At 47.0% G+C, this 115,343-nt stretch carries 119 protein-coding genes, 2 pseudogenes and 2 riboswitches (2 of these 123 cut by a window edge); of the genes and pseudogenes, 31 read left to right on the forward strand and 90 right to left on the reverse strand.

Translation table 11 applies throughout. The features are described 5' to 3' along the window. Positions 1–745 carry the 5' portion of a nitrate/nitrite transporter gene (locus tag AB432_RS24400; RefSeq protein WP_048034497.1) on the reverse strand. It extends 755 nt beyond the left edge of the window, so the window shows 745 of its 1,500 coding nt (coding positions 1–745); the start codon lies at positions 743–745; its stop codon lies beyond the left edge, outside the window. A gap of 145 nt (positions 746–890) precedes the next feature. Between AB432_RS24400 and hcp the strand changes: the two genes are divergently transcribed. Further along, on the forward strand, positions 891–2,186 hold the full coding sequence (hcp, locus tag AB432_RS24405; protein WP_048034498.1) for a hydroxylamine reductase: 1,296 nt from the start codon (positions 891–893) through the stop codon (positions 2,184–2,186). Positions 2,187–2,249: 63 nt separating this feature from the next. Here the strand turns inward: hcp and AB432_RS24410 are convergent, their stop codons facing one another. Further along, positions 2,250–3,629 carry a YcdB/YcdC domain-containing protein gene (locus tag AB432_RS24410; protein ID WP_048034499.1) on the reverse strand — a complete coding sequence of 460 codons (1,380 nt, stop codon included), beginning with the start codon at positions 3,627–3,629 and terminating at the stop codon, positions 2,250–2,252. A gap of 244 nt (positions 3,630–3,873) precedes the next feature. On the opposite strand from AB432_RS24410, the gene AB432_RS30580 reads away from it, so the two are divergent. Next, positions 3,874–4,914, forward strand: coding sequence for a fibronectin type III domain-containing protein (locus AB432_RS30580; RefSeq protein WP_162630265.1), 1,041 nt, complete (start codon positions 3,874–3,876; stop codon positions 4,912–4,914). Between the two features lie 139 nt (positions 4,915–5,053). Here the strand turns inward: AB432_RS30580 and AB432_RS24420 are convergent, their stop codons facing one another. After that, complete coding sequence (locus AB432_RS24420; protein ID WP_201265902.1) at positions 5,054–6,115, reverse strand: hypothetical protein; 1,062 nt, start codon at positions 6,113–6,115, stop codon at positions 5,054–5,056. Continuing rightward, on the reverse strand, positions 6,105–6,680 hold the full coding sequence (locus tag AB432_RS24425) for a sigma-70 family RNA polymerase sigma factor (protein ID WP_048034500.1): 576 nt from the start codon (positions 6,678–6,680) through the stop codon (positions 6,105–6,107). The genes AB432_RS24420 and AB432_RS24425 overlap by 11 nt, the downstream gene beginning before the upstream one ends. 232 nt (positions 6,681–6,912) lie before the next feature. Between AB432_RS24425 and AB432_RS24430 the strand changes: the two genes are divergently transcribed. Then, positions 6,913–7,734 (forward strand): DUF2785 domain-containing protein, encoded by an 822-nt coding sequence (locus AB432_RS24430; protein WP_048034501.1) that lies wholly within the window; start codon positions 6,913–6,915, stop codon positions 7,732–7,734. A 78-nt stretch (positions 7,735–7,812) separates the two neighbouring features. Here the strand turns inward: AB432_RS24430 and AB432_RS24435 are convergent, their stop codons facing one another. Further along, entirely contained in the window at positions 7,813–8,406 is a 594-nt protein-coding gene (locus AB432_RS24435; protein ID WP_048034502.1) for a YdeI/OmpD-associated family protein, read from the reverse strand. Positions 8,407–8,745: 339 nt separating this feature from the next. Between AB432_RS24435 and AB432_RS24440 the strand changes: the two genes are divergently transcribed. Then, positions 8,746–10,563, forward strand: coding sequence for an APC family permease (locus AB432_RS24440; RefSeq protein ID WP_048034503.1), 1,818 nt, complete (start codon positions 8,746–8,748; stop codon positions 10,561–10,563). Between the two features lie 65 nt (positions 10,564–10,628). Here the strand turns inward: AB432_RS24440 and AB432_RS24445 are convergent, their stop codons facing one another. The 5 genes from AB432_RS24445 to AB432_RS24465 all read right to left on the reverse strand — a co-directional run bounded on the left by AB432_RS24445 (position 10,629) and on the right by AB432_RS24465 (position 15,545). Beyond that, the gene (locus tag AB432_RS24445; protein ID WP_048034504.1) at positions 10,629–12,365 is read right to left on the reverse strand and encodes an FG-GAP-like repeat-containing protein; all 1,737 of its coding nucleotides are present in this window, start codon (positions 12,363–12,365) and stop codon (positions 10,629–10,631) included. 148 nt (positions 12,366–12,513) lie between these two features. Continuing rightward, positions 12,514–13,110, reverse strand: coding sequence for a sulfite oxidase-like oxidoreductase (locus tag AB432_RS24450; protein ID WP_048034505.1), 597 nt, complete (start codon positions 13,108–13,110; stop codon positions 12,514–12,516). Positions 13,111–13,146: 36 nt separating this feature from the next. Next, complete coding sequence (locus AB432_RS24455; RefSeq protein WP_048034506.1) at positions 13,147–13,578, reverse strand: CoA-binding protein; 432 nt, start codon at positions 13,576–13,578, stop codon at positions 13,147–13,149. Positions 13,579–13,624: 46 nt separating this feature from the next. After that, positions 13,625–15,121, reverse strand: a complete 1,497-nt coding sequence (locus AB432_RS24460; protein ID WP_048034507.1) for a leucyl aminopeptidase — start codon at positions 15,119–15,121, stop codon at positions 13,625–13,627. A gap of 49 nt (positions 15,122–15,170) precedes the next feature. Further along, positions 15,171–15,545 (reverse strand): DUF309 domain-containing protein, encoded by a 375-nt coding sequence (locus AB432_RS24465; RefSeq protein WP_017251328.1) that lies wholly within the window; start codon positions 15,543–15,545, stop codon positions 15,171–15,173. A gap of 153 nt (positions 15,546–15,698) precedes the next feature. Here AB432_RS24465 and AB432_RS24470 point away from each other — a divergent pair, with 153 nt between their 5' ends. Both AB432_RS24470 and AB432_RS24475 read left to right on the forward strand, forming a co-directional pair. Beyond that, positions 15,699–16,175, forward strand: coding sequence for a divergent PAP2 family protein (locus AB432_RS24470; protein ID WP_047074924.1), 477 nt, complete (start codon positions 15,699–15,701; stop codon positions 16,173–16,175). A gap of 12 nt (positions 16,176–16,187) precedes the next feature. Next, positions 16,188–16,958 carry a cobalamin-binding protein gene (locus AB432_RS24475; protein ID WP_048034508.1) on the forward strand — a complete coding sequence of 257 codons (771 nt, stop codon included), beginning with the start codon at positions 16,188–16,190 and terminating at the stop codon, positions 16,956–16,958. Between the two features lie 89 nt (positions 16,959–17,047). On the opposite strand, the gene AB432_RS24480 is transcribed toward AB432_RS24475, so the two are convergent. From AB432_RS24480 to AB432_RS24500, 6 genes are all read right to left on the reverse strand, one after another. Continuing rightward, a complete protein-coding gene (locus tag AB432_RS24480; protein ID WP_048034509.1) occupies positions 17,048–17,683 on the reverse strand; it encodes a 3D domain-containing protein in 636 nt (211 codons plus the stop codon). 160 nt (positions 17,684–17,843) lie between these two features. Then, complete coding sequence (locus tag AB432_RS24485; RefSeq protein ID WP_048034510.1) at positions 17,844–18,104, reverse strand: YuiB family protein; 261 nt, start codon at positions 18,102–18,104, stop codon at positions 17,844–17,846. Between the two features lie 206 nt (positions 18,105–18,310). Continuing rightward, positions 18,311–18,454 (reverse strand): YuiA family protein, encoded by a 144-nt coding sequence (locus tag AB432_RS30585; protein ID WP_201265903.1) that lies wholly within the window; start codon positions 18,452–18,454, stop codon positions 18,311–18,313. 181 nt (positions 18,455–18,635) lie between these two features. Next, a complete protein-coding gene (locus AB432_RS24490; RefSeq protein WP_048034511.1) occupies positions 18,636–19,112 on the reverse strand; it encodes an NUDIX domain-containing protein in 477 nt (158 codons plus the stop codon). Between the two features lie 65 nt (positions 19,113–19,177). Beyond that, positions 19,178–19,429 (reverse strand): hypothetical protein, encoded by a 252-nt coding sequence (locus tag AB432_RS24495; protein WP_007716742.1) that lies wholly within the window; start codon positions 19,427–19,429, stop codon positions 19,178–19,180. 4 nt (positions 19,430–19,433) lie between these two features. After that, entirely contained in the window at positions 19,434–20,624 is a 1,191-nt protein-coding gene (locus AB432_RS24500; protein ID WP_048034512.1) for an NAD(P)/FAD-dependent oxidoreductase, read from the reverse strand. Positions 20,625–20,973: 349 nt separating this feature from the next. On the opposite strand from AB432_RS24500, the gene AB432_RS24505 reads away from it, so the two are divergent. Then, positions 20,974–21,984: an NAD(P)/FAD-dependent oxidoreductase gene (locus AB432_RS24505; RefSeq protein WP_048034513.1), complete on the forward strand. Its 1,011-nt coding sequence runs from the start codon at positions 20,974–20,976 to the stop codon at positions 21,982–21,984. A gap of 167 nt (positions 21,985–22,151) precedes the next feature. Here AB432_RS24505 and AB432_RS31560 read toward each other — a convergent pair whose 3' ends face one another. From AB432_RS31560 to AB432_RS24530, 5 genes are all read right to left on the reverse strand, one after another. Next, a complete protein-coding gene (locus AB432_RS31560) occupies positions 22,152–22,397 on the reverse strand; it encodes a hypothetical protein (RefSeq protein ID WP_201265904.1) in 246 nt (81 codons plus the stop codon). Between the two features lie 20 nt (positions 22,398–22,417). After that, the gene (locus tag AB432_RS24515; protein ID WP_048034515.1) at positions 22,418–23,038 is read right to left on the reverse strand and encodes a hypothetical protein; all 621 of its coding nucleotides are present in this window, start codon (positions 23,036–23,038) and stop codon (positions 22,418–22,420) included. A gap of 42 nt (positions 23,039–23,080) precedes the next feature. Further along, entirely contained in the window at positions 23,081–23,440 is a 360-nt protein-coding gene (locus AB432_RS24520; protein WP_007716752.1) for a hypothetical protein, read from the reverse strand. Between the two features lie 395 nt (positions 23,441–23,835). Beyond that, a complete protein-coding gene (locus tag AB432_RS24525; RefSeq protein WP_048034516.1) occupies positions 23,836–24,216 on the reverse strand; it encodes a cupredoxin domain-containing protein in 381 nt (126 codons plus the stop codon). 120 nt (positions 24,217–24,336) lie between these two features. Further along, positions 24,337–25,134 carry a metallophosphoesterase gene (locus AB432_RS24530; RefSeq protein WP_235617545.1) on the reverse strand — a complete coding sequence of 266 codons (798 nt, stop codon included), beginning with the start codon at positions 25,132–25,134 and terminating at the stop codon, positions 24,337–24,339. Between the two features lie 55 nt (positions 25,135–25,189). Between AB432_RS24530 and AB432_RS24535 the strand changes: the two genes are divergently transcribed. Further along, on the forward strand, positions 25,190–25,768 hold the full coding sequence (locus AB432_RS24535; protein WP_235617546.1) for a hypothetical protein: 579 nt from the start codon (positions 25,190–25,192) through the stop codon (positions 25,766–25,768). Positions 25,769–25,795: 27 nt separating this feature from the next. On the opposite strand, the gene AB432_RS24540 is transcribed toward AB432_RS24535, so the two are convergent. The 7 genes from AB432_RS24540 to AB432_RS24570 all read right to left on the reverse strand — a co-directional run bounded on the left by AB432_RS24540 (position 25,796) and on the right by AB432_RS24570 (position 31,124). Continuing rightward, the gene (locus AB432_RS24540; protein ID WP_048034518.1) at positions 25,796–27,277 is read right to left on the reverse strand and encodes a DUF4153 domain-containing protein; all 1,482 of its coding nucleotides are present in this window, start codon (positions 27,275–27,277) and stop codon (positions 25,796–25,798) included. Positions 27,278–27,396: 119 nt separating this feature from the next. Beyond that, positions 27,397–28,314, reverse strand: coding sequence for a hypothetical protein (locus tag AB432_RS24545; RefSeq protein WP_048034519.1), 918 nt, complete (start codon positions 28,312–28,314; stop codon positions 27,397–27,399). Next, complete coding sequence (locus tag AB432_RS24550) at positions 28,289–28,873, reverse strand: RNA polymerase sigma factor (protein ID WP_048034520.1); 585 nt, start codon at positions 28,871–28,873, stop codon at positions 28,289–28,291. The genes AB432_RS24545 and AB432_RS24550 overlap by 26 nt, the downstream gene beginning before the upstream one ends. Before the next feature lie 130 nt (positions 28,874–29,003). Beyond that, complete coding sequence (locus AB432_RS24555; protein ID WP_162630266.1) at positions 29,004–29,246, reverse strand: hypothetical protein; 243 nt, start codon at positions 29,244–29,246, stop codon at positions 29,004–29,006. Positions 29,247–29,256: 10 nt separating this feature from the next. Next, the gene (locus AB432_RS24560) at positions 29,257–30,231 is read right to left on the reverse strand and encodes a DUF5050 domain-containing protein (protein ID WP_048034522.1); all 975 of its coding nucleotides are present in this window, start codon (positions 30,229–30,231) and stop codon (positions 29,257–29,259) included. A 160-nt stretch (positions 30,232–30,391) separates the two neighbouring features. After that, entirely contained in the window at positions 30,392–30,751 is a 360-nt protein-coding gene (erpA, locus tag AB432_RS24565; RefSeq protein WP_007716763.1) for an iron-sulfur cluster insertion protein ErpA, read from the reverse strand. Between the two features lie 151 nt (positions 30,752–30,902). Beyond that, positions 30,903–31,124, reverse strand: coding sequence for an aspartyl-phosphate phosphatase Spo0E family protein (locus AB432_RS24570; protein ID WP_048034523.1), 222 nt, complete (start codon positions 31,122–31,124; stop codon positions 30,903–30,905). A 336-nt stretch (positions 31,125–31,460) separates the two neighbouring features. Between AB432_RS24570 and mqnE the strand changes: the two genes are divergently transcribed. Beyond that, entirely contained in the window at positions 31,461–32,564 is a 1,104-nt protein-coding gene (mqnE, locus tag AB432_RS24580; protein WP_048034525.1) for an aminofutalosine synthase MqnE, read from the forward strand. A 103-nt stretch (positions 32,565–32,667) separates the two neighbouring features. Here mqnE and AB432_RS24585 read toward each other — a convergent pair whose 3' ends face one another. Beyond that, positions 32,668–32,931 (reverse strand): DUF1450 domain-containing protein, encoded by a 264-nt coding sequence (locus tag AB432_RS24585; protein ID WP_047072975.1) that lies wholly within the window; start codon positions 32,929–32,931, stop codon positions 32,668–32,670. Between the two features lie 173 nt (positions 32,932–33,104). Here AB432_RS24585 and AB432_RS24590 point away from each other — a divergent pair, with 173 nt between their 5' ends. Next, positions 33,105–34,172 carry an NAD(P)/FAD-dependent oxidoreductase gene (locus AB432_RS24590; RefSeq protein ID WP_048034526.1) on the forward strand — a complete coding sequence of 356 codons (1,068 nt, stop codon included), beginning with the start codon at positions 33,105–33,107 and terminating at the stop codon, positions 34,170–34,172. 111 nt (positions 34,173–34,283) lie between these two features. Further along, the gene (locus tag AB432_RS24595; protein WP_048034527.1) at positions 34,284–35,144 is read left to right on the forward strand and encodes an MBL fold metallo-hydrolase; all 861 of its coding nucleotides are present in this window, start codon (positions 34,284–34,286) and stop codon (positions 35,142–35,144) included. A 69-nt stretch (positions 35,145–35,213) separates the two neighbouring features. Here the strand turns inward: AB432_RS24595 and AB432_RS24600 are convergent, their stop codons facing one another. The 6 genes from AB432_RS24600 to cysK form a co-directional block, all read right to left on the reverse strand. Continuing rightward, positions 35,214–35,972, reverse strand: a complete 759-nt coding sequence (locus AB432_RS24600; protein WP_048034528.1) for a carbon-nitrogen hydrolase family protein — start codon at positions 35,970–35,972, stop codon at positions 35,214–35,216. Between the two features lie 146 nt (positions 35,973–36,118). Next, complete coding sequence (locus AB432_RS24605) at positions 36,119–36,460, reverse strand: hypothetical protein (RefSeq protein WP_048034529.1); 342 nt, start codon at positions 36,458–36,460, stop codon at positions 36,119–36,121. A 144-nt stretch (positions 36,461–36,604) separates the two neighbouring features. Beyond that, the gene (locus tag AB432_RS24610; protein ID WP_048034530.1) at positions 36,605–37,498 is read right to left on the reverse strand and encodes a hypothetical protein; all 894 of its coding nucleotides are present in this window, start codon (positions 37,496–37,498) and stop codon (positions 36,605–36,607) included. Positions 37,499–37,725: 227 nt separating this feature from the next. Next, on the reverse strand, positions 37,726–38,061 hold the full coding sequence (locus AB432_RS24615; protein WP_047072988.1) for a YuzD family protein: 336 nt from the start codon (positions 38,059–38,061) through the stop codon (positions 37,726–37,728). A 29-nt stretch (positions 38,062–38,090) separates the two neighbouring features. Continuing rightward, the gene (locus tag AB432_RS24620; protein WP_015893022.1) at positions 38,091–39,224 is read right to left on the reverse strand and encodes a bifunctional cystathionine gamma-lyase/homocysteine desulfhydrase; all 1,134 of its coding nucleotides are present in this window, start codon (positions 39,222–39,224) and stop codon (positions 38,091–38,093) included. 1 nt (position 39,225) lies between these two features. Further along, the gene (cysK, locus tag AB432_RS24625) at positions 39,226–40,149 is read right to left on the reverse strand and encodes a cysteine synthase A (protein WP_007715789.1); all 924 of its coding nucleotides are present in this window, start codon (positions 40,147–40,149) and stop codon (positions 39,226–39,228) included. A 197-nt stretch (positions 40,150–40,346) separates the two neighbouring features. On the opposite strand from cysK, the gene AB432_RS24630 reads away from it, so the two are divergent. After that, positions 40,347–40,574: a NifU family protein gene (locus tag AB432_RS24630; RefSeq protein WP_007715787.1), complete on the forward strand. Its 228-nt coding sequence runs from the start codon at positions 40,347–40,349 to the stop codon at positions 40,572–40,574. Between the two features lie 51 nt (positions 40,575–40,625). Here AB432_RS24630 and AB432_RS24635 read toward each other — a convergent pair whose 3' ends face one another. Genes AB432_RS24635 through AB432_RS24645 form a run of 3 tightly spaced genes read right to left on the reverse strand, consistent with a single transcriptional unit; the run spans position 40,626 to position 43,544 of the window. Continuing rightward, positions 40,626–41,546 carry an alpha/beta hydrolase gene (locus AB432_RS24635; RefSeq protein ID WP_048034531.1) on the reverse strand — a complete coding sequence of 307 codons (921 nt, stop codon included), beginning with the start codon at positions 41,544–41,546 and terminating at the stop codon, positions 40,626–40,628. Next, the gene (locus tag AB432_RS24640; RefSeq protein WP_048034532.1) at positions 41,543–42,502 is read right to left on the reverse strand and encodes a 2-hydroxyacid dehydrogenase; all 960 of its coding nucleotides are present in this window, start codon (positions 42,500–42,502) and stop codon (positions 41,543–41,545) included. The genes AB432_RS24635 and AB432_RS24640 overlap by 4 nt, the downstream gene beginning before the upstream one ends. Then, positions 42,459–43,544, reverse strand: a complete 1,086-nt coding sequence (locus AB432_RS24645) for a protein kinase family protein (RefSeq protein WP_048034533.1) — start codon at positions 43,542–43,544, stop codon at positions 42,459–42,461. Before AB432_RS24645 ends, AB432_RS24640 begins: the two co-directional genes overlap by 44 nt. Positions 43,545–43,708: 164 nt before the next feature. Here AB432_RS24645 and AB432_RS24650 point away from each other — a divergent pair, with 164 nt between their 5' ends. After that, entirely contained in the window at positions 43,709–44,224 is a 516-nt protein-coding gene (locus AB432_RS24650) for a phosphatidylglycerophosphatase A family protein (RefSeq protein ID WP_048034534.1), read from the forward strand. On the opposite strand, the gene AB432_RS24655 is transcribed toward AB432_RS24650, so the two are convergent. From AB432_RS24655 to AB432_RS24670, 4 genes are all read right to left on the reverse strand, one after another. Beyond that, positions 44,219–44,998 (reverse strand): TIGR01457 family HAD-type hydrolase, encoded by a 780-nt coding sequence (locus tag AB432_RS24655; RefSeq protein ID WP_048035953.1) that lies wholly within the window; start codon positions 44,996–44,998, stop codon positions 44,219–44,221. The genes AB432_RS24650 and AB432_RS24655 overlap by 6 nt on opposite strands. Positions 44,999–45,185: 187 nt before the next feature. Further along, positions 45,186–46,427 carry a DUF4073 domain-containing protein gene (locus AB432_RS24660; protein WP_048034535.1) on the reverse strand — a complete coding sequence of 414 codons (1,242 nt, stop codon included), beginning with the start codon at positions 46,425–46,427 and terminating at the stop codon, positions 45,186–45,188. A gap of 310 nt (positions 46,428–46,737) precedes the next feature. Further along, positions 46,738–47,367, reverse strand: a complete 630-nt coding sequence (locus AB432_RS24665) for a helix-turn-helix transcriptional regulator (protein WP_007715773.1) — start codon at positions 47,365–47,367, stop codon at positions 46,738–46,740. A gap of 111 nt (positions 47,368–47,478) precedes the next feature. Beyond that, positions 47,479–47,913, reverse strand: coding sequence for a DUF86 domain-containing protein (locus AB432_RS24670; RefSeq protein ID WP_048034536.1), 435 nt, complete (start codon positions 47,911–47,913; stop codon positions 47,479–47,481). 278 nt (positions 47,914–48,191) lie between these two features. On the opposite strand from AB432_RS24670, the gene glpX reads away from it, so the two are divergent. Next, positions 48,192–49,166 carry a class II fructose-bisphosphatase gene (gene glpX, locus AB432_RS24680; protein ID WP_048034537.1) on the forward strand — a complete coding sequence of 325 codons (975 nt, stop codon included), beginning with the start codon at positions 48,192–48,194 and terminating at the stop codon, positions 49,164–49,166. 12 nt (positions 49,167–49,178) lie between these two features. Further along, positions 49,179–49,448, forward strand: a complete 270-nt coding sequence (locus AB432_RS24685) for a DUF3055 domain-containing protein (protein WP_048034538.1) — start codon at positions 49,179–49,181, stop codon at positions 49,446–49,448. Positions 49,449–49,598: 150 nt separating this feature from the next. On the opposite strand, the gene AB432_RS30905 is transcribed toward AB432_RS24685, so the two are convergent. Beyond that, positions 49,599–49,841 (reverse strand): hypothetical protein, encoded by a 243-nt coding sequence (locus AB432_RS30905; RefSeq protein ID WP_201265905.1) that lies wholly within the window; start codon positions 49,839–49,841, stop codon positions 49,599–49,601. A gap of 208 nt (positions 49,842–50,049) precedes the next feature. Continuing rightward, the gene (locus AB432_RS24695; protein WP_048034540.1) at positions 50,050–50,715 is read right to left on the reverse strand and encodes a YutD family protein; all 666 of its coding nucleotides are present in this window, start codon (positions 50,713–50,715) and stop codon (positions 50,050–50,052) included. Positions 50,716–50,794: 79 nt separating this feature from the next. On the opposite strand from AB432_RS24695, the gene AB432_RS24700 reads away from it, so the two are divergent. Next, entirely contained in the window at positions 50,795–51,772 is a 978-nt protein-coding gene (locus AB432_RS24700; RefSeq protein ID WP_053079625.1) for a YhcN/YlaJ family sporulation lipoprotein, read from the forward strand. A gap of 69 nt (positions 51,773–51,841) precedes the next feature. On the opposite strand, the gene lipA is transcribed toward AB432_RS24700, so the two are convergent. From lipA to AB432_RS24720, 4 genes are all read right to left on the reverse strand, one after another. Continuing rightward, positions 51,842–52,744, reverse strand: a complete 903-nt coding sequence (gene lipA / locus AB432_RS24705; protein ID WP_017251375.1) for a lipoyl synthase — start codon at positions 52,742–52,744, stop codon at positions 51,842–51,844. A 101-nt stretch (positions 52,745–52,845) separates the two neighbouring features. Further along, positions 52,846–55,041 (reverse strand): ATP-binding protein, encoded by a 2,196-nt coding sequence (locus AB432_RS24710; RefSeq protein ID WP_048034542.1) that lies wholly within the window; start codon positions 55,039–55,041, stop codon positions 52,846–52,848. Next, on the reverse strand, positions 55,038–56,165 hold the full coding sequence (locus AB432_RS24715; RefSeq protein WP_048034543.1) for a metallophosphoesterase family protein: 1,128 nt from the start codon (positions 56,163–56,165) through the stop codon (positions 55,038–55,040). The genes AB432_RS24710 and AB432_RS24715 overlap by 4 nt, the downstream gene beginning before the upstream one ends. A gap of 135 nt (positions 56,166–56,300) precedes the next feature. Continuing rightward, entirely contained in the window at positions 56,301–56,852 is a 552-nt protein-coding gene (locus AB432_RS24720) for a DJ-1/PfpI family protein (RefSeq protein ID WP_015893041.1), read from the reverse strand. A 207-nt stretch (positions 56,853–57,059) separates the two neighbouring features. Here AB432_RS24720 and AB432_RS24725 point away from each other — a divergent pair, with 207 nt between their 5' ends. The 3 genes from AB432_RS24725 (at position 57,060) to AB432_RS24735 (ending at position 60,350) form a co-directional block, all read left to right on the forward strand. Beyond that, positions 57,060–58,067 carry a M23 family metallopeptidase gene (locus AB432_RS24725; RefSeq protein WP_048034544.1) on the forward strand — a complete coding sequence of 336 codons (1,008 nt, stop codon included), beginning with the start codon at positions 57,060–57,062 and terminating at the stop codon, positions 58,065–58,067. A 105-nt stretch (positions 58,068–58,172) separates the two neighbouring features. Continuing rightward, entirely contained in the window at positions 58,173–58,814 is a 642-nt protein-coding gene (locus tag AB432_RS24730; RefSeq protein WP_048034545.1) for a TetR/AcrR family transcriptional regulator, read from the forward strand. Between the two features lie 6 nt (positions 58,815–58,820). Further along, positions 58,821–60,350 (forward strand): aldehyde dehydrogenase family protein, encoded by a 1,530-nt coding sequence (locus AB432_RS24735; protein WP_048034546.1) that lies wholly within the window; start codon positions 58,821–58,823, stop codon positions 60,348–60,350. 23 nt (positions 60,351–60,373) lie between these two features. On the opposite strand, the gene AB432_RS24740 is transcribed toward AB432_RS24735, so the two are convergent. The 15 genes from AB432_RS24740 to AB432_RS24810 all read right to left on the reverse strand — a co-directional run bounded on the left by AB432_RS24740 (position 60,374) and on the right by AB432_RS24810 (position 76,991). After that, positions 60,374–61,492 (reverse strand): Ger(x)C family spore germination protein, encoded by a 1,119-nt coding sequence (locus AB432_RS24740; protein ID WP_048034547.1) that lies wholly within the window; start codon positions 61,490–61,492, stop codon positions 60,374–60,376. Further along, positions 61,489–62,577 carry a GerAB/ArcD/ProY family transporter gene (locus AB432_RS24745; protein ID WP_048034548.1) on the reverse strand — a complete coding sequence of 363 codons (1,089 nt, stop codon included), beginning with the start codon at positions 62,575–62,577 and terminating at the stop codon, positions 61,489–61,491. The genes AB432_RS24740 and AB432_RS24745 overlap by 4 nt, the downstream gene beginning before the upstream one ends. A 4-nt stretch (positions 62,578–62,581) precedes the next feature. After that, a complete protein-coding gene (locus AB432_RS24750; protein WP_048034549.1) occupies positions 62,582–64,084 on the reverse strand; it encodes a spore germination protein in 1,503 nt (500 codons plus the stop codon). A gap of 126 nt (positions 64,085–64,210) precedes the next feature. Further along, positions 64,211–64,675 carry a 6,7-dimethyl-8-ribityllumazine synthase gene (gene ribE, locus AB432_RS24755; RefSeq protein WP_015893048.1) on the reverse strand — a complete coding sequence of 155 codons (465 nt, stop codon included), beginning with the start codon at positions 64,673–64,675 and terminating at the stop codon, positions 64,211–64,213. A 16-nt stretch (positions 64,676–64,691) separates the two neighbouring features. Then, positions 64,692–65,891 (reverse strand): bifunctional 3,4-dihydroxy-2-butanone-4-phosphate synthase/GTP cyclohydrolase II, encoded by a 1,200-nt coding sequence (locus AB432_RS24760; RefSeq protein ID WP_048034550.1) that lies wholly within the window; start codon positions 65,889–65,891, stop codon positions 64,692–64,694. Between the two features lie 16 nt (positions 65,892–65,907). Further along, on the reverse strand, positions 65,908–66,564 hold the full coding sequence (locus AB432_RS24765; RefSeq protein ID WP_048034551.1) for a riboflavin synthase: 657 nt from the start codon (positions 66,562–66,564) through the stop codon (positions 65,908–65,910). Positions 66,565–66,583: 19 nt separating this feature from the next. After that, the gene (ribD, locus tag AB432_RS24770; protein WP_048034552.1) at positions 66,584–67,690 is read right to left on the reverse strand and encodes a bifunctional diaminohydroxyphosphoribosylaminopyrimidine deaminase/5-amino-6-(5-phosphoribosylamino)uracil reductase RibD; all 1,107 of its coding nucleotides are present in this window, start codon (positions 67,688–67,690) and stop codon (positions 66,584–66,586) included. A gap of 128 nt (positions 67,691–67,818) precedes the next feature. Further along, positions 67,819–67,963, reverse strand: a riboswitch (FMN riboswitch). Positions 67,964–68,075: 112 nt separating this feature from the next. Continuing rightward, positions 68,076–68,223: riboswitch (FMN riboswitch) on the reverse strand. A gap of 67 nt (positions 68,224–68,290) precedes the next feature. Next, positions 68,291–68,959 carry an HAD family hydrolase gene (locus tag AB432_RS24775; protein ID WP_048034553.1) on the reverse strand — a complete coding sequence of 223 codons (669 nt, stop codon included), beginning with the start codon at positions 68,957–68,959 and terminating at the stop codon, positions 68,291–68,293. After that, positions 68,956–69,498 (reverse strand): YdbC family protein, encoded by a 543-nt coding sequence (locus tag AB432_RS24780; RefSeq protein ID WP_048034554.1) that lies wholly within the window; start codon positions 69,496–69,498, stop codon positions 68,956–68,958. Before AB432_RS24780 ends, AB432_RS24775 begins: the two co-directional genes overlap by 4 nt. An 85-nt stretch (positions 69,499–69,583) precedes the next feature. Then, positions 69,584–70,366: a hypothetical protein gene (locus AB432_RS24785; RefSeq protein WP_048034555.1), complete on the reverse strand. Its 783-nt coding sequence runs from the start codon at positions 70,364–70,366 to the stop codon at positions 69,584–69,586. A gap of 28 nt (positions 70,367–70,394) precedes the next feature. Beyond that, complete coding sequence (locus AB432_RS24790; RefSeq protein WP_048034556.1) at positions 70,395–71,093, reverse strand: hypothetical protein; 699 nt, start codon at positions 71,091–71,093, stop codon at positions 70,395–70,397. 241 nt (positions 71,094–71,334) lie between these two features. Next, positions 71,335–72,267, reverse strand: coding sequence for a c-type cytochrome (locus AB432_RS24795; protein WP_048034557.1), 933 nt, complete (start codon positions 72,265–72,267; stop codon positions 71,335–71,337). Between the two features lie 158 nt (positions 72,268–72,425). Beyond that, positions 72,426–73,805, reverse strand: coding sequence for a sigma-54-dependent transcriptional regulator (locus AB432_RS24800; RefSeq protein ID WP_048034558.1), 1,380 nt, complete (start codon positions 73,803–73,805; stop codon positions 72,426–72,428). A gap of 7 nt (positions 73,806–73,812) precedes the next feature. Further along, positions 73,813–75,999 carry an ATP-binding protein gene (locus AB432_RS24805; RefSeq protein WP_048034559.1) on the reverse strand — a complete coding sequence of 729 codons (2,187 nt, stop codon included), beginning with the start codon at positions 75,997–75,999 and terminating at the stop codon, positions 73,813–73,815. Next, positions 75,996–76,991, reverse strand: a complete 996-nt coding sequence (locus AB432_RS24810; RefSeq protein WP_048034560.1) for an ABC transporter substrate-binding protein — start codon at positions 76,989–76,991, stop codon at positions 75,996–75,998. Before AB432_RS24810 ends, AB432_RS24805 begins: the two co-directional genes overlap by 4 nt. A gap of 211 nt (positions 76,992–77,202) precedes the next feature. Here AB432_RS24810 and AB432_RS24815 point away from each other — a divergent pair. Further along, positions 77,203–77,333, forward strand: a pseudogene (locus AB432_RS24815) (aldo/keto reductase); the annotation flags it as partial. On the opposite strand, the pseudogene AB432_RS24820 reads toward AB432_RS24815, so the two are convergent. The 3 genes and pseudogenes from AB432_RS24820 to AB432_RS24830 all read right to left on the reverse strand — a co-directional run. Then, positions 77,326–77,427 (reverse strand): annotated as a pseudogene (locus AB432_RS24820) (LysR family transcriptional regulator); the annotation flags it as partial. The pseudogenes AB432_RS24815 and AB432_RS24820 overlap by 8 nt on opposite strands. Positions 77,428–77,505: 78 nt before the next feature. Further along, entirely contained in the window at positions 77,506–78,231 is a 726-nt protein-coding gene (gene yunB, locus AB432_RS24825; protein WP_053079626.1) for a sporulation protein YunB, read from the reverse strand. 66 nt (positions 78,232–78,297) lie between these two features. Further along, complete coding sequence (locus AB432_RS24830) at positions 78,298–79,452, reverse strand: MFS transporter (RefSeq protein WP_048035955.1); 1,155 nt, start codon at positions 79,450–79,452, stop codon at positions 78,298–78,300. Between the two features lie 402 nt (positions 79,453–79,854). Between AB432_RS24830 and AB432_RS24835 the strand changes: the two genes are divergently transcribed. Further along, a complete protein-coding gene (locus AB432_RS24835) occupies positions 79,855–80,334 on the forward strand; it encodes a cysteine dioxygenase (protein ID WP_048034562.1) in 480 nt (159 codons plus the stop codon). 6 nt (positions 80,335–80,340) lie between these two features. Here AB432_RS24835 and AB432_RS24840 read toward each other — a convergent pair whose 3' ends face one another. Beyond that, positions 80,341–81,657 carry a globin-coupled sensor protein gene (locus tag AB432_RS24840; protein WP_048034563.1) on the reverse strand — a complete coding sequence of 439 codons (1,317 nt, stop codon included), beginning with the start codon at positions 81,655–81,657 and terminating at the stop codon, positions 80,341–80,343. Between the two features lie 123 nt (positions 81,658–81,780). Continuing rightward, positions 81,781–82,572 (reverse strand): hypothetical protein, encoded by a 792-nt coding sequence (locus tag AB432_RS24845; protein ID WP_048034564.1) that lies wholly within the window; start codon positions 82,570–82,572, stop codon positions 81,781–81,783. 347 nt (positions 82,573–82,919) lie between these two features. Here AB432_RS24845 and corA point away from each other — a divergent pair, with 347 nt between their 5' ends. Beyond that, the gene (gene corA / locus AB432_RS24850; protein WP_048034565.1) at positions 82,920–83,855 is read left to right on the forward strand and encodes a magnesium/cobalt transporter CorA; all 936 of its coding nucleotides are present in this window, start codon (positions 82,920–82,922) and stop codon (positions 83,853–83,855) included. Here the strand turns inward: corA and AB432_RS24855 are convergent, their stop codons facing one another. Then, positions 83,856–84,950 carry an HD-GYP domain-containing protein gene (locus AB432_RS24855; protein ID WP_048034566.1) on the reverse strand — a complete coding sequence of 365 codons (1,095 nt, stop codon included), beginning with the start codon at positions 84,948–84,950 and terminating at the stop codon, positions 83,856–83,858. Between the two features lie 158 nt (positions 84,951–85,108). Between AB432_RS24855 and AB432_RS24860 the strand changes: the two genes are divergently transcribed. Further along, complete coding sequence (locus AB432_RS24860; RefSeq protein WP_048034567.1) at positions 85,109–86,122, forward strand: DUF2804 domain-containing protein; 1,014 nt, start codon at positions 85,109–85,111, stop codon at positions 86,120–86,122. Positions 86,123–86,198: 76 nt separating this feature from the next. Here AB432_RS24860 and AB432_RS24865 read toward each other — a convergent pair whose 3' ends face one another. The 5 genes from AB432_RS24865 to AB432_RS24885 form a co-directional block, all read right to left on the reverse strand. Then, positions 86,199–86,501, reverse strand: coding sequence for a YunC family protein (locus AB432_RS24865; RefSeq protein WP_007715663.1), 303 nt, complete (start codon positions 86,499–86,501; stop codon positions 86,199–86,201). Positions 86,502–86,600: 99 nt separating this feature from the next. Beyond that, a complete protein-coding gene (locus tag AB432_RS24870) occupies positions 86,601–86,840 on the reverse strand; it encodes a DUF6154 family protein (protein ID WP_048034568.1) in 240 nt (79 codons plus the stop codon). 47 nt (positions 86,841–86,887) lie between these two features. Next, positions 86,888–88,342, reverse strand: a complete 1,455-nt coding sequence (locus tag AB432_RS24875; protein WP_048034569.1) for a bifunctional metallophosphatase/5'-nucleotidase — start codon at positions 88,340–88,342, stop codon at positions 86,888–86,890. 24 nt (positions 88,343–88,366) lie between these two features. Beyond that, entirely contained in the window at positions 88,367–89,191 is an 825-nt protein-coding gene (locus tag AB432_RS24880; protein ID WP_048034570.1) for a sulfite exporter TauE/SafE family protein, read from the reverse strand. Positions 89,192–89,210: 19 nt separating this feature from the next. After that, entirely contained in the window at positions 89,211–90,068 is an 858-nt protein-coding gene (locus AB432_RS24885) for a DUF72 domain-containing protein (RefSeq protein WP_048034571.1), read from the reverse strand. Positions 90,069–90,120: 52 nt separating this feature from the next. Between AB432_RS24885 and AB432_RS24890 the strand changes: the two genes are divergently transcribed. Further along, the gene (locus AB432_RS24890) at positions 90,121–90,627 is read left to right on the forward strand and encodes a M67 family metallopeptidase (protein WP_048034572.1); all 507 of its coding nucleotides are present in this window, start codon (positions 90,121–90,123) and stop codon (positions 90,625–90,627) included. Here AB432_RS24890 and AB432_RS24895 read toward each other — a convergent pair. Continuing rightward, entirely contained in the window at positions 90,558–91,961 is a 1,404-nt protein-coding gene (locus AB432_RS24895; RefSeq protein ID WP_048034573.1) for an aspartate kinase, read from the reverse strand. The genes AB432_RS24890 and AB432_RS24895 overlap by 70 nt on opposite strands. 188 nt (positions 91,962–92,149) lie before the next feature. Here AB432_RS24895 and AB432_RS24900 point away from each other — a divergent pair, with 188 nt between their 5' ends. Continuing rightward, entirely contained in the window at positions 92,150–92,902 is a 753-nt protein-coding gene (locus AB432_RS24900; protein WP_048034574.1) for a polysaccharide deacetylase family protein, read from the forward strand. A 62-nt stretch (positions 92,903–92,964) separates the two neighbouring features. Here AB432_RS24900 and AB432_RS24905 read toward each other — a convergent pair whose 3' ends face one another. From AB432_RS24905 to AB432_RS24915, 3 genes are all read right to left on the reverse strand, one after another. Next, the gene (locus AB432_RS24905; RefSeq protein WP_048034575.1) at positions 92,965–94,506 is read right to left on the reverse strand and encodes a flotillin lipid rafts scaffold protein FloT; all 1,542 of its coding nucleotides are present in this window, start codon (positions 94,504–94,506) and stop codon (positions 92,965–92,967) included. Next, a complete protein-coding gene (locus AB432_RS24910) occupies positions 94,506–95,045 on the reverse strand; it encodes an NfeD family membrane protein (protein ID WP_048034576.1) in 540 nt (179 codons plus the stop codon). Before AB432_RS24910 ends, AB432_RS24905 begins: the two co-directional genes overlap by 1 nt. An 87-nt stretch (positions 95,046–95,132) precedes the next feature. Beyond that, positions 95,133–96,569 (reverse strand): aminotransferase-like domain-containing protein, encoded by a 1,437-nt coding sequence (locus tag AB432_RS24915; protein ID WP_048034577.1) that lies wholly within the window; start codon positions 96,567–96,569, stop codon positions 95,133–95,135. 146 nt (positions 96,570–96,715) lie between these two features. On the opposite strand from AB432_RS24915, the gene AB432_RS24920 reads away from it, so the two are divergent. Then, positions 96,716–97,657: a DMT family transporter gene (locus tag AB432_RS24920; RefSeq protein WP_048034578.1), complete on the forward strand. Its 942-nt coding sequence runs from the start codon at positions 96,716–96,718 to the stop codon at positions 97,655–97,657. A gap of 51 nt (positions 97,658–97,708) precedes the next feature. Here the strand turns inward: AB432_RS24920 and AB432_RS24925 are convergent, their stop codons facing one another. From AB432_RS24925 to AB432_RS24940, 4 genes are all read right to left on the reverse strand, one after another. Further along, positions 97,709–98,173 carry an NUDIX domain-containing protein gene (locus AB432_RS24925; RefSeq protein ID WP_235617547.1) on the reverse strand — a complete coding sequence of 155 codons (465 nt, stop codon included), beginning with the start codon at positions 98,171–98,173 and terminating at the stop codon, positions 97,709–97,711. Between the two features lie 16 nt (positions 98,174–98,189). After that, positions 98,190–98,726: a suppressor of fused domain protein gene (locus AB432_RS24930; protein WP_048034580.1), complete on the reverse strand. Its 537-nt coding sequence runs from the start codon at positions 98,724–98,726 to the stop codon at positions 98,190–98,192. Positions 98,727–98,973: 247 nt separating this feature from the next. Beyond that, positions 98,974–102,315: a cadherin-like beta sandwich domain-containing protein gene (locus AB432_RS24935; protein WP_048034581.1), complete on the reverse strand. Its 3,342-nt coding sequence runs from the start codon at positions 102,313–102,315 to the stop codon at positions 98,974–98,976. A gap of 176 nt (positions 102,316–102,491) precedes the next feature. Then, positions 102,492–103,805, reverse strand: a complete 1,314-nt coding sequence (locus AB432_RS24940) for an amidohydrolase family protein (protein ID WP_048034582.1) — start codon at positions 103,803–103,805, stop codon at positions 102,492–102,494. A gap of 454 nt (positions 103,806–104,259) precedes the next feature. Here AB432_RS24940 and AB432_RS24945 point away from each other — a divergent pair, with 454 nt between their 5' ends. Next, a complete protein-coding gene (locus AB432_RS24945) occupies positions 104,260–104,577 on the forward strand; it encodes a hypothetical protein (RefSeq protein WP_048034583.1) in 318 nt (105 codons plus the stop codon). A gap of 315 nt (positions 104,578–104,892) precedes the next feature. On the opposite strand, the gene AB432_RS24950 is transcribed toward AB432_RS24945, so the two are convergent. The 5 genes from AB432_RS24950 to AB432_RS24970 all read right to left on the reverse strand — a co-directional run bounded on the left by AB432_RS24950 (position 104,893) and on the right by AB432_RS24970 (position 108,157). Continuing rightward, positions 104,893–105,525, reverse strand: coding sequence for a class I SAM-dependent methyltransferase (locus AB432_RS24950; protein ID WP_048033479.1), 633 nt, complete (start codon positions 105,523–105,525; stop codon positions 104,893–104,895). Positions 105,526–105,724: 199 nt separating this feature from the next. Further along, entirely contained in the window at positions 105,725–106,639 is a 915-nt protein-coding gene (locus AB432_RS24955) for an IS3 family transposase (protein ID WP_113732279.1), read from the reverse strand. Beyond that, positions 106,579–106,899, reverse strand: a complete 321-nt coding sequence (locus AB432_RS24960) for a helix-turn-helix domain-containing protein (protein WP_048033481.1) — start codon at positions 106,897–106,899, stop codon at positions 106,579–106,581. The genes AB432_RS24955 and AB432_RS24960 overlap by 61 nt, the downstream gene beginning before the upstream one ends. Before the next feature lie 690 nt (positions 106,900–107,589). Next, entirely contained in the window at positions 107,590–107,835 is a 246-nt protein-coding gene (locus AB432_RS24965; RefSeq protein ID WP_048034584.1) for a YolD-like family protein, read from the reverse strand. 10 nt (positions 107,836–107,845) lie between these two features. Beyond that, entirely contained in the window at positions 107,846–108,157 is a 312-nt protein-coding gene (locus AB432_RS24970; RefSeq protein WP_053079627.1) for a YolD-like family protein, read from the reverse strand. Between the two features lie 228 nt (positions 108,158–108,385). Here AB432_RS24970 and AB432_RS24975 point away from each other — a divergent pair, with 228 nt between their 5' ends. The 4 genes from AB432_RS24975 (at position 108,386) to AB432_RS24985 (ending at position 112,378) form a co-directional block, all read left to right on the forward strand. Continuing rightward, complete coding sequence (locus AB432_RS24975) at positions 108,386–109,354, forward strand: globin-coupled sensor protein (RefSeq protein ID WP_048034585.1); 969 nt, start codon at positions 108,386–108,388, stop codon at positions 109,352–109,354. Between the two features lie 420 nt (positions 109,355–109,774). Next, entirely contained in the window at positions 109,775–111,238 is a 1,464-nt protein-coding gene (locus tag AB432_RS24980; protein WP_048034586.1) for an FMN-binding glutamate synthase family protein, read from the forward strand. Between the two features lie 129 nt (positions 111,239–111,367). Continuing rightward, the gene (locus AB432_RS31190; protein ID WP_048034587.1) at positions 111,368–111,598 is read left to right on the forward strand and encodes an Arm DNA-binding domain-containing protein; all 231 of its coding nucleotides are present in this window, start codon (positions 111,368–111,370) and stop codon (positions 111,596–111,598) included. Between the two features lie 39 nt (positions 111,599–111,637). Then, positions 111,638–112,378 (forward strand): site-specific integrase, encoded by a 741-nt coding sequence (locus tag AB432_RS24985; RefSeq protein ID WP_048034588.1) that lies wholly within the window; start codon positions 111,638–111,640, stop codon positions 112,376–112,378. 61 nt (positions 112,379–112,439) lie between these two features. On the opposite strand, the gene sufB is transcribed toward AB432_RS24985, so the two are convergent. The 3 genes in view from sufB to AB432_RS25000 are tightly spaced (at most 39 nt apart) and all read right to left on the reverse strand, a layout consistent with a single transcriptional unit that may run on beyond the window. Further along, on the reverse strand, positions 112,440–113,837 hold the full coding sequence (gene sufB / locus AB432_RS24990; RefSeq protein WP_048034589.1) for a Fe-S cluster assembly protein SufB: 1,398 nt from the start codon (positions 113,835–113,837) through the stop codon (positions 112,440–112,442). Between the two features lie 39 nt (positions 113,838–113,876). Next, entirely contained in the window at positions 113,877–114,314 is a 438-nt protein-coding gene (sufU, locus tag AB432_RS24995; RefSeq protein WP_007726380.1) for a Fe-S cluster assembly sulfur transfer protein SufU, read from the reverse strand. Then, positions 114,301–115,343, reverse strand: partial view of a cysteine desulfurase gene (locus tag AB432_RS25000; protein WP_048034590.1) — the 3' portion only. The gene runs 184 nt beyond the window's last position; 1,043 of the gene's 1,227 nt are visible here — the last part of the coding sequence; its start codon lies beyond the right edge, outside the window; it ends in the stop codon at positions 114,301–114,303. Before AB432_RS25000 ends, sufU begins: the two co-directional genes overlap by 14 nt.

Below are 115,343 nucleotides of genomic sequence, written 5' to 3' on the forward strand. Positions count from 1 at the left end.
CCAAAAGAATGAACCCTGCTGTTCTCATCCCTGCATCTACTTTATCCAATTGGAAATGGCTCACTAAAAAATTCGGGAGATACACGGTGAAAGCAACGAAGCAACCAAACGTAATAAAGTAGAACAAACTGATTAACCATAGCTTTTCGTTTTTGTAGACACTCTTGATCTGTTGACCAAGGGGAGTCACTACCTTAGGTTCATTTTTATCCCCCATCAAGAAGGTAAGCACAGCAAATCCCACAAGCAATAGCATAAACATCTGTACAGTAGTGGCCCATCCAAATGATTTAGCCAGAACTGGCGCTGCAAAAGTGGTGATTGCTGTACCAATATTCCCCATACCGTAGATTCCGTTTACAGAACCATGCTTTTCTTTCGGATAGTATTTAGGTAGAGACGTGACACCAACGGAAAACACCGCCCCGCCTATCCCTATAAATAGCCCGCCGATTAACAAATCTGTATAAGTGGTCGCCTGGCTAATATAAAAAACAGGAGCCAGCAGCAAGAGAAAGCTTATGCTAAATAAAATTCTCGCGCCAAATCGGTTACTCCAATATCCAACAGGGATTCTCAGCAACGATCCAAGAAGAACAGGAATCGCTGTCACCCACGCCACTTCGCTTGCACTCATGGGTACGGTTTCTTTGATAAAAGGCATGAGCGATGACAGAATGACCCATACCATGAAACCGACCGTAAGACTCAACGTCTGTAACGGCAACTGCCATTTTCGTACCATAAACAACACCCCTCACTTGGGAAATCTTCTTCATCCACTATGATAAGAGGCAAAGTTTGGTTTCGTTGTGATTTTAATCACAGCTCCTTCCAGACGATCCGCTTATAATCAAAGCGAAATCTTGAATCGAAGGAGTGGATTATACATGTTTTGTTATCAATGTGAACAGACTCCAACAGGTGGTTGTAAGGTCATCGGCGTTTGCGGAAAGAATGAAGATCTTGCGAGTATTCAGGATACAATAATTTTTGCTTTAAAAGGAATTGCAGCTTATGCCACACATGCTCGTCAACTCGGCTATATCGATCCTGAAGTGGATGGGATTACTCAGGAAGCTCTCTATTTTACATTGACGAATGTGAATTTTAACTTGGATGAACATTTGCAAATGGCCATGAAAGTAGGCAAAGCCGCCATAAAAGTCATGGAGCTTTTGGATCGAGCTCATACGGATCATTTCGGAGTCCCGCAGCCAATCACAGTCTCACAAAATAAAATCGAAGGAAAATGCATCGTTGTTACGGGACACAATCTGTTTGCTCTCGAAGAGCTGTTAAAGCAAACAGAAGGCAAAGGAATCAATGTGTATACGCATTCCGAAATGCTGCCCGCACATGGCTACCCCGCACTGAAGAAATATCCTCATTTGAAAGGAAACATCGGGAAAGCATGGTACGATCAACGCCAATTGTTCGAGAAATTTCCAGGTGCCATATTGGCTACAACAAACTGTGTGATGCCTATTCGAGGCAGCTACGCCGATCGTTTCTTTTCCTATGATATAACCGGTTTGGAGAACGTGACGAAAATTGTAGATAACGATTTTGCGCCGCTCATTGAAAAAGCATTGACTCTCCCTGAAGTCTCCATCGAATCGGAACTGACATTGACTACCGGGTATCATCACAAAACAGTTCTCGGCATCGCCCCTGAAATCATTCAGGCAGTCAAGGAAGGACAGATCAAACGCTTCTTCGTTATCGCTGGTTGTGACGCTCCTGGCAAGGGGGGCGAGTATTACCGTGAATTGGCTACGTCCTTACCGCCAGAAACCGTCATTCTTACTACCTCCTGCGGAAAATTCCGTTTTAACGATGTAGATTTCGGCACCGTGCCAGGTACCGACATCCCAAGATATATCGATTTGGGACAGTGCAATAACTCGGTTTCTACCATTACGATTGCGGCTGCATTAGCCGATGCCTTCGAGTGTGAAGTGAACGAGCTGCCGGTAAGTATCGTTCTTTCCTGGTTTGAACAAAAAGCGGTTGCCATCCTGCTCGGTCTGTTTAGCCTGGGGATACAAGATATACGGATTGGCCCAAAATTGCCTGAGTTCATTCAGCCCGGGGTTCTGCAAGTACTGCAAGACTTGTTCCACATCCAGTTGATTGGTGACGCCCAAGAAGATATGAAGCAAATGCTCGGAATCACTCAGTAGACATAATAGAAAAAACGGCTGTCAGAGAGTTAGTGGTAAGACTAACCAATGACGGCCGTTTTTTCATTCTTTACCTTTTAAGGAACTGATCCATTTTCCTGTGTGTGCGTCGACAACTCCTTTGTCTCCGCTGAGGCGGTAAACAAGCCGCGGTTTTGGTTCCTCTACCTCGTTAAAGTCTAAATCCGGTAGCAAGTAGTAGAGTTCGAGCGATTTTTTCACGGCTTGCTCCGTTTTTTTCGCAAAAGCCAGGTCTACTCTCTGCATGTTATTGTCGAGAATAACGGGCGAGGTAAGCTTCTCATCCCCTATAATACTGCTGCCTGAGGACGAGTTGACAGCTATTTCAAATCTTGCGTACCTAATCAGAATACCATTTTTCAACCATCCAAAATGCACTTTATAGTCCCGCCAATTCGTCTCCTTCCCCCTCGGACCTCCATCATACGGCTGTGGATCAAGCATATAAATATCTGCCAACTGATGACGGAGCTTCGTTTGCAGGAGATGGATTGCGCTTGCCTCCGCCTGCTCACGGGTAATTGCTACATCTTTATGACTCGCCGCCTTTGGAGCTGAAGCAGCGGGCATTTCCTTCAAACTCTTGAACGGTTGCTTTGGTTTCGCCACCGCCCCATCGCCATCGATCATCACGCCTGAGATCGCATCTACCATTTGCGGATCGGTTGGTAGGTAACCGTAGACTAACATGTATTTCTCCCCATGATCTCTACTGGAAAAACTCTCATAATACAAGGTTGGCTCCGTTTTTTGTTCCAACAGCTCGCGCGCTTCCTTTTCCGATATGATTTGGCTTGCGTCAGGCAACTCCCCCTCATACCATAATCGATTAAATCGCAGAACCTTTCCGTCTCCTCGCGCGGTTACAGCGATATAATTGTCCTTAAAAGGAATCCCATTCTCTACTCTCTGAAATTTAAAATAGTACGTACCGTCGCTCTTGTAATCGACTTCATTTGGCTCTATTAAATTCGCTCGTTCCTCAGAAGGAATGACTTTTGTGAGAAACTTCATTACTCCCTCAAGAGCAATTTGCTTGCTATTCGTTGTAACAGGGCCAGGGGCTTCGCTGTCTTTGTCATCATATTGATGATAGCTTAACAGGTTCCCTGAGACAGGATGAATTTTATAGCCGACACTTGATTTATCTGAATGATGCCAACTAAGGCCCCATCCCGCATAAGGTGTAAAGTCGTCATACGGTTCGATGTATTCTCCATAGTCATACTCATAGCCTTCGGGAATAGTCACCCATTTCTTAGCGTATTCAATAGCCTCTTGTTCTGAAAGAATCTTTTTTGATTTTTGCTCAGCCGCCTGTACCAGTGTACTCTCATCTGCAATATTGCCTAGTACGAGTAAAGATGAAAGCAAGAGAATCGACAATCGTTTCCAAAATCCTTTTGTCCTACTTTGCTTCATACACATGTTCCTCCTCTATCTATTCCTATTGATTTCACTATATTGATATTTTTCCATTCTTTGTTAACTTTATATCAATATACATATTTTGTAAAACGAAAATAAATAGATATAAGGGAATAACTCTTAAGTATATTGTTATAAAAAATCGAACATAAGACTACATTTCCCACAATCAACCTTGTAAGATTTATACATTAATTAAAACAGTTTAGCTGTACTAATTCTTAAGGAGTTGAATTATTTGGGAAATACTAAAAAGTATCTTACGCTATTTTCATTGTTTTTCATTATGATTTCTTTATTTTCAACAAGTGCTTTTGCTGCTACTCTAGGAGAACGATTAACAGCACCAGAAGCAGGATGGCAAAGAATTGATAGTAGTAATGTTCCAAATATCATATTTGAAGGTACCTTTCATGACGGGCCAACTAACGTTGGATACAAAGGTTCTGAGAAATTTACAAATACAATTGGTGATAAGATTAAATTCGATTTTACTGGTACCAAATTACGTTTGATTTGTGGTCAATTTATTAATAGAAGTGATGAGATTGAGGTTTACATTGATGGGGTTATGGTTACTAAAATGTCCCAACACGGTCCACATATTGGACAAGTGCTTAAGTTTGAAATATTGGATTTGCCTAACACGAGACATACTGTGGAAATTATCAATAGAACTAGTACTTCCAATACCTCAATGGGTCTTGATGCTATTGATATTGATGAATCAGGTGAAATTTTGTTTCCATATGAACCGTTAAACCTCACCGCTTCACCTAATGATCCTACTATCAGACTCACTTGGGGTTCTGTTAACGATGCAACAGGATACGTGATTAAGCGTTCTACAACAACTGGCGGACCATACGAAACTATCGAAACAAATCATACGAATACTACATACGACGATTTGAACGTTGAAAAAGGAGTAACTTATTACTATGTTGTCACTGCTATTGTTAATGGCGTAGAGAGCACAACTTCAAATGAAGATGACGCCACATTGATTGGTGATAAGCCAACTGATCCTGATCCTAAACCAACTGGTGATAATGCACTACTTGTTATTAAAATGATCAGTGGCCTTGAAAAAGAATTTGAACTAACTGCATCTGAAGTACAGGACTTCATCGACTGGTATAATGAACGTGCAGATGGTCATGGCAAAGAAACATATATGTTCGATAAGACCTTTAACAAGGGGCCTTTTACTGCTCGAAAAGATTATGTAGCATTCAGTAAAATTCAATCCTTTGAAGTGATGGAATTTACCAAATAACATGATGAAGGCACCTCCTATAGAACTGGAAGGTGCCTCGTACTTTTTATGACTCCGCAATTAAGGCATGCCTAAGCAGCATGCCCATTCCCCTTTTATCAAACCGTGTTGCTTAGCAAATTTACATAATAGGATATTTCTACCATCCCGTTTCCGTTTTGTGTTCAATTATTTGTACGACTTTTGGTTCAACTTCTTTCATCATTTGTTTCAGTAAATCATCGCTGATCGTTACTTTATTTTTTCCATCTTGAAGCTGTCCTTCAGCCTGTGTTCTTGCAATCACATCAATGACTTGTTGTTTCGAGATATTTTTCGAGGCTGCAACCTCCACAACAGATTTCCCTTTTGCTAGTTCTTCTTTTAACTCCGTCGGGCTCATTTTTAGTAGAGCAAACAGTTTTTCATCGTTTATAAAATTATCAGCATAATAATCAGGCTTACCGTCTCTGGAGAAATAACCTTCTACTTCACTGTTTGAAGGTGTAGGCGCTACCGGAGAAAGACTAATTGTATTACCTTGAACAAATGCTTGGTAACCCTCTCCCTCTGATCCCTTCTTGGTGTAATTCAAGATAACTGTTTTTTGATTGGGATTGTCCATTTGCTCCATGGCAACCTCGTAATCTTTGATGTTGCCGTACAATTGATCAATAAGCTGATCTACCTTCCCCTTGATTTCCTGATCCGGTAAAGTGATGAGTGGTTTCTCCTTAGGCTCCCAATTCTCTTGCGTCAGGTCTTGAATCTCATCCGTAATACCGTTTGTATGGAGGGTAATCTTTTTGCCAGTTCCTCCTTTTTCCTGCAAGACGATGCTTAGTTGGACCTTTTTGGTTGAATCATTGGGGTCTCCAAGGTAGCTTGCATTAATAATCTCAAACGATTTTGTTTCGGGAATGGCACGATACAGCTTCTCAAGTGTTGCTTTCCCAGCCTCATCCAGCTTGACTTGTTCAGAAGTCATTGGTGCTCGAGTAAGCATGTCAATCACAACAGGTGCTGCAAATGCTGCGGTTGGAATCAAAATCGCAGCAGCAACAATTCCACCAATTAATCGTTTTTTCATAGTTATTTCGCTCCTTTTTCGTTGCAAATAGTGAGAATAGGATTGTTCTATACGTTTGGAAATGGCCGGCGGGCACTCCATCGTTTCTGCCTCTTCGTGCAGATGTTCACGGATTTTGCGTTCAATAGTCATTGATCTTTTCCATCCTTTCCAGGGGGAGATTCCCTAAGTATTTTCGAAGCGCCTGGAGGCCAGCATGATATCTGGACTTGACTGTACCCAGCGGAATATCGAGCAAAGTCGCAATTTCCTCAAGAGTATAGTCGTGATAAAAGCGGAAGATAATCACTGTCCGCTGTTTGTCGGTCAGTTTTCGTATGGACTGGGATATCATTTGGTTGGTTCCATCCATCAACGCAGTATGTTCATCCAAATAAGACTCTTCGTGGGAGAAGGAACGAATACGTTCAAAAATGCGGAATCTCCTCCAGCTCTTGACCCGAAATCTCTGCACTTGACGGATTACCAGGCCATGCAGCCAGAACTGGAAAGGACGGTTCGTATCGTAATTAGCAAGTGAGGTCCACATTTGCATATAGATTTCATTCATGACATCTTCCCGATCCTGCTTATGATCCACCAGAAAGGAGACGGTCCGGTATACGTCCTGAAAGGTGGCATCATACACCCTATGAAATGCCTGTTCGTCACCCTCTTTCATTTTTATAAGTAATTGGTACATCTCTTCATTTTCCATTCAGAGGGCCCTCCTGAGTAAGCAACTTACACCCTATATTGTCTCTCGATCGGAAAAAGGTTCGGTTCTCTTCGTATTTTTTTTGCTGTACTGCTACTTCTCACCGCACCACTGTCAGAACTACCCATGTTTGGAAGGGTGATAACCTAATTATGTCGAAACCTAAAATTACAGAAATTACAAAGTAAAGCCGTAAAGTCAGTTCGAAAAATGAAAAGTGGGAGCGTGTAAAATGAATGTAAAAGAAAAGTTGATATTCATAAAAGAAAATGGCTACCAAGCACCACCCGATACATTACCATTCGTATTAGAAATGATAAATGAAATTGGTTCTTTGGATGCCACATTACGTGATGACCTCATTTATACAACCTTATCACATTGGATTCCCGGTAATTCTCTAACTGCAAGCGAACTAGAACAACTGATACCAATCATTCTAGATAAAAACCATTTGCTTTTTAAGGTTGGTGAAACAAATACAGACTCTGTCTTTACCCGTTCTTTCTCTATGCTAGTCATACCACTACTCCTCATGAGGCATAGAGAATCACCCTTTCTCTCCAGAGAGAACATCCATGAGATAAAAGAGAAAGTATTTTTCAGCGTACGAGAAGAGCGAGATTACCGAGGATATGATGAAGAAAAAGGCTGGGCTCATGCCATAGCCCATGCAGCGGATGCATTAGACGATTTAGCTCAATGTTCCGAACTGGATAAAAATGACCTCATCACCATTCTCGATTTGGTTTATGAAAAGATGACCATAACCGATCGAATTTACTCCGATGGGGAAGATGAGAGAATGGTAACAGCCATTGTCAGTGTTATGAATAGAAAAGTACTTAGCCCGAGTTATGTAGAGAAATGGATCCATAGTTTTGGTGATGTGGATAAGAGTTCCGAATTTCTTCCTGCCTTTAAACAAAAAATCAATATAAAGAATTTTTTGAAAAGCTTGTACTTCCGCTTGAAATTCTACAAAGGAAATGCCGATCTCTGCCCAACCATCGAGCAGACATTATATAAAATAGAAAAAGTATACTATTCCTGATATCGGAATGAAACGAATACAAAAACAAAAAAGAGGCGGTTCTCCCGCCTCTTCTCCATTCATATCTCATCAAATATACTAATCATTTAATCCCTTTCCCTCGAGAATTTGGGGGATACATTTTTCAACCCTTGACTCTCGCGTTTTGGCTTGCTTGGGTGCGGAAAAATGAAGAAGGTATGCTCTTTGCCGTCCCGGAGTCAATGCTTCAAAAGCAGTTTTCAAGGCAGGGATTTCATCCAATTTATTTTGAAATTCTTCAGGAACGTTGTATTCTTCATGCTTTTTAAAGTCCACTTCCAAACCGGCTTTTTCAACTTCGATGGCTTCCTGAATATAGGCCTTCAAAATAGATTCCATTTCCATGATTTCGTCCACATTGGTGAACCGGATCTGGCGCGCAGACTGTACATTCTCCGTTTGTTGGATGAGAATCCCATTTGGATCTTTTAACAAGGCACCTTTTTGAAACAGTAGCGCACAATATTCTTTAAATCCATGTATTAAAACGATATTTTTTTTCTCAAACGTGTAACAAGGATGCATCCACTTAAAATCTTCGGTCAACTCGCAGTCAAGAACAATACTTCTGAGCTTCTCGTATTCTGCCTTCCACTTTTTCGCCTTGCTTAAAAATTCATCAACCTTAGGATTCGCTTTACTTGTTGTCATCAAGGAACACCCCTCTTCTAGTTGGTGTCATGTCAATTTTTAGTTTTGCATTATGGTATTTGTATTATTCTATCATCATGTATTCAGGTTCCTTCTTTTAAAGAAAAAGCTTTAGAAGAGTGAGCGAGGACTTTCCTGCTCAAATGATGAGACTGCTTGTCCAAAAGAACCATCCATGCCATAGGGAATTTAGGTGAATCTAATTACAGGATGGTAACGGGTTTTGTCCAAAGGGCAAGAACCCGTTTTCTTTTTACTCGTAAGTGACCTTCATCATTTGACTAATTTTATGGTGGTAGTGGGAAAACTAACGGGAAATGGCAGATAAGGGGAATACACATGATCTCAGAATTCAAGCGATTTTTGCTCGGTAGACCTATGAAATCAAGTGAACTTGCCGAAGAAAAGTTAAATAAAGTAAAAGCTTTGGCGGTTCTTTCATCTGATGCTCTATCTTCTGTCGCTTACGGAACAGAACAGATTCTTCTCGTGTTAATTACTTTGGGTGCAGTAGCGATGTGGTACTCTCTTCCCATCTCCATTGCGGTTGTTGGTCTTTTAACCATACTCATTTTGTCTTACCGCCAAACCATCTTTGCTTATACAACTGGTGGTGGGGCATACATTGTCGCAAAGGACAATTTAGGAACCACTACTGGACTGGTTGCAGGTGGCTCTTTGCTCGTGGACTACATTTTAACGGTTGCTGTTAGTACGTCTGCTTCTACGGACGCTATTACTTCGGCATTTCCAATGCTACATGAACATCGCGTTCTTATTGCTCTGTTCATGATTGCCATCGTAACGGTATTAAATTTACGTGGAATTACAGAATCGGCAACGATTTTAATGTACCCTGTTTATTTGTTTGTTGTCGCTATTCTCGTCTTAATTATTGGCGGCGGATATCAATGGATGGTGGGAAATGTGCAAGCCCATCCCCCAGCATATGGGGCAGTTGTTCCAGGTATATCTATATTTTTTCTATTGAGAGCATTTAGTTCAGGGTGTTCAGCATTAACAGGGGTAGAAGCCGTATCCAATGCCATTCCCAACTTCAGGGACCCCGCACCGAAAAATGCAGCACTAACGCTTATCATGATGGGACTTATCCTCGGTGTTATGTTCATGGGCATTAGCCTGTTGGCTTATTTGTATGGTATTTCACCGACCCCAAAGGAAACGGTGGTATCTCAAATCGCTTCTACTGTTTTTGGACGAGGGATCATGTATTACTCGATTCAAGCTGTTACAGCACTTATTTTATTCCTGGCGGCTAATACTGCTTTTGCAGCCTTTCCTTTACTCGCCTTTATGTTAGCCAAGGATAGATTTATGCCAAATATGTTTATGGTTCGAGGAGATCGTCTTGGTTTTTCAAACGGGATTATTTTCTTGGCTATTCTTTCAGCAGTATTAGTGATTGCATTTAAAGGAGAGACGGAAAACTTAATCCCTTTATATGCACTTGGTGTTTTTATACCGTTTACCTTGTCACAAGCTGGAATGATGAAACGATGGATTTCCAAAAAGCCCCGAGGTTGGCTCACACCTTTTGTTATTAATACGTTGGGAATGCTAACGACCCTTACCATTTGCCTGATCTTTTTCATTACAAAAATCTCGCAGGTATGGCCGATTTTTGTGTTCCTTCCTATCGTCATTTTCATCTTCAGGAAGATAAATCAGCATTATAGAGATTTGGCAAATGAGTTACGCCTTGATATGGAAACAGACAAACCCGAACCAAAAGGGAGTGTTATCGTTATTCCTGTGGCTGGGATTTCGCAGGTGGTGAAAAACACCATTAGTTATGCGCAATCCTTGTCAGACGACATTGTCGCTGTCTACGTCGGATTCAGTGATGAAGACATGAAAAAAATGGAGGAAAAATGGGAACTCTGGAATCCCGGCGTACGTTTGATTGTCCTGCGTTCCCATTATCGCAGTATCATAAGACCTTTGTTTAAGTTTATTGACACGGTTGAGTGGAAAAAGGCAGAAACGGATCATGTTACTGTCATGATTCCACAGTTTATTACCAAGCGGTGGTGGCATAACTTACTTCATAACCAAACGAGTTTATTAATCCGTGCGTATTTATTCGCCCGCCAGGATGTAAAAATTGCTACGGTTCCATACCGATTAAAGAAATGAAGCAATATCCATTAAGCCATAAACAAACGAAGAAAACCCGTCCCTTTGTAAGGAGACGGGTTCCATCATTTTTGATTATCTTGATCATCACGACGATGATTTAAATCCAGTATGAGCCTAAAATTAGATTGAAAGACAACCCAATCATACACTTTTTTTACGCGAATGATTTCTGGCTGAATACTGTTGGAGACCCCAGAAGTGACGGTTACAACAAAGCTGCAAGAGGCCGTATTTCCTGACTGATCCCTGGCTGTACAGGTAAGCATCGTCATTCCTACAGGAAAGTCCATGGCAAAAGTTGCAACTGCAATGGGGGCAGGAGGAGAAAAGGACCGTGTGATCCCATGACAGGTAATAGAGGTCACCCCACAAGTATCAGTGGCAGTGACTTCATAGGTAACCGTAGCGGAAGTTTGCCCAGGTAAAACAGGGATTGTAATATCCTCAGGGCAAGTGATGGTTGGAGGCTCGTCAATAACCGTGATGGTAAATGAACATACTTCCGTATTCCCAAATATATCTTGTGCCGTACAGGTGACAACAGTATCTCCCACTGGGAAAAGCGAGCCAGAAGGCGGAGAACAGGTAACAGTGACTCCGGGGCAGGTGGCAACAGGTGTTGGATAGTTTACAATAGGGCAGGGTACGACCATGTCAGGTGGGCAGGTTGGTGGCTGCACGCATCCATTGAGCAAAACAGAAACATTGCTCGAATCCTCGTTTGCAGTAGCGATGTCAACTCTACCGTCTCCGTTAAAATCAGCTACTGTAATGCTGAAAGGACCTGCTCCTGTAGGAAACTGAAAGGGAGTCGAGAACCCTCCTGACCCGTTGTTTATGAGAATAGAAACGTTATCAGAACCTGCATTTGGGGTAGCCAAATCAATGACTCCATCACAATTAAAGTCAGCCGCTGTTATATCAAAAGGAAATGCATTAGCGCCCAAGGTAAAGGGACTTCCTGCTGCTACTGTAAAAGAACCGAATTTATCGTTTAGAAAAACGGTTACATTACTCGTTGCGTTATTTGCGACAGCAATATCAATAAACCCATCACCATTTAAGTCAGCAGATACAAGGCTACTGGGGGATGAGCCGCCGGGAAGTACAGAGAAACTCACTCCAGGAGTTTGAAACGTACCGTTTCCATTCCCTCTAAAAACTGTTACATCATTGGTGTCTCGATTGGCAGTGGCCAGATCAAGGCGTCCATCTCCATTAAAGTCAGCCGCAACAATATCAGTTGGGGCCAATCCAGGGTTCGTGTCAAAAGGACTCCCTGGAGCCATACTAAATACACCCGATCCATCATTCAACAAGACAGTAATAGAACTAGTTCCTGCAAGTTGGCCCCTATTTGCTATAGCTAAGTCCAAACCATTCACACCATCAAAGTCCCCTACAGCAATCGCAAAAGATTCGGAAACAGCAGGAAACACTCCGGTACTATAGGCCACAGGTGCAGCAAAAGTGCCATCCCCCATATTTAAAAGGATAAAAACTCGGTTATTGGAAGATTGATCTGTAACAGCCAAATCGATAGAACCATCTTCATTTAAATCAGCTGCTACAATTTGCCCTAATAAAGACCCGGGAAACAAAGTACTGAAGGGGATCGTTTGTGATACGGAAAATACGCCGGACCCATTGTTCAGAAGAATGGAAACATCATTGGACCCACTATCCACTACGGCCAAGTCTATGCGACCGTCTCTGTTAAAATCGGCAGAAGTAATGCTGGAAGGCGATGTTCCTCCCGTGTTATATTCGACTGCGGGCTGAAAAAATGGGCAGGCCAAATTGGATTCACCCTTTCTTACAGGAATTCAGGCAGCAATTCCCTGCATCCTATGCAAATGCCTTTGATCATGATATGGCTGTTTAGGCATGAAGGTGAATCCACTTAAAAAAATAAAGAGGCGGTTTCCCGCCCCTCTTCTTGTATGATCAATCCCAAGCAAACCTCTGCTCTTTCCAAGGATCGCCGTACATATTATACCCGTTCTTCTCCCAAAACCCTTGTCTGTCTTTCTCCATAAACTCAATCCCACGCACCCACTTGGCGCTTTTCCAGAAGTAGAGATGCGGAATGACAAAGCGCAGCGGCCAGCCGTGCTCAGGGGTCAAATCCTCGCCGTTGTGTTTCGTAGCGAACAGATTGCCGCTTTTCATGAAATCGACAAGCGGAATGTTCACAGTCCATCCGTGCTCAGCGTGCAGCATGACGTACTTCGCTTCCGGCTTCACCTTTACCAGCTTCAGTACTTCCTCCACCGGAATGCCTTCCCATTCATTATCCAGCTTGCTCCAGCCTGTAACGCAGTGAATATCGTTAGTCGTACCGCCTTTTGGCAGAGCCATCATTTGCTCATAGGTCAATGTAACTTCCTCTTCAACAAGACCGAAAAGACGAAAGCTCCACTCGGTGGACAGGTCTGTATATTCAGGAACCTCCCCGTAGTGCAGGACAGGAAAACCTGTCGTCTGCTTCTGATTCGGGGGAATACGGTCGCGTTTGGTGTCTGATGATGGATTGATAAACATGTTGTTTCCACTCCCCTCGCTGATCAGTGTTCTCGATTATTTCCCAACCCGCAGCAGGGCGTGATCTACTTTAATGCACATGTCCTGTACAACCTCAATGCCTTGATCTGCAACCAATTTAGCAGCCTCTTCGTTGGCAATGCCTTGTTGCATCCAGAACACTTTTGGCTTGTTCTGCATTTTCAATGCTTCCTGTGCAACAGGCAGGATGTCTTCGCTGCGGCGAAACACGTTGACGATGTCTACTGGCTGATCGATCTCAGTCAGGCTGGCAAGTACTTTTTCACCCAAAACTGTTTCACCCGCGATGACAGGATTGACCGGGACGATCTTGTAACCAGCGTTCTGCATAGCTTGCGATACCATATAGCTGGTGCGGTCCGGCTTGTTGGACAGACCCACTACTGCGATCGTTTTTGCATCCTCCAGCAGTTGGCGACGTGCTTCGTTGCTTGGATTTTGTGCCATGTGAAAACACTCCTTTTTTATATGGAAATGGAAATGGAACTACCTCTTATTCACTACGACTGGAAACAAACTCAACAATCGTGCGCGTCATCGCTCCGGTACCGCCAGCTGGTTGCATGTCGCCAGCACTTGCTGTGTATGCCGTACCCGCGATGTCCAGATGTACCCACGGTGTATCGCCAACGAATTCTTGCAGGAAAACACCGCCGATGATGCCGTGGCCATAACGTCCACCCGAGTTTTTCAAATCAGCAAAGCGACTCTTGTTCAGGCTGCGGTATTCATCGAAGGTCGGGAGTTGCCACAAGCGCTCACCCGCGACGTCTGCTGCATTCATCAGCTCATCCAACAGTGCTTTGTCATTGGTCATGGCGCCAGAGCAGAAATGACCGAGCGCAACCACGATACCACCTGTCAAGGTAGCGGCATCCACCAGGCAAGACACTCCTTGCTCTTTTGCATAGGTGATGCAATCAGCCAGTACGAGACGACCTTCTGCGTCTGTCGTAATGATCTCTACCGTTTTGCCACTCATGGTCGTGATGACATCGCCTGGACGGAATGCCGTTCCGGATGGCATGTTTTCCACAGTACCGACGACAGCCAGTACGTTTACTTTTGGTTTAATTTGCCCCAGTGCCTCCAATGCGCCGATCATCGTAGCCGCTCCACCCATGTCCGACTTCATGTCTTCCATGCCTGCTACTGGCTTGATGGAGATCCCACCTGTATCAAATGTCACGCCTTTACCGATCAAGCCAATGACATCGTCCCACGTGTCTCTTCCTTGATATTTGACTACCACAACATAAGGCTCAAGCTCGCTACCTTTTGCTACAGAGAGCACTCCACCCATCCCCAGCTCTTCCAGCTTTGCTTTTTCCATTACTTCCACAGTCATGCCGTAGCGCTCTGCTACCTCGACCATCGCATTTTTCAAAGCGCGTGGAGTCAAGTAGTTAGCTGGTTCATTGACGAGCGTGCGGGCCAGATTCGTTCCGGATACGAGCGCCGAACCACGTGCAACACCTGCCTGTACCAATGAAGCATCGGCATCTGCTGACAATATTTGCACCGTCGCAATTGGGTCAGACTCACGCTTTGCCTTTTGACGGTAGCCCTCGTAATTGTATTCGGCAAGACCAAAGGCTTCTGTCACGGCCTGCGCCAGACGGTCAGCACTCAGATGCTCTGTTGTTGGCAAATCAATAACCACTGTTTTGCCGTTGCCTTTTCCCACAACCGTTTTGGCTGCACGTCCCCATGCATTTCGGGCTGCGACGAAATCAAACTTGCCTGGTTCACCCATCCCGACGATCAACAGTTTTTTCGCAGCTACGTTGTTCATTCCGTGGACAACCGTAATTTCCTTTGCCTCACCCGTCACTTCCTTATCCTGCTGCAAGCCACTCAGACTGCCGCCAAAAGCTTCGTCCAATTCCGGGTATACCTGCGAAATCTCCTCGCCCTTCCATAGCGGAACAATCAGTTCATCACACGCGATATTCACAAGCTGTATGCGTTTTTCTACTGCTACTTTCATATACTCTTCCCTCTTTCTGTGTGGTAGGATACTATATGGGCACATTTGTTTAACACGATGTGTCGACATATAAGCGCAAGGGTGGAAACGTCATGGCTTTTGCCTCTGTGTAAGAAATGACATCCTTTTCCGGCAACAATTTCTCGCATTCATCTATGTAACGAAGAACTCTTGTTACGTCCAGTCCCCAATGAACTGGCTGGTAACGGGTCAAATACTTTCGTGCATTGCCTAACATCCAGCGAGCACCTTTTATATTGCCGTACTCTTGGTGATACAGTCCGACTGACAATTGCAGCAATCCTTGCAAAAACTTGTCTGACTTATCTTCCATCCAGATGTCTTCCAACAGATCATGGCATTCGTAGTATTCTCCATCATTGAATTTTTCAATGAACTGCAAATACTGCTCGGGATACCCCATGGATGCATGCCTCCGTTTCGAACCTTCCGTCTTCATGGTAACACAGATTGGCAATGACTTTACATCCAAACAAAAACTTCACGGATTAAGACAACGCCCTTCTGTTACAATAATCCTAGAGATAAGCGCACAGTAGAAAGGAATGGATTTTCCGTGGCGGATTTTTTTGAAAACTTCCCCTTATGGGCAGCACTGCTAGCCATAGGGATCGCCCAATTTATCAAAATTCCCCTCCATTTTTTTGCAACGAAAACGTGGCAATGGTCACTGCTCATGAGTACAGGCGGTATGCCCAGCTCCCACTCTTCTGCCGTGACAGCACTATCCACAGCCGTGGGACTGCGTGAGGGCTTTGGCAGCAACATGTTCGCTATTTCCGCCATTCTCGGTGTGATCGTGATGTTTGATGCCGCAGGTGTCCGCCGCCATGCCGGCATGCAAGCCGTTGTCTTAAATAAGCTGGTCGATGAATTCAACCACCTGTTAGAAGGAATGAAATCGTTAAAAGTACGCCCTAACCAGGAAAAAGCAAAAAAACTGAAAGAACTGCTTGGTCACCAACCGATCGAGGTATTGATCGGCGGTTGGTTAGGCGTCATGATTGCGTTATTGCTCCATCCGTTTTTTTAAAGGAGGGCTCCCATGCGCATTGTCTCCATCTGTCCCAGCAATACCGAAATTCTGTATTATTTAGGCCTGCATGAGCATGTAGTCGGTTTGGATGATCACTCTGACTGGCCGCAGGAGTGGCAGCATCTCCCCCGGGTTGGACCCGATTTGACAATCGATATGGACCGGGTCGCTGCCCTCCAACCGGATCTGGTCGTAGCGTCACTCTCTGTTCCTGGCATGGAGAAAAATATAGAGGCTCTGCGGGATAGAGACATTCCACATATCGTCCTGAACCCTTCCCGGATCGCAGAAATCGCTCATGATATCCGACTCGTCGGTGAGGCGACAGGAACACAGAGGCAAGCCGAGCAGCTTGCGGGACAATTTGACGAAACCATTGAAAGCATCCGACAAAAGGCAGCGAAGTACGCTCAACGCCCGAAGCTGTACTGGGAATGGTGGCCGAATCCCATCTACACACCTGGTCAGGAAAACTGGCTGACCGATGTAAGTGAGATTGCGGGTGCCACTAATATTTTTGCAGATTATCCTGTCGCAAACGTCAAGGCCACACGGGAAATGGTCATGGAACGCAATCCCGATCATATTTGTGTCGTCTGGTGCGGAATTGAATTGAAGCGAATCAAACCTGACATGATCACAAACCGCCCAGAGTGGATGAACATGACCGCGATTCGAAACAACCAGGTCCATTTGTTGGAAGAAGGCCTATATTGCCGCCCTTCTCCTCGCATTTTGGAAGGACTGGAAAAGCTGGTTGATTTGATTCATACAGAATGACACAAAAAACGTTCAAAGCCTCTGCCTTGAACGTTTTTTCTTTTTTCTTTCATGCCACCAATGCGGCATCCATTCGTTTTCGTTAGTTGCTATTCAGTTTGTTGTTTGCCGCTGACGGGTTCCGCCATGGCTGCTATTCCTTTTTCATTCAAGCTATTCAGAAAAGCTTCCGTTACCTTGCCTTCGCCTTTTTTGACGATATACACGTCCACCGATTTTTTCCCCCATTGCGAGAATACATCCTGCTTGGTCTCGAAATACAGGTCAATTTTATGGCCGCGAATCGCTCCACCCTTGTCAGCTACAACGCCATATCCATAACCGGGAATGTACAAGATGGTCCCCAGCGGGAAAACGCGCAGATCGGCTGCAATCGTGGAATAGTCGTCTCTACGTACTTTTACACCTGAATAGGTAATGCCATAGGACGGGTGAGATGGATTTTTGCCCGTCGACTCGTATCCGGCATAGTAGCCAGTCGCTACTACACGTACTTTTGGATATTGATCGTGTAATACATCCGCTTTATCAATCACTTGAGTAAGAGAACTGGCAGATACCGTCCGTTTTTTGACGACACGTTGCCCCTCTTTCGTTTCCTTGATTCCAAAAGTGGATGAGACTCCGTGGTCTCCCACAACATTATAGCTGTATCCATCGCTTGCGAAGGCCGTCAAGACCAGGATGAACAGCGCGATGATACTTACGAACTGCTTTCCATTCATTTCTTGGTAAACCTCCTCTCGTTTCTAGTCATGTCCCGACGAGGAGGAAAGTATACACAAATTTTGGTTGATTACAGAAATATTCTGTCAGTTGCATGTTTTCCCAATCAAATGCCAAAAGAAAAACAGGCCCGAAACTATGGCCTGCTTGTGCTTGTTGTTAAAACATCCGATATCCTTTTTTGCGAAGCGTTTGAATGGTCCAGCCACTCGCCACTGTACCTGCCATGCCGCAGCCCAGAATGAGCGAATCCCAAATTCCCGGAACAATTTGTTGATAGACAAGTGCACCTACCACTACACCAACGCCGATCACAACAGGAAACCATGTTGTTTTCAAAATCATGTTTAAAATAAACCCAATGCCAAACCCTAGCACGGTGAACAGAACAATGGATACCATAAATTGCATCAAGTTCATCGACGAAAAAGACCTCCTGCCACCTTCTCCACCTTTTGCCACTTTCTCAGCAAATACAGGAAAGACGGGCTATTTTCGGTATTAAGTGTAGCAAAAAGGCGAGGGATCGGTCAATAAGAGAAGCTCATCGTATGTGTTGCATGCCTGACAGAAAAAACCGCCGATGCATTCGCTTCGACGGTTTTCTATACGAGGTTCCTTAATCATTATGGATGAGAAGAAACAGCTTCCTTCTGAGCTTCCTGTGTACCAGCTCCGTCACAGTTAGGGCAATTCTCCGAGCCCCCCAGGAGCAGTTGGAAATACCCTTGGCCATGGCAGTACGGGCACTGTTCTTGTTTTTGTCTCATGTTGAGCTCCCCTTTCGGAATACATGCGCGAGAATTAATTGCATGTATTTTCAGATTATTTTGATGTATCTAACTATATCAGAATCCTCCCTTGGTTCACAATGCAGTTCATCGCGAAAAATCCATAAAAAAACCGCAATGTAAGCGGAAACATTGCAGTTTATCTAACTTATTCGCAGGATTACTTAAAGATTTTATAGGAAGTGTATTGAAAAATAGGATCGATATCAAACGATTGACCTGTCATTCCCTGTTCCCGTTTTATATAGTCCGGCAATATGATTTTCAAATAAGTCGAAGACAACGGGTCATGAAGCAGCTCCTGTATCGGCAAAAATCTCGCCTCCGCGATCTCACCTTCCTGCGGGCGCGGTTCCCCCCCCATGTAATCCATCCAAAAAACGACCATATTGTCGCTAATGGACTCTCGAATGACGCCTGAACGAATTCCCGCTACTTGTCGCACGACTGCCTCGACACCCGTTTCTTCCAGCACTTCACGCACTGCTGCTTCATCTACCGTCTCGCCTTCCTGCACGAATCCCGCAGGAAATGACCATTGCCCTTTTAGTCCGCTGTACGTTTTTTTGACTACTAATGCTTCTTGCCCGCGAATGACGATCCCGCAGGCGCCTAGCCAAACCTTCCCTTCGCGCATCCAGCCCACTCCTTCCATGTCCTAGCTAAACGAAACCCCCGGCTCTTCTTCGCCGGGGGTACCTATCAATCATCCTCGTCATCTAGGAGCCCATTATCGATCATGTATCGCAGATTTTCCCGATCCCTCTCGCGGCCCTTTTCCTTGAGCCGTTCGATGGCAGGCAGGATGAGAATATCTACTTCACGCTGTACATGCCATGCCAAATCGTGTCGCCCCTGTTCCTCCAGGTAAAGGCCCACTTCCATCATAGCGTTGTACCGATCCATCTCTTCGCGGACCATGAGCCCCCGGACTTGAATGCTCGCGTGGCGCATTGTTTTACAGCTTTACTTTCTTCAAGGCGAGACCGACGCCGCCAATTTTGTACAAGTAGCGCAGGTCGCTCGCTTTTTTCATCATGGCTGCTGTACTGCCGAACAGCTTTTTCGAACCTACTTGCCCGATGCCCTCACCTTTTCCAAGGGAGGCCAGTGTCCCTTGCAGATGCGGGATGAATTTTTGAGGCAGATCGCCACGAACCAAGGCAGCCAGATTCTCACCCAGCGTCTCGCCTTCCTGTACCGCGATTTGCGCAGTTGGCGGATAAGGACGTCCTTGTTCATTGAAGATCAAAGCACAATCCCCTACGACAAAAACATTCTCATGACCAGGCGCACGCAAGTATTCGTCTACCTTGACGCGACCGCGCATGACTTCGAAGCCCGCTTTTTCCACGATGCTGTTTCCGCGGACACCTGCTGCCCAGATAACCGTCTTTGATTTGATTTCTTCTCCGGTAGCCAGCAGTACGCCATCCGGCGTGCACTGCTTGATCGGTGTTCCAATTTTGAACTCGATGCCTTTTCTCTCCAATACATCCATCGCGTATTGGATCAGCTCTGGATCAAAGCCAGGCAATGCTGTTGGTGCTGCCTCAATGCAGTAGACTTTCACCAGTTCTGGATCGACATCAAACTCTCGGCACAGCTCTGGCAGACGATCGCCGAGCTCTCCACAAAACTCAATGCCTGTAAAGCCAGCCCCACCCACAACAAACGTGAGGTAGTCCGTACGATCCGGCTCATTTTTAAATTTGGAGAACATGTATTCAATGTGCTCGCGAATATTACGGACCGCATTGATGCTGCGAATGCTAAACGCATGCTCCTTGAGTCCCTCAATTCCGAACGTTTCTGGCTCGCTGCCCAATCCGATGACGAGATAGTCATACGCCAGCACCTCGCCATTTTCGAGCGTGACGGTCTGCTCCTCTGACTGAATGGCTTGCACCGTTCCTTTGACAAAGTTGACTTTGTCCTTGTTCAAAATGCCATCCAGACTGACGCGGGCATGATCCGCAGGTGCCGTACCTGCAGCCGGCTCATGCAGCCAAGTCGTGATGTAGTGATAGTTGTGCTTGTTGACCAAGGTGATTTCCGCCTCATTGTAGTTGAGCTTTTTCTGAAGCTGCAACGTTGTGAGCAAACCACCGTATCCAGCGCCAAGAATCAGGATTTTGGGTGTACCCATCAGTATCCCTTCCAATCATGTATGATGTCATTGTTCATGGTAACTTAAGGAAGATTGTGCGATTTTTCACGTGGTCTGGTACCTATTAAGATGCCCCACTTCATGATCCGTGTAGTATCGGAATTATTGTCCTGAGATGTCATCCGAACCACTCTGTGAAAAAATGCACAAAGTCAGACGTAGAAAAATGTGACAATTTCTTTACAGTCATCCTCATCTTATCGGCAACCGATTGGATTTGCAAGGGTTTTTTGCCTATCATCTTTCGAATTTTCTCTCCTGTTTTTCTACTTGTATGGGTTATAATGGTTGAGGAGTTCGCTTACGATTAATTCGGAGGTGCTTTGGATTGAATTTTCTGCAAAAGGACGAGCAAATCTACGACATTACGATCATTGGTGGCGGCCCTGCCGGGTTATTTACAGCATTTTATGGCGGGATGAGGCAGGCCAGTGTAAAAATCATTGAGAGCATGCCCCAGTTAGGTGGGCAGTTATCCGCTCTTTATCCGGAGAAGTACATATATGATGTAGCCGGATTTCCAAAGGTTTTAGCACAAGATTTGATCAATAATCTGAAAGATCAGATTTCCCGCTTTCAGCAAACCGTTTGTCTGGAAGAGAAAGTGGAAAATGTCGTAAAAAAAGTAGACGATGTGTTTGAAATCACAACGGACAAAGGCACTCACTACTCCAAATCCGTAATCATCACTGCTGGGGTAGGAGCGTTCGAACCTCGCAGGCTGGAACACCCAGATGCCGTCAAATATGAAAAATCCAATCTGCACTATTTTGTTACCGATCTGAACTCCTTCAAGGGACAGCGTGTAGCTGTTATTGGCGGCGGTGATTCCGCTCTGGACTGGTCCCTCATGCTAGAACCTATCGCAAAAGAAGTACACCTCATCCATCGCAGAGACAAGTTCCGCGCACATGAACACAGCGTAGAAATGCTCATGTCCTCCAAAGTAAACGTCACGACACCTTACGAAATTGCAGCTTTGCACGGCGAGGAGCGTATCGAAAAACTCACGCTGGCCCATTGCACGACAAAAGAAGAAATCGATCTGGAAGTCGATGCAGTGATTGTCAACTTCGGCTTCATCTCCTCTCTCGGTCCGATCAAGAACTGGGGGCTGGAACTCGAAAAAGGCTCCATCGTGGTCGATACCCGCATGGAATCAAACATTCCAGGCATTTTCGCAGCAGGCGATATCGCAACCTACCCTGGTAAGGTCAAGCTGATCGCTGTCGGATTTGGTGAGGCCCCTACCGCTGTTAACAACGCGGTTTCTTACTTTAATCCGGACGCCAAATTGCAGCCTGGTCATTCTTCAAGCATGGACAACTTCAAGTCGTAAAAAGGTTTCGTCCCTGTTGTTGCCTCCGATGGCTGCGACAGGGATTTTTCATTCCATTGCATAACCGCTTTTGTTGGCGTGCACAGTAGAAGCAACGAGGAGGCGATTACGCTTTGAATCATCTGTGCCCAGTTTGTAATGGCTTCACGCCGCTCCAACAAGCGTGTTCAACGTGCGGTCAAGCTCTGCAAGATGCAGGCCGTCTGTATGACTTTTATGGGAGTTACAGCCCGTACCGGGAGATAGACGATGCCAAGATGGACAACGGTTACATAGATCGTACACGCCACCAATGCATCCATACGGGCTGGTGTCCCTCCTGCCAAACGGAACAGAAGGTCATCCTGAATGAATGGACCCCCGCTATGCTTGTAACCGATATGAAAAAGGACGCGTACCAGTAAGTGGGTCACGTCCTTTTTTGTTTAAAACGTTATTTTTTCTTCATGGCCAGCTTTTCCGCCATACGAGAATTGTTTGCTTGCATTTGTTCCAGCATTTGCTGGAGTGACTCCTTAATCTTGGCTGTATCGCCAGATTCAATCGCCGAGTCAAAAGCCTCATGTGTTTTTTTCATTTGCTCGATCCGAGCTTTTCGGGCGTCACGTTCTTCTTTTGGCCCCATGTTTTTGTCTTTCCATTCCTTGAACTGCTTTTCCATCTGTTCGTTGGTGATTTCGCCCTTCTTCACTTGTTCATTCAGCTTGTTGATCAGTTGCTTGCGTTCTTCACGCTTCGCCTGCCACTTCGGGTCGTCACTCAGCGCCTCGAACTCACCCATTAACCGATCGCGTTCTTTAAACGCTGCCTGCCATTTCCCCACGCTGTCTGGTGCATATTTTTCCGCTAGCAAGAGCATGTACATTTTTTGATGAACGCCCCTGTTTGAGCTGTGTCGCACCTTCATGTGCTTCTCGCCATGCTCATCATGGCTGTGATTCGGCTTGATCACCTGGGCACCTGTTGCAGATACATCTTGGACAAACGCAACACCTGGCATGGCGAGACCCATTACCAGCGCTGTTGTCATCATTCCTTGCTTCCACATCTTCATATGATTCACTCCTTCTGATTAGAAAATGTCTATGATAGACCGTTAAAAAGGGCGCAACTCTTCTCTATCCAGCCCCAATAGTTTTACAAGGCCCATTTGCTCGAGATCGCTTTTTGTTTTTTCGGTGCCATACTGATAAATAAGTTGGTAGATGGCTCGCAGGTTGTCATCGTATTCGTCGTTGTCCCGATCCGGCATGTCAGACCATAGTGTATGCCCATGCATCCACATCATGAAATCACCATGGACACAGTTATTGAACAAGTCTCGCATCATGCCCACTTGAACGTCGGTCGCTTCAATCTCAAAATCGTACGTGGCGGAGCCTTTTTCATCGCGAATTTCCGCCACTGTCGTTCCTGCTTGCAAGGTCACGTAGTAGTGCTTCTTATCCAGTGTCACTCATCTCCTTTTTGGATCGCATCACCGACTTGAAAACTTTTCCTCCTTACCATGTGCAAAAATCGCGAAAAACATGTATATATAACGAGCAAAAAAGCCCTCCGTCATGGGAGGACTTTCTCCTATTTGCTGCTAAGCCTTATGCTACGATCGATCTTCTTTCCGCAAATTATGCCCGGTGTTCTCTCCTGTTTTCGGAGGAGTGCTGCGTGAGCCGGCGGATGCTTCTGTTGGCCGTTTGTCTTTGTTGTTGTGCTTGGACATGTGGTTCCCTCCCTTACTCGATGAGTGGCTGCCCATGTAGTATGTCCCCACCTGTGAAATGAAAAAACACCTTGACCCGCTATGCAGGCCAAAGTGCTTGTTTGTTGTTTTATGACAATGAGAGAATCGAATTATTTCACGACTAATTTTGCTACCATTTTGCCATGATCCGGTCCACAGATCACGTTGCAAAAGATGGTGTACTCCCCAGCTGTATCGATTTTCATCGTTTTGCTGCCATCTTTTTGAAGGTCTACATCCAGCCCTTGGATACCAATACCGTGAAAGCCTTCTGTCGACATGAAGTTGATCGTGAACTCTTCGCCAGCTTTTACTTCAAAGGTTTCTTGATTGAATTTCCAGTTACTAGCTTCGATATTCACTTGTGTACCAGTAGTCGCCGCAGGAGCCGCTGCATCCGTGCTAGCAGCTTCCTTGTCTCCGCCGCATGCTGTCATCAACATGGCAGACAATGCAACTGAAGAAATCAATAGACCCCACTTCTTGTTCACGTTTGACCCCTTCTTTCTTCTTTTTCTACACTTCCATCTTACTCGATGAAATCAATCCAAAATCTGGGATCATGTGAACGAACAGTGACGAATTGGGGAACGATTGATGAACACGAGCGTTCATGATTGATTGATCGCGTACACCGTGATCTCTGGAAAGCAATTCAGCCGGATTGGCAGCCTGGAAGTACCAAGCCCGCGACTGATGCCAAATACACCAACGAATTGATCTTCTTTTTGCCCGATATGAAAATGCTTGTAGGCACCAACAGTACGATTGAACAAGCGAATTTGTCCCCCGTGGGTGTGTCCGGTCAAGAGAAGGTCAGCCTTCAAACGCTCGTTGTGAATCAATGAGATAATCTTGGGAGAGTGGGCCAAAAATATCGTCAAGTTCGCCTGCTGGATCTCTTGTTCTGGACGACGTTCATTGCCGTAAATCGAGTTATCGAAGCCATAAATCCAAATGCGACTGCCGTCCTTTTCGATCACGGCACCCTCGTTTTCCAACACCGTCATCACCTGCTGCCAGGCCTCTTTTTGGGAACCGTAGACAGCATCGGAATAAACCTTTTTGCGAAATCTTCCTGCTTCTCTCTCGTAATTGCCAGGAACGAAGCATATCCCATCCTCGCTCTTTATTTTCGCTAGCTCATTCAACACACGCGTCAACTGCCCGCTGTGCTGTGTTAAATCTCCCGTCACCATCACCAAATCCGGATCGTGAACATTCACCAGTTTGTGCAACTCCCCATTCCAAAACCGTGTTCGTCCATGAGGATCGGAAAGATGAACCAATGTAAGTGGGGGTACAGAAGGGATCGTCAGCTTCACTGTCGATGTTTTGACATAAGTCGTATGGTAGGCAAGAAAGATTATTCCCACCAGGATACACAAAATAATCGTTGTCATCATCATTTTCGGAACAATCCTCTCTTTTCCCCGTCTTATGATTTAGAGGAGTGGATCAGTGATGATTATTAGGAACGCTCAAGGTATTCTTACTTTTTTCTCGTTCGTGATTCTTTTCACCTTTTTTATCCAGCCCTTTCCTGCGTCGGCCTGTAGTTGTGCCAGACCTCCTGACCCTTTAACAGCAAAGGATCAGTCTGCTGCTGTATTTACAGGCAAGGTGCTTCAGGTAAATGAGCGAACTGACTGGCTTCGTTGGCTTCTCTTTTGGGATAAACCAGAGCGAGGGGGCTTTGATGTTATTTTCGAGGTGCAGTCCACGTGGAAAGGAGTGGATCAGACACAAGTTCAGATCGTCACTGGCGGTCTTGGAGGCGGATGCGGCATTCCTTTTCAACCAGGTCAAGAATATCTTGTCTATGCCTCTTATTGGGAGCTAAATGAGCTAGAAACCAATATTTGTACACGAACAGTCCTCAAAGCAGATGCAGGAGAAGACTTGCAAGTATTGGGGTCTGGCACAGTGCCTGTCCCTTCAGCAAATCTCAATTGGAGTGATTATTTAGTTACGGTTATTGTCATCATCTCAGGAGGAATCTTGTTCTATCTCATTTGGTTCCAAACAAAACGGAGACGATAGATCACCTCGTCTCCGTCCTCACTATTTTCATGGAAGATATGCCTTTGCCCGATACTCCGAGAGATTAAAGGACTGCCAGCTATTGTCCTCATACAAAATCTCTTTCCGCTCTTGCAGCATCTCCATGAATTTCTCTTCTACCTTTTTGTCCCGCACATGCTCCATAACCACTGGTATGGCGTCATAAGACAGCTCGCTTAAATACTCGATGTCGATGTGCCCAGTCGCATGATAGCGCTGTACATTGTTTTTGGCAATGATGACGTCCATATTGATGTAATTCAGAATGACGTAACTCACGAGTGTCACAATCGCGTAATACTTGATCAGAGAAAAACCGTCGCGCCAAATTTTCAAGAGAGCAATGATAAACAACATAAACAGAAATATCATGAAAACGTGAGCTAACAGCCGCGTATGCGTATACCCATAAGCATCCTCATACAGTGAGAGGCGAAAATAGGCGGACACGAGCATGAAGCCCGTGCAAATCGTCAGCATACTCAGCAGAACTTGAATGATCCGGTAGAGCATTGCTTTTGCCCGTGATGCGAAGTGCATCGTACATAGGAGAATCAAGAAATTAATAACGGTGACCGTCACCAGCTCATTGAAGCCATTTCTAGCATACTCGGCGTACGTCAATTCATCTGGTAAAACTCGCTTCGCTCCGCTGAACAAATACGATATCTGAATGTATGTAAACGCTGTGTACACAATATTGATGATCGCCAGAATCGTTACGAGAATCACTCCGTCCCAGACGATCTTTTTGTCATCTTCGGGTACAGGGAGTTCCACTACTTCTTCTCGTTTCCCGAAAAGAGAATACATGTAAGCAAAAACAAGGATCGTAATGAGAGCGATTAGCATCATTCGAAAGATTGCTTCAAGTGAATTAACATCAATCACCCTCCGCGGGATTTGACCCAGAAAATGTCCAAACACACTATCCGCATTCGAGAGCAAGGAGAGTACAATCACCAGTAGAGGCACCGAGATGCCGATTCCGATGAAAACCTTCTTCATCACCCCATACTTCTCCTGATTCACCCTACCCTTGATCCATTCCTTTGTCAGCCTAAATGGCAGACGCGTATGCTTCGGGGTGTAAAGAAGCAATGTCTCCATCATTTCCATGAAAAAGCCTGACTCGTACCATTTCGCTTGATGACGTTTGGTGATCAGGATCGTTTGGATCACGAATAGTAGCGGGATCAGCAACAGGTTGAACAGGTGAAAATGCGGATTGGAAAATAGAAAAAAGGTTAGCGCCAATAGAAAAATCGGAAGAGTCCATATCCAGTCGAATACTTGCTTTCGAGAAAAGCTTATATGAATACGTTGTCTAGCCTGCCAAATAAAAAGAACGTATACGCCGATTACGAACAACAGATACGAGATGCCCAATCCTTTACCGTAAAACATCCAGTCAAACAGTAAACCGATCCCAAATGCCCCCAGCAATAGCCACTGCAAGCCTTTTTGTACTTGCTTAACATCAGCCAACTTCTTCACTCCTTACTCATGCTTTTGCCCTTAAAAAGGTAAGAGCAGACTCCACGAAGGAGCTGCTCTTGTAAGTACGTGCAAATTTGGATAAATGTTACATTTTTGGTCAGGTATATCTACTTTAAATTTTCGGCAATCATCAGTAAATCTTTTTTCGTCAGAGCAGGATTCATGGCACCCACTTCGATGAGTCTATTCTTGTCCTCTTGATAAACCTTTATGACTTTCTCTTCGGTTCCATCCATTAGCTTCCTAGCTATATACATTCCCTCATATTTTTGCACTTTCACTTTTTCTACGATGGCATCCTCTCCTGCTTCTTCCTCAATCCATTTCACACCCTCAAAGTTCGTGATGGCGATGTATACGTCCCCGTCCTTCTCTGCTCCTGCACTCCCTTTGTACAACGTAAAGACTCTATTTATTACCGGCTTAGGAGATACTTTTCGCATGACGATTTGTTTCTTGTCCTTCTCCGCCTCTTTGTGCATTTCTGCGAATAATTCTGGTTGGCTATAATCAAATGGATACTCGACATGCCCTTTTACAAACTTGTAACCACCTGCTATCTCTGCTGGTACTTCATAAAAGCTGCTCACTTCTTTCTGCAACGGTGCTGTGGTCAGATGTTCGACAGGAATATATGTGAAGGAAACACGTTTTTTCGGATTGTCCGGTCCAGGTATATAAATAGCTGCACCTTCTCCTGGCTTAAGCGAATTTCGTGCATCTTCAAAGGTTTTTATACTTTCAGCGCTACCTTTTTGTAGTGGAGTAGTAGTTTGTTGCACTTTCACAACTGCTTCCCCTTTTTCATTCTTCAATTCGTATACCTTCATGGCTGCATAGGCAGACGTTCCTCCGAACACAAGAATGGCTGCAACAATTAATCCCAATCTTTTTTTCATTTGTTTTCCCTCCGATATACTTTTTCGTTCCTTGATTTTTTGAAGGACCTGTTCCTTGACATCGAAATCATCGGCGGCGGCGGTTAGCTGTTGTTTCCAATCATCGGGTTGCTGAGATCGAGTCATGTCTATCACCGCCTTCACTCACGAGCATGTAAGATTTACATTTTTTCAATGCCCGTTCATACTGTTTTCGCAGCGTAGCTGGCTTTGTATCAAACAACAAGGCCAGCTCGTCGTAGCTGCGTTCTTCCACCACACGCAAGATCAGCAGATTCCGCTCTTTTACAGATAGCTTTGATATTGCTACATGAAGAGGGTTATTCAAATACTCCGTATCCTCTACTTTCTTTTCCCCCTCATGGCGACTGACCGTCTGAATCCCCGCTCGCAAAAAAGTAACCACGCGATTCCGCCTCGCTCTGTTTAAGAGGTTCAGACAATGATGATACGCAATCTTATACATCCATGCCGAGAAAGAAACGTTGTGTCGATAGCTATCCAGCTGCTCGAATGCTTTCAAGAAAACCTCCTGGACAGCATCCTCCGCTTCCTGTCGGTGTCCCAGCATGTGATAGCAGTACACGAACAACGGCTTTTGCATCGCATCGATGATCAAACCAAATTGGTCGATATCCCCGGCTCTGACCTCCTTTAGCGCTTGCTCCATTTCGTTATGATCCAAGCCCTCTCACCTCCGATTCGCACGTATAACAAACAAAGGCGTCATTTTGTGACACGATTTGGAAATTTTTCTTTCATTAAGGAAAATCCGCACAAAAAAATCCATACCTTCGTATGGATTTCAAGTGTTATTACCATTTCACCTTATATAGCTCCTTGTTCTTTTTCATGTAGAGGACATATTGTTTCGCTACGTTAATCTCTACAATGGCATCTTTCTCGAAATCGACGATTTTTTCTTTTTCGTCCGAATCGATCTCTGCACGGTACAGCGCATTGTCATGAGTACTATCGTAGAGGCTTCCATCCACTACTTCTACGATATATCCGTTGAGAGCTTTCATATCCTTTAAGATCTTTCCATCCTTGGTCATGAGGATATGTTTAAAAATTGCTATCCCGAAAAGCGATCGCATCAGTATAGACACCAATCGGGCTCTGGTTTATATATATTTTTGTGTCATCATCGGTCAGTTTTGTTTCGTCCGTTCCGTCCAGCCTCATTTTATATAGTCCTTGGTCCACACTGTCGTGAAAATAATACCAATCATCTGATACGGTTGCGAAATCTACGTTTTCTCGTACTATCTCTTTCTTGTCAGATTTTCGTTTTGACTTGTACAATACGAATTTGTTATCACTTGTATACGCCGTAAAGTGTATATAGCCATCTACAACGGATAGGGACGTAATTTTTTTCCCTGCAAACTCGAGTGCTTCTGGCGTATTCCGTCCATGTTTGATCGTATAAAGCGTGCTTTTGAATATCCCCCCAAGCTCTCTTGGATCCGTGACACGCAAGTAATAAATCCCATCCTCATCCTGATGAATTTCACCCGTTAAATGATTGGCCTTGCTTATTTTCAGCGCTTCCTGTTTTTCCAATCTATCCTTGTAGATTGTTCCTCTTGAATGGTTGCCATTCTCAGGAACATAATAGTAAATCCACTTCGAGTTGATACGGATACTGCCATCAACCAATGCCTCTATCTCTTGTCCATCTTCATCTTCCATGAACAGACTTAACTTAATAGTATATTTCCCTGGCTCCTCCGGGATAAATGTTCCCGTAACCTCATATTTTTTACTTTTTTCTTTTATTTTCACTTCGTCCATCTCAAGCTCTTCGTCGGGGCCTTCGATACTGAATCTCGCTTCTTCTGTTATCTCCCCCCTCTTGGCAATCGTTGCTGTTATCGTGACCTTCTGACCAACTTCTACTTGCCCTCGGGGAGAGAACGCAAGACTACCTCCCACTACCGCTTTTGACTCGGGAGCCCCATGAATCGTCGGAGGGATTGCACCATATAAAAAAATAAGCGAAAAAAAGATCGTCAAAATCCGTCTTATCGTCTGCATGCTGAAGACATCCTACCTTCCTTTTGTATGTACATTCCATTTATTTCTAACTATATGAAGAGAACCATATTTTGTAAAACACTTTGTCCTTTTCAATAAAAAAACCTCTTGCATTCGTGTCAGTTATCTGCACGAATACAAGAGGTCTCTGTATGCAATTTTAGTCGTCACATTTCTCGGCTTTGCCTTCAGCGAGTGCCGTCTTAAACGAAGATCCACACCCACAAGAAGCGACTGCATTCGGATTCTCGATGGAGAAGCCTCCGCCCATCATCGATTCCTTGAAATCGATCTCAGTACCTTTAATGTATGGGTAGCTGTCCTTATCGACAACAATTTTCACACCGTTTTGCTCGAAGGTCTCGTCGCCTTCTTTCATCTCTTCGTCCCAGCCCATCCCGTAGGTAAAGCCGCTGCAACCACCTGTTCTGACACCTACCCGCAAAAACACATCGGGCTTGCCTTCTGCTGCCAGCATTTCTTTTACCTTCAGACTGGCGCGCTCTGTCAATGTAATCATGCTTCTTTCCCTCCTTCACAGGCTCATCGTTCCTGCACTTGTTACAACCAGTATATTCAGTTTACTAAGAAACGCTTCTTCCCACAAGGTTCCCCTGCACTTTACGTGCTCATTCTCTCTTTACAAATAAATAAAGAAGGGTTTCCCCTTCCTATGCAAAATGTGCATTGTTTTCCATTAGATAAAATCTATAAGCTTTCTTCCGGTTCCCTGCCTTAGACAGACTATGATCGATCTGGTTCAGTTCGTTGTGTAGTTGATCAATTTGTATACTGTATTCTAGGACATCTGGATGATCTAACCCAAACTCTAACCCCATATTTACCATACGCTGTCGAAGGAGTTCGATTTTCTCGAGCAAAACGTCCCGCATTTGAAGCTCCTCCTAGTAATAGATCAGGCTTTCTTACTATATTTTACAAGAACAGCTAGAATTTCGCAAACAAAAATTCCTTTATTTCCGAAAATATACCAAAAATACGACGGTAATGGTTACATTTTTACATTTGCGACTTCCTACAAGAGAGTTGGAGAACTTATGATATTGTTCGTACTTACCAAGAGGTTTATAATATAGGTGCTCTTGTTGCCCGAGATTTACTCTATTCCTAAGAGCCTTTCCACTCCCATGGAACGAATATCGATTGGGTACGACTGGATTAAAGCTCTTTCATCTAAGAACCATTGACTTTGAAAGGAAGTGTTTGGAATGGCGCTTGAAACGATTGCCATACAAGACAAATCTCTCGCCGGAATCGCTGAAAAAGTTATGCATGGCGAAAGACTTACCTTGGAAGACGGTGTCACCCTTTTTAATTCCAACGATCTTTTGACGATTGGACAATTGGCTAACGTTGTTAACTATCGCAAGAATCAGGATAACGTTTACTTTTTGCAAAATCTGTACATCAACCCAACCAACGTATGTGAAGCTCATTGCAAATTCTGTGGCTTCCGCCGCGATGAAGGGGATGAAGGTGCCTACACGATGAGCATGGAAGAGTTGCTTCATTATGTAGAAACTCGCTTCCATCCCGGTATCCGTGAATTCCATATCGTTGGCGGACATAACCAGCACAAGCCATTTGACTACTACCTCGACACCCTTCGTACCTTGAGAAAAGCGTACCCGGATGTGACGATTAAATCGTACACAGGTGCAGAGATTGAGTTCTTCTCCCGCATCTCCGGTCTATCCATCCGCGAGGTTTTGCAAGAGCTGATGAAAGCTGGTCTCCAAAGCCTTACTGGTGGTGGCGCTGAGATTTTGACTGAGCGCTATCGGATGAAAATGAGCCCGGAAAAAGCAAGTACAGACATGTACCTGCAAGTACACCGCACGGCTCATGAGTTAGGCTTGAAAACACATACCACCATGCTGTACGGCTCCATCGAGACATTGGAAGAGCGCGTGATCCACATGCTCCGCCTGCGCGAGCTGCAAGATGACACAAACGGCTTCATGGTGTTCATTCCATTGGCAGTTCAACCAATCAAAGCAACAGCAGGCATCAAACGCCGCAACTCTGCCATTGATGATTTGAAAACAATGGCGATCAGCCGTCTGATGCTCGATAACTTCCAGCATATCAAAGCATACTTCATCAATATTGGTACCCAGCTCACTCAACTTTCTCTGCAAATGGGAATTTCCGATGCTCACGGAACCTTGATCGAGGAGCGCATCAGCCACTCAGCCGGTGCCCTTACCCAGCAAGCTCTGACTGTAGATGAGTTGGTTTGGTTGATCAAAGGCGCAGGAAAACGCGCCCTGGAACGTGATACCTTCTACAACGTGATCAAAGAACATTAATCCATAAAAAAGCTGATGCTCCAAATCACTTGGGCATCAGCTTTACTATTTTGATACGCGCACGGTTGATCATGCTCCCCAATGAACATCCTAAGAGAACAATCTACAGAGGAAAATCTGCATCCAGCAGCTCTTCTTCCTCCCGTAATTTATTCTTGATTTTCACCAGTAATTCATCTGCTGTTGGAGCTTGTACCAATGTGCCGTTTACGAGCGCGAATGGCTCCATGTAGCATTCACCGCAATACCCCAGACAGCCGTACTCGAGTACGTCCACATCCAGATCAGGATCATTTTCCAATGCATCCACGACGGATTGCGTATAGGAGGAAACATTGCTCGCGCAAAATTCTACTAGTGGTTTCATCTATTGTCACCTACCGATTATTTCGACATCATCATGTACTTTATTGTACCTCGACTTTAATAAAAATCCAGCGGAGAAAACGGGAAAAAGATTCTGCTTGCATTTTTAGTGAAAGAGACTAAAAATAGAGTGGGTGCTGTAAAAAACGGACAGAAGAAAGGACTAGACCTTCTATGAAACGACTTGTGATCCTTGGAGGAGGATACGGGGGTCTTCGTATTATTGAGCGAGTCCTGTCCCCTGATTTACCAGATGACGTGTTTATAACCCTCGTAGACCGTATGCCGTTTCATGGCTTGAAAACAGAGTATTACGCTCTGGCGGCAGGTACTACACCGGAATCTCACCTGCGTGTTACATTTCCAAACGATCCACGCCTGACCGTCAAATACGGTGAAATTGCTGGCGTGGAATTGGACGAGCAGGTCGTCAATTTTGCTAACGGGGACACCCTTTCCTACGATTGGCTAGTAATCGGATTGGGTTGTGAGGATCGTTACCATGATATCCCTGGTGCTGATCAATTTACATGTTCGATCCAAACCATGGGAGCTACTCGCAACACATACATGGCAATCAATAATGTGAACCCATACGGTACGGTTAGCGTTGTGGGCGGTGGTCTTTCCGGGGTGGAAATGGCTGCTGAGCTGCGCGAGAGCCGTCCCGACCTGAATGTACGCATCATCGACCGCGGTCAAAGCATTTTGAGCCCATTCCCGAAAAAGCTTCAGGAATATGCTTCTCAATGGTTCATTGAACACGATGTACAGCTTGTTTCCATGGCAAATGTCACTAGCATCGAGCAAGGGATCGTGTACAACCACAACCAGCCTGTTGAAAGTGATGTTATCGTATGGACAGCAGGTATTCAAGCGAACAAAATTGTGCGCTCTCTACCGATCGAAACAGACAACATCGGACGCGCCAAACTAAATCAATATCATCAAATCCCGTCCCATACAAACGTGTATGTAGTAGGTGACTGTGCAAGCACCATCATCGCGCCGAGCGCGCAAACAGCCGAGATCCAAGGCGATCAAATTGCCATGATGTTGAAAAAAGACATCAAAGGTGAGGAGTATCCAGCTTCATTGCCTGCTCTCAAGCACAAAGGCTTCCTCGGTTCCCTCGGCAAAAAGGAAGGCTTTGCCAGCATGGGAAAAATGTCTCTGGTCGGTCAGATGGCTCGTGTCATCAAGAGCGGTCAGCTATGGATGTACAAAAAGCATATGGGATAGTGCACAAGCCTGTTGGCCGGATGGCCTAACAGGTTTTCTTTTTGTATATAATCTCCAAGCGAAACCCACATAATATCCTAGACCAGAATAACTAGCTTGGAGGTTTTTTCAATGGAACCAAATACATACGGGGATATGAACGATACGTTGGCTGACAATTACATGCCGATGACTTCCTTTCGAAGTGGAGTCGAAGAAACAGTCAGACCAGATGTAGAATGCTACACCATTCAAATTGTGAACATCGCACTGATAGGAGATTCAGAATCATGGGTTCTGATAGATGCGGGGATGCCACAATCGGCGGAACAAATCATCGAGATTGCCCGGAAGCGCTTTGGTAAGGAAGCCAAGCCAAGAGCCATCATGCTTACTCACGGCCATTTCGATCATGTCGGGGCAGTCATCGAGCTCGTAAAAGCGTGGAAGGTTCCTGTCTATGCCCATTCGCTTGAAATCCCTTATTTGACAGGCCAAAAATCCTATCCGGAGCCAGATGGAACGGTTGAGGGCGGGCTGCTTGCGAAGATGTCGCCGTTGTTTCCAAATGAACCAATCGATTTGGGCAGCCATGTTCATCCTTTGCCCGAAGACGGGAGTGTTCCCGGAATGCCTGGATGGCGCTGGATACATACACCTGGACATTCGCCAGGGCACATTTCCTTCTTTCGTGATGAAGACAGAACTCTCCTCGCAGGAGACGCTTTTGTTACGGTAAAGCAGGACTCATTGTATCAAGTTGTGATTCAGCAAAAGCAACTGACCGGTCCTCCTGTTTATCTTACAACCGATTGGCTGGCAGCTCGGCAATCCGTCGAAAAGCTTGCCAATCTCACCCCTGCGTATGCAATCACCGGTCACGGTCCACCTATGTATGGCGAGGAGCTGGCCGATGGATTGGTCCAATTGGTTGCGGAGTTTGATCGGGTAGCTGTCCCCAAGTATGGACGTTATGTGGACAAGGAGATGTAGGCAGACAAAAAGGCTGACGTCGGAGTGGTATGGACGTCAGCTTTTTATCGTTGGTAAGACGATACCTTCCTATTCAACCAACTCTGGCCGGAAGCGCTGGGCCAATAATCGCGTAGCTTTCGCAGGATCAATCTCGTATACAAGTAGCTCTTCGCCCCCTGAATCCGCCACACATAGCCGTTCCCCGGTCGGCGAGATCAGCGTCGTCGTCACTTGTTGATTCGGAATCGCGTAGTTCACGCTGGCGAAATAGATGTTGTTTTCCACGCTTCGGCAAACCATTGCCCCGTTGTAAAAATCGGGATTGCTAACTTCTCCTGTAAACATCGGATGGAAAACGATGCTTGCCCCGCGGCGTGCCGCCCACCGTACCGTCTCTGGATATCGCCATCCCTCATGACAAATGACAATGCCAAACGACACATCCTCTATCGTAAACAATTGGCGCCCTTCACCCGGAATATAGTCAAACTGATCCTCATCTGGATCGATCTGATTTTTTATTTGCAGTCCAAGATCTTCTCCCTGTTTCCCCACAACAAAGGCGACTAGATGATAGCCGCGCTCATCCTTCCATTCCATCGGTAAAATGACGGCAAGCTGGCATTCCTTCGCCAGCGCACGAATCTCTTCTAAGGCTCTGCGTTGTACCTCATGATTGTATGCCTCCACTTCATAGCCTACACCGCGCAGCCCTGGAATCACCGATTCAGGAAAGCAAATCAGATCGCAATTGTTTTGCGCAGCGTTGATCATCTGCTGTTTGATGATCGCTAGCCCTTCCGCCGCTGATTGGGGAAACCTCGTCTGCGCCAAGCCTATTTTCATGGGGGATACCTCTTTCTATGGAAGATTTACTAGAGAAAAACAAGAAAAAAACAGGAATTTTCAATATCATTCCATTATACAAAATAATTCTTCCCATGCAAAAAAACCGTCAAGATTATTCCTGACGGTTCCCTTATTTTGCTGGTTTATCGCTTTTGGACACGTAAAACTGGTACTTTTTTCGGTTCAAAGGTGTCTGCAAGTACCTTCTCTTGAATAACGTTCAGCTTGAGCAAACTCGAAATTTTCCCGGTATCCGCCTTCGACATGAGGCGCCAAAGCGAAGGATCTGGCAAGGCATTGTAAAGGCGTTCATCGTTGTATTCTCGCCGGTCCTGATAGGAGATCAGCAGCTTGTATTCGCCTTCCTCTGCGCTGCCTGCTTCGCTGTAAGCTTCAAGTAGCTTACTCCGTAGCTCGTTCAATTCTTCCTCTACCTGCTTTTGAATTTCCTTTAACTCGTAGTAGCGAGCAATCGGTTGGTCCATCCGCTCTTCCTCCTTTGGTTACCCCTGTACCCAAAATCCATATGAGAAAAAGTCGGTTGGTAGAACCATTCCCTGGCAACGAAAAACAGCCTCCTTTTACATTTCCGTCATAAAAAGGAGGCTGCGTATCAAACTCTATAATTATTACTTTTCAATCATCGTGTTGATCGCTTCACCCGGGTGTTTTTTCAAGAAAGTAGAATACTCTACTTCCCATGGATTCCATTTGCCTTCCCCTTGGTAGCCCCAGACGGAATTGATCCGAGAAACGGTATCTGTGTTGTTCATTCCTACAAGACGTTGTTCCCCTACCAGCTCAAATGTGCCGTTCGCATCCATATCGACTGGAGTCAAAGAACCGAATGGATAGGAGAATACAGAAACAGCATCTTCGGTTGGCTGTACTTTGCCTGCTTTGTCATACAGCTTGGCCGCTACGTATACATCCTGGTTGGCACTCACTTCAAGCGTCAGCGGCTTATCCAAGTGGGAGCCTTTGCCCTCTACTTTAAAGCCATCTACGAATTTCCCCTCGTAGCGAATTCCTTCGTTTTCCTTTTCACCAAAAATCACGGCTGGCTTGTTGTTTTCAAAGGTAGCAATTACGTGGCTGTAAACGCCGCCGCTTCCGCCAGTTGCTGTTTTCACAAACGCATCCGCAACATGATCACCCGTGAAGTCTACGAGAGTCAGCTCGCCTTCATAGCCGCCCAGCTCTTTGATATCCGTTTGGCTATAAGCGCCGGATTTTCCGTCTTTCACTACGATGTTCATATTGGAGGAATAGATGTCGTCCGCTTTTTCCTTTTCGCCAATCAGGTATACGACGTCATCCTTCTTATCGCCATTCACGTCAGCCGTTTTTTGATCGATCACATAGGTGTTTTTCGCGAGCTTCAATTCAGCTGCGGCAGAGAACAGCTTTCCTTTTTCAGAGTCTGCGTGGGCTACTTGTGTATTCATTGCAGAAAATCCAGCTACGCCTACAACTCCTGCAAGCAGCAAATATGTAACAGGCTTCATCCATTTTTTATTCATCGTTATGGCCTCCACTATATGGTAAGTTATTGGTTACATTTACTACTATAGGACGAAGCCTGCTCTATTTCGTTACAGAATGTTTACGAATGATATACAAAAAGTAAACAGCACGTTACTTGACGTTATCCAGCACACTTTGGAGTGCTGATAGATGAACGGTGTGATTTCAACTGGAATTTAAAATATCAAAAAAACGACCAGACGTAAGCATCTGGTCGTTCCTTTTATTCGGCATCTGCTGTCGAAGCAATCGGCTGCACGCCCATGCTCTCCAGCTTTTCATAGATATCCTTTAATTTCGGATTTCCCTCACCGACAATTTCCCCGGAAATTACGACAAGCGGATACCATAAATCTTCCTCGATAATGCGATTCGCCCAGCTTTTGTCATCGTCTGTCTGCGGCTGTTGAAAGTCGCTATAAACGATGCGGATGCTGTCACTCCCATACTTGCGAGAGAGTGCCGCCTCCAGCCACTCGGCTGTTTCCTTTGCAGATGGCAAATTGACGCAGCTTGCGCACAATTGCTCTGTCCCAAAAACCTTGATATCGACAGTCACTATATCCGCCCTCCCCCGGGTCAGCTAGCTTAGGACAATGCTTGGTCCAGGTCCTCGATCAAATCCTGAACATCTTCAATACCAACAGAGATCCGCACCAAGCCATCCGTAATGCCCAGTTCAGCACGGCGCTCTGCCGGGATAGAAGCATGTGTCATGCGTGCAGGTACGCTAATCAAGCTCTCCACTGCACCCAGCGATTCTGCCAGCGTGTAGTATTTTACCTTTGCCAACACTTCGTCAGCACGCTCTGCGCTGCCTACGTCGAAGGAAATCATACCGCCAAAGCCACGTGCTTGCTTTTGAATCAGCTCATGACCGGAATGGCTGGACAGACCAGGATAGATGACGCGTTTGATGTCGCTGCGCTCAGACAGCCATTTTGCCAGCGTACGAGCATTGTGCTCATGCTCTTCCATACGAATTCCCAGCGTCTTCATACCGCGCAGCAAGAGCCAAGAATCTTGTGGTCCAAGCACACCGCCAATAGCATTTTGCACAAAATGGAGGTCTTCGCCCACTTGCGCATCTTTTGCTACGACTAGACCTGCTACTACGTCGCTGTGTCCGCCCAAATATTTGGTTGCGCTGTGGAACACGATGTCAGCACCGAGATCCAGCGGATTTTGCCAGTATGGTGTCATGAACGTGTTGTCTACCACGAGCAGCACGCCTTTTGCTTTTGCGATGCCTGCTAACGCGCTGATGTCGCTTACTTTCAGCAGCGGATTTGTCGGTGTTTCCATAATGATTGCTTTGGTTTCCGGGCGAATTGCCGCCTCTACCGCTGCCAGATCACTCGTATCTACATAAGTTGCTTCCAGACCCATACGGGAGAAAACACGCGTAACGACACGGTAAGTACCACCGTATACATCGTCACCTACAACGAGATGGTCGCCTTTGTTGAACATGGAGAGGATGGTAGAGAGTGCCGCCATACCAGAACCAAATGCAAAGCCGCGTGCGCCGCCTTCGATTTCTGCGATGTACGTTTCCAATGCGTGACGGGTCGGGTTCCCGGTACGGGAGTATTCGAAGCCCTTGTGAACACCAATGGCTTCCTGTTTATACGTACTTACCTGGTAAATTGGAACGGATACGGCTCCTGTATGTGGATCTCCATCGATTCCGCCGTGGATCAGACGAGTTTTGATACGCATCTTAAATTCCCCCCTGGTAAATTTTCTTGCTTAGATAACGTTCGCTGCCGTCGGCAAACAGTGTAACGATATTAGTCCCTGGAGCTGCTTCTCTTGCTTCGCGCAGTGCCGCTGCCATGGCTGCACCTGAGGAGCTGCCTACGAGCAATCCTTCCTTGGCAGCCAACTGCTTGACCAGATCGAATGCTTCTACATCGAGAATCGTGTGAATGGCGTTGAAGTAGCTCGTATCCATGAACGGAGGCAAAAACTCCATGCCGATCCCTTCTGTTTTATGCGGGCCGGATTCTCCCCCATTCAAGATGGAACCTTCTGGCTCGACAATGACCGTTTTCACGTTTGGGTTTTGTTCCTTCAAGTAACGAGCAGCACCCATGAAAGTACCGCCAGAGCCTGCACCTGCCACAAATACGTTTACTTGGCCGTCCATTTGACTCCAAATTTCCGGACCTGTTGTCTTGTAGTGTGCGTCTGGATTCGCCGGGTTAGCAAATTGCTGTGGAACAAAAGCACCCGGAATCGATTCTGCGAGTTCTTTTGCCTTGGCGATTGCACCCTTAATCCCCAACTCTGTCGGTGTATTGACAACTTCTGCTCCGAGGGCACGCATCAGCTCTTGCTTTTCCTCGGAAAACTTCGCTGGTACGCAGAAGATGACTTTATAACCAGTTCCTACAGCGGCCAGCGCTACACCAATTCCTGTATTTCCTGCTGTCGGTTCGATAATGGTACCACCTGGGGCCAATTGGCCGTTCTCTTCTGCGGCACGAATCAATTCCATGCCGAGTCTGTCTTTTACGCTGCCTCCTGGGTTAAAATACTCCAGCTTGGCGAACAAGCGGACACCCTCAGGGAGCTCAAATTGTGTAATTTCGACGATCGGCGTATTACCAATCAGTTCCTTCACATTGCGAAATACGTTCACGAAGATCTGACTCCTTATATTGAAGTACTTGCTTCTTTCTTTTTCATTATAACATGCAAAGATTACAAAAAGTCCATGCTACTAAACTTCGGTGTGTCGGCTGAACTTCAAAGTGTCAACAGGGCATGTAAGCCATGGATTTCTCTCCATGGTATGATTATAATAAAGGAGAGGTTTTGGAAAGGAGTGAATGTAACATGGATATCATGGATCAAGTACAAGAAGTTCTCGATAAACTGCGCCCTTACCTGCAACGTGACGGCGGAGACGTTCAACTCGTTGATGTAGAAGATGGCATCGTGAAGCTGCGCCTGATGGGTGCTTGCGGTAGCTGCCCTTCCTCTACCATCACCCTGAAAGCAGGAATCGAGCGTGCACTGGTGGAAGAAATCCCAGGCATCAAAGAAGTCCAACAAGTATTCTAATCCAGTCACATCGACATGAAAGCAGCTACAGCAAACGCGTAGCTGCTTTTTTCATTTCCCCTTCTCCCTTCCTTTTTCCAAAAAAGCAATGACGCGCTTCCCGTATTCCTCAGGAACTAACGCATAGCTGCGGACGTGACCCGCTCGCGGTACGATCCAAATCTCGGAATCTTCGTCCTGGGTCAGCTCAAAGAGTCGTTCGCTATTAACCAGTGGGATCGTCGTATCACCTGTCCCGTGTATAAAAAGAATCGGTTTGTTCGCTTGCTGGACTGCCTGATACGGATTGACATCTCGCGGGTTGGCACCCAGCAAAACAGGACACAAGGTAAGGATGAGCCAGTTGAATGGAAAGCGGGGCAGGCCCGTCCACTGCGGCAAGTTCTCAGCCAAGTATTCACGCAAGGAATAGAACGGTGAATCTGCCACAATCGCAGTGATGCGTTCATCCACTCCGCCCACCATCAAGGAGGTTGCCGCCCCCATAGAAAACCCGACGAGACCGAGTGTGTGCTCCGGATTCTTCGCTGCTGCAAAATCGATGGCCCCAAGCAGGTCTTGCTGTTCTCGAAGACCAATCGTCGTCAGTGCTTTGCTGGACTCCCCTGCATTGCGAAAGTCGAACATCAATACATCAAAGCCAGCTTGAACCAGTCTTGCCGCCAGAGACAATGCTGGCAAGTGTGGCTCTAATCGGTTTTGACTGTACCCGTGAGCAAAGACCAGCGTCTTTCCATTCGAAACCCGCCCATTTTTTTCTGCGGACAAGTACCATCCAGCCAACGAAATCTTTGTTTCCCTGCTCGAAAAAGCAACGGGCTCCACCTGTTCGATTCCATAATCTCGGGGTTCCATGTGAATCGGTTTTCGTACAGGATGCGTCAAGCGCCAGGTTACGTGAAACGAAACAGCTACTGCTGCAATCAAGAGAAGCGTGAAGAGTCCTGAAATCAAAACAAAGAACGTGTTCATACGGCAGTTAGTGGTCCCCTTCCACTTAGCACCGCTACGATATTAGCAGCAGCCAGCCTCGCCATCTCAGCCCTCGTTTGCATAGTTGCACTACCGATATGTGGCAATGCGACTACATTCGGCAGTCGCAAGAGCGGGTTATCCATCGGGACAGGCTCGACCGCAAAAACGTCCAGACCTGCCGCCCAAATTTTTTTATCTACCAACGCTTGGTACAGTGCGGACTCATCGACTGTCCCACCACGAGAAACATTGATAAACACAGCCGTTTCTTTCATGAGCGAAAATTGTTTTTCCCCCATCAACATGCGTGTGTCCTCTGTCAGTGGTGTAAGCAGAATGACGTAATCGGACTCTTGCAGAAGCTCCGCCAAATCAGCATACCGTGCTCCTGTCTCTTGCTCAGCCTGCGGTTTGCGATTCCGGTTGTGATACAAAATCCGCATGCCAAATCCTTTGGCGCGTCTCGCAACCGCTTCCCCAATTCGCCCCATCCCAATAATCCCGAGAGTCGAGCCATATACATTTTGCCCAGCCATGAGGGTCGGACTCCACGATGTCCATTCCCCCTGCAATAAAAACCGATTGGCTTCCGTCAATCTGCGTCCTGTTGCCATCAATAAAGCGAAAGCCAAATCGGCTGTAGACTCTGTCAGCACATCGGGCGTGTTGGTTACGATGACCTCGTGTCGTCTGCACGCTTCCAAATCAATATTGTCGTAACCGACCGCCATGTTCGCCACGACGCGGAGTCGTTTTGTACACGCCAAAAATTCCTCGTCCACTCGTTCTGTCAGCATGGTCAAGACGGCATCTACATGTTCAATCTTTTCCAGCAACAATTCACGCGGGATCGGCGTATTTTTTGTCCATTGCTCGACCTGAGCTACTTTTTCAAGCATCGCGATCACTTCAGGGTTGAGTTTCCTCGTAACGAAAACTTGTTGCTTGCTCATCTTTTTTCCTCCACAACCAATCAATTTGTGGAATGGATACGTCATAATGCCGTGCAATGAATAGCGGGTACTTTCGAAGTCCTTCTTCCATTTTGGTTAGCTCGTCTTCCAACTGCGTTTGCCATGCTTGAATGTTGACTTCCTGACGCTCTTCTACCGGCAACTCCATATAGGTCTCCACGAGCTTCAAAAACCTGCCTGGGTAGAGCATGAGCGCAAAAATCACGGCATATTCATCTGGCTGTAGAGCAGACACGCTGTTGTAGCCGTCGAGAAAGCTGGTCACAGCCTCTTCATTCCAGCCGTTTCGCTTTGTCTCGGCTTTGATCCACTGCCCCACGTCACGAGTGCGCATATCAAGAACCCAGTTCCATTCACCTGCCATTAGACGTACATCCTTCTCTTTCCATAGCATATACCCTTGATCAAAATTTTGGTAGGCTACTTTCCCGAGACTAGCTGTTTCCTTCACGACTTTGTCGTATCCAGCATCCAACAAATATTGAACGGACAATTCACCGAGCTGAGTAATGTACGTGAAGCAAGTCAACAAATATTCATCCATTGGCGCGAGCTCTACATTTTCCTCATCCATCTCATCCCGATACTCATTAAAATTCCGTAGCTTTTTGCGCCACGTGCTCGGCCAGTTGCCAAGAGAGCTAAAGGGGATAAACATCTTGTCAGATGAAAAATCACTCGTGGCCAGGTGGAACTGTGCGAGTGATTGGCCACTGGCATAATATGGATTGTCGGGTACCGCTTCCCGCACGCCTCTGTATAAATAGTAAAGCTGCTCATCATCAACGATGTGAGCCTGCCCGCTTGTTGTGTTCACCAGCTTTAACAAGCGAATGTTCTGCTGTTGACTCAAATGCTGTTTTACTTTCTCAATAAACTTGCTTTTGTATTTATATCCGGCTGGCGCCTCGAACAAGTAGTAAAGGCCTCGATCCGTTTCCAGTACCTTGCTTGCCCCCGTCGTGCGATATCCCTGGAGTTCAAATCCGTACTTCTCCTGAAGAAGCTCTTTTTCTTCCATACAGTCGTTCACCCTCCTTGCATACTGCTCTTCTGGCATTGTATGTCGTTAGATCGGGATAGGTGCCTATCTGTATGCAGATACTAGATACATTCATGCCGACTTTCCGGTGGCTGAAAAGTCGGCTTTCTGAACACGCACGTTAAAAAGGAGGAACGACAAGCATGGGTGAGCATCCACTAAATAGCGAGAGTTGTCTGGACTTCGTGATTGAGCTGTTGGAAAAACGAGGAGTCAGTATGAACGACATTGCTGAAATTGTCATGTTCCTACAGTCAAAATACATCCCGGACATCACCTTGGACATTTGTCTGGACAGTGTTGCTGCTGTCTTGAAAAAACGCGAGGTCCAAAACGCGTTACTGACCGGGATTCAACTCGACATCTTCGCCGAACAAAAGCAGCTACTGCCTCCGCTTCAGGCGATTATTGAAGCAGATGAGCCTCTATATGGTATAGACGAGGTACTCGCCCTCGCCATCGTCAACCTATACGGGAGCATCGGATTCACCAACTTTGGTTATGTAGACAAGCTAAAGCACGGCAAGCTCGCCGATCTCAACGACAAGCGTAATGGTGTCCATACTTTTTTGGACGACCTCGTCGGTGCGGTCGCAGCCGCCGCCTCCAGTCGTATTGCCCACCGCCAGAAGCAGCAGGAGGAATGCGCAGAATCATAATGAGATTCGTTGCTGCCATTCAGGCAAATCTGCCGCAATATGGGTAGGCGCAGCGTGATGCTTGTCTGCTTCTTCGCGTGTGGAATAGCCTGTCAAAACAAGTAGGCTGTCCAAGCCGCTGTTGGCACCTGCCTCAATGTCCGTATATAAATTGTCCCCGACAATCAGCGTGTCTGCCGCAGCAGTACCAAGCTGATCCAGCGCGTAACGGACGATGATAGACTCTGGTTTGCCCATCACGATTGGTTTGGTCGACGACGCAACTGAGACGGCTGCCACCAGTGAACCATTGCCGGGGAACAGACCGGCATCCGTTGGCAGGGCTGCATCTGCATTTGTAGCGATAAAAGTGGCTCCTGCACGGATCGCGCGCGCGGCGATCGCCAGCTTTTCATATGTAAAAGCCCGGTCAATCCCGACAATGACATAAGCCGGATCTTCTTCTGTAATCACATAGCCTGCATCCGTCAGCTGATCATGCAAGCCTGCCTCTCCAATCACGTAGACGCGTGTACCCGCTGGTGCCTGCTCTCGTAAATAGGTAGCGGTCGCCATGCTTGTGGTATACACGTCCCGAGCCTGTGCTTCTATACCCATTGCTACCAACCGTTCTGCGACGTGCTGTGCAGAGGCTGAAGAATTGTTGGTCAGGAACAAATACGGAATCTGATGTGTTTTTAAGTGGGTGATGAATGCTGCGGCTCCCGGAATCGCTTCTTTTCCCCGATAAATCGTCCCATCCAGATCAAGCAAGTAGCCTTTATATTGCTTCACTTTGGTCCATCTCCCATCTGTTGTCGTAAGCCGGTTGTACAAGCTCTCCCCTCTTAGTGTAAACCTTCGTCCTTCCTATCGCAAAAAAACAGGAAACGGTCTTCCACCGCTTCCTGCTTTTTGTCTAAATCGTCTCTTTCTCTCATCGCCACAATTCTAACCAGCCGAACAATCCACGTCAGTCCCGTTATTTTTTGAATTTGACCATGATTGGCGTGCCGTCTTCCAGGTTCATTTCCCCTTTATGACGGACATACACGACCTGGTTTCCTGGAAATGTCGGTGGATTTTCGGGATCAAAATCCCGCCAGTTTTTTTGCTTGCCAACTGCGTACTCCATATATTGCGTCGCGTTGACAAGCACATTATTATCATCATCCGCCTGTACATCCGGCGGCAACTGCTCGATTTTTCCATTACGGATGCCGAGCTTCTTAATTACTTTGTCGTGTTGGTAGTCATATGCTTGGATGACGACATCATTACCGTACACTTGCAAGCGCAGCCCTTGCTTGAAAGCCCCTCCATCCGGCGTGACCTTTTCGCCCCCGTCTGGACCGGCTGACATCCATCCCGTTTCAATGCCAGCCGTGTTTACGACGGTAAAGCCGCGTTTGTCTCCGCCTTTGACTTTCTTTTTGCCTGCCCAGTCCGGCAGGTTCAGGTCCCAATGGGTGTGGCTTGAGAAGAAAACAACTTGCGGATAGTCTTTCAAGATGTCAAGGAGCTTGTCCACATTCAGGTAATCGTTCTTGTATGGATTTTGTCTGGAGCCCGAGATACTGTCCGGGAGCACATGATGGGAGAATACAAAAATGGGCTTATTCTTGTCCTTCTTACTATAACGCTTCAGATTATCCTTCAGCCAATCCAGTTGCTCGTCGCTCATGTATACTTCATCCCACAATTTTGGATCGTGGTATTTCATGTATTTTTCTGTACCGAGGAAGAGAAAGGGATATCCATTGATTTCTTTTTGGTGATAGACTTTGTCTTCTCCGCTAAATTGGTAAAAGTTATCGAACAACTCTTCTTCCGTTGTGCCGTTTGGCCAGCTACTTTGTGCAAGCGTTTGGGGATTTTTCCACTTCGGCACATAAAACTCATGATTACCGATGCTGTACCACACGTTTTCAGGATGAGGATTTTTATCGAGCACATCTTGCACGGCTTGATATTCAAAATCGTAACCGCGAGGAGTAATATCACCGTTAATGATCAGCGCTTCGGACTTTGGATTTTCCTCATGGATGTCTTGCAAAACGTGATCAAAATCTCGGAGGTCTCCTTGGATGTCACTGATCACGTCAAAGGTCATCGTCATCTTTTTCTTAGAAAAGTTTTCTTTTGCATGAGCGGAATCAACGACTGGCAGAATTCCACCCAACAAGATGGCAGAAGCAGCGATACTTGATACCATTTTTTTCATTACGGATCTCTCCTCATCTGTTTTTCGTCACGACGCCCATACGAATTACCAATATTAACCTGATACCCCCGCCTTTCCGTTGTTTTTCTGTGTGTTTTGTTGTTTCTTTACACCATAAATAGTAGATGTCCAACATAAAGAAAACGTTAAACCAACATTAAGATTGCTAGAATGGAGCAAAAAGGTACTTAATGCCTGCCTGAGTATAGAAAAAAAGACACAGGACCCTAACCGAATCCTGTGCCGTGGAAATCTTGTAAACAAAAGAAAAAAATCCACCCAACTCGAGTGGACTTTCGTTATGGCTAGCTTATTTCGCTTCTTTGATGTGAAACACGCATTTGTCTCCGCCTTTTGCCATGCACGTGGTTTGCTCGACATTGGCATTCAAAACCCGGCGGAACAAGGAAAGCTCACAGCTACACGCTTGGTTGAATTCACGGGCTACTTGCGAGATTGGGCAATTGAACTCCTGAATCCGATAACCGTCTCCATTTTCGTCCTTTTCCCATTCCACCATGTATCCTTTATCGTTTTGCAGCTCGGCCAACTTGGCTACACGATTTTCCAAGTCACCTTGCATGTGGGAGCGATAAGTCTCCTCCAAGCGATTCTCGCGGCGTCTAAATAGCATCTCTATTTTGGACAAACCGTCGATTTCCTTTATGTCCTGTAAAAAATCTAATGTCAAATGAGAATAATTGCGCGGGAACAGTTCGTCTGCTTCCTGCGACAATGAATAAACATTCGTTGGGCGCCCCATCGCTTGGCGAACAAGCGTAGACTTGATCAAATTATCTCTCTCCAGGGTGTTCAAATGACGTCGAACCGCCATTTCCGTAATCCCTAGCTCGACGGCCATGTCGCTGACAGGGAGTGAACCTTTGACCTTGAGCATGTGCAGGATTTGATCACGAGTGGACGTTCCTTCGTTTGTCATACGTATCACCGTCCTTTCTCCCTATTGTAGTGGATGAAGACGTTTTAGTAAACAAACGAAAGTCTTTTGTATAAAATATCCGCTACGTTGGTGATAGATTGAAAGCACTTTTTAAAACAGTTCTTTTTTCAGGAACGCTCTCACCTGTGGCTCAAACTGACGAATGGTACCGGCAGCCTCTTCTACCAGGCTGTACATCTCATTGACCGGCACACTTGTATAATCATTGACCAGGTGCTTGCGGAAATCAGTTACACGTGTCAGGATCAAAGCCTGTTCATCCGTGATGACTTGCTCATCCCGCAAAATTTCCACGATGTCGCTGTAGCTGCCTGGATCTCGCATAATGAATCCGTCGATCAGCGCGTTTCCGACATCCACTATTCCTTCGATAGACAAGTGCAGGGCTCGCTCCATCGCTGCAACAGCAACTTCATCTGCCAAAACGGCTTTGGCTCCTCGTTCGCTGAGCTTGTCCAACAGATCAAGCATACGAGACATATGTTCCAATACTTGGTCGATTCGCTTTGTATTCACGTCGTACATATATTTCTCCTTACTTTCGCTTTTTTGATTTGCGTTTTGAGTAGTAAACGGTAAACACAAATGTTAGCACCAGGACGAGAAGCACCAATTCCCCTTCCTGCAAATAGGAATTGCTCACCGGTTTCACCTCTTTTCATCCCTCAGTATACCAAATTTGTACGACCTGTCACGAATCACGTTCGTCTTTTGGTGCTGAAAAGACGACTTTTTGATCGTTCACTTTATGTTACAATGATGGGGTGAATTTTTGCCGGCAAGCATAAGGGGAGGAACACACTGTGGAACGCGAATTGGCTCTGGAAATTGTGCGGGTAACGGAAATGGCTGCACTCGCCTCTTCTCACTGGATGGGACGCGGGAAAAAGAATGAAGCAGATGGAGCAGCGACCAGCGCCATGCGCGCCATGTTTGACACGATCAACATGAGGGGTACCGTCGTCATTGGCGAAGGTGAACTGGATGAGGCCCCCATGCTCTATATCGGTGAAAAGCTCGGTAACCCGGAAGCAGGCGGTCCTGAGGTAGATGTGGCGGTTGATCCGCTTGAAGGAACGACGATTGTCGCCAAGGGTCACAACAATGCCATGTCTGTTATCGCCATTGGCGACCGTGGTACACTGTTGCATGCACCAGACATGTACATGATGAAAATGGCCGTCGGCAAGCGAGCTGCCGGACTAATCAACCTTTACGATCCCGTGGATAAAATGATAGAGGTTGTAGCAAAAGCAAACAACAAGCGCGTGCAAGATGTGACCGTCATTATTCAGGAACGCGACCGCCACCAGGCGATTATTGACGCCATTCGTGAAAAGGGTGCGCGAGTGAAGCTTTTTGGAGATGGCGATGTGGGTGCTGCGATTGCTGCTTGTCTGCCGCATACAGGGATTGACCTGTTCCTGGGTATCGGTGGTGCGCCAGAGGGCGTGATCAGTGCTGCGGCGATCAAGTGCCTGGGTGGCGACATGCAAGCCCAGCTCAAGCCGCAAAACGACAGCGAGCGCGAGCGCTGCATCAAAATGGGGCTCGTCAATCCGGAGCAGCTCTTGACGCTGAACGATCTGGTCAAAGGGGACGACGCCATTTTTGCAGCAACGGGTGTCTCTGATGGAGAGCTGTTGCAAGGCGTGCGCTATCTCGGTGATGATATGGTGGAAACTCATTCGATCGTCATGCGTGCCAAAACCAAAACCATTCGCTTTGTCCGCGCTGTACACAATACCGAACACAAACCAAATCTTTTATGGAAGTAGAGGGACACTTATATGGCAAATGATTTGTTCTACTTGTACGACGAAGCTGAGGATACTCGAACGCGCTTTGTCAGCTTCACAGGCGAAGCTACGCGTTTTGACCTCGCGATTACAACGACCAACCGTTTTTATGGGAAGGCGATTGTCATTAATATTCAAAATGGACGCTCCGCTATTATTGGACATGATGATCTGGAAGAAGAAGGCTATCTGGAATTCGCGTTCAACTTGAATGAGCGTGAAGCAGAAGAATTGAAAGCATTTTTGGAAGCAGCCATTTAATTACCAAAGGAAGAGCGATTGCGGGCTCTTCCTTTTTTTATTTGTAGCCCCCGCCCATTTCCTGCTGGACAATGCTCCTTACAGGCGTATGCCTCGTATACTGCTACTGCACAGATGCACAGACAGATAACGAGAGGAGTGCGATTCGCATCATGCAATCTTATCCATACGACCAAAGCTCATACGACCAAAACCAATACGATCAAACTCAATATGATCAAACTCAATACGATCCAAACGAATACGACCAAAACCAATTTGTTCCTGCACAATATGACCAACCTCCCTATTACCCAGCAGACCAGGATTTTCGATACATTCCAGAAGATCAGGCACATCCAGTCTTTTTCCGTAGAAGACGAGGTCCTGAAGTCGTTGTCGTCCCACAACCATATCCTTGGTGGGGATGCAATACATGCTGGCCTGGCTATTGGCCCACATGGGGCTGGCCTGGTTGGGGTGGACCCGGTGGTTTTGGTGGACCCGGTGGTTTCGGTGGACCCGGTGGTTTCGGCGGACCCGGTGGTTTTTAGATCGAGAAACGAAAAGAGCCCTGAGATACAGGGCTCTTTTTTTATGCTTCGGTTATTTTGATTCATTTTTAGGAATCACGCTTTGGTGTATTTGGTCCTGTTGGGACTTTATCGCGTTCGCGATTGGGTTTCAATTGATTGGGACGGCGCTCTCGTGAGTTGGCATCCTTGCCGTTTTTATCGGGTCGATCCTTTTGAAACTTTGGCTTCTCCCCGCGCTCGTTTCTCCCCGCCCCGTTACGATCAGCACCAGCATTGTTCTGGCGATCCTGTTTATTTTGACGCGGGTGATAGCGTCTGCGCTCTTTTCGTTCTACATAGGGCGAAGAGCCACCCTCTTCACGGGGAATGTCCTGACGAATATCAATGATGACATCAAAGGCAGCTTCGTCTTGCCCGCTTTGGTCGTCACCGTTGCCAACGTTTGCTTTTACCTTGCGCAAAACGAAGTACGGACAACCAAAATTGCAGAACTCATGCAGGTACTCATCCAAAGCGGCGATCCGCTGCTCGAACGGTACTTTGCGATTAGCGTCAGTATAAAACCCACGAAGACGAAGCTGACCATAGCCCCAGTCCCCTACAATATAATCGTACTTGTCGAGGATATCGCTATAGCGCTCCTTGAACGCTTCAAGGTTCCAGCCGTCTCGATTTACTTCCATGACTTCATAAGTACCGGCTTGCGTGCGAATCAAACTCGCTTCCTCCTTACGCATGTATACTACGTCCATCTTATCATATTTCACGCAACATGAGCTAAATTTCCCACGATAACTGACCTGTCCCTTTGGACATTCTATCGTGTAGGGGGTGTTACCATTGAAAAAGACATGGTTGTATCCTGCAATTGCAGGTATTGTGCTCTTGGCTTCTGGTTGTGCAAATAATGCTGCGCCTAATTACACGCATCCGAACAAGACGATGTCGTACCAGTCTGCTCCGCACGTTCGAAATTTTGATGGAATGCACGTCCGTAACTACGATGGCATGCGCTCGACGAACATCGACGGGTATCATCACACTCGTAATTACACTGGTACAAGCACCACTAATTTCGACGGGCTTCATACCCGCAACTATGACGGAACACGTGATGGACTTCACGTCCGTAATGGCATGGGTCTGACAAACAATGCTGGGATTAACTATGGTGTATATCCAAATGGTGCCTATCCACATGCAAATGTAAACAACTACAACGCCTACACAAGCGGTATGAGACCGTACAATGCCTTTACGGATCATAAAGCAGGTATGGGTACAGCAGGTGTTTACAATACTCCGACCGGAAGACACCATTCCATTTATCAACAGCATGCTTGGAACCGCGGTGGAGCAGGAGTCATGCAAACCGGAATGCCACACATGGGCTATGCGCAGACTGACCGTCAGCATATGAAAACCGCCAGTGTAACAAACGTCTACGTAGACCGTGATGCATTGGCAAAAGCTGTAGGGAATGTCACTGCAAGTTGCCCTGGCGTTCAGCGTTCTACGGTCTTGGTAACGGATAAAGAAGTTTTTGTAGGTGTGCACACACAAGGAGCAGATGCGCACACAGCGAAAAAACAGGCAAAAATGAACGCCGAATCGGTTTCACCACGCTATTACAAAGTGTATGTTACCGATAATCCGAATGACATCCAAGAAATCGCTCGTGTAGCAAGCCGCTCCAGCAACGTGAGTACAGCGCGTACAGAAGATGCGAAAAGCATTGATACGCTTATCAAGCGTATGGGTGGAACATCCCATAACGTGTCAACTCACAAAGCTACAACCAGTCGCTAAAGCCCTCTCCCCCATGTAGTGAAAAACCCCCTCTTTTCCGCTCGTATGGGCGGTTGAGGGGGTTACTTATTATTGCGCTTTTGGCATAGATTCTTTCGCAATCGTTTCCTTTGCGGCACTCGCCTGCTCGTGAGCGTGATACGAGCTGCGTACTAATGGACCTGACTCCACGTGACTAAAGCCACGTTTCATGCCTTCATCCTTCAAGTGAGCGAATTCATCTGGATGGTAAAACTTTTCTACCTTCAAATGCTTCTTGGTCGGTTGCAAGTACTGGCCAATTGTCATGATGTTGACGTCGACAGAACGCAGGTCATCCATCGTTTCGATGATTTCCTCCATTGTCTCCCCTACACCAATCATCAGGCTGGACTTGGTCGGAATGCTCGGCTGGAATTCCTTCGCCTTTTTCAACAGTTCCAGCGTCCGATCGTATTTGGCTCTTGCCCGTACGCGATCTGACATCCTGCGAACCGCCTCAATGTTGTGGTTTAGTACGTCAGGCTTTGCGTCCATGACCACTTTTAACGCATCCCAGTTCCCCATAAAATCAGGAATCAATACTTCTACGGAGGCAAATGGCAGTCGACGACGAATCGCACGAATCGTATCGGCAAAAATCTGTGCGCCTCCATCTGCCAAATCATCACGAGCAACGGAAGTAACAACGACATGCTTCAAACGCATTTGTTCTGCTGCTTCTGCTACACGTTCTGGTTCAGCTGTATCCAGCTCCGTTGGTAGTCCAGTTTTTACTGCACAAAACCGACAGGCACGGGTACATATATCACCCAAAATCATGAAAGTTGCTGTACCGCTTGCCCAGCATTCATGAATGTTGGGGCATTTTGCTTCTTCACAAACGGTATGTAGCGTCTTCGTGCGCATGGTTTGCTTAAGCTCTTTAAAGCTGGCTAGTTCTGATCCTGAAACAAGGTTGATCTTGAGCCACTCCGGCTTGCGTTGCGTCATAGGGCTCACTCCTCATGTGACATCATGGTACAAGACAATAACAATCTCCATTATAGAGGTTGGATTTCGGAGGGGCAACCTCTTTCCTCCCCCGGAAACAATTACCCGATCTGATGCACGGCATGGCGGTTCCCTTGACGCAGCAATGGCGCAAGCATGCGCAGCTCTCGCTCATGACAGGTGAAGAGAAACACTTGCTGTTCTTGTGCCAGCATCGCTATATAGTCAAGCGTTCGACGCAGGCGCTCGTCATCATAATGGACAAAATGATCATCGAAAAAGAGCGGCAATGGCTCCGACTGCTTGGCATGATGCACCAAGGCCAAACGTTGGGCAAGGTATAGCTGATCAATAGTCCCTGTAGAACATTGATCCTGTTCGAGCACCATTTGCTTGGTCGGTTCCAGCAAACGGACGGCAAATCCGTCACGGGGATCGAGTCTGACATCCCGATACGCTCCCCCTGTAATATGCTCGATGATCTCCGAAGCCTGCTGGTTCACAGCAGGTGTGCTATCCCGCCGCCATTCCCCTACTGACTCTTGCAGCATTTCCCGAGCCAATTGAAGGGCATCTCGCTTATTTTGTAGCTGACGAAGTGCTGCCTGCGCTTCCTCAAGCTCATCAGTCGCGCGAGATAATGACAGGCTCTCATGAACCGCCATCTCCCCATTTCCTCTGGCTATTTGTTCACGCAGTTCCTGTAGTCTTTCCTCAATCTCCACCATCTCGATGCGCAATTTGCCTTGCTCCGTCTCAAGCGCGTTTTTTTCCTGATCCAGCAAGGTCCGAAGTGCCTCACCCCAGCTTGCAGACAAATCGGCCTCCTGCTTCGTTTTGGCCATCTCCGATAGAAGCTGCTCAGATTGTTGCTTGCGTGTGCTTTTCAGTAGCTCTTCCCGTCTTTCCAAAAATGTATCCCAATTACTCGCACCCCATCGCTGAACGAGTGTGGCGAGTTCAGCATCGAGTGAAGCGATCTCTTCTTGTACCCTTTGACTTTCCTGTACCGCATCATGATCCGCTGCCTGTTTAGCTCCGACCGTACTCCCTTTTACTCGGAGCAAGAAAACCCCAAAGCCGAACAGCAACAAAGCAGCAGTCACAGAAATTCCTCCCAGAACGGGATGTCCACTCACAAAGCCGATTCCCCCGAGAACAGACAGTATCCCTGCGCCGCCCCACATGAGTACAGCTCCCCGCTTCCTTTTCGCCTGATTGCCTTGTCGGGAGCTGCGTGAGGCAGTACTTCGCGGACTTGTAGAAAGGGCGGATACAGCCAGGGTCGCCAAACGAACATGCAATGCTTCTCGCTGCTTGAGCCATTGTGTGCCTTTTTCATAATCATGTTGTAAGGGAATGAGACGTTCATCACCCTGTTGTACAGCATCCGTCGGCATGTTTACATGAGTGAAACCGCGTCTTGCTTCTTCGTGAATAGCTAACTCAGCCTCAGAGCGAGCTGTTTGCTCCCACCACGCCCAGTCTTGTTGACTGACAGGAGCATGACTTCGTTGCCAGCGTTCCTGCAACGCTTTTGCTTGTCCGGTTGAGCGCTCCAGACGCTGCTGCAATCGGCTCCGCCGCTGCTCTAATTGCTGACATTCTTCTGTGGCTTCCGCTATTTGCAGCGTCAGTTGGCTGATCGTTCGCCACGCTGCTTTTGCGCTTTCCTTCTCCTGCTCTTTTTGGGCCACCTTCGTAGCGGCTTTTCCCAAAAGGGTATTCTCGGCCCGTTCTTTTTTGCCGATGAGGGCAACCTCCCGATCCAGCTCCGCCAAAATTTGTTGGACAGCCGGATTGGCTTCTTCCGCAGTCGTAAAAGTCGGAATCAAATGTTCAGCCGCCTGAAGCGGTTCCCTCCTGATCCAAGTCAAATCCGTAAATAGACTTCGTGTAAGGCCCGTATGCTTTTCGATAAAATTCCGTTCCTTGCGTCTGTCTTCCAGATATAGATCAGTCATTTCCGTCCATTCGGGGTCCAAAAAGAGGCGCGCCTCCTCCCGTTCCTTCGTTAACTGGCGATGCAGGCGATAGGTTTTCCCCGCTAATTTGTACGAAATGATCGTTTCATACGAGCCACTCTGCCACGGACGGTATTTTTCATATTCAGGCAAATATCGGGCTGATTTGACGTAATCGCGCTTCATTCCATACAAGGCAGCGAAAATACCTTGTAGGATCGTTGATTTTCCTGACTCATTGGGGGCATAAAACAGATTGATGCCTGGAGCAAAACGAAAAGTAGCATCCTGCCATTTTCCGAAGCCCCTCAGCACTAGCTCCTCTATTTTCATCGAATGGTCCCCCCAATCCGCACCAAAGCCTCTTGCTTGGCTAGCCTGACGATTTCTCGCTCGTCCTCATTTTGCGCACGGGACTCTGCCTCTGCCAGCTTGGAAAGCCATCTCCCCCAAACGCCCCCCTCTGCGATCAGCTTGTCCTCATCCACATCAGGCCAGGTCCGGTCTGTCATCTGCAGCACAAAAAAGCGGGAAAATCGTTGTTGAAGAACGGACAATGGAGGCTGAAAATGGGCGGCACGTTCTCCTGTCAGCGTGATGTACATCAGATCGGAATCCTTTTCCTCTGCGAGTTGCTGCTCCATCCTGTCAATGAGCTGCTCAGTGGTTTCGACTCCTTTCCCTTCGATTTCCAGCTTTCGAATTTTGCGTGACTGGACAGGAATCGCCGTGAGCTGCAATCTGCCATCAAGATCCAGCTCTCCATACAAAACGTTTCGCTCTCCAGCTTCCTTACTCGTCAATCCTTCTGGAGATCCTGGGTAAGCTGCGAACGGTTGTTTTTTGACAGGATGCATGAATTGCTCCGGCTTGTGGATATGTCCCATCGCAACATAGTCCATGCCCGTCTGTACGAGCTGCTGCAAGGTTACAGGCGCATACGGATGATGCTCTTCGTCACCTGAATTGGAAAGCACACTGGCATGCAGAACCATCAGATGATGGGCATACCCTTCCAATTTGCCTGGAAACGTATCGAGTGGCGATTCATACACATGTGGCTGCCCGAAGCCCCAGCCGTAGATCACGCACGACTTTTCGGGAAATTCATACACACCCCACTCCGGTGTAAACCAGTAGACGTTTCCTGGCCATTCCAATGTTTGATAAAACGAATCTGCTCGCCACGGATCGTGATTGCCAGGTGCGATCACAACAGGGATTGGTGCGATACTGGCAAACAAATCATGTAAAAACATCGCAGTTGATCGTCTTCCCCCGTGGTACTCCAGCAAATCTCCGGCAATGAGCCAGAAGTCTGCTCCCTTTTGCTGAACAAGGTCACGGATTCTTTTCATCGTTTGACGAAAATCATCCTGACGCAGCTCGTAACGCTCCCCCAACATTTGAAGCGGCGCATCCAGATGGACATCCGCTGTATGAATAAATGACAGCACGACCAATTTCACTCCTCACATGAAACAGACGAACATACTTTCCCTTTATGATACAGAGGAAAAGGCTGGATGAAAAGCATCTGTCAGAACGAAAAAACTTCCGCCAGCAATGACGGAAGTTTGGAGTATTGGTTTTCACTTGAGCAAATGGAGGAATTCACGCATGAAGCCTGGCAAGTCTGGCCATGCATGTCCGGAAACAAGATTGCCATCGACATGGAGTGTTTCTGTTTGGTAGATCGCTCCGCACGCTTCTACATCGGGTCTGCATGCCTGATAAGCTGTGATTTCACGTCCAGCTAAGTGCTCGCGAACAATGGTCAATACTTGAGAGCCATGGCAGATGGCTGCGACTGGCTTGTTCGTCTCGAAAAAGTGCGCCACAATCGGCTTCAGGTGTTCATTGAGCCTGATATGCTCAGGTGCTCGTCCACCCGGAATAATCAAGGCGTCAAACGCCTCAGGGTTAATGTCTGAGAATGCAACATGGGCGGGAAGCTGATAAGCTGGCTTTTCTGTGTATGTCTCACTGTGTGCTTCGAAATCATGGCAAACGGTGTGCAGGGTTTTCACGCTTGGAGCTGCAATAACCGTTTCATATCCTTCTTCCAAGCACCGGTAATACGGATAGAAAACCTCCAGTGCCTCTACAGCGTCACCTGTTACAATCAACACTTTTTTGCTCATCACACAGCCTCCTCAGGTCGATTTTTTAAGGAATACACTCCTCCTGATTTCAATTCTTTGGCTGTACGGTGTGCTCCTGCCTCCTTTCCTGCAAATTTACAAAACTTTCCTCAATAATTGCCAAAAAGCTTTCCAAAAGTATCTTGGATAATCCACTCCAACTGGTAGAAACTACAACAAAAGACTACGAGGCTGGAGGGAGACGGCATGCGAGTTTTCCGCCTAATCATTCAGATCAGCTTGTGCGTGGTTGCAGCTATTTCACCACTAGAATCCGTCGCCGGAATTGCTCCGTCCGCCAATAAGCAAGACCCGGTTCTTCAAGAGCGCTTGCAAGTTTTTTTGCGCTTGGAATCAATGTATGGTATTCCGTGGAATTATTTAGCAGCCATTGATCAATACGAGCGAACCATGAAAATACGCCGGAAAAAGCAGGAGCAAGAAAACGTTTCGCGACTAACGGCTGTGGACATTCCAAGCGAACGTTGGGCAGGTGCATTCAATCCTGATGCAGAGGATACGAATCCGGTATCCATTCAATTTTTTGAAGGCATGGGGATGGATGGAGATGGCGATGGTGTCGCAGATCGTCACAACGATCTTGATGCACTCACGACCTTCATTCACTACCTATCCCAATACGGATTCTCCCACGAGGATTGGCAAATTGGTCTCTGGTCGTACTACCAGCGGGATCGTTCCGTGAAGACGATCAGGCAGTTCGCGCAGGTGTATGCAAAGTATCAACACCTGGACCTAGATGAGCGGCATTTTCCTATCCCCGCGAGATACGATTACAGCTACCGCAGTACATGGGGGGCTCCACGCGGCTGGGGTGGGCGTCGTATCCACGAGGGGACCGATATTTTTGCGAGTCACGGCACCCCTGTACTCAGCACAGCGTACGGAGTCATCGAAGTAATCGGTTGGAACAGGTATGGCGGATGGCGAATCGGCATGCGTGACATGGGCAATGTGTACCATTACTTTGCCCATCTGTCCTCGTTTAAAAAGGGGTTGAAGCCGGGTGACATCGTGGAGCCGGGTGAAGTCCTTGGATATATCGGCAGCTCTGGATATGGGAAGCCCGGCACCTCAGGCAAATTCCCTCCCCATCTACACTACGGTATGTATCGGGAAACAGGTGGAGCAGATTGGTCATTTGATCCGTATCCATATTTACGACGCTGGGAGCGGCAAAAGAAGCGGCAATGAAGCCGCTTCTTTTTTATGGGCAGCTCTTTTCATTGACAGACATCTTTCGTAAAAATACAATAAAAGCAGAAAAACTGGACAGTCGTCCAAAAAAGAGGTGAAAAAGTGACTACCCAGAAAAAAGCCGAAGCAAAACGGGCATTTTTGATTGAGCAAGCAACTGCTTGTCTGGCTGAAAAAGGGTATGCACATGTTTCCTTGCGTGACATTGCCAAGGAATCTGGCGTCTCACTTGGCATTCTGCATTATTACTTTGCAAGCAAAGAAGAGCTTTTGCTCGCTGTAATCTCTAGCTACAAAGGACGTTTTATGGAGGAGTTGGAACGCGAAGTGCTCGCAGCTCCATCTGGCGAATGGTCAGCAGCTCTAGCCCGTGTCTTGTGCCGGAGTCTACAAGAGGATCGGAAGCTGCATCGGCTCTGGTATGACTTGCAGGTACAGGCCATGTACGTTCCTGCGTTTGGTGAACAGGTAAAAGGGATTCGGTCCCGTCTGCATCAGCTCATCTCTCGAATGCTCGTACGATTGCAGCGCGAAGAACAATCTTCATTGACCATCGACGAAGATTATGCCATCTCACTCATTTACTCTGCAATCGACGGATTCCTTATTCAATTTTTGCTCGATGAGTTACAGAAGCCGGAAGAAGCGATTGCCCGTTTTGAACAGGCCTTTGCCCATTTGATGCATACATTCTTCTCTTCTGAATCTTTATCTTCTGAATCTTTATCTTCTGAATCGAGGTGAATCATAATGGCAGTCATGTCCATGCAAAATCCCGCCACTGGTGAGCTACTTGGCTCTTTACAGGAAGCGACTCCAGAACAAGTAGAAGACGCGATGGCACGTGCGCGTCTTGCCTTTCCAGCTTGGTCCACTACTTCGTTGGCTCGGCGTCTGGACTATTTGACACGGTTGCGGCACTATTTAGTCGATCACGGCGAAGAAATCGCCCGAAAAATTAGTGAGGCTACCGGAAAAGTTACATTGGAAGCGTATATGACCGAAATTTTCGTCACTGTCGACACGATTCGTTTTTATGAAAAACATGCTTATCAGATGCTGGCCGATCAGCCGGTACCAACCTCTATCGTGCTGTGGCCGAAAAAATCGTATATTCACTACAAGCCAATGGGTGTCGTCGCGGTCATCTCTCCGTGGAATTATCCGTTTCAACTTGCCATCATTCCTGTATTATCTGCCCTCGTAGCAGGCAATACCGTTATTTTAAAACCTTCCGAGGTGACTGCTTCTACCGGACTGCTCATTGAAGAGGTGTTTTCCGCTGTTTCTATGCCGGATGGTGTCGTGACCGTCCTGCATGGAGGACGCGAAGCTGGACAGGCGCTGGTAGCTGCGCGCCCAGATAAAATCTTTTTCACAGGCTCTGTCGCGACAGGCAAAAAAATTATGGCGGCAGCGTCGGAGCATTTGATCCCAGTAGAACTGGAGCTAGGCGGAAAAGACCCGATGATCGTGTTTGAAGACGCTCATCTGGAGCGGGCAGCAAATGGCGCGGTGTGGGGGGCTTTTACGAACTCCGGACAGGTATGTATGTCTGTTGAACGGCTTTTTGTCCATGAAAAGGTATACCCTGAATTTCTCAAGCTGGTTACTGAAAAGACAAAAGCATTGCGCCAAAGCTATCCGAATCAGGCCGAGGTCGGTTCGATGACGTCTTCCCAACAAATCGGCATTGTCCGCGAGCATGTTAACGAAGCACTGGCTACGGGCGCGACCGCAGTCACCGGAGGACTTCCTTCCACTGGCAGCATGTATATCGCGCCGACCATTCTCACAAACGTGACATCTGACATGAAAATCATGCGGGAAGAAACCTTTGGTCCAGTATTGCCGATCATGACTTTTGCCACCGAAGAAGAGGCTGTTCGACTGGCTAACAGCTCACCGTACGGGCTGAATGCCTCGGTATGGTCAGCCGATCAAACAAAAGCGGATCGCGTAGCTCGTCAGCTCGACAGCGGCAATGTGTGCATCAATGACGTCATTATCAGCTACGCCAATCCCCATCTTCCTTTTGGCGGGGTCAAACAGAGTGGCATCGGCCGTTATCGCGGACCTTCTGGGTTGCAAGCCTTTACGCACAGCATCTCTGTCATCCATGATCCAGGCAAACGCAAGCGTGAGTTCAATTGGTATCCATATACGAAAGATCAGGAGCTCACCTTTATTGGTTTGACGAACCTGTTGTACGGCAAGCTCCAAAACATAAATCGCCGGACTTTGGGTGCGATCTGGCGCGAATTCAAGCGTCTGTTCTAACCACGCCGGAATGCGGCTACTCCTTATTTCAGTGTGCCAAAACCAACTACATCCACATGAACCTCGACGTTGAATTTCGCTTTTTTATAAAGGGCGAGACCCGTTTCGCGTGTCCACTTGCCATAATACTTTTGGCGAATACTCTCCTCGAGCTGCGCCGGGTCAACCCCTTGCTTTTGAAAACGCACCAGCATCTCCATGCTTTCCTTTTTGATCCGTTTCTCAAGCTCTTGAACCATGGTCCGATATTGAGCCCGCTTCTCCAAGTCCTTACTGCCTGAATAGCCCACTAGCATCCCTCTTACCCGAAGCTTGATGTTGATGACAGGCTTTTTCAGGCTGCCATTGCTGCTTACTTTCGTTTTTGCCCGCACAAAATCGAAGACGACCTTTTCCGTTTGTTTTTTACCTGTCTTCGCCTCGTGCTGGAATTCGAAGCTCATACGGGGCAAGCGCTCTCTACCCAGAAACCCCTGAACCAGCTTCCCTTCTCGCTGTGAGTAAATTCCGATCATCTTGTCTACTCGAAAAAGGGCCGCCTTGGTGATCTGAATCTCTCCGTCACTGTGGATCAGATAAGGAAGATTGGGGTCCATCGTGTTGCTGGTCATCATAAAAACAAAATCGTGAATGGTCGCAAAAGACGAAAAGGCCGTTTCTACTCGCGGACGGAGCAAGTTGTTCAAATACGTGTTAATTTCCGGCCTGTGGTTATAGGTTCCTTTGATGACATCTTTCGCTTTTCCTTTTACGATGGCAATGTATACATTTTCTCCTACAATCGGATTGCGATAGAGATCAAGAATGACTTTTCCGATCCCTACTTTGCGGGCGTATTCTTCACTGAACAAAATCACACGTAATTGCGAGAGGGACATGGTCCTCTCTGCTTTTGTCGCGAGATTCAGCATTGCCTCGCTCGTCATCGAGGCATACGTAGCGTACACCTGCGTAGATTCCTTATTTTTGGAGGGAACCGGTACTGATACGGTGACATCAATCTTTTCACGATCCACATAATCGAAGCCCATAACCCCAATCATGGCCATGTCTTCCAGTGCCGGCCGTTCGAGTTCTCCCCCACAACCGCAAAGGCTGAGCAAAAGGATAACCGTAACAATGAACCAGCTCGCCCTCTTCATGATACCCGCTCTCCTCTACCGAACCTCAAGGAATGAAGCAATAACAAAAAAATCGGCCATAAGATCAATCCATAGGCCATATAAACAGTCACCTTGTCATAAATGTAGCGTTGTTTTTCTACAGATAATGGCCCCACAATGAATAGAAACGAAATGATTGTCGGTAAAAGCAGATGCCACAGCTTCGTCTTGTCTGCCATTTCTTCCAGACCGGTACGGGCAACCCACAAGTATCCCGTACTCGTGCTGAGAATGAGGAAGACCCAGAGACCAATCCCGAGATTTTCGATCCGCTCCAAAAAAGACAGCTCTACAGCCTTAAACAAATTCAAAATGGGATAAATGAGATTGTCCATTTGCCATTCAGAAAAATAAGCTACGCTTGTGATCAGGATCATGACGTACAACAAAACCACGATCCATACCCCAATCAGTACATGCTTGTGTGCCTTATTCTTCTCTTGGATATATGGGTAGAAAAACAGGACCAATTCATACCCAAGCATGCTCGCGTAAGAATTGTGCACCGTTTCGGCTATACTGCGCCAATCTGTATTAAAAAGAGGAAAAATATGCGTGAATCCTCCCTTTTGAAAGCCGTACTGCAATAGAAAAACCATCCAGCCCGTAAAAAAGAACGTTAGCAGACAAAAACGCGCGATCAATTTGATGCCGCCGTTCGTAATGTAGACCATGACCAATGTCAATCCAAGCAATGGCAGTGTGGCTGTCTGATTGCTCAGCATGGAGGTTTGAATCAGCCTGACGTATCCTTCATTGGCGGTAGATACGTTTAAAATGGCGTAGACGATAATCAGGATATTGAAACAGCGTCCCAGCCATTTTCCCAACAGCTTCTCGTGAATCCGAAACAGATTATCATCTGGATAACGTCGGCACAGGGCCATCATCGGAAATAGCGTTAAGCTGACGATGCATCCCAGCAAAATCGGAGACCACCACAGATTGTAGCCCATTTTGCTCGCATGGTGAGCCAGTCCAAGTAAATTAACCCCCACCATCGTATTCATAATCAATCCGATTACCAGGATCGGATTCAGGCTGTGAATTCTCCCTCGATCCATCTCCTTAGTCCTCCCCAACTGGCCGGACATGCTTTTGCTTTGCCCGGGACATGCGGTTGCGATTGACGATAAACCTCAATGGCGCACGTACGAGACTATTCATCAAATCGGTCCATTGACGCGGAACCCCCGGAGCCATATACGGCGTCCCAAGCGAAGTCAGATTGAGCAAGTGCGCGAATAAAAACGCCAGCGACAGCATCTGGCCGTACATGCCCAATACACCTGCCATCAAAATGAAACCATAGCGAACGAGCCGAATCGCATTACTCATCAAAAAATTAGGTGGCACAAAAGAAAGCAGTGCCGATACGGAAACAAGGACGATCAGGATATTACTGGCTAACCCCGCTTGTACTGAGGCTGTCCCGATCACGATACCGCCAACGATACCGATTGTCTGGCCGATTTTAGTCGGCATGCGTATCCCTGCTTCCCGCAGGATCTCGATGACGAGCTCAATAATGAGCACTTCGATCACGGGCGGAAAAGGCACCCGACTGCGTGATTCAGACAAAATTGTCAGCAAAGCGGGGGGAAGCATTTCCGGATGAAACGTCAAGACAGAAACGTAGCTGGAGGTGAGCATAATGGTGATAAATAAACCGAAAAATCGAATCATCCGTAGCAGGCTCGCCGTTGACCATCGATTGTAAAAGTCTTCGGGGCTGCTAAACATCTCCAAAAAGGAAGTCGGACAGATGGCAGCATCCGGACTGCCATTCAGCATGATCACGATCCTGCCGTCCAACAAGGCTGCTGTTGCATTGTCAGGCCGACCCGTCAAGCCGAATTGTGGGAACGGAGAGTACGGCTTGTCCTCCAGCATTTGCTTTAAGACAGGCATCCCGACAAAACCAGGGTAAATGACATTGTCGAGGCGTTTTTTCACGCGCTCCACATTTTCCGCGTTCGCGATATTGTCCAAATAAATCACAGCTACCTTGTTCTGCGCCTCGGTGCCAATCGTGTAGCTCGATACTTTCAGATGAGGCGTAGCCAGTCTTCTCCGAAGCAAAGACAAATTGATCTCCAGCATTTCAACAAAGGAGTCTTGCGGTCCAAGGACGGTCGCCTCTGTCTCGGATTTCGTAATGGAACGATGAGCGACCTGAAATGTATTCACATGCAGAATGAGATCCCTTTCCAGGAAAAACAAGATGGTATGACCGCGTAGCAAGTTACTCATCAACGTCTCCATATCGTCAAGAAGACATTCCTGTGAGAAGGGGAGCACCTGCATTGGATCTCTACCATCAGAACGCTGCAACGGAAGAAAGACATTCTCATAAATCTGGGACACATCCACCAGCGTATCGAGAAAAAAAACGTGTACCTCTTCGTCATTCATCTTCAATGACAAGCTGCTGAGGTCATCCACGTTTTGCATGCATTGTTTTACCATATCCGGTGTAATTTGTTCGCTTCGCCGCGCTTGACCCGAACCGATGCGACGCTTTGCTTGTATGGCCTCTACTTGCGCTCTCCACCAATCAGTCGGCTTCACGCTAGATCCCCCCTTTATTCAGGAAAATCTTTCTTACTTTGGCCTGCCCGTGGTGATTTTATCCAAAAAAATAGAAAACGGGAGCCGAAGCCCCCGTTGAAATATCTCGTTCTCCATATGAACTGATTAGGCGAACTGCTTAGATAAATTAGCCATTTCGATTGCTGCCGTTGCTGCTTCCCAGCCTTTGTTGCCTGCTTTTGTTCCCGCTCGCTCGATAGCTTGCTCGATGTTGTCTGTCGTCAAAACGCCAAAAATAACGGGTATCCCAGTCGATAGCGATAGAGAAGCAACTCCTTTTGCGGTCTCATTGCAGACGTAATCGAAATGCGGAGTGGAGCCACGAATGACAGCTCCCAATGTAACAACGGCATCATAGCGACCGGATTCCGCCATTTTTTTAGCGATCAACGGAATTTCGAATGCCCCTGGCACCCAAGCCACGTCTACCTGCTCATCTTCTACGCCATGACGCTTCAGGGCATCGAGAGCCCCTCCGACCAGCTTGCTTACGATCAATTCGTTAAAGCGTCCTGCCACAATCCCTACACGCAAACCTGTTCCAACCAAATGTCCTTCGAATGTTCTCATCGCTTATTCCCTCTCCTTATCTGTGCAAATGAAGCAGGTGACCCAGCTTCTCTTGTTTTGTTGATAGGTACCGTTTGTTGTGCAGATGCTCCGGCATTTGAAGCGGCACCCGTTCTTCTACTGTTAATCCGTATCCGGTAAGCCCGCGGATTTTTCGTGGATTATTGGTCAAAAGCCGCATGCGTTGCACACCTAAATCTCGTAAAATTTGTGCACCGATCCCGTAATCTCGCAGATCAGCGGCGAACCCTAGCTTTTCATTGGCCTCAACCGTATCCAAGCCTTCCTCTTGCAGCTTGTAGGCACGCAGCTTATTAATCAAGCCAATGCCTCTGCCCTCCTGGCGCATGTACAATAAAATACCGCGTCCGTTCGCTTCAATCTGATCCAATGCAGCGTGCAACTGTGGACCGCAGTCGCAGCGATAAGAGCCGAAAATATCGCCTGTCAAGCACTCCGAGTGAACGCGGACGAGAATGGGCTCATCCGGTCCAATCTCTCCCCTGATGAGAGCCACATGCTCTTTGCCATCCAGCTCGTTCGTATAGGCCGCTATCCGAAAGTCACCGTAGGCGGTCGGAAGCTGCACTTCGATTTCCTTTTTCACCATGGATTCCGTCCGCATCCGATATGCGATCAAGTCTGCAATCGTAATCAGCTTGAGATCAAAGCGGCGTGCGATCTCTACCAATTGCGGCAGACGTGCCATGGAGCCATCCTCGTTCATAATTTCGCAAATGACTCCCGCCGGTATGCCCCCCGCCAAGCGAGCCAAATCAACTGCCGCCTCGGTGTGACCCGCTCTGCGCAACACACCGCCAGACTTCGCGATTAACGGAAAAATATGTCCCGGTCTGCGGAAATCTTCTGCGGCCTTCTGATCGTCCAGCATTGCCAAGACCGTCTGAGAGCGCTCCTGAGCGGATATCCCTGTGTGTGTACTCCCTTCATCGATGGACACGGTAAAAGCCGTTCCTTGCTTGTCTGTATTGGCATTCACCATCGGATGGAGCTGCAAGCGAGTCGCGTGCTCTTCTGTCACCGGTACGCAAACGAGTCCCCTGCCATGTGTGACCATGAAGTTGATCATTTCAGGCGTAGCCGCTTCCGCCATGCAGACAAAATCTCCTTCATTTTCCCGATCCTCATCATCTACCACGATGACTGCCTTGCCCTGACGCAAATCTTCCAATGCTTCTTCTATGCGATGAAACATACTTTCTCCCTCCTTCTCACGCGAAGCCATTTTCCTGCAAAAAGGCTAGACTGAGCCCGCCAGATTTTTCTGTACCGCCATGATTTTGATACCCTAACAAACGCTCCACATATTTGCCGATGACATCTGTTTCGAGATTCACCAAGTCCCCAGGTCGTCTGTCTGCAAGACTCGTATTCGCCAGCGTATGTGGAATGATCGAAACGGTAAAACCGTTATCGTTTACGTCCACCACGGTGAGACTGATGCCATCTATGCAAATCGATCCACGGGCAATGACGTACTTCAGCAGTTGCGGTTTGGCCTCAATCCGAAACACGACTGCATTCGCATTCACCTCTCGTGAAGCAACCCTTCCGGTCCCGTCTACATGTCCGGAGACGATATGCCCGCCAAAACGGTCCCCCAGCCGCATTGCTCTCTCCAAATTCACTCGCTGTCCGCTGCGTAATTGCCGCAAGCTCGTCTTGTTCATTGTCTCTGGCATCACATCGACGCTAAACTGACGATTCGTATAAGAAGTAACCGTAAGGCAAATGCCATTGACCGAGATACTGTCCCCCAGCTTTACCCCTTCGAGTACCTGCTGTGCGCGGATGACCAGTCGACTCGCCTGCTCGTTCCCTTGAATCGCTTCCAACACGCCCACTTCTTCGACCAGTCCCGTGAACATGCTCTCTCCTCCTCACTCGCTACGCCTGTTTCTCCCATTGTGGGTACCCGATGATCTGTACATCACCTTTCCCCATCGGAGTGATCGTGACATTTGTCAACGGTACCGCTTCTCCCATCGTCGCAAAGCCTTGACCACCGAATGGCGAAGGCGCGCCGCTTCCCCCGATCAGCTTTAGCGCGATATGGCTCACGACCTTTTGAATCGCTCTCGCCTGCAAAAAGGAGCCGTTTACTTCTTGCCCGCCTTCCACAAGCAACGAGGTAATCCCCAGCTCTCCCAACGTAACTAGCACCTTTTCCACGCGAATGGGTGCATCCGTTGTGATGACCTTTACTCCTCTTGCCGCAAGCAGTTCCTGCTTTTCCCTTGGGGCTGCATCTGTCGTAAAGATCCAAGTCTTCGCATCTGCATTCTGGACGACACGGGCACCCAGCGGCGTACGTAAATGATTGTCCAAAATCACGCGAACTGGCTGGCTTCCAAAACGCTCCTCTTCCTGGCGCGCCGTCAACAGCGGGTCATCCGCGAGAATCGTCCCAACTCCAACGAGGATGGCATCGTGCTGCCTACGCAGTTCATGCACCTCTGCCCGAGCCTCTGCTCCAGTAATCCACCGACTGTGTCCCGTGAACGAAGCGATTTTCCCGTCCAATGTACTGGCCGTCTTTACCGTCACAAATGGACGTCTGGTCTGGATGTAATGGAAAAAGACTTCATTGAGCGCCCTCGCTTCTTCTTCTCTCACGCCCACAGCTACTTCCAGCCCTGCTGCCCGCAGCATCTCGATTCCTCTTCCCGCTACCAGTGGATTCGGGTCGAGCGTCGCTACAACGACACGACGTACACCGGCTACGATCAACGCCTCTGCACACGGCGGTGTTTTTCCGTAGTGACTGCAAGGCTCCAGCGTCACGTACGCGGTCGCACCTTGCGCTTTTTCCCCAGCCATCCGCAGTGCGTGCACCTCAGCATGGGGTTCTCCTGCCCGCAGATGCGCTCCCATCCCCACGATGGTTCCATCATTCACAATTACAGCTCCGACCATGGGATTCGGGCTGGTTTGGCCTCGTGCCGATCGTGCCAGTTCCAGCGCCAGATCCATGTACTTGCTGTCCTGTTCCATACCGCACTCCTTTCTGTTCCATCATTCCAGCCAAGCAAAAAGCCCTTGAAACCTCAAAGCGTTTCAGGGCATAGGGAAAGAAGCCTTACCTCATCCGTTTTTTCACAAAAAAACAAATGAAGAAAGCACAAAATCTTCTTCCATCCGGACTGTACCGTCGGCTCTGGGGTTTCACCAGATCAGTCGCTGTAAGCGTGGTCAGCGAGTCGCGGGCTCAGACGTACGTACGCCATTACCGCCGGTCAGGAATTTCACCTTGCCCTGAAGATTGTCGCTATGAAGTTTTATAAAAATAAAAACGCCCATGAATATTATGCTCAGGGCGTTCAGAAAGAAGCCTAGCTTCTACTGTTTTTTTGAAAAAAACAGCAAAATAGGCCGTTCCAAATACCTTCTCCCATCCGGACTGTACCGTCGGCCTTGGATTTGCACCAAGTCAGTCGCTATCAACTGCTTCGATAGCGAGTCGCGGGCTCAGACGTGCGTTCGTCATTACCGCCGGTCGGGAATTGCACCCTACCCTGAAGGCTGGTATTCAGTTACGCAAAGTATAGCATATTTTTCACTATTGTCTGTAATCATTTATTGGAGAAGTGCACTTTACCTTTGCTCGCACTCTTCAAGGACGGTCAGGAGTACTTTCAAATCATTTATGTACGCCTTTGGCACAACACCATTTTGCTCCATGTCCTGTTCGTTCCCTTGATAGGCAATAAAAGCGACTTGTCCGTCGCAGGCCGCCTTCCCATCGATCCAGGAATCCCCGATCATCGTCCAAGCCGAAACAGGCCATTCCGGCTTGCGGCTGCGAATATAGTGAATGCCCGATGGAGATGGCTTCAAGGTCGTCATCTGCTCGCGGGCTACGATTTCGTTAAAGTAGGGAGCGATTCCCGTCCCGTTCAAAGCCTCCTCTGCCGCGGCGTAGGCGTTGTTGGTCAGGATATACAAATAGTAGTTCTCTTTCAAGCGATCCAGCACTTCCACCGCATGCTTCTCCAATACAGCTCCATGCATGCCTTCCTTCTCAATCGCGGTTACTGCTTCCCACATAGCTTGTTCCAATTCACTCGTCATCTGCTCCGATTTTCTGCCAATCTCAATGAGCTGTGATGCGGTATACTTCTCCCAATCGAGAGTCGGCTCTACAATTCCATTGTCGGCCCACAGTTGAAAAATGGCCCGTTTCATCCCTGCAAAGTTGATTCGGGATTGCAGCAAGGTATTGTCCATATCGAAAATAATGCCTTTTGTATAGGATTTACTCATTTGTGGTCTCCTTTTTTAACAACGCGCCATGTCTGTTCAAGAGCAACGGTGTAGGCTTGAGCGTCGCCCGTCGGTGCGAGCTGATCATTATTCCACAAAGTCGCCGCTATATATTGCTGGCTATCCTTCAGGCTTTGTCCAACGATCCCTCCCGTCTCTGCCCCAGCTTTTGCGAGTACGTTGTTTTCGCTTCCACAGACTACGCGAAGAACTTGAGCGCTCTCTAATCCATCCAGCAACTGACGATCGTCGCTGTCTGTGAGCTTCGAGAAAAGCTGTACAGAAATGGCTTCATATGTCTGGCTCTGCCCTGTCTGATGAAAAATAGGATCGTGATCCTTCTCCATGAAAGATTGATAGTGTTCTCTACTCTCCCAAACAGTAAGAATACAAGCTTCCAACGGCTGATGCTGATTCCACCCTCCGACTTGTCCCAGAAAGCCTTTTATGTCCTCTACTGATCTCCATTTCGCTTGGGCATGGGAAAACGATTGCTTCTGATTTTCCGTTACTTTACATGTAATCCATTTGATCAGCATTTCCAAGCCTCCTTCGATCTTTTACAAAAAAGGAAAAGCGACAGTTCTACACTGTCGCTCTTCTCCACACACTACGGATTTTCCTTTATTGTTCCTTTTTGTTCGGGCTAGGAAACAATGCAGAAGTAACAAGGGGTAAAGAATTTGCTACATCAATAAATTTCTGCTTGGCTACATTACCTGAAACAACAATTATCTTTTCAGTATCAAAGTAATACAAGTAGCTATTTTTCAAATGATCCTTACCTATATATGCTTCGTTCCCATTTTTTAGTAAGATCGTTTCTCGATCAGAACTGGGTGTAAACGGAAAGCGTTTATATACGGTAATCGTAACGATCTCTTTTTCGTTTGCAAACACCCAAGCATTTACTTCTTTTTCTGGAATATTCATTTTTGTTGCATTGAACTTTTCGAAAGGTAATTGTAAACCCTCTTTATCTGTAAACTCTGTATTCCCCAACAACCTTACAAGCCCATAAACTCCCCAACTAGATGAGGGATTATGTTCATACAAAAAAACAGCAAAATTATTTTTTCCCTCTGGAGAACGTATAGCCACTATACTCTTTTCTCCAAGGGTCGTTTCGAAAATGACAGAATCCTTCTTAGGAAATTCTGTGGCTCCATCTTTAAACCCAACCTCGTATTGATGGACGACAGCTTCAGAAGGAGAAGAGACATTTTGAGGTGGATCAACAACCTTTACCCACTCCACTTCTTTTAATGCATGATCCTCCGGTTTAGGAGCTGCAGTATTATTAGGTAGCACTTTATCGTTCGGATCCTTAAGCTTATCTTCTTGGCATCCTAATAAGAAGCTGCATACAGCTAGGAGTAATATGGGTATTAGGAGTCTATTTCTCATTCTCAACTCTTCTCCTTCTTAGCAGTAATTAGAATTTTTCAGTTCTTGCTAGTTTGGCTTTGTGTTTTGGACCTATTACCTTGATTCTCTTTTTGTCTTGAATTTTGCAAGTGGGGGTTACATAGTAATGATCTCCTTCCCAAGTCTCCGTATAAGCACCATAATCAATCCATCCCCACTCACCAGGGCCTACTGTAATGGTAGTTGACTCTTCTGTCGTCCATGTTATGCTACCGCCTATTTCGAAGCCTGCAGTCGCTTCGATTACACCCCAATTCCATTTTCCTGATCCAGTAACTTTACCTGAAATCGTAGTGCTGGAACTTAATTTCGATGTTTCAGTCAAATCTCTACTGGTTTTATTGATAACTCTCGTTCCAGAATCCCCTAGTTTGAAGCCGCTTGCTGTTCTTTTCGCTGTAAATACCCATTCACCTTGATCACACCCAGCTGTGGGTCTTACTTTACGCGCATCCCCTCTATATGACGTCGTTGATGTATTTGAGGTAACATACGGCAAATTCGTGATTCTATTTTCATTTACGAAATTATAAATCTCGCTGTTCGGTACTTTATACTCGATTCCATCGATGTAATAGTAGCCACCTTGAATATTACTAATATTCTGATCCGTTTTTGCATTTGCTTGTAATCCCCCAGAAGTTACAAGAGAAGCGCCAATAATTGTAGCCATTGCTACTGAAAACAGTCTTGATTTTTTGTTCATTCCCGTTTACCTTCCTTATTCTTATATTTTTACTATTCCGGTTTATTATACCAATATTTTACAAATATTCCATAAAAATATAGGTAATTCTCGTAATGTATTGTTAAGCACAAAAAACAGAGGCTATCCCAACAGTAGATATTTCTACTTGAGAACTGCCTCTGTTCTTTTCATCTACTGTTGCTCAAATTATGTGCAAACGAAAGGGACAGCCCCTTTTGGGGGGTCAGATGCCGAGTTCCTATTGCTTCTTCTTGGAGCTGTCTACTTCATACGGCACATCCTTTGGAACGCCTCCAGCTGGCCAGTCTTGTGCCTTTTTGGCAAAGTCCGGACGCGGCTTGGACAAAATATAGGCTGCTAGGTCCGCAGCTTCTTGATCGGTTAACGAGCCTTGCTTGATACCGCCCATTTCCCCTAAAGGCATATTGCGCTGAATGTAGCCAGCGGCTTTGGAAATTCGGGCCATACCTGCACCAATATTGAAGGAGTTATCCCCCCATAACGCTGGTCCTGAGTTTGGGCCTGTTCCAGAACCATCAGCTGCATGGCATTGTATACACGATTTTTGAAAGAGTGCTTCTCCATTTGCCACATTCGGTTGAGGTACGCTCTTCATATCATTTTTTTCTATCCACGGGCGCTCTTTGATTCCTACTGGTACATCTGTTGAGATATACGTCAGATAGGCAACCATCGCTCTCATTTCATCGCTGTTGTAAGGCAATGGCTTTCCGTTCATGCTTCGTTGAAAGCAACCGTTGATGCGATCTTCAATGGTAAGCACTTTGCCAGACCTTGGAATGTACTGGGGATAGACTGCTGTGACACCCGTTAAAGGGGAGGTCGCATCCATTCCGGCATTACCGTGACAGCTAGAGCAGGAGAGCTTATTCCCTGTGTATTCAGGGATCACTGTGCTCGTTTCATTCATTAGCTTATGTCCATACTTAATCGATTCTCCCAATGGCCCTTCTGGCACCTTGTCCATACTAGGCGGGGTGTAGGAAGCTAGATTGATCGCTCCTGTTGCCCCACTCGCTGTTTTATCTTTGGCCTCATTCGCTGTTGAGGTGGGTTGAGCGGTCGGCTGTGTAGCGCAGCCTGCAAAGACCAGCATCGCCACTACTACCATAGACAGCTTCTTCCAGCCTGTCTTCTCTTTTTTGATCATAGGTCTCACTCCTCCATGTTGATCGTGCATTCACACCATGAGAGAAGCAAGAGGCGTGCCAAACCATAAAAGCAGGAAAACGAACGGCTTGACGCTTCCGAACAGCAAGAAAAAGAAAAGACCATGCCAAAATGTCATGGTCAGTACGCGACAAAATGTCACGGTCGCAGCTCGTACTCTTCGATTTTTCGGTACAGATTACGTACGCTAATCCCCAGCTTCTCTGCTGTCCTGGTCTTGTTCCATTGCAGAACGTCCAGCACATGCTTGATATGTTCTCGCTCTACATTCTTCAGTAAAAATGCTTCTTCCTCCCCCGTTTCTGCTGATGAAATGAGCTCCTTATCTGACAGATGATGAGGGGTTGACTGCTCGTGAGGAAAGAGATCCTTGTCGTCAATTTCCTCTCCTCTTGCCAAAACGACAGCACGTTCGATCATATGAGCCAACTCCCGAACATTCCCCGGGAATGAGTAGGCCAAAAGAGCTGCCTGCGCTTTCACAGAAAGCGGTTTGACTGGATACTTACGCTTGAGTCGATTCAAAAAGAAAGCCGACAGTGGCAAAATGTCCTCTCTTCTTTGAGCGAGAGGTGGAATCGTTATATCCATAACATGCAGCCGGAAATAAAGATCGGATCGGAACGTTCCTTCTTCCACTTTCTTTTCCAGGTCGGCATTGGTAGCAGCAATGATACGAACATCCACCTTGTGCAGAATCGGGCTCCCTATTCGGCGAAATTCGCCGGTTTCCAGAAAACGGAGCAACTTGACCTGCAAAGGAAAAGGCAAGTCCCCTACTTCATCCAAAAAGAGCGTTCCCAGGTGGGCAATCTCTACCAGTCCCTTTTTCTGAGCAGTTGCACCTGTAAAGGCTCCCTTTTCGTGCCCGAACAGTTCACTTTCCAGCATCGTTTCTGGTATCGCCCCCAAATTGATCGGTACGAATGCCTCTGATGCTCTCTCACTACATTCATAAATGAGTCTCGCGATAACATCCTTCCCTGTCCCACTTTCCCCTTTCAAGAGGACGATAAAGTCCGTACTGGCTACTCGCTTGGCAGTTGCTAGGACCTCTTTTAGCTTCGGGCTTTCCGCAACGATTTGAAACGTCGTTTTCCCGTTTGTCGATAGAACTTCTCTCAACTGTTGGTTTTCCTCTGTCAACTGCTGTTTTTCGACGGCCTTGGAAATCAATACCTCCAATTCATTGAGGTTGTACGGTTTTGTCAAATAATCATAAGCGCCGCGTTTCATTGCTTCGATTGCTGTTTCGATTGTTCCGTGTCCGGTCACAACAATGATTTGAATGGCAGGAGAGGCTTCCTTGCACCATTGCAGAAAGGAGAGACCGTCCATCCCGGGCATTTTCAGATCAAGCAAAATCACATGTATCGTTTCACTAGTGACTAGCTGCTGTGCACTGATTCCGTCAGATGCTTCCAGCGTGGTATATCCCTTTCTCTTTAATCGACTGGTTAATAGATGGCGGAAATCTGCTTCGTCATCAACGATGAGTATACGAGTGTCAGCGTGCATCTTTTGTTCATTCCCCCTTTGCCGACGGCAGGATGACCGTAACCGTTGTGCCTATGTTTGGTGTACTTTCGATCTCGATTTCTCCGCCTACATTCTTCACAATCCCGTAGCAGACCGATAACCCGAGACCAGTCCCTTTTCCAGGAGGCTTGGTTGTATAAAAGGGCTCCAAAACATGGGGCAAATCTGCTGCGGGTATACCGCATCCATCATCTCTGATCGACAGACGGATTCGATCATTCGATGGAGAATTCGTTGCTATCTCAATATTTCCACGCTCCTGGGTCGCGTACAGCGCATTGGTTAACAGATTGAGCACGATCTGCTGAAGCTGTCCAGGCGTAGCGAGAAGAAACGGAGCAGAGGCCAACAGAGACTGGTTTACCGTTACCTGTTTGACACGTATTTCATGGGACAGAAGAATGAGAATGTCTGCTAGCACTTGATGAATATCTACTTTTTCTACAGTAATGGGTGATTTCCCCGAAAAGTGCAGCAATCGGGTCGTGATTTCCTTGCAACGGTTAATTTGTTTGTCCATCGTGTCCAAGTATTGAGTAAGCTCTCCCGAGTCCTGTAAATCCCGAATATCCTCGTCCACTAGACGGTCTCGCAAGTCCTGACCATACAGCGACAGAATCCCTAATGGATTATTGATTTCATGAGCGATGCCCGACGCCAAGAGTCCAACAGCAGCGAGCTTGTCTGCTTGTGCGATTGCGGCTTCTAGCTCTCGTTTCTCCGTGATGTCCTCGATGACCTCCAGAAAAGCAGACGATTCTTTCTCCGGATGCAGAGGGAAAACTTGATGTCGATAAAAACGGACCCGCCCATCCTGATCGACTCTGGAGGAAATAAGATCAGTCTGCTTTTGGTTCACCATTTGTCGCGTTCGGAGCATGCAACTACTACATGAACTAAATTGCTGACCAATCGTCAGATGGCAGTCTTTCCCCAGAAGATGAGCCGCATCCTGGAACCACGCCGACGCTGTTTGGTTAATCCAGCGAATGCGAAACGATTCATCTACAAGAATGAGCCCCATCCCCATGCCACTGACGACCAGATCAAGCCGCTTCTTTTCCTCGAGAAGCTGGTTGGTCTTTATCTCCAGACTCTGTGCCATTTCATTGCAGGACGCTGCTAGCCTGCCAATTTCATCTGAGGTTGTCACTGGTATTCGTACGGATAAGTCGCCACCTGCGATTTTTTGCACAGCGGATTCGATCTTTTCCATTAATCGGCTAAACGAGACAGAGAACACAATGCTAATTCCTAAAACGATAAATGCGATGAATAAGGTCGTAAAGAGCAGAGATTGTTCCAATTTTGAAAAGGCAGCAAACGCTGTTTGACTCGACTGTTCCAGCATAATGACCCAATGTGTGACAGAAGAGCGCATGGCATAATTGACCATAACATCTCCATTGAAAGCTTGATATGTACGGATAACAGGCTTGTCAGTTCGATCTGGTAGTGTCCATGAGGGAGGAACCGCTTGTTCATAATAAGTCAAAGAGCCATCAGAAGGCTTGCCCAGCATAAACGGATCGGCAAACCTATCGCTTTTCCCATCTGTGACGAACAAATAGGCCTCGTTTTCATAGCGTGCTCGCAGTGTGACCTGTTCGAGTAACTGTTTTACATTGAGCTTTGCGTACATGCCACCTTTTACACCTTTGGCAGATACATGAGGGATCGCGACCGTTACCAGCAGCTTCCCTTCCACTGATCGGACAATGCCTCCGATGTATGGTTTTCCCGATTGGATGGTGGTAAGAAGTTGGTTGTCTCGCTCCATGGGTGTGTCCAGCTTCTGATGTTTCCAGCGATTCAGCAAATACTGCGGCTCTCCATCCTGATTAAAAAGTGCGACTTCCTCCATATAAGGAGAAGTCTTCAATAACGTATTCAGCAAGAAATAAGCATCCTCATCACTAGGGCGCTCATTGAGAAAACGCTGCTGAACCACCTGCATGGATTGGGACGTATGTAAAAAAAGCATATCTAACTGCGCTAACGTATTTTCCACGTAGATCTGATTGGCTCTGTCTACCTCTTCTCGAACCTTATCTTTACTGGTATGCAAATTGATATACCCAAGAATCAGAAAAGGGATGATGGACATGCATAGCCCAAACAGGAGCATTTTTGTCTTCAGTCGATTGATACGCGGTAGTCTGCTCCCCCTCATTTGTTCCTCACTCCATACCATTCTTGTGCAAGTGACCACTGTTGATCGGTTACAGTAATGGGAAGCTTGGACAGGGAAGTGGCATTGACAGCTAACCGAACGTCATCCGGCCATTCGATTGACAGATCTGTCGGAGGGACTCCATCCAACACCCGAGCCACCATATGAGCAGCCTGCATGCCTTGTGAATGAAAGGAAACGCCGTAAGCGGCATACAAACCAGCCTTCACCTGCTCGGGGTATGCGCCCATGACAAACAATTGCTTATCGATCAAAAGAGGCAAGCAATCGGTAATCGCGTCTTCCAGAACATAGCTAGGTAAAGGAAGCATGGCGTCGTATTCTCCTGGAGAGAGCCTACTGAGCAATTGCTCCAAGTCTTTAGGGGAAGCAACCTGCTTCACCTGCAAGCGAACACCTAGCAACGAAGCAGCTGACCTTGCTTCTGCGATGGCTTGTTCTGTCGTAGGAGCATGAGAATCGGCAATGATCAGAATACGCTTGGCATCAGGCAACAAACGAGTTGTCAGCTCCAATCTTTTCCCTATCACATTCATTTGGCCATTGCTGATTCCACACGTAACCGTCCCCTCGGTCTCAACAAGGGGTAGTTCGACCAATGAGGCGACGCCAATAAAAACAATGGGAATCGTCGTTGACTCCTGTTGAATCAAAAAGGTCTCGTGCGCCCCTGTCGTGACGATTACATCAGGCTTTTTCGAAATTAAGCCCTGGACAAGGGAGCGCTCCTCTTCAAACGTCCGAACCGTATTCAAATAAACGGGCACATACTGAATACGTGCTCCTTCACTGAGACCTAGCGATTGCAATCCCGCCTTTAATCCAGCTACTTTATCTTTTCGATCCTCATTGGCAATCACAATTCCGATCGTGTAAAGATCGACTTCCTGTTTTTGCTGACTACTGGACCAATCGAGCAGAGTTCCTGCCACTAACAAGATGAGAAAAAGGATTTTCCTTTGTTTCTTCATAGGTATCACATCCAACTCTCATAATAGCGGCAAATGATGGCAGAGAATGTGAATATTTAACAAACCTTGGTCAATGAATACGGACTTCCCTAAATAATATAGTTTTCATATTAACGGTGATGATTATATATTTTTTCATATTTAATTAAACTTGTTAAACTCAGCTTACATTTAGAAGGAGGAAGGAACTCATGGAATATCGGAGACGAGAGCAAAAGCGATTTTGGGCGAGTCTTTAAAGGGGATTCGTCGTGAAAGTATTGAGTTGTGCACGAAGGTTTTTCATCCGACCGGTACCGGAAAAATGATCGGGGTCTTTCCCGTAAACACATAGTTGAGTCAACGGTGGTTGCGTCATATGCAGTTTTCTCGCAGCGCGATTGAAATGCAGTTCTTCTGCTACTGCAATAAAGTAGCGCAGTTTTTTCAAGTCCATGATTACGCTATTCCTTCTTTCCTAAAGCCTTATGAAAAAAGCGACAGCAACGCGCTGCCGCTTTTTCCTATTCAACGATTACGGAGTGCTGTTCGGTGTATCCCCAGGAATCCGCGGCACATCCGGCTTGCCTTCCGGGTTGTTGTACAAATACGTCGGTACATCGCCGATGATCAAGGAGTGGGTGATCGGGATTTTCGTCGTGACCGTCTGCTCCTCAGTCGCAAAAGGGATCACGATGCGCAGATCGACCTCCACGAAAATATATACCGTCGCCAGCACCATATTGATACCTGCTTCCTTCAGCTCTGTCTCCAGCTTGGTCTTGACCGAGCCGATGGGCACGAAAGTCACTGGCAAATTCGGCCCCATGGATGCCAAAAAGGAGTTCCCGGTAGCCAATCCAAGCGGGATCGTGCGGTCTACTTTTTCTTGCTCGAACTCTTGGAGCTTGTTCTGGACTCTCGCTGTTGTTTCACCCACGATTCTCGCATATTCCTTGAAGTTGAACTGATACGCCTGAATCTGCCCCTCGTTGTTCTTCTCGATTTTGACAATCTGATTGAAGTCGACGCCTTGCTGCGAAATCCGCTTGGTTACGGCATCAGTTATTGCTTCTTTCGCCAGTTGCTCGGCTTTTTGCGTCGCCAGAATCAAGAGAGTAGGCTCCAATCGATTTTGCAAAAACACAAGTGTCTGTATCGTCAAAACAAAAAAGATAACCAACGCGATCAAAAACGCTTTCGTACGTGAAAGCGGGTTTCTCCAACGCCGACGGGGTCGAAATACGGCCAATCCCGACACCTCCCAACTGGTACATCCTATGGTTAGCAGGTGGAAAAAAGACTACGTGTATCGAGAGGCTGTTTTCTATTTTTTGGGAGAAAAAACCAGGTACAAGCCAAATCCGATCAGCCCTGTGACAAATAGCAATTGGGCAAAGACCAGCATTCCAAATAAAGTGGAGGCACCCGCCAGGAATGGAGCCATAAGAAAACCAGCGAAATACCCGCTTCGACTCAGAAGCCCCTGCACCCCCATCACCTTGCCGCGCAGCTCATTTTGGGCTTGTTGCAGAAGCGTGCTCTCATAAACCTGTGCTGCGCCGGAAAATAGACCCGCGAAAATCAAGAGCAAAAGCACAAACACAGCATGGTTTGCCGCGAATGCCCCTACAATTCCCACGGAAAAAACAGCATAAGCAACGAGCATCCCATTCACCAGCTTCACCCGCAACCGAACGGCCACATAAGAGCCAATCAAGCCTCCGACGCTCATCGCCGTCCACATTAATCCGTGCAAAGTAGCGTCACTATCACGCAATTGATCCGCCAAAAAAGGCAACCCGTAATTATACGCAGACGTACTGAGCGATACGAGAAAAGCTAACAGGCTAATCGTCAGAAGCACAGGTGTATCCCGCAAGTACCGAAGGGTGACACGAAAGCTGCTCGCTGCTTTTGACGTAGCAAGCACATTGTCTCCCTGCTCCTCCCAACGAAGTCTCGTCAGAATCCATGCAGAGAAAAGAAAGCTGGCGCCATCCAAAACGATCACAATCGTATAACCATAGTGATCTGTCAGCCATCCTCCCAGCATGAAGCCCATGATGCCTACCAATGACTCCAGCCTGACCTTTAATCCATTGACCTGAACCAGTTGCTCACTCCCAAAAATTTGTGGCAAGGATGCCTGAAAGCTAATATGAAACAGCGTATACAGCATGCCATTGAGAAAAGCCGCTGCGATTAATACATACGGCGTCGGATAAAAAGCGATGGCCAAAACAGCAAGACCGGCCCCCAAGTCGCTTGCGATCATGGTACGCCTTCTGTTCATTCGATCAGCCAACACGCCTGCCAAGGGACTAAACAGCATCCCCCCTAATTGCCTTGCAACGAAAAAAGCGGTCATCCAATAAGCACTATGTTCAAATGTAAAAATCAACGCGCTACACGCGATCAAATTCATCCGTGATCCCAAGGATGACAACGCATTGACATACAAGTACCATTTCTTATTCATCTGCATCCAAACCTCCCGATCATGACAGGTGGTTTGAATCAACGCCCCCCTCTAGTGGGTGCGTACACTGATTATGGCAGTTGACATGCGCATGCCTCCTCTTGAATGAAAATCAGGATAAAGCTTTTGTTACTCGAAACATTCTGAAGGGGGACGCTTCCCCAAATCGTCCTGTTCGGCATTTGTTGCCGTACTTCCATAATAGGTGGTGAGTCGGCTGATTGTCGATAGCACAAAAAGGACGCTTTTTCTTTCAAAGCGCCCCAATCTCAAGTAATCCTGTTGATTTACAATGCAATAATAATGGTAAATAATTCCCTTTTGGACGAGCTCAGGCTATCACTACTCTTGAAATTCGATCATATGGTATAGGGAGTATGACTTTCGTTTGGGAGGTTATTTATGAATCTGGAACGTCTGGAACAAGCATTTGGGTCCCTCGTTTCGCCTACTCCTGCCCAGCTTAGACACGCTCTCATTTCCCTGTCTCCCTGCATGGAACAGCTCGGTCCATACATCCCGGAGCCGCTAAATCTGCCTTATGGACGCAAAGTATTATTCTCCACGCCACATGTAGAAGTTGTCTTGATCCATCTGCCAGCAGATCAGGAATCCATTCCACATAATCACGGTGACTCTTTTGGATGGGAATTGGTAGTCTCAGGCACGTTAACAAATATGATTTATGTCCAAACGAATATTGAAAATGAAGTTCAACGAGCACAAACAACTCATGTCAGCACGGGTGAATGCTATTTTGTAGAGCCAGGGGAAATTCACGCCATTCGCAACAATGGACAAAGTCCAGTTGTTTCCGTAAACGTTTACAGTCCTCCATTGCGTAATTGCCGCCAATATTGCTCCTTTGAACCGACAACGTAATACTTTTTACAGGTTTTCTGTTATTTCCGATAGCTCATCCGCAGAGCTGGCTACCTGTGCAACCGCTTGGTTCATATCCTCCATGACTTTGAAGAAGTTTTCCAGCTCCCGCTGAATCCGTGAGCTCTGTTCTTTACTGTCTGAGACAGCGCTCATGATTCCTTCAAAAAAGGCATTCGTCTCGTTTACTACCGCCGTGCTCGATTGGACCAACGCTTGAATTTCTATCACGACAGACGAGAGGACCACTGTCTGTTGATTCGTCTTCTCGATCAGTTCACGCACACCGAAAACCGACTTTTTGGTCTGTTCTGCCAGCTTGCGTACCTCATCGGCTACGACGGCAAATCCACGTCCCTGTTCACCAGCACGTGCTGCTTCAATCGCAGCATTTAATGCCAAAAGATTTGTCTGCTCAGCAATTGCCGTCACGACCTCTACAATCCCTTGGATTTTTTCTGCGTTTTCCTCCATCGCGTTCATTTCTTCCGAGATTTGCTTGACGCTGCTCTGAATCAAGCACATTTGCTCTTGTTGTTTTTCCAGCTTTTCTTTGCCTTCACGGGACAGGTCTTGTGCTTTCGTGGAAAAGCCCGTGCCATTTTCAGCAAAACGAAGCACTTCTCTCGACTGTTCTGTCAATTGCACAACTGACGCGCTGTTTTCTTCTGAGACCGCTGCCAGCTCATGTGCAGAATTGGTCAGGAGGATTCGCAGCTCGTCCTTTTTGTCTTGTTCCGCTCGCCGTGCCTTTTCATGCTCGTTTTCATATTCCTCCAGCACAATTTGCTGTTCGATGCTTAGAATCTTCGTGACGGCTGTGAGGGCTCGTACGAATTCATCCTTGTCCGCGATGTTTTTTTGCAAGAGATCAATCAAGGAAACCATCATGTTTTGGAAGGCACTCAAGTACCATTTTGGTTCCAAGCCAATTCGCATATGAATAACCGCAATTCTACTGCGCTGTTCAATATAAGCGCTGTCGATGCGTCCGCTAAACATTTCGGAGATATGGCGGTTCAACGTTAATTTCAACCGTTCAATCGTGCTGTTTTGGTTTACAATCTTCATTAAAATCGGTTCATTTTCAATACTGGCATAAAAATAGTCGACAATAGCGTCAATATTTTGAATGATAAGTGGCTGAAGTGCTTTCACAATGGTCAGTTCTTCTTCGGTCAGGTTGATCATTGCTAGTTGCTTTGCGAGGGTGTTTTTCCCTACAATATGCACTTCCCCCTTTTCCTTCACCCCCTGAAAAAAAGATTCACTTTTTCCTTTCCCTTTCAACCCAAAAAAGGTGGAAAACGGACATGTGCTCATAGCCTGAACTCCTTTTATCCGAGTACATATATCTCTGGAATATCCTTTCAATTATATACCCCTTTACAAACGGGTGTAAACCGCCCACCTTGTCTATGGGCGGTTGTTTGAGCCTAGCTACGCCTACATTTCCGCTTTCCTCACAACTACTCGTTGCAGCTTCCAGCTTGTCTTGTCCCATTTCCAGTAGGACTCCACATACGCGATCGTATCGGCGTTGGCAACACCACTGACTCTTTGTTCCCCTTTTAATTCACAGATTCCATCGCGATTCTCATCGATGGGCTTGAGTACGCTGAACGTGTTAGGCATGACCTCTACTGGAGAAACCAGCTTCCCGTTCTTGTATACACCATTTTCTTCATAGATTTTTTTGCGATCAGACAAATCGAGAACGACAGTCTCCCCCGTCTCCTTGATCGTCAAGGGCACCTTGTAATGATCCTGATAGGAGCCCGAAATCGTCAAGGGCTGCGGAACTGGCAGAATCGCCGGCTTGTTGTCCTTGTTTGCGAACAAATAAAACTCAGACGTCCCTGCACTGCCCCCAGTCGGCGCCTGAAGCAAAATTTGTTGCACACCGCCTCCTGTAAAATCACAAAAGAACATCTCCGGCTGATAAGCGCCATACGGTGTTGTAAAAAAGGTTGTTTTTTTCGCAACGGGGTCTTGAACCATGATTTTTAAGTGCTCGAAGTAAGGGCTGTCTGCCGCAAATCTCTTTCCTAGCAACGTAACGAGATCCGGTCGACCATCGCCTGTCACATCCTGCTGTTTGATCTGGATTTCCTCGAACACAGTCGGAGGAGGTTGTACGTCTCTCACCTCAAGGGCAAGAGCTGCTTGTCCCCACCCGGCTCCTGTCAACATCCATACGATACAGCCGATCATACCTACCCTTTTGCTTGTCCACATGTCGATACATCCACCTTTTCATCTGCTCAGGTTATCTGTAGTATGCAAAAAATGGCTTTGGTCAAACCGTCCTAAACGGTAAAATAGAGAAAGGGATCGCAGAAAGTGAGGAACACTATGGCAATATTACCACTAGCCGCAGCGGGAAAAAGGACGAGTTGACGTTCATACGTATAGGATGAAGGCTATCATCGAGGAGGCTACTTGCATGAAGACTCCCAAGCAACAGCGTGCATCACAGGCTCCGCCTAGCCGCCGGGCACTTCGTTCTGCATATGAATTGATTCTCACACAGATCTGGCCCCGTCTCCCCGCTGAAAACGAATCTACTTGCAGGAGAATCGATCATGAAGATAAGGCTCGTACAAAACGGAATCATCACTGAGATAGAAGACATCGAAGAGGCTGCTACTCCACCTGTGAACGGGTTTTACTGGATTCATGCCGCTCCATTCGATTTGGATATTTTACAGCCGCTGTTCGGACTGCATCATCTGGCTGTCGAGGACTGCATCGACGAGGAAGAACAGCGGCCCAAGCTGCAAAATTACGATGATCATTACTTTATGGTCATCAATGGCATTACCTTCCACAATCATGATATCTTCTTGCGCGAGATCAATATTTTTTTGGGCAGCAGCACCATCATCACCGTAACGAAGCAGGAGGCCCCAGAATTCACTACCATGCTGTCGATCATCCGGGAAAAAGAAGTCAACCGCCCCGATGCGTTTCTGTACTACTTGGTAGACCAAATTGTCGATCTCTATTTTGATGTAACCGAAAAAATTGAGGACCTGCTTGAAGATCTGGAAGAACAAATTTTGATGCACACGAAAAAATCCCATCTGGATCAAATTATCGGGCTGCGCAGTGAGATCTTGTACGCCCGTAAAATGCTCGTTCCCCAGCGGGATTTGATTGACGCCCTACATAAAAAAGAACTCCCGCTGATTCAACCTTATTTGCGGAAGTACTTTGGCGATATTGTAGAGGATGCCAGCAAAATTGTAGAGAGCTTTGAAGCTTTTCGCGAGCTCATTGGAAACTTGCGCGAAGCGTATCAAGCGGCGCTTGCCGGCAGAGCCAACGATATTATGCGTGTTTTTACCGCCTTGACGACGATTTTTATGCCATTGACGATTGTGACGGGGATATACGGGATGAACTTTGATGTGATGCCCGAGCTTCGTTCCCCCTATGGCTACTACATCGTGCTGGGATGTATGGCGGCCATCGGCACGACGATGTTTATCATTTTCAAAAAGAAGGACTGGCTCTGATTATACCAAATCGCCACAAGCAATGATCATCAGCGTCAGCATTTTGGACAAGTCACACTCATAAGGATGCTCGATATCCCGACCTTCTTCATCCACCAGGACTCTGACGATCGGACGGCTCGGCATTCCTTTGTTCGAATCGACAACGACACCAGACAGACCATTGTTCAGGGTGACGGTCAGACCAACAGGGTAGAGTGCAATCGTATTTCGCAAAGCCTCCACATAGACTTGGTCAAACAGTTTGCCTGAACCGGAGTAGAGCACCTCCATCGCTTCGTGAGGGAGCATTCCTCGACGGTATACCCGATGCGACGTCAGGGCATCGAATACGTCGGCCACTGCCATCAAGCGACCAAACGGATGAATCTCTTCTTGTTTCAGGTGCCGTGGATAACCGGAGCCATCCCAGCGCTCGTGATGCTGAAAAGCGCAGTGGGCTGCAAGCAGAGGGATGTCGTCTTGCCGACGCAGCATTTCAAAACCGATCTCTGTATGTCTTTTCATGATTTCAAATTCTTCTTGTGTAAGGCGGCCAGGCTTTTTCAGTATATCGTCTGGGATATGCACTTTTCCGATGTCGTGGAGCATACCGCCAATACTAATCTCCAACACATCTTTTTCCGAACAGCCGGTATTGATGGCAAGAGCTGTGCTATACAAGGCAACGTTAAATGAGTGCGTGAATATGTAATTGTCGAAGGCGCAAGCATCTGCCAATAAATTCATGGCTGAATCATTATTGTTCAATTCATCCGCAACGGTTTGCATGACATCCCGCAGCTTACGTCCCAAACCCTTGTCCGAAAAAAGCTGCTGCCATTTGTCCGGGACTTGATGAACGGTTCGGAATGTATCGTGAATCATGGACATTGCTTGTCTGCGAGTATTTTCGGAAATGACTGTCTCCACAATGATATCATCCGTGCGCTTGTCTTGGATGTAGAGACTGTTCACGTTTTTGTTTTTAAGTCGAGCTATCATTCGTTGGGTTAGTTCTACTCCGGCGCCAACGAGAATCGTTCCATTCTCTGTATAGATGGAACGAGCCAGTTTATCACCCGGCTGGCATTTTTGAATGGATTTCAGTCGCATTTCCTTCCGTCGCCTTTCCTCAGGGTATCCCTATTATAGCGTGATTCGACTTGATTCTACATGAAATTTTTTCTAGATTTGCTTTTCATGTCTACCGAGGAAAGACACGGAAGACGAGTTTGTCTGGAAGAATCCTTGTTTGCAAGGGAGATGATCGTATGTCACTGATCGAAAAAGAGTTAACGCAGCCTCTTTCATTATGTGATCAAAAGGGCCGCTTACTTCCCGAAGCAATTGGCTGGTCCCGGTATCCGTTGCATGACTGCCAATTTAGCGGGCATTGGCTTCGCCGGAAAAAATGGAATTTTTGGTTTATCACCGCGCCTGAATGTGCAATGTCGATTGCGATGGTCAATCTGGATTACGCTGGCATTGTCTTTGTCCATTTTATTGATCTAACGACAGGGGAAACGGCGGACAGTGCCGTAACGGTTCCTTTTGGTGCAGGGATTCGACTGGGTGCCACTGTAGATGAACCTTGCCATTTTACGAGTCGCAAGCTCTCTGTCTCCTTTCAGCCCGGAGCCAGTGGAACGAGCGTAGAAGCGACTGCTATTTGTCCCGGCGATAAAACTCTTTCGCTCGACATCGTGATTGATCCGCCATCCGAGTCCTTAAATGTCGTCATTCCGTGGAGTGCGGAGCGCTTTCAGTTCACTTCAAAGCAAACGGCGCGGCCTGTGCACGGCACCATTGCCTATAACGGGAAAACCTATTTACTCGATCCGCAGAATGCGTTTGCCAGTCTGGATTTTGGACGTGGCGTTTGGCCGTATCACACTCGCTGGAACTGGACGACCTGCTCTTTCCGTCACGCGGAGGGTGTCGCAGGCTTTAACTTTGGCAGGGGCTGGACGGACGGAACGGGTATGACCGAAAATGGCTTGATGATCGATGGTGTCCTCTACAAGCTGAGTGAACAAATTCATTTTTCCTACGATCCTGACAACCGGATGCTCCCTTGGACGCTTGCGAGTGAAGAATCGTCTGCGGTACGCCTTACCTTTACGCCGCTTTTTGCTCGAACCGAGCACAAAAATTTTGCATTGGTGCGAACCACTCTGCATCAAGTAATCGGCCGATATGACGGGACGCTCTCGACACCTGATGGAAAAACAATTGCGGTGCAAAGCAAGATCGGAATCTGTGAAGAACAATCTGCCCGTTGGTAAACAAGACCCGAGAAAACGAAAAAACCTTTGTCATGATGGGACAAAGGTTTTTTCTATAGGCAAACCATTTGTTTGTTTACAGCATTTTTACGACAGCATCCCGTCCAATCATGCCAGCCGTAATCCCCTTCTCCTCCGCCGTCGTCGTCACAGACTCCAGCGGCGCATCCAGCAATTCCTGTATGGTCTTGACCCCTACTGCACGACCGGCAAGAATTTCCCTCGCTGCCAACCTCTCGTTTAAGAGCCCCACATCCAGTGCTCCACACATGATGTAGCCATGATCGGTCGTTACAGCCAATAGCGTCGTCTTGGGCAAACGAACGGTGACAGCAATTGCCGTCCCCTCCGGGAAGTGGATTGGCACTACCTCGACCATCAAGATTCCTCCTTTTTCTCTCCTGTCTGTTAGCGTTACCATCCTATGACGCTCAGAAGAAAAATGTGAGGTTTCCAAAGGTAGTTCCTAGATTTTAGTTTAATGCACGACGCTTGTCGGAAAGTGCTCATCCTCCATCGCGACTTTTCGTTTCATGACTTCAATCATATACGTCGCGAGCATGTGAAACAGCTCTTCCCCGTCCATTTCCTCGACCAAGTCCAGTAAATCATCCCGAGACTGCTCCGCGAGAATGCCGACGACAACCGCTGTAATATCCTCTTCATCGCCATTAAAATGTCCTCTGTACAGCTCGTATACTTCATCAATGAAGCGCATCGCTCGTCTCCTCCCGTTTTTCGATAGCATTCCCGAAAAACCGGTCTCTACGATTGGTTTTTTGACGTTGACGATATCTTTTCCCAACGTGGCCGAAACGCGTTTTGTAGCATCTGTTGGTCCTGTATCGTGGTGGCGAGCACTTCCCGCAGCATCTCGGGCAAGAAAAACGTAACCTCACTGCCGAGCAGCAAATCGGGAAACATGCGATTGTACATAAACATGTCGATCGTCCCAACTCGATACAGACGCTCGCGATCAAGCGGTTGCCCGTTGACTTCAATCTGGATAATTTGCGGCTGGTCATCGTCACTGTAGCGGATGTGCAATCCGTCCACACACATCCAGCCTTCTATTTTTCCGCGAAAACCGTACCCTCGCAGCTCCCGATGAACCATTTCCGGTTGAATAGCTTGCTCCAGGACAGTAGTGAGCTGCGCGCCTGTAATCGTGACCGCACAGGCATTGATCGGGTGGGGCATACTGTGCAACAAATCGGCAAAAGACAAGCTGCCTCGAGGCAGATCAGCAAGCAACAGTCCTCCATTTGCCATGCCGATCTCAGCCCCCGTCCATTTGCGAATACTTGCTGCAATGAAGGAACCATAGGGGGTCTCCTCCGTCCAGCCGATGTGCATGTCTTGCTCCAATTGAACAATCGGCTGAAACAAACGATTCTCTGCCCATACTTTTTCACTCTCAATGAACTGGCTCAATGTTTCGTCTGACTGGTACTGTTCCGTCTGAAAAAGCTCTGCTTGCATATCTATAATCCTTTTATGCTTCCCGTCCCAGACGAGTTCTACATGACCCACATACTCGCCAAATCGTCCAGCTTGTGTGATCAAGGTGCCTCCCATTCGTTCTCCATGGGGCAGTGTCCGGTGAGAGTGTCCACCCAAAATGATATCTAGCCCATCGACTTCACTAGCCAGCACACAATCTGTCTGATAACCGAGATGCGATAGCAAAATGACAACATCCACAGACGAGCGAAGCGCCGCAATCTGCTCACGCAAAATCGGGATTGGCTCCTTGATCTCCCATCCCATACTTTGATAGGAGGGGCCAAAGGGAATTGTCATTCCCAAAATCGCTAGCCGCAGCTCGCCTACGGTATGAATGGCGTATGGTACTGCCCAAGACGGGACTGAATGTGTTGTTGGCTCAAACAGATTGCCCGTAATGATCGTGGAGTGTGCATCTGTGTACAGTTCATTCAACTTGTCTTTTGGGAGTGTGATGCCTTCGTTGTTTCCAATCGTCGCGTATTGAATCCCGCTTCGGTTCATGATCTCGACGTTTGTTTTCCCAAAGCTCGCTTCCGATCGGATATCCATTCGATCCATATGGTCTCCAATATCGACCGTCAGCACATGCTCTCCCCTGCCCTCCCACTCTTCTCGGTGCATGCTCAGGCAGGTTGCAATTCGCGGCATCGTATCAAAATGGCTGTGCAAGTCATTCGTGTGCAAAATGTGTAAGGTACAGGTGTCTGCCACGACTTTCCCCTCCCTCTCGTCTCATTATCCAAAAATCGCTTCTCCGATCATTTGTATGGCAATTCCCAATATCAGAACACGCAAGAACAGCACGATAGTGCGCCCCTTCATTTTACTGGCAATAATTGCCCCAAGCTTTCCACCCGCCCAAGCTCCTGGCGCGAGCATCGCTGCATACAGCCAGTGTACGTTGTCGTGGAAGATATTCGTGATTGATCCAACCACCGCTGATAAAAAGATGACCAGCATGGACGTAGCCGTGGCAATGTGTGGCGGGAAGCGAAATAATATCATCATGGCTGGAACCATCAGGATTCCGCCTCCCACGCCAAATAGCGACGAGGTTATCCCGACAAAGAAGGCAATCGTAATGACGGACCATTTGCTATACCCGTACACATATTCATTTCCTTCGTTGTCGATGAAGTGGCGTTGGACTTCCCACTTAATGCTGCGTGGCTTGATTTTGTCTTTGACCATCAATACGACGAACATGCAGAGCTGAAACAAGCCAAACAGCAGCGAAAAGCCCTCCACTGCTAGTAATGTATTAAGATACACGCCCACAATAGCACCTGGGGCACTCCCGATAAAAAAGAGCAGGGCACTCTGCTTATCTACTTTGTTTTGCTTGAGATAAGAAAGAGAGGAAGAAAGCGCGGTTACCGCAATCACGATCAGCGAAGTCGCCGCTGCTACTTGCGGGTTCATCGATCCAGGCATGTACCCGTTCGCAAAATACAGCAGAGCAGGCACGAAGAATATTCCGCCACCCAGACCCGCGATGCTGCCAATGACGCCAGCCACGACTCCGATGATGACAAACAAGATGGCAATTGCTACAAGCATGAACTCCCCTTCTTTCTTGCTACGTGGAGAACAGGTCCATCTGACGAGGATTCAGACCAGTAGGTGCAAGGCCAAGCATCTCCGAAAATTGCTTCGCATTCGCTGCTGCATCTCCTCCAGAGTTATTGTTGAACAAAATGCAGACTTCATCCGCTTCCCGTTCGAGCAGTCTGATGTGTTCAACCCACTCTGCAAGCTCTGTCTCACTGTATCGATATAAATAACGGACATCTCGCCAATTTTGCCCCTCTCCGGGATCACGCCAGCCCGCTTTGTTGCGCCCATGAAAGCGGACCAACGCCAAGGATGGCTTCGTCACGGCAGGAACAATCGGGACCGAGCCTTTTCCGACTTGTGGTTCATCACATACGACATGTGTCGCTTCTATCTTGTGCAAGAAATCCAGCGTTCGCTCCGAATACCGTGATTCAAACCAACTTTGATGGCGAAACTCCACCGCAAACGGATACGCCTGCATGGCTTGGCGACAAGCGGTCACATACTGGACATGCTCTCGCGTACAATCAAACCACGGCGGAAACTGAAACAGCAATGCTTTGAGCTTGCCAGCCTCTACGACCGGCTGAATGCTCTCTTCGAACTGACGAAACAATTCCCGTCTGCTTCCCGAACTCTCCCCGCGTTGATGCCCTGTCATCCCCTGATGCGGCTTGACAATAAAACCAAATCGATCAGGTGTATCCTTCACCCACGATTCGTAATTGCGCTGTGGTAAAATAGCGTAAAAAGAACTATCCACCTCTACAATTGGAAAGTGGCTGGCATATACCGACAGCTTGTCTCGATTGCGTACACCTTGTACGTACAATTCGTGCTGATCGCCCCAGCCGCAAACTCCCACTTGTATCGTAGTCATCGATTGCTAACCTCCAAATCATGGCCGAATAGAGTAGAAGGACGGAATCGAAATGAAAAATCCCGCTTGGTTAGGTGAACCCTTTGCGATTAAGGATAACAAAATATTCCTGACGAAAAAAGTAGCGAAACGCCTCCTGGCCGAAGCACAAGAGGCGTTTCCTTATGAGTATTCAGCGTTGCTCGCAGGTCGTGAAGCAACGATTACAGCCTGTGTACCGATGCCCGTCTCACCCGACAAGCACGTGTTCGCTTGGGATGGGAAAACGTTTCTTCAAGCCTTGCAGCACATCCGCAAGCACAATCTTCAATGGTTTGGGGTCTTGCATACACACCCCCATACGCCGCCAATCCCTTCTGCACGAGACATAGCTGGCTGGCATTATCCCACGCTCAGCTATTGGATTGTGGGACTCGCATCCGCACAGCCAGAATGGTGTGTCTATCAATGGGTACGGAATGAAAATAACGCCTCATTCGAAGCACGCGACTACATACTGACAGAAGCGGCTTGTGACGATGAGGAAGCTATTGGTTCTTCTGCTCCAAAAAACTCTTGATACAAAGCAATCACAGCACGATCTGCCTCTTCGGCTTTTACACCGAACATCATGCTTACTTCCGATGACCCCTGATTGATCATTTCCAGATTGATTTTCGCAGCAGCCAACGCAGCAGTGGCTCTCGCTGTTGTCCCCACAGACTGACGCATGCCCTCCCCGACAATCATGACGAGTGCAAGACTATGCTGAACAGCGACATCATCAGCGCACAGCTCTCGGCGGATGCGTTCCACAATCCGCTCTTCCATCTCTTCCGTGAGATCGCGCTCACGCAGAATGACAGAAATGTTATCAATTCCAGATGGAGTATGCTCATACGAAAGCTCTTCCTCCTCCAGAATTTGCAGCAGCTTGCGACCAAAACCAATTTCGCGGTTCATCAAATACTTGCTGACGTAAATGCTGCAAAAGCCGCCGTCACTTGCAATCCCCGACACTCTGTTTGTAGCAGATCCTCTCTCGGCTACAATCATCGTACCAGGCGCAGACGGATTGTTCGTATTCTTGATGCATACGGGTATATCTGCTTGATACGCGGGAATCAATGCTTCCTCATGGAACACACTAAAACCGGAATAGGACAGCTCCCTCATCTCCCGGTACGTAATCTCTGTCACCTTTTTCGGATCGGCAATCAGGTTCGGATTGACCACATACACAGAATCGACATCGGTAAAATTCTCGTAGACCTCTGCCTGAACCGACGCAGCCAAAATCGATCCCGTAATATCCGAGCCACCTCGTGAAAAAGTAACCAGATCACCAGCACGCGAATAGCCGAAGAAACCAGGGAAAATCACAATTCCCTCCCGCTCTCGCAATGTCGCCAATTTGGCATACGCTTCAGGGAGGATATGGGCATTGCTTGCTTCATCCGTAACCAGCATTCCTGCATCCTTTGGATTGATGTAGGTCGCCACCTCGCCCAAGCTCTGCAAATAACGAGCGACAACTTTGGCGCATGTATCCTCTCCCGCAGCTTTGACCGCATCCATGAATCTTTCCTTGGACAAACTTGCCTTGTTTGCGAGAACCTCCCCAAGCTCTGCTTCAATCGCTTGACCAATCTCGGCAGAAAGCCCGAGACCTGCCACAATCTCCTGATAGCGCAAAAATATTGCTTGTTTCGCTTCCTCTGTAGGCTCCCCAGCCAAATATCGCTCCGCATATGCGATTAACAAATCAGTAACCTTCGTGTCTTCCTTGTGCCGTTTCCCAGGTGCTGATACAACAATGAATCGTCTGTCCCGATCCGCCAAAACAATTTGGCATACTTTTTTTATTTGCTCGGCATTCGCCAGTGATGTTCCCCCAAATTTTGCTACCTTCATGATCGATTCCTCCATCTAACTCTCACGTTTTCTGCTTTTATTAGCTTAATTTATCCGCACAAAAAGAACAACTGTCTTTTCCACAAGGACACACAGGAATAATCATCAAGATTTGTCGCATAGTAACGGAGAGTACATCAATAGGTATAGCTACCTAGCAGGAAAGTCTCTGGTAACGAGGTGAACGAATGAAAAAACACATCCTCTTTTTCCCACTTTTGCTCGCTGTCATTCTTGCTCCTTCCTTCAGCGAGACGGCCAATGCAATAAGGGAAAAAAATCGCGAGTATTACGAAACAAGAGGAGATATCGTTTGGGAAGTGCCGACAGAGAGCAAGGTGATTGCCCTTACCTTTGACGATGGTCCTGATCAGGTATACACTCCTCAGATCGCAGCGCTGCTGAAGCAATATCAAGCGAAATCTACCTTTTTTGTCGTAGGCAATCGTGTGACCCAGTACCCGGGAATCGTCAAATCTCTCGTGAATGATCAACATGAGATTGCCAATCACACTTACAGTCATCCGGATATTCGAAAGCTGTCAGCGAATCGACTGTTAGAAGAGGTGCAAAAAACGCAGGAAACGATTTATTCGGCAACAGGGGTTCGTCCCACCCTCTTTCGTCCTCCGGGGGGATATTATAACGAGACCGTCGTCGATACTGCCAAGAAAGCCGGCTTTTTGGTGATCATGTGGTCGTGGCATCAAGACACACGTGATTGGAGCGATCCCGGTATAAAAAAAATCGTCAACAAGGTTTTGAACAACGCGCGGAATGGAGACATTGTGCTATTTCACGATTACGGAGGCAATCGCAGACAGACCGTAAAAGCTCTCGAGCAAATATTGCCTGAACTGAAAAATAGAGGGTATAAATTCGTAACGGTCAGCGAATTGTTGAGAGGATATGGACGTGCGAAGCAAGTAGACTATCCTTGATTTTCTTTCATTAAAAAAGTGCCCCTCGCTAAAAAGGGGCACTTCTCCTCTGAGTGATTTCATTATTTGTTTTCGTTCTCCAAAATAGAATCCGTCTCTACCTGAACTTTTACGGGTACAGGCTGTTGCTGTGTGGGTACAGTACCACCCTTTTGCATAAAGTCTGCGATCATCTTATTCATATCCAAACCGGACACGTCTTTCAGCATTTCTGGCAGTTGGGCCATCAGCTTCGTAACATTCCCGCTCAGACGGTTGACGCCATCTCCCTGACCGCCTCCTGCATCCACGATTGTTACCTTGTCGATCGCCTTCATTGGCTCAGCAATTTTCTCAGCCAGCTCAGGGAGCATTTTCGCAATAATATCGAGTACAGCCGCATGACCGAATTTTTCAAATGCTTCAGCCAGCTTCTCTTTCCCTTCTGCCTCGGCTTCGAGCTTGAGTCGCGTGACTTCTGCCTCCGCGCTACCACGAGCTTTTTCAGCTTCGGCAATCGCCAAGCCTTCCAGACGCTTCTGCTCAGCATTTGCTTTTGCTTCCGCTTCAATGCGGTACTTGATCGCGTCTGCTTCTCTCAGCTTCTTCGCTTTTTCCGCTTCTGCCGCCTGTTCCACAGAGTAACGGTCGGCGTCGGCCTTTTTCTTCACTTCCGCATCATATTGCTTTTCGCGGCGAAGAATTTCTTTTTCCTCCAGCTCGATTTCCTTCTGCTTGCGGACGAGATCGATCTTCATCTCTTCTTCTGTAACCTGCTGCTTGGCGACAGCTTCTTGTAGCTTGTAGGCTTGGTCTGCACTCGCCTTTGCTTTGTCCTGCTCTTGCTTAAACGCCGCTACCTTCAGCTCTTTTTCCTTTTCTGCTTCGGCAATGTTCGTTTCCTTCAGTAGCTCTGCCTTGCGCGCCTCTTCCTCTGCCTGCGCCTGCTTGATCCGCGCTTCTTTGTCCGCATCAGCCTGTGAGATGGTCGCATCGCGCTTCACTGCAGCGATTTGCGGTATTCCAAGAGCAGCTAAATAGCCGTTTTTGTCCCGGACATCCTTGATCGTGAAGCTGACGACGGACAGCCCCATTTTTTTCAAATCCTTCGTCGCTACCGCTTGCACCTCTTGTGCAAATCGCTCACGGTTCTTGTAAATTTCCTCCACGGTCATACTGCCGAGGATTGCCCGCAAATAGCCTTCGAGTACTTCCTGTGCTTCTCCGCGCAGTGCCTCGTCACTCTTGCCCATAAATTGCTCGGATGCGGTCGCGATATCTTCAATGGAACCGCCTACCTTGATGATTGCTACGCCATCTGCCATGACAGGAACGCCCTGCTCGGTATATACCTCAGGAGTCGATACGTCCAGCTTATGAGACAGAAGACTCAGAAAGTTTGCTTGTTGAAAAATAGGGAGGATAAATGCGCCGCCTCCGCGGACGATCTTCATCTTGCGTCCGGATTCGTCACTGAGTACGTTTTTCGAGCCAAGATAGCTACCTGTTACGATCATTGCTTCATCTGCACCCACTGTTTTGTAACGGGCCCAAAAGGCAATGCCCAAAACGAGAAAGACTGCGACGACCACACCAACTATCGTCAAAATACCGGGTTCTAACATCATTTCTCATCTCCTTCGCCAGTTTCAGTGTAAAAGGGGATTACATACAAGACATGGTCACGCACCTCGACCACGACGACACGGGTTCCTTGCGGGATAATCTCGCCCTCAAGACTCGCCGCCATATGGTAGGTAGTTCCGCTAATCATCGGCAGCAGCACTTCTCCCAGTCCTTGTGCAGGGATCGTCGTTCCTACTTCCCCCAGCTTTCCTCCTAGTTGACTCATGGAATAGCTCGTGGAATTTTCCGCATGGCTCATCGGCTTTACCCACAGGAAGTACGAGACAAGACCCAAAGCGATGCCAATGACAGCAGCCAGCATCAATACGACAAGCGGACCAAGCGAAGTGTAACGAGATAGCAAATACCCCGCTCCGCCAAAAGCAGTCATACCGCTGACCAACAAAATAGGCTGTGCAAAAGGCAGATGCAGATGTCCCAGCCAATCCGAGAGCGTATCGCCAAACAACAGCGAGATGACCGTGTAGAGTAGACCAAGTACAAGGCAGACCATGTAGACGTTTTCAAGTACGCCCACGACTGTCCCCCCTTTCTAAAATTGCCTCTATAGTGCATACGAGTGAGATGGGAATTAGTTTCATAAATAAGGAAATAATCCCTTTTCTTATCGCTTTTTCTGCTGAAGGACTCTTTGGATACGGCGAATTCCTTCCTCGATATTCGCCGGGCACTCCCACGAATAGGTCAGTCGCAGCCAGCCCGCTTCCGCTCCATAGACGCTGCCAGGCGTAAATACGACACCTTCCCTAATCGCATCATCCAGCAATTCCGTTTCGTCCCTGGGAGTAAGCAACCGACACCAAATATGATAGCTGCCGCCCGGCTCATTCCATACGGCGTAATCAAAGAGATGATTGTGCATAGCCCTTACCATCGTTTGTTGCTGCTCCAACAAGTAACGAGACACTCGCTCCTGCTGATTGTTCCAGCTCTCTCGCTCAACAAATTGCCGGGCGAATTGCTGGGAGACACTGCTCGTGCCAAAGTCCATTTGCTGCTTGGCATCGGCTAGTCTTTCTACGACTGATCTAGGTCCTACGAGCCAGCCAATCCGCAAGCCTGGCGCAATCGTTTTCGAAAGGCTCCCGACATACAGAACAGCACCTGTCTCGTCGATGGCTTTGATCGGTTTTGGCGGTCTAGGGCTTCCAGCCAGTGTCAGTGCACCGTAAGCGTCGTCCTCCACAAGTGGCAAGCGCAGCTCCTGACAAATATCGAGCAACTGGGTTCGCCGTGCCTCGCTTAAAATCGTCCCGGTTGGATTATGATAGGTCGGGTTCGCGAAAACCATGCGAATACGATGCTCCCGTTGCAAGTCATAGACAGCCTCGGGTATAATACCGTCCTCATCCATCGGCAAGCGAAATAAACGCAGGCCAGCTGAGCTGAATAAGGGAAGAGAATACGAATAAGAAGGTCCCTCCATTGCGATTGCATCTCCGGGATTCAAGAGACATAGTGTTATGAGATGCAATGCCTGCTGGGCTCCTGACGTCACCAAAATTTCGTCGGGAGAAGCATGAATGCCGTAGTTTTCGTGCAAATGTACAGCTAATGCCTCCCGCAGACGCGGCTCCCCCTTTGGATGCGCGTAGCCCAGCTCAAGCTTGATCTCGTTTTCTTCCCCCGGCGTCGTTGGGATCAATGACGGGATCATCGTCGTGGCCAATTCAGCCTTTGCCAGATTGATGATCGAGGAATCGAAGCACGCATCCTGTATTCGTTTTGCGAGTGGATAGGCTGGCAAGAATGCCCCACCATTCGTGTAGGCATACCAGTTTGGCATCTGTTTGACACCCCACAGATCACGACTGACCCAAGTACCGCTCCCTTGCCACGATTGTAAAATACCTTTGGCCCGCAATTCTTCATACGCTGCCGATACCGTCCCACGATTGACGCCAAAGCGCCGCGCCAACACTCTTTCCGGCGGCAGAGATGTACCAGGGGGCAGCACTCCTAGCACAATCTGTCGTTCCAGCTCTTTGGCAATTTGCATATAGATCGGAATTCCCGCGTCTTTGTCCGGCTTCCATTCCATCCTGATCCTTCCTCCACCCTTGCTGTTTTCCTCCCTTTCGACAAATTGGCTTACTGCTCCTGCTGCCAATTGGCTCTACCTTTCATGATCGTTCGCCTCTAAGATGGAACAACAGAAACTTTTATTCGATAAAGGATGGGATTCGGATGAGTGCACAGCTTCCGATCGAAAAGCAGGACGTACAAAAAGAACAGTCAATCACTCTCGAGCAGCAGTATACAGAGAAAATGGGCTTGCTGTATGGCTTCATCGGGGTGCTTAGCTTCAGCTTGACCTTGCCTGTGACGAAGGTAGTGGTTACCGTGCTCTCTCCCCTTTCAGCAGGGTTGGGACGAGCGTTGATCGCAGGGGTATTGGCCGCATTGGTGCTCCTGATCAAACGCGTACCGTTTCCTACCTGGCACGATACCAAGAAACTGTTGCTCGTATCTGCTGGCGTAGTAGCGGGCTTCCCGTTTTTCTCATCGTGGGCGATGGAGAGAGTACCTGCTACGCACGGCGCAGTCATCATTGCACTATTGCCGTTGGCTACGGCAGGCGCAGCGATATTTTTTTCAGGAGAGCGCCCCACCCGAAAGTATTGGATTTCTAGTGCGATCGCCTGTGTGACGATAATCGCCTACGCGATCAGCTCTGGCTTTGGTGCCCTCCAATGGGCGGATCTCGCCTTGCTCGGAGCGGTCATCAGTGCGGCGATCGGATACGCAGTCGGCGGTGAGCTCTCCAAGACAATGGGCGGTTGGCAGGTCATCAGTTGGTCATTGATCTTCGCCTTTCCTTTACTCGTCGTTCCGCTGGCGGGTCCTCTACTCGCTGAATTAAAACAAGCCACTTGGCCTATCTGGATCGGTTTTGGCTATATTAGCGTGGTCAGTATGTTTCTCGGCTTTTTCGCCTGGTATCACGGCCTGGCAATCGGTGGCGTCTCCAAGGTCAGTCAAATTCAATACCTTCAACCCTTTTTATCCATCATCGCTGCCTGGCTGCTCCTGTCCGAGCCATTGACACTTGGTGCTGTTCTCTCGGCTGTCATTGTCGTGTTGGCTGTCGCAAAAGGAAGAAAAGCTTCCGTTCAGCAAAAAGCGTAAAGTAAAAAACACCGCTCCTCTTCACTAGGAAAAGGGCGGTGTCTCTTGTTTTTATTCTGCTTTGCTCAGCATATTTCCCAAGTACATCGGTTGATAAGTGGGATCAGACAAGACTTGCTTGACTTGATCCGGGCGTGTTTTGTGGTCGTTCGGCAGTTGTTTCCACTCTTCTAGCGTGACCCAGCCAGCCCATTCGATTTCTTCATCGACGATACCACCTGGCGTAGGGTTTGTCTCTTCACCGACGAGCTTCGCCAGAACGCCCACTCCGACTGTATGCTTGCCGTTCCCTTCCTGATCGATCCGATCGTCTATCCAGATCAATCGCTCCATTTCCACGAGGAGCCCCGTCTCTTCCATTACTTCTCTTTTCGCCGCATCTGGAATCGCTTCCAAATATTCTACGATTCCCCCTGGCAGGTTGTAAAAGATGCCTCGTTGTGTCTGTTCACGGATGAGGAGGACTTTCCCTTCGTGTTCCACTACTACGGTGACTCTCAAGCGAATCGCTGACATTTCGCTCGCTCCCTTCTTAGATGGCAGGCGTACGCGTAACATTCAGGGAATCGACACCGGAGTGCGCTAACCATTCCTGTAATGCCATAAGTCCATATTGTTCCAAAAACTTTGCTTCAGAATCCGCGATTGCATGAAGCATCATGAACCTGATTACGTCCTTGCCGTTTGTATAATATTCAAGTCCAGCCTCTTCATAATAGGCAGGGGTCAGTACCATATGATTCAAAACCGATTTTTCCACGATTGTATCCCCAAGCGAAAAGATGCTCCCAGACTCCATACGGGTCGTTTGACGCTCCCACTGACGAATCACCTGGGCCGCTACTCTTGCCAAATGCGTAATCATTCTCTGCTCAAACTGATAGGAATAGACGAGGTACTCCGTTGCTCCCATCTTGTGCAGCTCAAGCGTGGCATATGTCCACCATCCTCGCTTGCGTGTTGCCGGATAGACGGCAATCAGGATATCCGCATCCTCGGATTGATACAGCTCTCCTCTACTTCCAAAAAAGCGGTGGCAATGATCCATTAATTGCTTTACCACTATCATATGTGCAACTCCGCTCCAAAAAGTATGAAAACGTCTACGGCTGCCTGCTCATAGAAGAGCAACTGCATTCTTTGCGAAATGGTTCGTGCTCGCCCGAAAAAAGCATGCCCGGATTCGTAGGCATACTTCGTTGATGTTGGACAGCGTTATCATGTATATACGAACATTTTATCATTGTGTGGAGCGAATGTACATGTTTCAACTCGCGCAAAAAAGCCCCCGGTTTTTCCGAGGGCCTTGTTCTTGTTTATTTCGTGACTTTCACGAAAACGGTCATGCTTTTACCTTGGTACTTCACCTTGAGCTTCGTTGTTCCTTTTGCATGTCCTGTAATGACGCCATTTTCTACGGTGGCAATCTCCTCGTCTTCACTGGACCATACCGCATCGTCTGTTATGTCTTTTTTCGATTGATCCCGGTAGTAAACGGTTGCTGTGACCTCTTCCTCTTCTCCTTCAGCAAGCGTGACAGATCGATTACTGATGGAAAGTTGACGGATCAGCTCAGCACCCCCAACATAGACTGTCAGCTTGGATGTTTTTCCGGCATATTTGGCTGAAATGACCGTCACACCCGGAGCAATTCCGATGATTTCTCCGTCCTCATTGACCGTTGCCACCTCTGGCTCACTGCTATCCCAAAATGCCTGTTCCGTAACATCTTCCGTTTTCCGGTCGGATAACGTAGCGACAAGTGTTAGCTGCTCCTCTTCATCCACTTCCAAGCTCAAGCTACTTGGAGTGAGTTTCAATTTGCTTACATATACATCCGAGACAACGACAGGAATGGTGAGTTCTTCGTCCTGATACGAAATCGTAATCGTTGCTTCGCCTTTCTTTTTGCCAGCTTTGATTACACCTTTTGTGGCAGTCGCTACTTCTTCTTCGCTTGTTTCATATCGGACATCTTTGTTTTTGGTAATGTCCTCTTTGGTGCCATCGGCGTACATCGCATACAGCTTGATAGAAGAGGATTTCCCTGGCTTCAACAGGATGTTTTTATCCGATACGCGCAGTCCGACCAATCTCTTTTCGCCTTCCTGGGCAACTTTTACCCGAATCGTCGCCGTCTTGCCTTGGTCAACGGTCGTCACGGTAATCGTTGCTTTCCCGGGCGCAAGAGGAGTAACCACACCCTGATCGTCGACGGATGCTACTTCTGAATCGCTGCTGCTCCACTTCACGCTCTGATTCGTTGCATACGCAGGGGTTATCGTTGCGCGCAATTCAGCCGTTTCTCCACCTTCCGTTAAGTACAACTCCTCTTGGTCGAGGCTCACGTCTGTTACGGGATAGTAAGATGGAGGGGGAGGGGGAGGGGGAGGCGGTGGCGTAACAGATTGTCTGGTCACTACAATCGTGTACGTCTTCGTTGTGCCATCTTCTGCTGTTACCACAATCGTAATCTCGTTCGTACCTGTTTTCAGGGAAATCGCTGCACTTGCTTCCCCGCTTTTGACAAGAGAACCGTTGACGGTTACCGTTGCCTTTGAATCAGCCACAGTCGGTGTCACTGTCAGGCTCTCTGTGCTGTTCCCGACTCTTTGCGTGTAGTTCGTTTTCGCAGGATGGAATGCTTCATGAAAAGGTCCGCTGCTCAATGTTACGTTACTTAAATCTGCGTTTGTCGATGTAGAAGCTTTACTCACTTGTACGGTATACGTCTTCGTAACCATGCCATCTTCTGCTGTCACTATAATGGTAATCATGTTACTTCCTGTAGTCAGTGAAATCTCAGCACTTTCTTGTCCACTCGCTACGGCCGTACCGTTCACTGTGACTGTTGACTTTGAATCAGCCGTTGTCGGGGTTACTTTCAAACTAGTAGTGCCACTCCCAACATCATGCGTGTAGCTTGTGGTATCTGGATCAAACGCTTCGTTTAAAGAACCGCTGCTCACAGTTAAGCCGCTTAAATTGGCGTTCGTCGACACCAAAATCTTATTCACTTGAATGTTGTACGTCTTCGTTGCACCTGTCTGTGCTGTTACGATAATGGTAATGGGATTGCTTCCCATCTGTAGAGAAATTGCACCGCTTGCTTGTCCGCTACTGACAGGACTTCCGTTGACCGTTATCGTTGACTTCGAGTCAGCAGCAGTCGGCGTAACAGTCAAGTTTGTAACGCTTTGACCAACATTTTGCGTGTAGTCCGTCTTCGCCGACTCAAATGTTTCATTCAAAGCCCCCGAATTCAGACTGATGCTGCTCAAATCCGCGTTATTGGATACGATTTTTACAGATGTATCTACATAACCGGTAGCGCTTACCGTGATCGTATGCCCGACGGCTGTCAGCTCATTGGCCTGAATTGTAATTTTCCCTGGAGCAGCCGTGTAAGCAAGCTGCTTGTTCATTTCGTCTTTGACTGCCGTAATGTTTTGACGCCATGTCGGATCATCTGCAAAGGTGATGTCGATCGCATTGGCTACATCACTACTCGTTGCAGTTGTGGAAAGTACAGGAGGAGGTGTAGATACCATTTTGTATACGGTGGAATCCCCTGAAGAATCAGTTGCAACTACATAGGGAATATCATCTACGATCGTTAACGAAACAGCATTCACACCTGATGGAGTAAAAGCCTCGTTGCCTACTGTCTCCCATTGGCCAATATACTTCTTCACTGCTACTTTTCCGCTATTGCTGTCTATATACGCTACATAAGGAATATCGTCTTTGACAGTCATGGACAATGCATGTGTTCCTTCAACATTTTCAGATGTACCAGGACTGCTTAAGGGTGAACTCTTCTTACCCGGAGTGTCACGGTTCACCACGATGGACTTATCATTCTGATCCACTATTGCTATATAAGTTGAGTCATTGTAATCACTAGCAGTAAAAGCTATCGCGTTACGTGATGAAATCGAATAATCCTCCTCGAAATTCCACCATGGATTAGAACCATCAGTCCCATTTAAACTCACTACTTGAGTAAAATTTGGCCATACATTCGCTACGTGGAGTTTTCCGTTTTGATTCGCTAACGCAATATTCGCTATGGCTTTTCCCGAATTGGAAGCGTTCAATACCAGTTTCCAGTCGTTTCCTTGAAATTCTTTAACCGTTGCATTAACGCTTACCATCCCTACTTTGACCTTACGTGCATATGCCAAATATATTTTCCCGTTTATGCCAATCAGGGATGGAAGGACATCATTCGATGCATCGGTCTCTGTCCCTACTGTTTTCCAGCTACCTCCTTCATGTTTCTTCACCACGACACTCTCATTATGGATATATGCCACATAAGGTTCTCCGTTAGAAACAGCTAAAGACGGATACCGAATTTGACTTTCGGAAAAACCTTCGCCCCCAACCGAATCCCAGTCCGTTCCGTTGAATTTCTTTACGGTGGCCTTTCCGCCTTGGTTAGAATCCGAATAGGCGATATACAAAGTTTCATTTGCGTTCAAGAGGATCGCATATTGCGCACCTTCTATTCCCGCCTTGCTTACTTGCGACCAATTGCCTGCACTTGCAGCATACGCTGTGCTTCCTGCGAACAGAGCATGGCCTGACAAGCTGCCAATCAGCAGCAGCATTCCCAGAGCGACCATCATCACTTTTTTATAAAATGAAACCAACAATTCTCCCTCCTTCTTAAATCTTTGCTACCATCACATAATTAGTACAATTTGATAATTATAGCAGAATGTCTATAAGTTCGTCGTCTAACTAAAGTTAATAAGAAGCGTGCCTGAGCGACTTAATCACCAAAGTGTGACCAGTCACTACAGGCACGTATTACGACAGCTCTCTATCAGACTCGCACACCTTGATATCTCTCCAATTCCTCTCTCATAAAGCGTGTGCTGTCATTCAACAAGTCAATATCAACAGGATCATGCACAACCCTGCCGTCCTTCTTCATCCATCGACCGTCACTCATGACATGCGTGATATTGCCAGCATTCACATTCATCAATACATAATTGTAAGGATCGTAGAGTGGCGCTGTTTGGTGCCCCCCGGTGTCAATCATAATGAGATCGGCCTTCTTTCCTGGTGTCAGGCTGCCGATTTCCTCTTCCATCCTCAACGCGCGGGCTCCGTCAATCGTGCCCATTTCCAGCACACTCTTCGCGTTGAAAACGCCCAGACTTGGTTCTTCACCCTTGATGTTGACCCGTTCATTATGCACGCTGTGGGTGTACGCCAAAGCTACCCGCAATTGTGTAATCATATCCGCTCCAACCACGGAGGTTGTGTCCACACCGATTGACGGTCTGCCGCCCTTACTCAGAATCTGATAAAATGGCGGGTATCCATGTCCCATCAGCATTTCAATCTCAGGTGTAATAGAGACAGACATATTTTCTTGCACAAATAGCTCGTAGTCCTTTTCGGACAATTGGTTGCAGTGGGCAAAGTTAATAAAATCGAGAGGAAGACCCTCCTCGTGCAAATGAGCGATTAGCCCAGCTTCACCAGGCACCCCTCCCACATGGACGGTAGCGAACACATTCAGCTCATGTGCTTCTTTTATACTCCGCTTCAACCTTTCCACATCGTTACTGAGCGCCCCAAGAGCAATCTGAGTCAGTGGGTTGCTGTTTGTCTCCCGCAACCGCAGCATATTTTTAAAGTTCGCATCTTCATCATGGGCTACCACAGAATCTGCAATCGCCACTATGGTACGAATCCCGATTTCTGAATCCGCTCTCAAAATTTCAAGGCCATGCCCATAGCTGTTGGTCGAATTCGCCCAGTGCAGTACGGTTGTAACGCCAGAATGAATCGCCTCCAAATAACCGATATAACTGCCTACATAGATGTCCTGCGGGCGAAGGCGTTGTCCGATATCACCAAGAAACCGTGTAAAGTAGTCCGTCAGCGACCAGTTCGTAAAGGCTTGATTGAACAAATGCTGATAGACGTGGCGGTGTGTATCCACGAAGCCCGGCATCACAATGTATCCGGAACCGTCGAGTACCTCCATATCTTCCGTCAGCTCGCTGTTCTTTCCGACCTGTTTGATGATGTTGTTTTCAATCAAAATATCTCCATTTTTGATTTCTTTAATTTGAGAATCCATCGATAAAATATACGCGCCTTGAATCAGGATTGTTGACATCGTTATACCTCCTAAGCGTCATTTGAGATGGATACTGCCTTTAAAAAACTCCCCCCTTTTTATATGAGCTACTCTATCGTTTGCTACCAAGCTTGATCCTCTACTATAATAAAATCTAGCTGTTTGCTTTGTAGTCGCAAAGGAAAGAGCGCGCGTAGAGTCGGTTTCCGGTAGTGCTCGTCAATGCCCTATCTGGAAATCGGCTCTTTGTCATTGTCACGAGAAAGCTAGAAAGAAGCGTCTAGCCATCTCGCAAACAATCTAAAACTTTAGACGTACAAAAATGTAAAAAGTTTCAAATTTAAGATAAATTTTGCTCTTTGAATTTCTATGCAGAAGGGTTGGGATTTTTACTAAATTTGGTCCTCAATACAATACGGTTATGGTTACCTTTTTCCATTTTCTCGCGTCTTGTTTATTGGCAATTCCATTTTTTGGGAGGAATCAGGCACTTATGAAAAACAAGACAGCTTGTCTCATCCTTACTATTAGTCAAAGCGTTTATGCCATTTTCTTATTGGCTTGGATCATTTCTGTTGTTTTTACCATTGTGCTTCTACCTGAAGATGAATATGATACTGGAGCCCCTGAGGTGTTCTATACGATCCTATCGTATCCGCTTGTACTACTTGCCTCAACGCTGGGCAGTTGGTACTACTATCACAAGTTGAAATTCAAAACGAGTTACGCGCTCAACGCCATTCCTTTACTTTGGGTCATTCCGATGGCGGTATTTATGATCATTTTATGGAAATTCGGTTTGTCCTCGTAAAAACAGCCCTCCCCGGATGATTGGTCTTACCCCTGTCAAGTAGACATTTTGAAACAAGCCCTCGTTTATGTGTTCATTGAAAATTAAGTTTTAGACAAAGCCTAATACATGAAACAGCGGCGACTTAAGACCTGATAATATAGTCTTAAGCTCACCGCTGTTTTTATTGAACTATCGAACCCGTTAGCGGAACAAAAAAGGTTTGAGTCTCTTTGTCCGGCTGCTTTCGACCAGCTGTCCCGATGGTCGGATTCACATCGGCAAGTTACTAATCTCCGTACGTCAGCACACACAGCCCCCCTCCCGATGCTGCCATCAGCGGACGCAAGCTGCCATCTCCCAGCAAATTTTCGGCTTCCGGTAGCGGTGCATGTCCGTTTCCGTCAACACGTTGATCGTCCATCCGTCAAACAACCGACGCATATCTGCTTCGTCAAAAAAACGTTTCCGCCGCCCCTCATGCTCGTAATAACGGGGTTCCAATTCGATGCCCTGGCCGGCACCGTAATGAACATCGCGCGTGGAATTCAAGCGGGCTAGCAGCAATCCGCCAGTGCCGACAACTCGCGCGATTTCGCTAACGATAGAAATAGTATCGTCCCAGTGAAAATAATGCAGGGACAAATCCGCGACAACCGCCCTCGCACTACCATCCGGAAACGGCAATCCTCCTGTCATATCGAATAGGTTTGTTTCAGCGCCTGGCACATATTTGCGTATAATCGCCAACGACTCAGAGGAGAAGTCGCAGGCGATGACTCGATAACCTCGTTCCGTTAAAAACAAAGAGTCGCTGCCATATCCGCAGCCAAGATCAATGACCGGTCCATCTTGGGCCGATGCTAGCATCGGCTCGTATTTTTCCAGCCAAAAATCCACTTGCGGCTTGCCGAGATTCACATCGGCAAACACCTCGTTCCAATGTTCAGCTTCTGAACGTTTCGTCATGGTTAGAACCTCACTTTCTGTGGAGAAGAGCGTAATAATTAGATGCTTGCTATCATTTTGACAAAAGGAACTCTTCTTTCTTTCTTTCTTGATCGCACATACCTGCCTCGTTAGCGTAATGGCTCAAGTTAGTCTAAAGCATTATTTTCTTAATCTACAATTACATTTTCAAAGTCTATTACATTATTTTCAGTGAATACTAGGCAATTTGAGCTCGGTAAAGAACCGGGCTCAAATTGTTTAGCCGGACTTGAATACGCTCGTAATTATAGAAGTGTATGTATCGTTGTATTGCCTTCTTCACCTCGTCTTCCTTAGTAAAAACATTTAAATACAAACATTCTGTTTTGAGGTGGCTGAAAAAGCTTTCGATACAAGCATTATCCAGGCAATTTCCTTTTCTCGACATACTAACAGTAATGTTAGATGCTTTTAGGAATTCGTTATATTTCCTAGATGTGTATTGGTACCCTTGATCACTGTGTAAAATGACGCCATTCGCCTCTTTTATTTTTAGAGCTGCCTTTACGGTATCCATAACGAGCGTAAGGTCGTTCCGTTTGCTGATCTTATAGGCGATGACCTCGTTGTTGAAGAGATCGTAAATAACCGACAGATACAGGCGTCGTCCGTTAAAAATCACGAATGTAATATCTGTAGCCCATTTCTCCCGAGGATGTGAAGCTGTAAAATCGCGGTTTAATTTGTTGTCGGAAACGACCACCTGCTCTCTACGGCCAAAAAACTTCCGTTTCCTGCGAATACGCGATTGAATCCCCATCTCCTTCATCAGTCGATACACTCGCTTGTGATTGATTTGGATGCCATGTGATTGTCGGAGCCAAGCTTTTATTCGTGGATATCCATAGATACCCTTGGATTTTTGGTAGCCATCCATAATCAACGACTTTATCTGCTGTTCTTCCTTTTGTTTAGGTGTAAGATGTTCTTGGCATCGTAGCCACTTGTAATAACCACTTTTCGAAACATGAGCGATCTTGCAAAGGAGAGAAACAGGATACCGTTTTGCCATCTCTGCAATGATCTGAAATTCTACCGTTTTCTCCTTTGGCTTCTTTCCCCCTTTCTGGCTTCTAAGAGCTTTTTTAGAAATTCTATTTCTGCCTCAAGTCGTTGTATTTTTTCTCCTGGGGGTAGCAGCTTTTCAAAAGTATCATCTGTTTTTCGCGGCCTTCCCCTTCTATCTTCAAGTCCTTTTAACCCATTGTCCCGGTATTTCCTGACCCATCTTCGGAACATCCTCAAATCAAGCCCATGTGCTTCTTTAATCTCGTTATATGTAGCCCCTTGTTCAAATTTTTCTACTACATGGTGTTTGAATTCAAGGGAGTAGCTCTTTTTTATTTGGCCCATAAAAATTCCCCTCCAAGTTAAACAGTAAAGGGCTTTCTAATTACTGTCTACTTAAAGGGGATAATATCAGATTCCGAAGGAGGGCTACTCTATTATTGCAGAATACCTGCAAATAAAAAAATACGTGTCTGAACGAATCAGACACGTATTTACACGTTCCATTATCAATTATCCGATAGAGCCTTCCATCTCGAACTTAATTGTTTTTACGTTAAATACCTGTAAATGCACATTAAAAAACCTTGAAAAATCGGGCTTTTCTCTTCGTGAGCATCAATTACCGTTAATATCTTGTAATAAGAATGTGGGCAAATAACGGGCATTCTGTGGGCACATACACGGGCAACATTCACGACCGTAAAAAGGACTAGCTTGCGCTCCGTTCCTCAGTGAATTCGATGGGTACACAGTCAGTACCTTCTTTCAGCTCCGGTATTTATATGTCGAGGCTTTTTACATTGGCCAAAAATCTTCATGCTTCTTTTCTTAATCATATTCACTCACAACACTGAGTATTTTCTGCAACAGAAGGTCATAGACAATCATACCGCTTCGCATAATGCTAAGCACTTATTGTTTTGGAACAACTCAAAGGTCAGAGCCAAATGAAAAGACGAATAAAATCGTTCCTTAAAAAGAATTTAACATTCTAGGACGTCATTCTCTAACCTAGCTGCCGCTTTTTTCCCTCTATTCAAAGCTTACCTTCATAATGTCCATGAAGGGTATTTTCCGTATTGTTCCGTTTTCCTCTACATGAACTAACCTTGTACGCGAGTCAAGTACTGTAATCTTCCCACGCACTTTATCAGGCATTCCCCAAACGGTTAACGCTCTTTCGTCACCATCTTCTTTTGCTTCAACGAGTTGACTCCCCAATTCTTCTAATTCAAATTCATCCCGAGTCGGTCTTTTTGGTGTGGTTGACTTTGCCATAGAGATCTCCTTAGTCCGCTTTTACGGCCGTTATGTGATCCATAGATATCCACTGGCTATCTTCATCCGTCACAAGCTTAATTCTCCTGCCGTTCTGGTCAATCCACTTGACCACTCCCCACATCGTACATGTGGTTCCCAGGTTGCCTTTTATTTGGTTCCACCAAGAAACTGTGACCACGTAATCCTCCCGTGCCGCATCCCTTTTGATGTACTGGAACGATTCTAACTCATCTTGTTCAAGGATTGGCATAGAGACAAGCTTTTCGACTTGCTTCGCTTGTAAATATAGCTCTCGTTGTTCCGGTAATACAAATCTCATAGAAAATGGATTTTTCTATCTTACTGGCCCTCTGCTTTGTTCCTTTCTCTCACATACTTCTAGTACCTTCTTCCATGTTCCTTATTGCAGGGATGCGTGTTTCTTCAATATGTCATATTTAGCATATCAGTATATATTTCATAAATATTTCATTTTTATTTAACATTGTATTTTGTTAGAATCTGAAAGAGTTTTACATTACATATAAAGAAAATAGGGGTTGGTATCATGATTGCACTAGATAGTAATTGGAATTCACTTAGGGTGTTCTACGGTCTAACAGAAAAAGATTTAGACCTCTTGTATTCATACAAAGAATTCTTCAACACTCACTCAAAAGAAATCGTAGATTGTTTTTATAAAGAATTGGAAAAACATCCTAATTTGAATCAAATGATTCGTACAAATGTAACTATGGACCAGTTAAAGAAAATGCAGATTTGGTATATCGAAACGCTTTCTTCTAATGTTATTGATGAAGAATATGTAAACAGCCGAAAACGAATCGGTACAACCCATGCTAGAATTGGATTGTCGGCTTCTTGGTTTTTAGGTGGATACTCACTGTATTTACGTCTTTTTTCTGATAGAATTCAATCGTTAAAAAACTCAACTGTATTTTATCAGGCTCTTATCAAAAGAGTTTTTTTTGATTCTGCAATTATTCTTGAACAGTATATCGGCGACACGATGCGTGAAAATGTAAGCTACCGCCACAATATGGAGCAAATGGCAGCCGAATTGACAGCTACAACTCAAGAAGCGCTTAGAATCTCTTCCGTCTTCACCGATTCTGCAACCAAACTATATGAATACAATGGTGAGATCGCTCATTCCATGAATGTGTTAAAGGAGCAGAATGAGGAGATTGAGAAACTCAGCGGCTTCGTGGCAGATGTTTCTACACAAACAAATCTTCTAGGCCTTAATGCTGCGATTGAAGCTGCTAGAGCTGGACAGCACGGACGTGGCTTTACCGTTGTTGCTAATGAAGTACGTAAATTAGCCGATAAATCAAATGCCTCATCTAAAGACATTTATCAATCTCTACAGAACATTAACAATCAATTACTTAAAATTGATCAACAGGTCTCATTATCAACTGTTTCCGCTGAGCAATTAGATACTACTTCCGAGCAATTATTTTCTATCATCCATAAACTAGATGAAATTTCTAATCGTCTTCATAATCACTAACTACTACTGAACGGCCAAAGGAGCTTATTTCTTTGGCCGTGTTCTATTATGTAGCTCCTACCTTTCCCACCCTTCCAGGACCGTCATGGTATCTGGCTTCGACCTCTTCCACTCAATGTATTCCTCTTTCGCCAGAACCTCCAACACCGTCATAATGCCGCCGCGGGTTCGCCTTGTCTTGATGTATAGTTCGACTACCGTTGGTGTCCTGTGACTGTGCCGACGCTGATAATCCTATCTTATGAAACAGAGTTGATAACTAAAACATTAGTGGAGAAAACTAAAATATCTTAGAGAGCTTGCTTCTGCCTCTTACACGAAGAAGCATAGGAACAAGATTCCACGAGCAGAATATTTTTTATCAGTATATATGTGTTACGATGCTTTATCGAAGGGGAAATGTAATAGGTGACTAAATGGATGACCTTTTTGATCGGATCATTTATGGGAGCATTGATTGCTATTGTATTTTCAGGAGTTCTCATCCTTGCTTTTTCTAGGCCGCTGATACAATGGATCGTTGGTCGTTTCACGAAAAGACTGATGAATGAACGTTACCCCGAAAATATTTGGGAAATGGTAACTGCTTTGACGCGTGTCCCTCCAAGAACAGTCATAGAAAATAGCTTGAGGTCCTCGGAAGGAGATGTAATTGAAAGACCGTTTGGGAGTCCTCGTAAATTTCTTAATTTCGACGGACTTATTTTTTCACCTGCTCAATTGGCAGTCTTACCAGCTCCAGAGTTTGTAGAAGTAGATATGCATATTACCATTGGACCTAAGGCTAAAAAACCTTTGTCGTTAGAAATCCCCATCATGGCAGGGGGGATGGGTTATGGAGTTGGAGTCTCAGAAAAAGCGAAGATAGCTATTGCAAAAGGAACATCTGCGGTCGGCACGTTAACGAACACGGGTGAAGGCGGATTTCTACCTGAAGAGAGACAAAATGCCAAATATTTGATCGTTCAATACCACTCGGGGGAATGGTCAAAAGAACCGAATATTCTCAGACAAGCAGATGCCATTGAAATTCGAATGGGACAAGGAGCTACTGCAGGTGCCGCCAATTTCACGCCTGCTGAGTACATTCAGGGAAGAGCACGTAAAATCATGAAGTTGCAAAACGAAGATTATGTAGTGATCCCTTCAAGACATGAGGAAATTCAAAAACCTCAAGATCTTCGCAAGTTAGTCGATAAACTCCGTACCCTCACTGATGGAGTGCCTATTGGAGTTAAAATATGTGCAAGCGCAAAAATGGAAGCGGATTTGGAGGTTGCCATTTTTTCAGGGGTCGATTTTATCAGCATTGATGGAGGACAGGCAGGGTACAAGGGCAGCCCCCCCATCTTAGAAGATGATTTTGGACTTCCCACCATATACGCCTTATCACGAGCTGTGCAATACCTGGAAAAACGTCAAGTGAAGGAACAAATTACCCTTTTAGGTGGTGGAGGATTTTTCACCCCATCTGATTGCCTGAAAGCACTTGCATTAGGTGCTGACGGTGTTTACATGGGGACGGCCATTCTATGGGCAATGACACATGATCAAGTAACAAAGGCAGTTCCCTGGGAACCTCCTACAGAACTTCTTTTTTATCCGGGGAGCTTAACGGAAGAATTTAATGAACAAGAAGCAGCAATATATTTAAAGAACTTCTTTACATCATTTGTGGAAGAAATGAAGGTTGCAATTCTTGCATTAGGAAAAACCTCTCTTTGTCAAGTCGGAGTTGAAGATCTTGCTGCTCTTGATGACGAGACAAGTAAAGTAACAAGAATTCCACTCGTATCTGAACCATATATACCAACAAAAGAATTTACAGAATCACTATGGGCCTCCTGTAATGACGAAAGGGACGCATCGATCTCTCGTTCCTAAGAACAGAAAATGCCCTCCCCCGTTAACCGGAAGGAGGGCTGTTGTAGTTATTGGCTTTTTTCTGACGTCCCGACCGAATCTCCTACATCATTCTTGATACGCTCTGCATCCACGAATCCTTCAGCCACCATGTACGCGACAACAGAAACCGACAGGCAAACTGGAACATATAAAGAGAAAACAAAGGGAGGATTTAAAACGAAGAAAGAGGCACAACTTGCAGCAACTAAAGAGGAATCAAAGATCAACCTTTTCGGTTTTGCTGAGAACGGAAGCGAAAGGGTTGATAACTTTTTCGACGATTGGCTGGAGATATATAAAAGGCCCAATGTGAAACCGATCACCTATACTCTCCAGTAAGGCACAGTCCGACGGATTCACAGCATATTCAGTACAGCTATGAATGACGCCGTCCACGAGTTTCGAGTTTTACGGGAAAATCCTGTTCAAAAGATCAAGATCCCAAAGCAAGTGGACAAGTCAAGCAAGGTGGCTTACTTTACACGAGATCAACTGGAAAGGTTCTTGGAATGTGTAAATACCCCAATGAAAAATGCGAAATATCAACACTCCATCCAATACTACGCCTTTTTCACGCTGATGGCACGTACCGGGCTTCGTATCGGTGAAACGCTTGCTCTGACTTGGGATGACCTTGACTTTGATGCAAAAACATTAACGAAAAGTAAGACTCTTGTATACCCCTTGAATTCGCAGCCCTATCTATCAACGCCAAAATCCAAAAACAGTGAAAGGACCATCAAGTTAGACGAAATCACATTAAAACTAATGAAACGGCACAGGATCAACCAAAAAGAGGTTTGCCTGATGTATAAGAACTACAAACCTACCAAAGACAACATTATCTTCCACCAACATGACGGCCGCTGGCTCCGTACCAACGTAGTTCGTGATTACTTTAAAGCGATTTGTAAGCGAGCTGATCTCCCTATACTATCGCCTCACGCCCTTAGACATTCCCATGCTGTCCATTTGCTTGAAGCTGGTGTGAATATAAAATACGTGTCTGAGCGACTTGGACACGCAAGCGTGAAAGTCACCGCAGACACGTATTTACACGTTACAAAGAAATTTGAAGATGACGCCCTTTCACTTTATGTGAAATACATGCCCAGCTAAAATGTGGGCAAATTGTGGGCAAAACCATATTCGGAAGCTTGCAACCCTTGTGGCGCAAGGGTTAACCAATGCTTCCCTCCATCTCGAACTTAATGAGACGGTTCATCTCTACCGCATACTCCATCGGCAATTCTTTTGTAAATGGCTCGATGAAGCCCATTACGATCATCTCAGTTGCTTCTGCTTCTGACAAGCCGCGGCTCATCAGGTAGAAGAGTTGATCCTCGGATACCTTGGATACAGTCGCTTCGTGCTCAAGCGTGATGCTGTCGTTCATGATCTCGTTGTACGGGATCGTGTCGGATGTGGACAGTTTATCCAGAATCAGCGTATCGCACTTGATGTTGGACTTGGAGCCTTCCGACTTGCGTCCAAACTGCGACAGACCACGGTAGGTTACTTTTCCGCCATCACGGGAAATCGACTTGGAAATGATCGTCGATGTGCAATCAGGCGCCAGGTGAATCATTTTCGCACCTGCGTCTTGGTGTTGTCCTTTTCCTGCTACTGCAATGGAAAGAACGGTACCTTTCGCGCGAGGTCCTTTCATGATAACAGCTGGGTATTTCATCGTCAGCTTGGAACCGATGTTACCATCGATCCATTCCATGTTCGCATCCGCGTAAGCAACCGCACGTTTGGTAACGAGGTTGTATACGTTGTTGGACCAGTTTTGGATCGTGGTGTAACGGCAACGAGCGCGTTCTTTTACGATGATTTCTACAACAGCGGAGTGCAAGGAATCCGTGCTGTAGATTGGAGCTGTACAGCCCTCTACATAGTGAACGAAGGAATCTTCATCGGCGATGATCAGCGTACGCTCGAATTGACCCATGTTCTCGGAGTTGATGCGGAAGTATGCTTGCAGTGGAGTTTCTACTTTTACGCCTTTTGGAACGTAAATGAAGGAACCACCGGACCATACTGCCGAGTTCAGTGCAGCAAACTTGTTGTCTGCTGGAGGAATCACTGTCGCGAAGTATTCTTTCACGATTTCTGGGTGCAGTTTAACTGCGGAGTCCATGTCGCAGAAGAGAACGCCCAGCTTTTCCAGGTCTTCCTGCATGTTGTGGTAAACTACCTCAGACTCATACTGAGCAGATACACCTGCGAGGAACTTCTGCTCTGCTTCTGGAATACCCAGCTTGTCAAAGGTTGCCTTGATTTCTTCTGGCACCTCATCCCAGCTACGGCCTTGCTTTTCAGAAGGCTTTACGTAGTAGGTGATGCTGTCAAAATCGAGGTCGTCCAGATCGCCGCCCCATTTTGGCATCGGCATGCTGTTGAAGATGTCCAATGCTTTTAGACGGAATTCCAGCATCCATGCTGGCTCATCCTTGATCTTCGAAATTTCTTCGACGATCTCGCGAGTTAAACCCTTTTTGGTACGGAATACAGAAACGTCCTTATCGTGAAAGCCGTACTGATACTCCTGTATTTCTGGGCCTTTAACAGCCATCGTTGCTCACTCCTTCTTGTTCATGTCCCTTACCCATCACTATTCCTGCTCCGCCTGTTTGACACCTTGCTCCAATGCTTTCCAAGCCAATGTCGCGCACTTGATTCGCGCTGGGAACTTGGCTACGCCAGACAAGGCTTCGATATCACCAAGATCAATCGAGTCATCGATTTCTTTGCCTTGCATCATATCGGAGAATTTTTGCGACAGCTCCAGTGCTTCTGCTACTGGCTTGCCTTTGACAGCATCCGTCATCATGGATGCAGATGACATACTGATTGAGCAGCCTTCACCGAGGAACTTCGCGTCAACCACTTTGCCATCCTCCACTTTCAAGGAGAGCGAGATGCTGTCGCCACAGGTCGGGTTATTCAAATTCACAATGAGTCCATCGGATTCTTCCAGTTTGCCGCGGTTACGCGGTTTCTGGTAGTGATCCATAATGACGCGGCGGTATAAATCATCAAGAGAAGACATTGCCGAAATACTCCTTCGTCTTCTTCAAGCCCGCGATCAGCACATCTACTTCTTCTTCTGTGTTGTACAGGTAGAAGCTTGCCCGAGCGGTAGCCGTCACATTCAGCCAACGCATCAGCGGTTGTGCGCAGTGATGACCGGCACGAACTGCGATTCCGTAACTGTCCAGCACCGTCGCCAGGTCATGCGGATGTACTGTATCCAGGTTGAATGTAATTAAACAGCTGCGGTCCTGCTGTGGGCCGTAAATCTTCAATCCTTCGATCTCGCGCATTTGTTCCATCGCGTACTTGACGAGATGTTTTTCATGACGCTCGATATTGTCCATTCCGATCTCTTCCAAAAAGTCGATTGCTGCTCCCAATCCGATAGCTCCTGCGATGATCGGAGTTCCTCCTTCAAATTTCCAAGGAAGCTCCTTCCACGTGGAATCGTACATATCCACGTAGTCGATCATTTCTCCGCCGAACTCCATCGGCTCCACACGCTCCAGCACCTCACGCTTGCCGTACAGAACACCTACGCCTGTCGGGCCAGCCATCTTATGCGCTGAAAACGTATAAAAATCGCAATCCAAATCCTGGACGTCGATTTTCTTGTGTGGAGCACCCTGCGCTCCGTCAACGAACAAAAGTGCGCCATGCTGATGGGCGATTTGAGCAATTTCCTTGATTGGAGTAGTATCCCCCAATACGTTGGAAACATGGTGAATGGCAACGAGTTTGGTATTATCTGTAATCGTTTCCTTGACCGCTTCCAGAGTAACGGTGCCGTCCTCTGCCAGCGGAATGAACTTAAAAGTCGCTCCGGTCGCCTTGGCTGCCTGCTGCCAAGGAATGAAATTGGCGTGATGCTCCACCAATGTGGTCACGATTTCATCTCCCGGCTTGAGGAACATGCGAGCATAGCCGTACGCTACCGTATTACAAGCAGAGGTCGTTCCACGCGTAAAGACGATTTCTGCGGCTTCACGGGCGTTGATGAAGGCGCGAACTTTTTCACGCGCGCCCTCGTACCCATCTGTCGCTA

Source organism: Brevibacillus brevis (assembly GCF_001039275.2).
GTDB classification, from domain to species: domain Bacteria; phylum Bacillota; class Bacilli; order Brevibacillales; family Brevibacillaceae; genus Brevibacillus; species Brevibacillus brevis_C.

Coding starts and splice junctions, on each gene's coding strand:
- AB432_RS24790 (WP_048034556.1), bottom strand. CDS start 71,093: ATGAACAAAAAATCAAGACTGTTTTCAGTAGCAATGGCTACAATTATT.
- AB432_RS24960 (WP_048033481.1), bottom strand. CDS start 106,899: ATGGGCCAAATAAAAAAGAGCTACTCCCTTGAATTCAAACACCATGTA.
- AB432_RS24570 (WP_048034523.1), bottom strand. CDS start 31,124: ATGCGGGACGTTTTGCTCGAGAAAATCGAACTCCTTCGACAGCGTATG.
- AB432_RS24455 (WP_048034506.1), bottom strand. CDS start 13,578: ATGGCACAAAATCCAAGCAACGAAGCACGTCGCCAACTGCTGGAGGAT.
- erpA (WP_007716763.1), bottom strand. CDS start 30,751: ATGATTACATTGACAGAGCGCGCCAGTCTGAAGGTAAAAGAAATGCTG.
- AB432_RS24720 (WP_015893041.1), bottom strand. CDS start 56,852: ATGAGCAAAAAAGTGTTGATTGTAACAGGTGACGCTGTAGAGGCACTG.
- AB432_RS24975 (WP_048034585.1), top strand. CDS start 108,386: ATGATTGCACTAGATAGTAATTGGAATTCACTTAGGGTGTTCTACGGT.
- AB432_RS24685 (WP_048034538.1), top strand. CDS start 49,179: ATGGCAAATGATTTGTTCTACTTGTACGACGAAGCTGAGGATACTCGA.
- mqnE (WP_048034525.1), top strand. CDS start 31,461: ATGGCGCTTGAAACGATTGCCATACAAGACAAATCTCTCGCCGGAATC.
- AB432_RS24840 (WP_048034563.1), bottom strand. CDS start 81,657: ATGAGCACATGTCCGTTTTCCACCTTTTTTGGGTTGAAAGGGAAAGGA.
- AB432_RS24410 (WP_048034499.1), bottom strand. CDS start 3,629: ATGAAGCAAAGTAGGACAAAAGGATTTTGGAAACGATTGTCGATTCTC.
- AB432_RS24485 (WP_048034510.1), bottom strand. CDS start 18,104: ATGAACTTGATGCAATTTATGGTATCCATTGTTCTGTTCACCGTGCTA.
- AB432_RS24620 (WP_015893022.1), bottom strand. CDS start 39,224: ATGCGTATCAAAACTCGTCTGATCCACGGCGGAATCGATGGAGATCCA.
- AB432_RS24895 (WP_048034573.1), bottom strand. CDS start 91,961: ATGAAGGTAGCAAAATTTGGGGGAACATCACTGGCGAATGCCGAGCAA.
- AB432_RS24865 (WP_007715663.1), bottom strand. CDS start 86,501: ATGGTCGAGGTAGTGCCAATCCACTTCCCGGAGGGGACGGCAATTGCT.
- AB432_RS24640 (WP_048034532.1), bottom strand. CDS start 42,502: ATGAGCAAGCAACAAGTTTTCGTTACGAGGAAACTCAACCCTGAAGTG.
- AB432_RS24605 (WP_048034529.1), bottom strand. CDS start 36,460: ATGGACCAACCGATTGCTCGCTACTACGAGTTAAAGGAAATTCAAAAG.
- AB432_RS24500 (WP_048034512.1), bottom strand. CDS start 20,624: ATGGGTACACCCAAAATCCTGATTCTTGGCGCTGGATACGGTGGTTTG.
- AB432_RS24890 (WP_048034572.1), top strand. CDS start 90,121: ATGAAAAATCCCGCTTGGTTAGGTGAACCCTTTGCGATTAAGGATAAC.
- AB432_RS24945 (WP_048034583.1), top strand. CDS start 104,260: ATGAAAAACAAGACAGCTTGTCTCATCCTTACTATTAGTCAAAGCGTT.
- AB432_RS24495 (WP_007716742.1), bottom strand. CDS start 19,429: ATGCGCCACGCGAGCATTCAAGTCCGGGGGCTCATGGTCCGCGAAGAG.
- AB432_RS24430 (WP_048034501.1), top strand. CDS start 6,913: ATGAATGTAAAAGAAAAGTTGATATTCATAAAAGAAAATGGCTACCAA.
- AB432_RS24440 (WP_048034503.1), top strand. CDS start 8,746: ATGATCTCAGAATTCAAGCGATTTTTGCTCGGTAGACCTATGAAATCA.
- AB432_RS24900 (WP_048034574.1), top strand. CDS start 92,150: ATGAAAAAACACATCCTCTTTTTCCCACTTTTGCTCGCTGTCATTCTT.
- AB432_RS24830 (WP_048035955.1), bottom strand. CDS start 79,452: ATGAATAAGAAATGGTACTTGTATGTCAATGCGTTGTCATCCTTGGGA.
- AB432_RS24985 (WP_048034588.1), top strand. CDS start 111,638: ATGAATGACGCCGTCCACGAGTTTCGAGTTTTACGGGAAAATCCTGTT.
- AB432_RS24530 (WP_235617545.1), bottom strand. CDS start 25,134: ATGATGATGACAACGATTATTTTGTGTATCCTGGTGGGAATAATCTTT.
- corA (WP_048034565.1), top strand. CDS start 82,920: ATGAAGATAAGGCTCGTACAAAACGGAATCATCACTGAGATAGAAGAC.
- AB432_RS24780 (WP_048034554.1), bottom strand. CDS start 69,498: ATGCTGATCAAATGGATTACATGTAAAGTAACGGAAAATCAGAAGCAA.
- AB432_RS24490 (WP_048034511.1), bottom strand. CDS start 19,112: ATGCGCGAAGGGAAGGTTTGGCTAGGCGCCTGCGGGATCGTCATTCGC.
- AB432_RS24600 (WP_048034528.1), bottom strand. CDS start 35,972: ATGAAAATAGGCTTGGCGCAGACGAGGTTTCCCCAATCAGCGGCGGAA.
- AB432_RS31190 (WP_048034587.1), top strand. CDS start 111,368: ATGTACGCGACAACAGAAACCGACAGGCAAACTGGAACATATAAAGAG.
- AB432_RS24480 (WP_048034509.1), bottom strand. CDS start 17,683: ATGAATGGAAAGCAGTTCGTAAGTATCATCGCGCTGTTCATCCTGGTC.
- AB432_RS24545 (WP_048034519.1), bottom strand. CDS start 28,314: ATGACTCGATCTCAGCAACCCGATGATTGGAAACAACAGCTAACCGCC.
- AB432_RS24920 (WP_048034578.1), top strand. CDS start 96,716: ATGAGTGCACAGCTTCCGATCGAAAAGCAGGACGTACAAAAAGAACAG.
- AB432_RS24970 (WP_053079627.1), bottom strand. CDS start 108,157: ATGAGATTTGTATTACCGGAACAACGAGAGCTATATTTACAAGCGAAG.
- AB432_RS24980 (WP_048034586.1), top strand. CDS start 109,775: ATGACCTTTTTGATCGGATCATTTATGGGAGCATTGATTGCTATTGTA.
- AB432_RS24885 (WP_048034571.1), bottom strand. CDS start 90,068: ATGACTACGATACAAGTGGGAGTTTGCGGCTGGGGCGATCAGCACGAA.
- hcp (WP_048034498.1), top strand. CDS start 891: ATGTTTTGTTATCAATGTGAACAGACTCCAACAGGTGGTTGTAAGGTC.
- AB432_RS24740 (WP_048034547.1), bottom strand. CDS start 61,492: ATGAAGAGGGCGAGCTGGTTCATTGTTACGGTTATCCTTTTGCTCAGC.
- AB432_RS24795 (WP_048034557.1), bottom strand. CDS start 72,267: ATGATCAAAAAAGAGAAGACAGGCTGGAAGAAGCTGTCTATGGTAGTA.
- AB432_RS24650 (WP_048034534.1), top strand. CDS start 43,709: ATGGGTGAGCATCCACTAAATAGCGAGAGTTGTCTGGACTTCGTGATT.
- AB432_RS24805 (WP_048034559.1), bottom strand. CDS start 75,999: ATGAGGGGGAGCAGACTACCGCGTATCAATCGACTGAAGACAAAAATG.
- lipA (WP_017251375.1), bottom strand. CDS start 52,744: ATGACGCAACGCAAGCCGGAGTGGCTCAAGATCAACCTTGTTTCAGGA.
- AB432_RS24710 (WP_048034542.1), bottom strand. CDS start 55,041: ATGAAAATAGAGGAGCTAGTGCTGAGGGGCTTCGGAAAATGGCAGGAT.
- AB432_RS24745 (WP_048034548.1), bottom strand. CDS start 62,577: ATGGATCGAGGGAGAATTCACAGCCTGAATCCGATCCTGGTAATCGGA.
- AB432_RS24785 (WP_048034555.1), bottom strand. CDS start 70,366: ATGAGAAATAGACTCCTAATACCCATATTACTCCTAGCTGTATGCAGC.
- AB432_RS24835 (WP_048034562.1), top strand. CDS start 79,855: ATGAATCTGGAACGTCTGGAACAAGCATTTGGGTCCCTCGTTTCGCCT.
- AB432_RS24515 (WP_048034515.1), bottom strand. CDS start 23,038: ATGAAGATGTGGAAGCAAGGAATGATGACAACAGCGCTGGTAATGGGT.
- AB432_RS24905 (WP_048034575.1), bottom strand. CDS start 94,506: ATGTTAGAACCCGGTATTTTGACGATAGTTGGTGTGGTCGTCGCAGTC.
- ribE (WP_015893048.1), bottom strand. CDS start 64,675: ATGAGAACATTCGAAGGACATTTGGTTGGAACAGGTTTGCGTGTAGGG.
- AB432_RS24725 (WP_048034544.1), top strand. CDS start 57,060: ATGCGAGTTTTCCGCCTAATCATTCAGATCAGCTTGTGCGTGGTTGCA.
- AB432_RS24465 (WP_017251328.1), bottom strand. CDS start 15,545: ATGGGGTATCCCGAGCAGTATTTGCAGTTCATTGAAAAATTCAATGAT.
- AB432_RS24950 (WP_048033479.1), bottom strand. CDS start 105,525: ATGACGAAACGTTCAGAAGCTGAACATTGGAACGAGGTGTTTGCCGAT.
- AB432_RS24930 (WP_048034580.1), bottom strand. CDS start 98,726: ATGATAGTGGTAAAGCAATTAATGGATCATTGCCACCGCTTTTTTGGA.
- AB432_RS24965 (WP_048034584.1), bottom strand. CDS start 107,835: ATGGCAAAGTCAACCACACCAAAAAGACCGACTCGGGATGAATTTGAA.
- AB432_RS24665 (WP_007715773.1), bottom strand. CDS start 47,367: ATGACAAACGAAGGAACGTCCACTCGTGATCAAATCCTGCACATGCTC.
- AB432_RS24535 (WP_235617546.1), top strand. CDS start 25,190: ATGATTATTAGGAACGCTCAAGGTATTCTTACTTTTTTCTCGTTCGTG.
- ribD (WP_048034552.1), bottom strand. CDS start 67,690: ATGGAACAGGACAGCAAGTACATGGATCTGGCGCTGGAACTGGCACGA.
- AB432_RS24735 (WP_048034546.1), top strand. CDS start 58,821: ATGGCAGTCATGTCCATGCAAAATCCCGCCACTGGTGAGCTACTTGGC.
- sufB (WP_048034589.1), bottom strand. CDS start 113,837: ATGGCTGTTAAAGGCCCAGAAATACAGGAGTATCAGTACGGCTTTCAC.
- AB432_RS24765 (WP_048034551.1), bottom strand. CDS start 66,564: ATGTTCACGGGACTGGTCGAAGAAGTGGGCGTGTTGGAAGCGATTCAA.
- AB432_RS24660 (WP_048034535.1), bottom strand. CDS start 46,427: ATGAAAAAAATGGTATCAAGTATCGCTGCTTCTGCCATCTTGTTGGGT.
- AB432_RS24420 (WP_201265902.1), bottom strand. CDS start 6,115: ATGACTATTGAACGCAAAATCCGTGAACATCTGCACGAAGAGGCAGAA.
- AB432_RS30905 (WP_201265905.1), bottom strand. CDS start 49,841: ATGGTTGTGGGACGACAACGACTTCAGGACCTCGTCTTCTACGGAAAA.
- AB432_RS24860 (WP_048034567.1), top strand. CDS start 85,109: ATGTCACTGATCGAAAAAGAGTTAACGCAGCCTCTTTCATTATGTGAT.
- AB432_RS24880 (WP_048034570.1), bottom strand. CDS start 89,191: ATGCTTGTAGCAATTGCCATCTTGTTTGTCATCATCGGAGTCGTGGCT.
- AB432_RS24460 (WP_048034507.1), bottom strand. CDS start 15,121: ATGAAAGTAGCAGTAGAAAAACGCATACAGCTTGTGAATATCGCGTGT.
- AB432_RS24595 (WP_048034527.1), top strand. CDS start 34,284: ATGGAACCAAATACATACGGGGATATGAACGATACGTTGGCTGACAAT.
- AB432_RS24915 (WP_048034577.1), bottom strand. CDS start 96,569: ATGGAATGGAAGCCGGACAAAGACGCGGGAATTCCGATCTATATGCAA.
- AB432_RS24870 (WP_048034568.1), bottom strand. CDS start 86,840: ATGCGCTTCATTGATGAAGTATACGAGCTGTACAGAGGACATTTTAAT.
- AB432_RS24475 (WP_048034508.1), top strand. CDS start 16,188: ATGCGCATTGTCTCCATCTGTCCCAGCAATACCGAAATTCTGTATTAT.
- AB432_RS24940 (WP_048034582.1), bottom strand. CDS start 103,805: ATGTCAACAATCCTGATTCAAGGCGCGTATATTTTATCGATGGATTCT.
- AB432_RS24845 (WP_048034564.1), bottom strand. CDS start 82,572: ATGTGGACAAGCAAAAGGGTAGGTATGATCGGCTGTATCGTATGGATG.
- AB432_RS24425 (WP_048034500.1), bottom strand. CDS start 6,680: ATGGAAAATGAAGAGATGTACCAATTACTTATAAAAATGAAAGAGGGT.
- AB432_RS24555 (WP_162630266.1), bottom strand. CDS start 29,246: ATGACCAAGGATGGAAAGATCTTAAAGGATATGAAAGCTCTCAACGGA.
- AB432_RS24585 (WP_047072975.1), bottom strand. CDS start 32,931: ATGAAACCACTAGTAGAATTTTGCGCGAGCAATGTTTCCTCCTATACG.
- AB432_RS24590 (WP_048034526.1), top strand. CDS start 33,105: ATGAAACGACTTGTGATCCTTGGAGGAGGATACGGGGGTCTTCGTATT.
- AB432_RS24610 (WP_048034530.1), bottom strand. CDS start 37,498: ATGAATAAAAAATGGATGAAGCCTGTTACATATTTGCTGCTTGCAGGA.
- AB432_RS24635 (WP_048034531.1), bottom strand. CDS start 41,546: ATGAACACGTTCTTTGTTTTGATTTCAGGACTCTTCACGCTTCTCTTG.
- AB432_RS24775 (WP_048034553.1), bottom strand. CDS start 68,959: ATGAGTAAATCCTATACAAAAGGCATTATTTTCGATATGGACAATACC.
- AB432_RS24695 (WP_048034540.1), bottom strand. CDS start 50,715: ATGGACGTAGTATACATGCGTAAGGAGGAAGCGAGTTTGATTCGCACG.
- AB432_RS24435 (WP_048034502.1), bottom strand. CDS start 8,406: ATGACAACAAGTAAAGCGAATCCTAAGGTTGATGAATTTTTAAGCAAG.
- AB432_RS24925 (WP_235617547.1), bottom strand. CDS start 98,173: ATGTCAGCGATTCGCTTGAGAGTCACCGTAGTAGTGGAACACGAAGGG.
- sufU (WP_007726380.1), bottom strand. CDS start 114,314: ATGTCTTCTCTTGATGATTTATACCGCCGCGTCATTATGGATCACTAC.
- AB432_RS24810 (WP_048034560.1), bottom strand. CDS start 76,991: ATGAAGAAACAAAGGAAAATCCTTTTTCTCATCTTGTTAGTGGCAGGA.
- AB432_RS24560 (WP_048034522.1), bottom strand. CDS start 30,231: ATGCAGACGATAAGACGGATTTTGACGATCTTTTTTTCGCTTATTTTT.
- AB432_RS24800 (WP_048034558.1), bottom strand. CDS start 73,805: ATGCACGCTGACACTCGTATACTCATCGTTGATGACGAAGCAGATTTC.
- AB432_RS24760 (WP_048034550.1), bottom strand. CDS start 65,891: ATGTTTCATCGCATAGAAGAAGCATTGGAAGATTTGCGTCAGGGCAAG.
- AB432_RS24645 (WP_048034533.1), bottom strand. CDS start 43,544: ATGGAAGAAAAAGAGCTTCTTCAGGAGAAGTACGGATTTGAACTCCAG.
- AB432_RS24450 (WP_048034505.1), bottom strand. CDS start 13,110: ATGTTTATCAATCCATCATCAGACACCAAACGCGACCGTATTCCCCCG.
- AB432_RS24670 (WP_048034536.1), bottom strand. CDS start 47,913: ATGTACGACGTGAATACAAAGCGAATCGACCAAGTATTGGAACATATG.
- AB432_RS30585 (WP_201265903.1), bottom strand. CDS start 18,454: ATGAGACAAAAACAAGAACAGTGCCCGTACTGCCATGGCCAAGGGTAT.
- AB432_RS24630 (WP_007715787.1), top strand. CDS start 40,347: ATGGATATCATGGATCAAGTACAAGAAGTTCTCGATAAACTGCGCCCT.
- AB432_RS24855 (WP_048034566.1), bottom strand. CDS start 84,950: ATGCGACTGAAATCCATTCAAAAATGCCAGCCGGGTGATAAACTGGCT.